The 113,781-nt window shown below is 74.0% G+C and carries 103 protein-coding genes and 1 riboswitch (2 of these 104 cut by a window edge); of the genes, 62 read left to right on the forward strand and 41 right to left on the reverse strand.

From position 1 onward, the window contains the following. Positions 1-251 carry the beginning of a heme/hemin ABC transporter substrate-binding protein gene (locus OG618_RS21255; protein WP_329489115.1) on the reverse strand. The gene continues 781 nt to the left of window position 1, outside the view, so only the first 251 of its 1,032 coding nucleotides appear in the window; it begins with the start codon at positions 249-251; its stop codon lies off the left edge, out of view. Between the two features lie 157 nt (positions 252-408). Here OG618_RS21255 and OG618_RS21260 point away from each other — a divergent pair, with 157 nt between their 5' ends. After that, positions 409-1,923: an HtaA domain-containing protein gene (locus OG618_RS21260; protein ID WP_329489116.1), complete on the forward strand. Its 1,515-nt coding sequence runs from the start codon at positions 409-411 to the stop codon at positions 1,921-1,923. A gap of 40 nt (positions 1,924-1,963) precedes the next feature. After that, positions 1,964-3,631, forward strand: a complete 1,668-nt coding sequence (locus OG618_RS21265; protein WP_329489117.1) for an HtaA domain-containing protein — start codon at positions 1,964-1,966, stop codon at positions 3,629-3,631. 115 nt (positions 3,632-3,746) lie between these two features. Here OG618_RS21265 and OG618_RS21270 read toward each other — a convergent pair whose 3' ends face one another. Both OG618_RS21270 and OG618_RS21275 read right to left on the reverse strand, forming a co-directional pair. Then, the gene (locus OG618_RS21270; protein ID WP_329489118.1) at positions 3,747-4,418 is read right to left on the reverse strand and encodes a biliverdin-producing heme oxygenase; all 672 of its coding nucleotides are present in this window, start codon (positions 4,416-4,418) and stop codon (positions 3,747-3,749) included. Positions 4,419-4,641: 223 nt separating this feature from the next. Beyond that, positions 4,642-5,133: an inorganic diphosphatase gene (locus OG618_RS21275; protein ID WP_329492202.1), complete on the reverse strand. Its 492-nt coding sequence runs from the start codon at positions 5,131-5,133 to the stop codon at positions 4,642-4,644. A gap of 76 nt (positions 5,134-5,209) precedes the next feature. Between OG618_RS21275 and dacB the strand changes: the two genes are divergently transcribed. The 6 genes from dacB (at position 5,210) to folE (ending at position 13,279) form a co-directional block, all read left to right on the forward strand. Continuing rightward, positions 5,210-6,868: a D-alanyl-D-alanine carboxypeptidase/D-alanyl-D-alanine endopeptidase gene (gene dacB, locus OG618_RS21280; RefSeq protein ID WP_329489119.1), complete on the forward strand. Its 1,659-nt coding sequence runs from the start codon at positions 5,210-5,212 to the stop codon at positions 6,866-6,868. 161 nt (positions 6,869-7,029) lie between these two features. Beyond that, positions 7,030-8,205: a zinc-dependent metalloprotease gene (locus tag OG618_RS21285; RefSeq protein ID WP_329489120.1), complete on the forward strand. Its 1,176-nt coding sequence runs from the start codon at positions 7,030-7,032 to the stop codon at positions 8,203-8,205. Positions 8,206-8,532: 327 nt separating this feature from the next. Then, entirely contained in the window at positions 8,533-9,657 is a 1,125-nt protein-coding gene (tilS, locus tag OG618_RS21290) for a tRNA lysidine(34) synthetase TilS (protein ID WP_329489121.1), read from the forward strand. A 71-nt stretch (positions 9,658-9,728) separates the two neighbouring features. Then, positions 9,729-10,283 (forward strand): hypoxanthine phosphoribosyltransferase, encoded by a 555-nt coding sequence (gene hpt, locus OG618_RS21295; RefSeq protein ID WP_030059589.1) that lies wholly within the window; start codon positions 9,729-9,731, stop codon positions 10,281-10,283. A gap of 230 nt (positions 10,284-10,513) precedes the next feature. Next, positions 10,514-12,565 (forward strand): ATP-dependent zinc metalloprotease FtsH, encoded by a 2,052-nt coding sequence (ftsH, locus tag OG618_RS21300; RefSeq protein ID WP_329489122.1) that lies wholly within the window; start codon positions 10,514-10,516, stop codon positions 12,563-12,565. Positions 12,566-12,673: 108 nt separating this feature from the next. Beyond that, positions 12,674-13,279, forward strand: a complete 606-nt coding sequence (gene folE / locus OG618_RS21305) for a GTP cyclohydrolase I FolE (protein ID WP_329489123.1) — start codon at positions 12,674-12,676, stop codon at positions 13,277-13,279. Positions 13,280-13,318: 39 nt separating this feature from the next. Here the strand turns inward: folE and OG618_RS21310 are convergent, their stop codons facing one another. Together OG618_RS21310 and OG618_RS21315 are read right to left on the reverse strand one after the other, a co-directional pair. Then, on the reverse strand, positions 13,319-14,107 hold the full coding sequence (locus tag OG618_RS21310; RefSeq protein WP_329489124.1) for a ferritin-like domain-containing protein: 789 nt from the start codon (positions 14,105-14,107) through the stop codon (positions 13,319-13,321). 131 nt (positions 14,108-14,238) lie between these two features. Further along, complete coding sequence (locus OG618_RS21315; protein WP_329489125.1) at positions 14,239-15,399, reverse strand: alpha/beta hydrolase; 1,161 nt, start codon at positions 15,397-15,399, stop codon at positions 14,239-14,241. A gap of 373 nt (positions 15,400-15,772) precedes the next feature. Here OG618_RS21315 and OG618_RS21320 point away from each other — a divergent pair, with 373 nt between their 5' ends. From OG618_RS21320 to OG618_RS21355, 8 genes are all read left to right on the forward strand, one after another. Further along, on the forward strand, positions 15,773-17,611 hold the full coding sequence (locus tag OG618_RS21320; protein ID WP_329489126.1) for a phosphatidylglycerol lysyltransferase domain-containing protein: 1,839 nt from the start codon (positions 15,773-15,775) through the stop codon (positions 17,609-17,611). Between the two features lie 89 nt (positions 17,612-17,700). Beyond that, a complete protein-coding gene (folP, locus tag OG618_RS21325) occupies positions 17,701-18,606 on the forward strand; it encodes a dihydropteroate synthase (protein ID WP_329489127.1) in 906 nt (301 codons plus the stop codon). A 31-nt stretch (positions 18,607-18,637) separates the two neighbouring features. Next, positions 18,638-19,120, forward strand: a complete 483-nt coding sequence (locus tag OG618_RS21330) for a nuclear transport factor 2 family protein (RefSeq protein WP_329489128.1) — start codon at positions 18,638-18,640, stop codon at positions 19,118-19,120. 246 nt (positions 19,121-19,366) lie between these two features. Then, positions 19,367-19,726, forward strand: coding sequence for a dihydroneopterin aldolase (folB, locus tag OG618_RS21335; RefSeq protein WP_329492204.1), 360 nt, complete (start codon positions 19,367-19,369; stop codon positions 19,724-19,726). A gap of 58 nt (positions 19,727-19,784) precedes the next feature. Further along, positions 19,785-20,384 (forward strand): 2-amino-4-hydroxy-6-hydroxymethyldihydropteridine diphosphokinase, encoded by a 600-nt coding sequence (gene folK / locus OG618_RS21340; protein ID WP_329489129.1) that lies wholly within the window; start codon positions 19,785-19,787, stop codon positions 20,382-20,384. Positions 20,385-20,620: 236 nt separating this feature from the next. Continuing rightward, on the forward strand, positions 20,621-21,112 hold the full coding sequence (locus OG618_RS21345; RefSeq protein WP_329489130.1) for a DUF3180 domain-containing protein: 492 nt from the start codon (positions 20,621-20,623) through the stop codon (positions 21,110-21,112). 122 nt (positions 21,113-21,234) lie between these two features. After that, positions 21,235-21,984 (forward strand): hypothetical protein, encoded by a 750-nt coding sequence (locus tag OG618_RS21350; protein ID WP_329489131.1) that lies wholly within the window; start codon positions 21,235-21,237, stop codon positions 21,982-21,984. Positions 21,985-21,992: 8 nt separating this feature from the next. Further along, positions 21,993-22,421, forward strand: a complete 429-nt coding sequence (locus OG618_RS21355) for a hypothetical protein (protein ID WP_329489132.1) — start codon at positions 21,993-21,995, stop codon at positions 22,419-22,421. 176 nt (positions 22,422-22,597) lie between these two features. Here the strand turns inward: OG618_RS21355 and OG618_RS21360 are convergent, their stop codons facing one another. Next, on the reverse strand, positions 22,598-23,173 hold the full coding sequence (locus OG618_RS21360; protein ID WP_329489133.1) for a TerD family protein: 576 nt from the start codon (positions 23,171-23,173) through the stop codon (positions 22,598-22,600). Positions 23,174-23,298: 125 nt separating this feature from the next. After that, a complete protein-coding gene (locus OG618_RS21365; protein WP_442906838.1) occupies positions 23,299-23,796 on the reverse strand; it encodes a hypothetical protein in 498 nt (165 codons plus the stop codon). An 83-nt stretch (positions 23,797-23,879) separates the two neighbouring features. Here OG618_RS21365 and arfB point away from each other — a divergent pair, with 83 nt between their 5' ends. After that, positions 23,880-24,311, forward strand: a complete 432-nt coding sequence (gene arfB / locus OG618_RS21370; protein ID WP_329489135.1) for an alternative ribosome rescue aminoacyl-tRNA hydrolase ArfB — start codon at positions 23,880-23,882, stop codon at positions 24,309-24,311. 14 nt (positions 24,312-24,325) lie between these two features. Here the strand turns inward: arfB and OG618_RS21375 are convergent, their stop codons facing one another. Continuing rightward, complete coding sequence (locus tag OG618_RS21375) at positions 24,326-24,853, reverse strand: flavin reductase family protein (RefSeq protein WP_329489136.1); 528 nt, start codon at positions 24,851-24,853, stop codon at positions 24,326-24,328. Between the two features lie 367 nt (positions 24,854-25,220). On the opposite strand from OG618_RS21375, the gene OG618_RS21380 reads away from it, so the two are divergent. Continuing rightward, entirely contained in the window at positions 25,221-27,020 is a 1,800-nt protein-coding gene (locus OG618_RS21380; RefSeq protein WP_329489137.1) for a GGDEF domain-containing protein, read from the forward strand. A 174-nt stretch (positions 27,021-27,194) separates the two neighbouring features. Further along, the gene (locus OG618_RS21385) at positions 27,195-28,217 is read left to right on the forward strand and encodes a hypothetical protein (protein ID WP_329489138.1); all 1,023 of its coding nucleotides are present in this window, start codon (positions 27,195-27,197) and stop codon (positions 28,215-28,217) included. A gap of 67 nt (positions 28,218-28,284) precedes the next feature. Here the strand turns inward: OG618_RS21385 and nagA are convergent, their stop codons facing one another. Together nagA and OG618_RS21395 are read right to left on the reverse strand one after the other, a co-directional pair. Then, positions 28,285-29,487, reverse strand: coding sequence for an N-acetylglucosamine-6-phosphate deacetylase (gene nagA / locus OG618_RS21390; protein WP_329489139.1), 1,203 nt, complete (start codon positions 29,485-29,487; stop codon positions 28,285-28,287). Next, entirely contained in the window at positions 29,484-30,431 is a 948-nt protein-coding gene (locus OG618_RS21395) for an ROK family protein (RefSeq protein WP_329489140.1), read from the reverse strand. The genes nagA and OG618_RS21395 overlap by 4 nt, the downstream gene beginning before the upstream one ends. A gap of 311 nt (positions 30,432-30,742) precedes the next feature. Between OG618_RS21395 and OG618_RS21400 the strand changes: the two genes are divergently transcribed. After that, positions 30,743-32,014: an extracellular solute-binding protein gene (locus OG618_RS21400; protein ID WP_329489141.1), complete on the forward strand. Its 1,272-nt coding sequence runs from the start codon at positions 30,743-30,745 to the stop codon at positions 32,012-32,014. Between the two features lie 31 nt (positions 32,015-32,045). Here the strand turns inward: OG618_RS21400 and OG618_RS21405 are convergent, their stop codons facing one another. Beyond that, a complete protein-coding gene (locus OG618_RS21405; protein WP_329489142.1) occupies positions 32,046-32,390 on the reverse strand; it encodes a cupin domain-containing protein in 345 nt (114 codons plus the stop codon). Positions 32,391-32,494: 104 nt separating this feature from the next. Between OG618_RS21405 and OG618_RS21410 the strand changes: the two genes are divergently transcribed. Continuing rightward, positions 32,495-32,734: a DUF3263 domain-containing protein gene (locus OG618_RS21410; protein WP_329489143.1), complete on the forward strand. Its 240-nt coding sequence runs from the start codon at positions 32,495-32,497 to the stop codon at positions 32,732-32,734. Positions 32,735-32,821: 87 nt separating this feature from the next. Beyond that, positions 32,822-33,691 (forward strand): trehalose-phosphatase, encoded by an 870-nt coding sequence (gene otsB / locus OG618_RS21415; protein ID WP_329489144.1) that lies wholly within the window; start codon positions 32,822-32,824, stop codon positions 33,689-33,691. Positions 33,692-33,740: 49 nt separating this feature from the next. Here the strand turns inward: otsB and OG618_RS21420 are convergent, their stop codons facing one another. Together OG618_RS21420 and OG618_RS21425 are read right to left on the reverse strand one after the other, a co-directional pair. Beyond that, entirely contained in the window at positions 33,741-35,210 is a 1,470-nt protein-coding gene (locus OG618_RS21420) for an alpha,alpha-trehalose-phosphate synthase (UDP-forming) (protein WP_329489145.1), read from the reverse strand. 47 nt (positions 35,211-35,257) lie between these two features. Further along, complete coding sequence (locus OG618_RS21425; protein ID WP_329489146.1) at positions 35,258-36,325, reverse strand: glucosyl-3-phosphoglycerate synthase; 1,068 nt, start codon at positions 36,323-36,325, stop codon at positions 35,258-35,260. Positions 36,326-36,474: 149 nt separating this feature from the next. Further along, positions 36,475-36,607: riboswitch (SAM riboswitch) on the forward strand. A gap of 17 nt (positions 36,608-36,624) precedes the next feature. Between OG618_RS21425 and thrC the strand changes: the two genes are divergently transcribed. From thrC to OG618_RS21450, 5 genes are all read left to right on the forward strand, one after another. Continuing rightward, entirely contained in the window at positions 36,625-37,911 is a 1,287-nt protein-coding gene (gene thrC / locus OG618_RS21430) for a threonine synthase (RefSeq protein WP_329489147.1), read from the forward strand. A 61-nt stretch (positions 37,912-37,972) separates the two neighbouring features. Continuing rightward, positions 37,973-38,251: a ubiquitin-like small modifier protein 1 gene (locus OG618_RS21435; protein WP_329489148.1), complete on the forward strand. Its 279-nt coding sequence runs from the start codon at positions 37,973-37,975 to the stop codon at positions 38,249-38,251. 603 nt (positions 38,252-38,854) lie between these two features. Beyond that, positions 38,855-39,058: a cold-shock protein gene (locus tag OG618_RS21440; protein WP_030289665.1), complete on the forward strand. Its 204-nt coding sequence runs from the start codon at positions 38,855-38,857 to the stop codon at positions 39,056-39,058. Between the two features lie 415 nt (positions 39,059-39,473). After that, positions 39,474-41,096, forward strand: coding sequence for a chaperonin GroEL (gene groL, locus OG618_RS21445; RefSeq protein WP_329489149.1), 1,623 nt, complete (start codon positions 39,474-39,476; stop codon positions 41,094-41,096). Between the two features lie 100 nt (positions 41,097-41,196). Beyond that, the gene (locus OG618_RS21450; protein ID WP_329489150.1) at positions 41,197-41,562 is read left to right on the forward strand and encodes a hypothetical protein; all 366 of its coding nucleotides are present in this window, start codon (positions 41,197-41,199) and stop codon (positions 41,560-41,562) included. A gap of 127 nt (positions 41,563-41,689) precedes the next feature. Here OG618_RS21450 and OG618_RS21455 read toward each other — a convergent pair whose 3' ends face one another. Further along, on the reverse strand, positions 41,690-42,343 hold the full coding sequence (locus OG618_RS21455) for an HD domain-containing protein (protein ID WP_329489151.1): 654 nt from the start codon (positions 42,341-42,343) through the stop codon (positions 41,690-41,692). Between the two features lie 90 nt (positions 42,344-42,433). Here OG618_RS21455 and OG618_RS21460 point away from each other — a divergent pair, with 90 nt between their 5' ends. Genes OG618_RS21460 through OG618_RS21470 form a run of 3 tightly spaced genes read left to right on the forward strand, consistent with a single transcriptional unit; the run spans position 42,434 to position 44,461 of the window. Then, on the forward strand, positions 42,434-42,781 hold the full coding sequence (locus OG618_RS21460) for a PadR family transcriptional regulator (protein ID WP_329489152.1): 348 nt from the start codon (positions 42,434-42,436) through the stop codon (positions 42,779-42,781). Further along, positions 42,778-43,719 carry a hypothetical protein gene (locus OG618_RS21465; protein ID WP_329489153.1) on the forward strand — a complete coding sequence of 314 codons (942 nt, stop codon included), beginning with the start codon at positions 42,778-42,780 and terminating at the stop codon, positions 43,717-43,719. The genes OG618_RS21460 and OG618_RS21465 overlap by 4 nt, the downstream gene beginning before the upstream one ends. Positions 43,720-43,774: 55 nt before the next feature. Beyond that, complete coding sequence (locus OG618_RS21470) at positions 43,775-44,461, forward strand: copper homeostasis protein CutC (RefSeq protein ID WP_329489154.1); 687 nt, start codon at positions 43,775-43,777, stop codon at positions 44,459-44,461. 106 nt (positions 44,462-44,567) lie between these two features. Here the strand turns inward: OG618_RS21470 and OG618_RS21475 are convergent, their stop codons facing one another. Next, on the reverse strand, positions 44,568-46,619 hold the full coding sequence (locus OG618_RS21475) for a HelD family protein (RefSeq protein WP_329489155.1): 2,052 nt from the start codon (positions 46,617-46,619) through the stop codon (positions 44,568-44,570). Between the two features lie 298 nt (positions 46,620-46,917). Between OG618_RS21475 and OG618_RS21480 the strand changes: the two genes are divergently transcribed. Continuing rightward, a complete protein-coding gene (locus OG618_RS21480; protein WP_329489156.1) occupies positions 46,918-47,112 on the forward strand; it encodes a hypothetical protein in 195 nt (64 codons plus the stop codon). A 13-nt stretch (positions 47,113-47,125) separates the two neighbouring features. On the opposite strand, the gene OG618_RS21485 is transcribed toward OG618_RS21480, so the two are convergent. Continuing rightward, entirely contained in the window at positions 47,126-48,763 is a 1,638-nt protein-coding gene (locus OG618_RS21485; RefSeq protein WP_329489157.1) for a DNA repair helicase XPB, read from the reverse strand. A gap of 82 nt (positions 48,764-48,845) precedes the next feature. Beyond that, positions 48,846-49,256, reverse strand: coding sequence for a hypothetical protein (locus tag OG618_RS21490; RefSeq protein WP_329489158.1), 411 nt, complete (start codon positions 49,254-49,256; stop codon positions 48,846-48,848). A gap of 103 nt (positions 49,257-49,359) precedes the next feature. Here OG618_RS21490 and OG618_RS21495 point away from each other — a divergent pair, with 103 nt between their 5' ends. Continuing rightward, entirely contained in the window at positions 49,360-49,620 is a 261-nt protein-coding gene (locus OG618_RS21495; RefSeq protein ID WP_329489159.1) for a hypothetical protein, read from the forward strand. A 34-nt stretch (positions 49,621-49,654) separates the two neighbouring features. Here OG618_RS21495 and OG618_RS21500 read toward each other — a convergent pair whose 3' ends face one another. Further along, the gene (locus OG618_RS21500; protein ID WP_329489160.1) at positions 49,655-52,210 is read right to left on the reverse strand and encodes a helicase C-terminal domain-containing protein; all 2,556 of its coding nucleotides are present in this window, start codon (positions 52,208-52,210) and stop codon (positions 49,655-49,657) included. Between the two features lie 235 nt (positions 52,211-52,445). Here OG618_RS21500 and OG618_RS21505 point away from each other — a divergent pair, with 235 nt between their 5' ends. Then, positions 52,446-53,384, forward strand: a complete 939-nt coding sequence (locus OG618_RS21505; RefSeq protein ID WP_329489161.1) for a hypothetical protein — start codon at positions 52,446-52,448, stop codon at positions 53,382-53,384. A gap of 62 nt (positions 53,385-53,446) precedes the next feature. Here the strand turns inward: OG618_RS21505 and OG618_RS21510 are convergent, their stop codons facing one another. After that, positions 53,447-53,788: an ArsR/SmtB family transcription factor gene (locus tag OG618_RS21510; RefSeq protein ID WP_329489162.1), complete on the reverse strand. Its 342-nt coding sequence runs from the start codon at positions 53,786-53,788 to the stop codon at positions 53,447-53,449. Between the two features lie 148 nt (positions 53,789-53,936). On the opposite strand from OG618_RS21510, the gene OG618_RS21515 reads away from it, so the two are divergent. Then, the gene (locus tag OG618_RS21515; protein WP_329489163.1) at positions 53,937-54,935 is read left to right on the forward strand and encodes a zinc-dependent alcohol dehydrogenase family protein; all 999 of its coding nucleotides are present in this window, start codon (positions 53,937-53,939) and stop codon (positions 54,933-54,935) included. Positions 54,936-55,031: 96 nt separating this feature from the next. On the opposite strand, the gene OG618_RS21520 is transcribed toward OG618_RS21515, so the two are convergent. From OG618_RS21520 to OG618_RS21550, 7 genes are all read right to left on the reverse strand, one after another. Next, on the reverse strand, positions 55,032-55,526 hold the full coding sequence (locus OG618_RS21520) for a SitI3 family protein (protein WP_329489164.1): 495 nt from the start codon (positions 55,524-55,526) through the stop codon (positions 55,032-55,034). Positions 55,527-55,549: 23 nt separating this feature from the next. Continuing rightward, positions 55,550-56,890 carry a putative T7SS-secreted protein gene (locus tag OG618_RS21525; protein ID WP_329489165.1) on the reverse strand — a complete coding sequence of 447 codons (1,341 nt, stop codon included), beginning with the start codon at positions 56,888-56,890 and terminating at the stop codon, positions 55,550-55,552. Next, a complete protein-coding gene (locus OG618_RS21530) occupies positions 56,890-57,216 on the reverse strand; it encodes a hypothetical protein (protein WP_329489166.1) in 327 nt (108 codons plus the stop codon). The genes OG618_RS21525 and OG618_RS21530 overlap by 1 nt, the downstream gene beginning before the upstream one ends. A gap of 161 nt (positions 57,217-57,377) precedes the next feature. After that, positions 57,378-58,355 carry an iron-siderophore ABC transporter substrate-binding protein gene (locus OG618_RS21535; protein WP_329489167.1) on the reverse strand — a complete coding sequence of 326 codons (978 nt, stop codon included), beginning with the start codon at positions 58,353-58,355 and terminating at the stop codon, positions 57,378-57,380. Between the two features lie 80 nt (positions 58,356-58,435). Next, on the reverse strand, positions 58,436-59,257 hold the full coding sequence (locus OG618_RS21540) for an ABC transporter ATP-binding protein (protein WP_329489168.1): 822 nt from the start codon (positions 59,255-59,257) through the stop codon (positions 58,436-58,438). Further along, positions 59,257-60,309: a FecCD family ABC transporter permease gene (locus OG618_RS21545; protein WP_329489169.1), complete on the reverse strand. Its 1,053-nt coding sequence runs from the start codon at positions 60,307-60,309 to the stop codon at positions 59,257-59,259. The genes OG618_RS21540 and OG618_RS21545 overlap by 1 nt, the downstream gene beginning before the upstream one ends. After that, entirely contained in the window at positions 60,306-61,364 is a 1,059-nt protein-coding gene (locus OG618_RS21550; protein WP_329489170.1) for a FecCD family ABC transporter permease, read from the reverse strand. The genes OG618_RS21545 and OG618_RS21550 overlap by 4 nt, the downstream gene beginning before the upstream one ends. Before the next feature lie 134 nt (positions 61,365-61,498). Here OG618_RS21550 and OG618_RS21555 point away from each other — a divergent pair, with 134 nt between their 5' ends. Continuing rightward, positions 61,499-62,137 carry an HAD family hydrolase gene (locus tag OG618_RS21555; RefSeq protein WP_329489171.1) on the forward strand — a complete coding sequence of 213 codons (639 nt, stop codon included), beginning with the start codon at positions 61,499-61,501 and terminating at the stop codon, positions 62,135-62,137. Between the two features lie 12 nt (positions 62,138-62,149). Here the strand turns inward: OG618_RS21555 and OG618_RS21560 are convergent, their stop codons facing one another. Beyond that, the gene (locus OG618_RS21560; protein WP_329489172.1) at positions 62,150-62,386 is read right to left on the reverse strand and encodes a hypothetical protein; all 237 of its coding nucleotides are present in this window, start codon (positions 62,384-62,386) and stop codon (positions 62,150-62,152) included. A gap of 452 nt (positions 62,387-62,838) precedes the next feature. Between OG618_RS21560 and OG618_RS21565 the strand changes: the two genes are divergently transcribed. Next, positions 62,839-63,222, forward strand: coding sequence for a cold-shock protein (locus tag OG618_RS21565; protein WP_329489173.1), 384 nt, complete (start codon positions 62,839-62,841; stop codon positions 63,220-63,222). 16 nt (positions 63,223-63,238) lie between these two features. Here OG618_RS21565 and OG618_RS21570 read toward each other — a convergent pair whose 3' ends face one another. The 4 genes from OG618_RS21570 to OG618_RS21585 form a co-directional block, all read right to left on the reverse strand. Further along, a complete protein-coding gene (locus OG618_RS21570) occupies positions 63,239-64,084 on the reverse strand; it encodes a 1,4-dihydroxy-6-naphthoate synthase (RefSeq protein WP_329489174.1) in 846 nt (281 codons plus the stop codon). Further along, a complete protein-coding gene (locus tag OG618_RS21575) occupies positions 64,077-64,871 on the reverse strand; it encodes a futalosine hydrolase (protein ID WP_329489175.1) in 795 nt (264 codons plus the stop codon). The genes OG618_RS21570 and OG618_RS21575 overlap by 8 nt, the downstream gene beginning before the upstream one ends. A gap of 11 nt (positions 64,872-64,882) precedes the next feature. Further along, the gene (locus tag OG618_RS21580; protein WP_329489176.1) at positions 64,883-65,416 is read right to left on the reverse strand and encodes a hypothetical protein; all 534 of its coding nucleotides are present in this window, start codon (positions 65,414-65,416) and stop codon (positions 64,883-64,885) included. A 93-nt stretch (positions 65,417-65,509) separates the two neighbouring features. Then, positions 65,510-66,874, reverse strand: a complete 1,365-nt coding sequence (locus OG618_RS21585; RefSeq protein ID WP_329492205.1) for an MFS transporter — start codon at positions 66,872-66,874, stop codon at positions 65,510-65,512. A 554-nt stretch (positions 66,875-67,428) separates the two neighbouring features. Between OG618_RS21585 and OG618_RS21590 the strand changes: the two genes are divergently transcribed. Both OG618_RS21590 and OG618_RS21595 read left to right on the forward strand, forming a co-directional pair. Next, positions 67,429-68,307: a DUF3027 domain-containing protein gene (locus OG618_RS21590; RefSeq protein WP_329492206.1), complete on the forward strand. Its 879-nt coding sequence runs from the start codon at positions 67,429-67,431 to the stop codon at positions 68,305-68,307. Positions 68,308-68,559: 252 nt separating this feature from the next. Beyond that, positions 68,560-71,865, forward strand: a complete 3,306-nt coding sequence (locus OG618_RS21595; RefSeq protein ID WP_329489177.1) for a sacsin N-terminal ATP-binding-like domain-containing protein — start codon at positions 68,560-68,562, stop codon at positions 71,863-71,865. Here the strand turns inward: OG618_RS21595 and OG618_RS21600 are convergent. The 3 genes from OG618_RS21600 to OG618_RS21610 are packed head-to-tail and all read right to left on the reverse strand — an operon-like array spanning position 71,810 to position 75,077. Next, positions 71,810-72,211 (reverse strand): hypothetical protein, encoded by a 402-nt coding sequence (locus OG618_RS21600; protein WP_329489178.1) that lies wholly within the window; start codon positions 72,209-72,211, stop codon positions 71,810-71,812. The two genes, OG618_RS21595 and OG618_RS21600, sit on opposite strands and share 56 nt — an antisense overlap. Before the next feature lie 18 nt (positions 72,212-72,229). Further along, positions 72,230-74,722, reverse strand: a complete 2,493-nt coding sequence (locus tag OG618_RS21605) for an HAD-IC family P-type ATPase (protein ID WP_329489179.1) — start codon at positions 74,720-74,722, stop codon at positions 72,230-72,232. 52 nt (positions 74,723-74,774) lie between these two features. After that, the gene (locus OG618_RS21610; protein WP_329489180.1) at positions 74,775-75,077 is read right to left on the reverse strand and encodes a DUF2530 domain-containing protein; all 303 of its coding nucleotides are present in this window, start codon (positions 75,075-75,077) and stop codon (positions 74,775-74,777) included. Positions 75,078-75,391: 314 nt separating this feature from the next. Between OG618_RS21610 and OG618_RS21615 the strand changes: the two genes are divergently transcribed. Continuing rightward, entirely contained in the window at positions 75,392-76,852 is a 1,461-nt protein-coding gene (locus OG618_RS21615; protein ID WP_329489181.1) for an NCS2 family permease, read from the forward strand. A 76-nt stretch (positions 76,853-76,928) separates the two neighbouring features. On the opposite strand, the gene OG618_RS21620 is transcribed toward OG618_RS21615, so the two are convergent. Next, positions 76,929-77,378, reverse strand: a complete 450-nt coding sequence (locus OG618_RS21620) for a VOC family protein (RefSeq protein WP_329489182.1) — start codon at positions 77,376-77,378, stop codon at positions 76,929-76,931. A 131-nt stretch (positions 77,379-77,509) separates the two neighbouring features. On the opposite strand from OG618_RS21620, the gene OG618_RS21625 reads away from it, so the two are divergent. Then, the gene (locus OG618_RS21625) at positions 77,510-78,433 is read left to right on the forward strand and encodes a DUF4231 domain-containing protein (protein WP_329489183.1); all 924 of its coding nucleotides are present in this window, start codon (positions 77,510-77,512) and stop codon (positions 78,431-78,433) included. A 186-nt stretch (positions 78,434-78,619) separates the two neighbouring features. Next, positions 78,620-80,332 carry a hydrogenase maturation protein gene (locus OG618_RS21630; protein ID WP_329489184.1) on the forward strand — a complete coding sequence of 571 codons (1,713 nt, stop codon included), beginning with the start codon at positions 78,620-78,622 and terminating at the stop codon, positions 80,330-80,332. A gap of 86 nt (positions 80,333-80,418) precedes the next feature. Here the strand turns inward: OG618_RS21630 and OG618_RS21635 are convergent, their stop codons facing one another. Both OG618_RS21635 and OG618_RS21640 read right to left on the reverse strand, forming a co-directional pair. Continuing rightward, positions 80,419-81,201, reverse strand: coding sequence for an MHYT domain-containing protein (locus OG618_RS21635; RefSeq protein WP_329489185.1), 783 nt, complete (start codon positions 81,199-81,201; stop codon positions 80,419-80,421). A gap of 351 nt (positions 81,202-81,552) precedes the next feature. Continuing rightward, complete coding sequence (locus OG618_RS21640; protein WP_329489186.1) at positions 81,553-81,957, reverse strand: VOC family protein; 405 nt, start codon at positions 81,955-81,957, stop codon at positions 81,553-81,555. Positions 81,958-82,203: 246 nt separating this feature from the next. On the opposite strand from OG618_RS21640, the gene OG618_RS21645 reads away from it, so the two are divergent. The 7 genes from OG618_RS21645 (at position 82,204) to OG618_RS21675 (ending at position 89,362) form a co-directional block, all read left to right on the forward strand. After that, on the forward strand, positions 82,204-82,926 hold the full coding sequence (locus OG618_RS21645) for a WXG100-like domain-containing protein (RefSeq protein ID WP_329489187.1): 723 nt from the start codon (positions 82,204-82,206) through the stop codon (positions 82,924-82,926). Then, the gene (locus OG618_RS21650; RefSeq protein WP_329489188.1) at positions 82,923-83,912 is read left to right on the forward strand and encodes a nucleic acid/nucleotide deaminase domain-containing protein; all 990 of its coding nucleotides are present in this window, start codon (positions 82,923-82,925) and stop codon (positions 83,910-83,912) included. The genes OG618_RS21645 and OG618_RS21650 overlap by 4 nt, the downstream gene beginning before the upstream one ends. 36 nt (positions 83,913-83,948) lie before the next feature. Continuing rightward, positions 83,949-84,509 carry an SUKH-4 family immunity protein gene (locus OG618_RS21655; protein ID WP_329489189.1) on the forward strand — a complete coding sequence of 187 codons (561 nt, stop codon included), beginning with the start codon at positions 83,949-83,951 and terminating at the stop codon, positions 84,507-84,509. 16 nt (positions 84,510-84,525) lie between these two features. Beyond that, the gene (locus OG618_RS21660; protein WP_329489190.1) at positions 84,526-85,362 is read left to right on the forward strand and encodes a nucleic acid/nucleotide deaminase domain-containing protein; all 837 of its coding nucleotides are present in this window, start codon (positions 84,526-84,528) and stop codon (positions 85,360-85,362) included. 66 nt (positions 85,363-85,428) lie between these two features. Continuing rightward, the gene (locus OG618_RS21665) at positions 85,429-87,249 is read left to right on the forward strand and encodes a hypothetical protein (RefSeq protein ID WP_329489191.1); all 1,821 of its coding nucleotides are present in this window, start codon (positions 85,429-85,431) and stop codon (positions 87,247-87,249) included. A gap of 41 nt (positions 87,250-87,290) precedes the next feature. After that, complete coding sequence (locus OG618_RS21670; protein ID WP_329489192.1) at positions 87,291-87,725, forward strand: MarR family winged helix-turn-helix transcriptional regulator; 435 nt, start codon at positions 87,291-87,293, stop codon at positions 87,723-87,725. Between the two features lie 134 nt (positions 87,726-87,859). Next, positions 87,860-89,362: an MFS transporter gene (locus OG618_RS21675; protein ID WP_329489193.1), complete on the forward strand. Its 1,503-nt coding sequence runs from the start codon at positions 87,860-87,862 to the stop codon at positions 89,360-89,362. Positions 89,363-89,410: 48 nt separating this feature from the next. Here the strand turns inward: OG618_RS21675 and OG618_RS21680 are convergent, their stop codons facing one another. Then, on the reverse strand, positions 89,411-89,929 hold the full coding sequence (locus OG618_RS21680; RefSeq protein ID WP_329489194.1) for a GNAT family N-acetyltransferase: 519 nt from the start codon (positions 89,927-89,929) through the stop codon (positions 89,411-89,413). Positions 89,930-89,975: 46 nt separating this feature from the next. Here OG618_RS21680 and thpR point away from each other — a divergent pair, with 46 nt between their 5' ends. Beyond that, a complete protein-coding gene (thpR, locus tag OG618_RS21685) occupies positions 89,976-90,563 on the forward strand; it encodes an RNA 2',3'-cyclic phosphodiesterase (protein WP_329489195.1) in 588 nt (195 codons plus the stop codon). A gap of 62 nt (positions 90,564-90,625) precedes the next feature. Here the strand turns inward: thpR and OG618_RS21690 are convergent, their stop codons facing one another. After that, the gene (locus OG618_RS21690) at positions 90,626-91,276 is read right to left on the reverse strand and encodes a TetR/AcrR family transcriptional regulator (RefSeq protein WP_329489196.1); all 651 of its coding nucleotides are present in this window, start codon (positions 91,274-91,276) and stop codon (positions 90,626-90,628) included. 84 nt (positions 91,277-91,360) lie between these two features. Here OG618_RS21690 and OG618_RS21695 point away from each other — a divergent pair, with 84 nt between their 5' ends. Further along, a complete protein-coding gene (locus OG618_RS21695; protein ID WP_329489197.1) occupies positions 91,361-92,128 on the forward strand; it encodes an SDR family oxidoreductase in 768 nt (255 codons plus the stop codon). 209 nt (positions 92,129-92,337) lie between these two features. Here the strand turns inward: OG618_RS21695 and serC are convergent, their stop codons facing one another. Together serC and OG618_RS21705 are read right to left on the reverse strand one after the other, a co-directional pair. Then, a complete protein-coding gene (gene serC / locus OG618_RS21700) occupies positions 92,338-93,456 on the reverse strand; it encodes a phosphoserine transaminase (protein ID WP_329489198.1) in 1,119 nt (372 codons plus the stop codon). Between the two features lie 133 nt (positions 93,457-93,589). Next, entirely contained in the window at positions 93,590-94,690 is a 1,101-nt protein-coding gene (locus OG618_RS21705) for a citrate synthase 2 (RefSeq protein WP_329489199.1), read from the reverse strand. A 416-nt stretch (positions 94,691-95,106) separates the two neighbouring features. On the opposite strand from OG618_RS21705, the gene pdxH reads away from it, so the two are divergent. From pdxH to OG618_RS21765, 12 genes are all read left to right on the forward strand, one after another. Beyond that, positions 95,107-95,739, forward strand: coding sequence for a pyridoxamine 5'-phosphate oxidase (pdxH, locus tag OG618_RS21710; protein ID WP_329492207.1), 633 nt, complete (start codon positions 95,107-95,109; stop codon positions 95,737-95,739). A 200-nt stretch (positions 95,740-95,939) separates the two neighbouring features. After that, positions 95,940-96,125, forward strand: a complete 186-nt coding sequence (fxsA, locus tag OG618_RS21715) for an FxSxx-COOH cyclophane-containing RiPP peptide (protein WP_329489200.1) — start codon at positions 95,940-95,942, stop codon at positions 96,123-96,125. Between the two features lie 106 nt (positions 96,126-96,231). Beyond that, positions 96,232-97,569, forward strand: a complete 1,338-nt coding sequence (locus tag OG618_RS21720; protein ID WP_329489201.1) for a TIR-like protein FxsC — start codon at positions 96,232-96,234, stop codon at positions 97,567-97,569. Then, positions 97,559-101,572, forward strand: a complete 4,014-nt coding sequence (fxsT, locus tag OG618_RS21725) for an FxSxx-COOH system tetratricopeptide repeat protein (protein ID WP_329489202.1) — start codon at positions 97,559-97,561, stop codon at positions 101,570-101,572. The genes OG618_RS21720 and fxsT (OG618_RS21725) overlap by 11 nt, the downstream gene beginning before the upstream one ends. A 44-nt stretch (positions 101,573-101,616) precedes the next feature. After that, complete coding sequence (locus OG618_RS21730; protein WP_329489203.1) at positions 101,617-102,789, forward strand: FxsB family cyclophane-forming radical SAM/SPASM peptide maturase; 1,173 nt, start codon at positions 101,617-101,619, stop codon at positions 102,787-102,789. Positions 102,790-102,792: 3 nt separating this feature from the next. After that, positions 102,793-103,830, forward strand: a complete 1,038-nt coding sequence (locus tag OG618_RS21735) for an aKG-HExxH-type peptide beta-hydroxylase (protein WP_329489204.1) — start codon at positions 102,793-102,795, stop codon at positions 103,828-103,830. 466 nt (positions 103,831-104,296) lie between these two features. Continuing rightward, the gene (fxsA, locus tag OG618_RS21740) at positions 104,297-104,482 is read left to right on the forward strand and encodes an FxSxx-COOH cyclophane-containing RiPP peptide (RefSeq protein WP_329489205.1); all 186 of its coding nucleotides are present in this window, start codon (positions 104,297-104,299) and stop codon (positions 104,480-104,482) included. A 61-nt stretch (positions 104,483-104,543) separates the two neighbouring features. Next, entirely contained in the window at positions 104,544-106,931 is a 2,388-nt protein-coding gene (locus OG618_RS21745) for an FxsB family cyclophane-forming radical SAM/SPASM peptide maturase (RefSeq protein ID WP_329489206.1), read from the forward strand. A 133-nt stretch (positions 106,932-107,064) separates the two neighbouring features. After that, a complete protein-coding gene (locus tag OG618_RS21750; RefSeq protein WP_329489207.1) occupies positions 107,065-107,775 on the forward strand; it encodes an aminoglycoside N(3)-acetyltransferase in 711 nt (236 codons plus the stop codon). Between the two features lie 210 nt (positions 107,776-107,985). Continuing rightward, the gene (locus OG618_RS21755; protein ID WP_329489208.1) at positions 107,986-109,353 is read left to right on the forward strand and encodes a TIR-like protein FxsC; all 1,368 of its coding nucleotides are present in this window, start codon (positions 107,986-107,988) and stop codon (positions 109,351-109,353) included. Positions 109,354-109,503: 150 nt separating this feature from the next. Further along, positions 109,504-113,496 carry an FxSxx-COOH system tetratricopeptide repeat protein gene (gene fxsT / locus OG618_RS21760; protein ID WP_442906839.1) on the forward strand — a complete coding sequence of 1,331 codons (3,993 nt, stop codon included), beginning with the start codon at positions 109,504-109,506 and terminating at the stop codon, positions 113,494-113,496. Between the two features lie 48 nt (positions 113,497-113,544). Continuing rightward, positions 113,545-113,781, forward strand: partial view of a 2-hydroxyacid dehydrogenase gene (locus OG618_RS21765; protein WP_329489209.1) — the 5' portion only. Its footprint extends 732 nt past the window's final position; 237 of the gene's 969 nt are visible here — the first part of the coding sequence; the start codon lies at positions 113,545-113,547; the stop codon falls past the right edge of the window.

The following is a 113,781-nucleotide window of genomic DNA, read 5'->3' on the forward strand; positions in this document are numbered from 1 at the left end:
ATCCGCTCGGCGCTGGTCACCGTGACCTGGCGGCCGTCGGCGGAGGCGGCGGTGGCCGGGAGCCGGGGAGCGGGCGTCTCGGCCAGTGGCTCCACGGTGTCCGGGGCGCGGGTGGCGGCGGCCCGGCCGGCCGCTCCGGTGGCGCCGGCGCCCGATCCGCAGGCGGTCAGCCCGAGCAGCATGCCGAGGGCCACCAGCAGCAGGAGGGGGCCGCGGGCCACCCGGAGTCGGATCGTGCTGCTGCTCAACATGCGCCCCTTCGCTGGGAGTTGTCGTCTCCATCGGCGGGCGAGCCGGGGAGATCGGCGGGACTCTTGACTCCATATATTAGGTTAGCCTTACCTGAGTTTCGCAAGGGGGTCGGCGCCGCGCCCACCCCTCCCCAGTCGTGCCGAGGAGTGATCCGCCGTGCCTCTGCCCAGACGGCTCCGTCGCCTGGCCGCCACCCTGGTGGCCACCCTCGCCGCCCTCCTGACGGTGGCGCTGCTGCCGGTCCAGGCCGGGGCGGCGGAGGGCAGGGTGTCCGGCGGCCGGCTGGACTGGGGGATCCGGCAGTCCTTCCTGACCTACGTCACCGGCCCGATCGCCAAGGGGAGTTGGGCGCTCACCGGGGGCGCCGCCACGGTCGGCGGGAGCACCTTCCGGTTCCACTCGGCCACCGGCGCGTACGACCCGGCCACCGGCGCGCTGAGCGCCGCGTTCTCCGGCGGGGTCCGGTTCACCGGGCACCAGGAGAACGGCGTCGACGCGCTCGACCTGAGCATCGGCCGGCTCACCTTCCGGGCCGCCGCCGGCGGTGGCGCCGGGCTGTACGCGGACGTCAGCAGCAAGTCCAAGGAGACCGGCCGGGTCAGCAGCGTGAGCCAGGCCAAGCTCGCCGACCTCTCGCTGGCCGGGGTCGACCTGCGCGGCGCCGCCGGCACCCTGACGCTCGGCAACGTGCCCGCGACGCTGACCGATGCCGGGGCGAAGGCCTTCGGCAACTTCTACACCGCCGGGACGGCGCTGGACCCGGTCAACCTCTCGGTCAGCCTGCCGGCGGCCCAGCCGACCCCGGCGGCCCCGTCGCCGTCCGCGCCGGCCGCCGCCCCGACCGCCGACCGGCCGTCCGCGACGCCGGAACAGCCGACGGCCGCCCCGGCGTCGACGCCCCCGTCGGCGGCCGCCCGCGCGGCTCCGGCCCGGACGGAGTTCGCGAACGGCGCCCTCGACTGGGGGGTGCGCCGGACCTTCCGCGACTACGTCACCGGCGCGATCGCCCAGGGCCGCTGGGAGCTCGCCGGCGGCGCGGCCGACGGCGGCGCGTTCTTCCGCTGGACCCCGGCCAAGGGCGGGTACGACCCGGCGGCCGGCACCCTCACCGCCGCCTTCTCCGGCAGCGTCCGCTTCACCGGCGTGCGGAGCGGCGACGGCTACGGGCTCGACCTCACCCTCGCCAACCCGGGAGTGACGGTGGCCGGCGGTCGGGGCCGGCTGGTCGCGGACGTCTCCGGCCGTACGCCGGACGGCGGTTCGCAGGCGCTGACCGGGGTCGAGCTGGCCGCCTTCGATCCGGCCGGGCTCACGTTCGAGGCGGGCCTGCTGAAGGCCGCCGAACTCCCGCTCAAGCTCACCGAGGCGGGCGCCAAGGCCTTCGGCACGCTCTATCCGGCGGGTACCGAGATGGACCCGCTGAGCTTCGCCGTCGCCCTCGACCCGGCCGCCGCGCTCCCCCCGCTGCCCGACATCGGCAGCGCCCCGCCGGTCGCGCCGGGCCCCGCCGCCACCACCACGGCCTCCGCCGCCCCCGTCGCCGCGTCCTCCTCCTCGGGCGGCGTCCCGGCGGTGGCGGTGGCCGGTGGCGCCCTGGTGGTCGCACTGGGCGCGACCGCCGCGGTGCTCGCCCGGCGCCGGCGCCGGGCCACCCCCGCCGACGCGGCCTGACGTCGGTTCCCGTCCCCCGCCCACCGAACGGAGTCCCACCATGTCCCGCAGTTCCGCCATGCCCGCAGGCCGCCGCAACCGCACCCGGCTGGCCGCCCTCGCCGCCGCCACCGCGGGCCTCGGCCTGACCGCCTTCGGGGCTCCCGCCCTGGCCTTCGGCGCCGGCGGGCCCGGCAGCGTCACGTACGACACCGGCGCGCTGGACTGGGGGGTCAAGGCCAGCTTCCGCGGCTACGTCACCGGCCCGGTCGGCGGCGGCAGCGTGGAGCTGACCGGCGGCGCCACCACCAACGCCGACGGCAGCTTCCACTTCGGCCTGGCGAGCGCGTCCTACGACCTCACCACCCACGCGCTCACCTCGGCTTTCAGCGGCGGCGTCCGGTTCACCGCCCACCACGGCGCGCTGGACGTCGGTCTGAGCGACCTGAAGATCTTCACCTCGGGGACGACCGGCACGCTCACCGCCGACACCGCCTCCAAGGAGTCGATGGGTGCCACCGAGGTCACCCGCCGGGACGACGTGCCGCTGGTGACGTTCACGGTCGGCCGGGACACCACCACGGGCGTGCCGACGGCGGCCGCGCTCACCGAGCAGGGTGCCAAGGCGTTCGCCGGCTTCTACCAGGCCGGGACCGCGATGGACCCGCTGGCGCTGCTGCTGAAGCAGAGCCCGGCCACGCCGTCGCCGACCGCCACGGCGACCGTCGCGCCCTCGGCCTCGCCGTCCGCCTCGCAGTCCCCGTCCGCCTCGGGGTCGCCGTCCGCGACCGGTTCGCCCTCCGCCACCCGGTCGCCGAGCACCACCGGTTCGGCGTCGGCCTCGCCGTCCCCGAGCGCCTCGGGTTCGCCGTCCGCCTCGGGCTCGCCCTCCGCGAGCGGTTCGCCGTCGGTCTCGAAGTCGCCGAGCGCCCCGGGCTCGCCGTCGGCCACCGGCGCGCCGAACGGCGAACTCGCCATCGTGAACGCCACCCTGGACTGGTCGGTCAAGGAGAGCTTCCGCAAGTACCTGACGACGATGGCCAACGGCAAGGTGGAGTTCGGCGGCGGCGCCGCGGACTACCGCTTCGGCGGCGGCACCGGCAGCTACGACACCGCGACCCACGCGGTGTCGGCCGGTTTCAACGGCTCGGTCCGCTTCCTCGGCCACCCGGAGGGCGGCGGCTACCAGCTGGACACCACCCTCGCCGGGTTCGGCCTGAAGATCGACAAGGACGGCGCCTACCTGACCGCCGACGTCAACGCGAAGTCCCGGGACGGAAAGGGCGACACCGCGCTCACCGGCGTCCGGATCGCCAGGCTGGACCTCTCCGGGGCGAGCTTCGCCCCGGTCGACGGCGTGGTGACGCTCTCCGGGGTGCCGGCCACGCTGACCGCCGAGGGCGTGCCCGCGTTCGGCAGCTACCCGGCCGGCGAGGCCCTCGACCCGGTCACCGTCGCGCTCGCCTTCGACAAGGGTGCCCAGCTGCCCACCGGCCCGGCGGCCGGTGCCGGCACGGGTGCGGGGACGGGTACGGGGGCGGGCAGTGGCTCCGGCGGCGCCGCGGGGAGCGGCGTGGGCGCCTCGCTGACCACCGGTGGCGGCGCCTCGCTGGCCTCCACCGGGGCCGACACCCCGGTGGTGCCGCTGCTGGCCACCGCGGCCGGTCTGCTGCTGCTCGGTGGCAGCGCCACGGTGCTGGCCCGCCGCCGGACCGCCGCGCAGGCCTGATCCGGCGCCCAGGAAGCATCGGGCCCCGGCGAGCAACCGCTCGCCGGGGCCCGGTGCTTCGCCGTCCGGTCGGGCGCGGGCGCACCGGTGCGGGGACGTTCCCGCGCGGCGGTGGTCAGGCGCTCAGCGGGTAACGCCCGTCCAGGTCGTGGAAGATCGCGCCGTTGAGCACGAAGGCGCGCTTGCACTCCTCGACCACCCGGCGGCGCTCGATGTCGTCCAGCGCGAGTCCGGCGGCGTCCAGCTTGGCCCGGTAGTCGCGCTTGAAGGCGGCCGGGTTGTCGACCTCCTCGAACACGTAGAAGCGCACGCCGTCGCCCTTGCGCTCGAAGCCCCAGGTCTTCTCGGCGATGCCGCGGATGATCTGACCGCCCGACAGGTCGCCGAGGTAGCGGGTGTAGTGGTGCGCGATGTACCCGGCCGGCCACTCGGCCGCCAGCTCCTCCACCCGGGCCACGTACGCGGCGGTGGCGGGCAGCGGCGCCAGCCCCTCGCGCCAGCCGGGCCCGCGCAGGTGCTCCAGGTCGCGCTCGATGGCGGCGGTGCGCAGCAGGGCCCGGTCGATGAACGGTCCGGCCACCGGGTGGTCCGCCAGCTCGGCGGTCCGGCCCTCCAGGGCCCGGTAGACGTACCAGAGCTGGCCCGTGAGGTCGGCGTAGGCGTCGATGCCGAGCCGTCCGCCCAGCAGGCGGCTCATGAAGGACGACTGCTCCGCGGCCTCGTGCTCCTCGCTGCTGGCGGTGCGGAGCACGGTGGAGAACGGGACGGGCTGCTCGGGCGTGGGCATGCGGCCTCCAGGGATCGGAACGGGCTCCGACTTTTTGGTTAGCCTAACCTAAGTTGCCGTCATGCCGACAGAGTGTCGGCAAAGCCGGTCCGGGAGCGGCGCGGGAGCCTCCGGGCGCGGCCGGGAACGGCGAAGGCCGGGGTCGCGGACGAATCCGCGACCCCGGCCTCCGACTGCCCCGACCTACCTCGAACCGCCCTGCGAACGAGATCGGTACGAGGGCTCAGTGACCGCCCTGCTCCGCAAGCCGCTTGATCGACGCGGTGACCTCGGCCTCGGCCTCGGCGCGGCCGACCCAGTTGGCGCCCTCGACGGACTTGCCGGGCTCCAGGTCCTTGTAGACCTCGAAGAAGTGCTGGATCTCCAGACGGTCGAACTCCGACACGTGGTGGATGTCCTGCAGGTGCTCCCAGCGGGGGTCGGTCGCCGGGACGCAGAGCAGCTTGTCGTCGCCGCCGGCCTCGTCCGTCATCTTGAACATGCCGATGACGCGGCACTTGATCAGGCAACCGGGGAAGGTCGGCTCCTCCAGGATGACCAGGGCGTCCAGGGGGTCGCCGTCGTCCGCCAGGGTGCCCTCGACATAGCCGTAGTCGGCCGGGTAGCGGGTCGAGGTGAACAGCATCCGGTCAAGACGAAGGCGACCGCTCTCGTGGTCGACCTCGTACTTGTTGCGCGAGCCCTTAGGGATTTCGATAAGGACGTCGAACTCCAACGGTTCCTCCAAGGTAGGGACTGACAGAATCCAAGTGTCTCCTACGGGAGCGGGTGCTCAGGAAAGGGGCCGGTCGGTGGGAGCAGTGGTCGGGGCGGGAGACCGCCGCAGGGGGACGGCCGCAGGGTTGTTCGGGGCGGCGCTACTGGTCGCCGGCACGGTGCTGGGCTCGGGCGGCGGCGCGTACGCCCAGCCCTCCCCTCCGGCCGGCGGGCACAGCGCGGGCCACGGCGAGGACGGGAAGAAGCACGACGGCGGAGACGGTGGCCGCGACGGCGACCGCGGGCACGACCGCGGCGGCGACCAGGGCCGGAACCGGGTGGGAGCGGCGGAGCCGACCGGCCCGACCGGGGCCGCCGGGCCGTCCACCACCCCGCCGCCCGGCACCCCGCCCGCCGGGCCCGCCGGTTCGCCCACGGGGACGCCCGCCGCCCCGGCCGCCGGCCGCCCGGCCCCGGTCGCGGGGGCCGTCCTGGCCTCGGCCGAGGCCGGACCGGGCGCCGCGCTGCCGACCGCCCAGGGGCTCCAGCAGGCGCTCGCCGCCGCGTTCGCGGACCGCAGCCTGGGCACCGTCAGCTTCGCCGTCGCGGACGCGGCGGACGGCCGGGTGCTCTACGGCTCGGGGGAGAACGCGCCCGCCACCCCGGCCTCCACCACCAAGCTGGCGACCACCGTCGCGGCGCTCTCGCTGATCCCGGGGGACACCCGGTTGGCCACCCGGGTCGTCAAGGGTGCGAACCCCGGCGAGATCACCCTCGTGGGTGGTGGTGACCCGACCCTCACCGCGCTGCCCGCCGACCAGGTGCAGATCGGCGGCGCGCCCGCCGACGCGGACACCGCCCCCGCCTCCCTGGAGGCCCTGGCCCGGCAGACCGCCGCCGCCCTCAAGGCCGCCGGCACCACCGCCGTCAAGCTGGACTACGACCTCTCGCTCTACGCGGGCAGCCCCCAGCACAAGAACTACGACGCCGCCAACATCGCGCTGGTCACCCCGCTGATGATCGACGAGGGCAAGGTCGACCCGAAGAGCCGTGAGGACGCGCCGGCCCGGGTGGCCGACCCGGCCGGCCAGGCCGCCGACGCCTTCACCGCCCAGCTGAAGGCCCAGGGCATCACCGTGGACGGCAAGGCCAAGCCCGCCGCCGCCCCCGCGGCCGCCACCGCGCCGGTCCTCGGCCGGGTCGATTCGCCGACCGTCGCCCGACTGGTCGAGCGCCTGCTCACCACCTCCGACAACACCCTCGCCGAGGCGATCGCCCGTCAGGCCGCGCTCGCCGCGCACCAGCCGGCCAGCTTCGAGGGCGCCGCCACCGCCGTCACCCAGGAGCTCGCCCGGCTCGGCGTGCCGATGACCGGGGTGGTGCTGGGCGACGGCAGCGGGCTGAGCACGGGCAACGCGATCCCGCCCGCCGTCCTCGTCCAACTGCTCGCGCTGGCCTCCTCGGAGCAGCACCCGACGCTGCGTCCGGTGCTCACCGGCCTGCCGATCGCCGGATTCACCGGCACCCTCGGCAAGCGCTTCGGCGCCGGCTCCGGCGCGGCCGAGGCGGCCGGCCTGGTCCGGGCCAAGACCGGCAGCCTGAACGGCGTCAACACCCTGGCCGGCACGGTGGTGGACGCCGAAGGCCGGCTGCTCGCCTTCGCCGTGATGACGAAGACCACCGCGGCCGCCGACACCGCCCGCGCCGCGATGGACCGCGTCGTGGCCAGACTGGCGGCCTGCGGCTGCCACTGAGTCACCCGCGGCGACGCCGACCGGGGCCGATCCCCGTACACCGGCGGGGGGTTCGGCCCCGCACGGCCGCCGCCCGGCGTCCGGCCGTCCCGAGCACCCGTCCGGCAGGACGTGGACTCCCGTGGCTCCCCCCGATGGGCCGGAGCACGTACGGTGAGGGCATGACGAGCGCGAGCGGCGGTGCTGACATGGTCGACTGGAATCTCGCGGTCGCAACCGCGACCAGGCTGGTACGGCCGGGGCCGGAGGTGAGCCGCGCGGAGGCGGCGGCCGTGGTCGCCGAACTGCGCAGGCACGCCCTGGAGGCGGAGGAGCACGTCCGGGCGTTCACGGGCATGCGCTCCAGCAGCCTCGGTGCGGCCACCGCGACCCCGGTGCTCATCGTGGACCGCCCCGGTTGGGTGCGGGCCAACGTCGCGGGCTTCCGGACGGTGGTCCAGCCCCTGGTGGAGAAGCTCCAGGCCCGCCGGAGCGGCAGCGCCGCGGCCGGCGTCCTCGGCGCGGTGGGGGAGAAGGCCACCGGCATCGAGGTCGGCGCCCTGCTGGCGTTCCTGGCGACCAAGGTGCTCGGCCAGTACGAGACCTTCGCCCCGGCCGAGCCCTCGCTGGAGGCGCCGGACAGCCCGGCCGCGCTCTTCGACAAGCCCCGGCTGGGCCCCGAGGGCCCCGGCCCGGGCCGGCTGCTGCTGGTGGCGCCGAACATCGTGCACGTCGAGCGGGAGCTGGACGTGAACCCGGCCGACTTCCGGCTCTGGGTCTGCCTGCACGAGGAGACCCACCGCACCCAGTTCACCGCGGTGCCGTGGCTGCGCGACCACATCCAGTCCGAGGTGCAGTCCTTCCTGGCCGAGACGGACGTCGACCCGGGGGCGCTGCTGGACCGGCTGCGGGACGCGGCGGGCACGCTCGGCGGCCTGCCCGGCCTCGGCGGGCGGGGCGAGAAGGCCGGATCGACCGGACTGCTGGAGATCGTCCAGTCGCCGTCCCAGCGCGAGATCCTCGGCCGTCTGACGGCCGTGATGTCGCTGCTGGAGGGCCATGCGGACGTGGTGATGGACGGCGTGGGCCCGGCCGTGGTGCCGAGCGTGGCCGAGATCCGGGAGAAGTTCCAGCAGCGCCGGGACCGCGGTGCCAACCGGCTCGACCTGGTGCTGCGCCGACTGCTCGGCATGGACGCCAAGCTCCGCCAGTACCAGGACGGCGCGGTCTTCGTGCGGGGCGTGGTGGAGCAGGTCGGGATGGACGGCTTCAACCGGGTCTGGACGTCCCCGAACACCCTGCCCACCAAGGACGAGATCCACGACCCCGCCGCCTGGGTGGCCCGCGTCGCGAGGTGACTCGCCCGCCGGAGCGTCCCTTCGGCCCGGGCGGCCGGGGGACTCGCCCCGGTCGCTCTCCGTGCGCGCGCTCCGGGCGGGGCCGGAGGCGGTCGGCAGCGGTCAAAGCCGTTCGTACGAGTGGTCCAATCGTGCAGATGGCGGGTGAAGATACGTTTCTCCATTCACCCGTACGTGGGACGGTGGTCGTACCGGTGGCGCGGGTGGCGTAGCGGGTGCCTCCTTTCTGCCACCATCTGTGAGCGCCCGGTAACACGGCGCTCACAGATGCGCGGCCCCCGCCGCGCCCACCGCCGTCCTGTCCCCTCCGTCAAGGAGTCGTCCGCCGTGGGCCCACACCCCGCTGTCGCCGCGATACGCCTGGCCGTACGCCGCACGCTCACCGACCTCGCCGCCGAGGCCGGCACCACCTTCGCCGCACCCCGCGAGCCCCGCGAGCGCCCCAGCGGTGCGCCGCTGGTCGGCGCCGCCGTCGGGACCACCCTGATCGGCAACGCCCACCGCCACCCCTCCGGTCTGCCCCGCACCCCGGCCGCGCCCGGCTCGCCGCTGGTCCTGGTCGCCGTCAGCGGCGGCGCCGACTCGATGGCGCTGGCCATCGCGGCCGCCTTCGAGGCCCCCAAGCTGGGCCTGCGGGTCGGCGCCGTCACCGTCGACCACGGTCTCCAGAACGGCTCCGCCGACCGCGCCGCCCAGGTCGCCGAGCGGCTCCGCTCGCTCGGGCTCGACCCGGTCGAGGCCGTGCCGGTCCGGGTCGGCCGCGCCGGCGGCCCCGAGGCCGCCGCCCGGGACGCCCGCTACGCCGCCCTGGACGCCGCCGCCGAGCGTCACGGCGCCGTGGCCGTCCTGCTCGGCCACACCCGCGACGACCAGGCGGAGACGGTCCTGCTGGGCCTCGCCCGCGGCTCCGGTGCCCGCTCGCTGGCCGGCATGCCGGCCCAGAAGGGCCGCTACCGCCGCCCGCTGCTGGAGCTCGACCGGGCCGCCACCCGCCAGGCCTGTTCCGCCCAGGCGATCCCGGTCTGGGACGACCCGCACAACTGTGACCCCGCCTACACCCGCTCCCGGGTGCGGCACGAGGTCCTGCCGGTGCTGGAGAAGCACCTGGGCGGCGGCGTGGTCGAGGCGCTGGCCCGGACCGCCCGGCTGTTCCGCGACGACGCCGACGCGCTGGACCAGTGGGCCGCGCTCGCCGAACGCGATCTCCGTACCGGCGAGGGCACCCTGGACGTCGGGAAGCTGGCCGAACTGCCGCCCGCGGTGCGCCGCCGGGTACTGCGCAGGGCCGCGCTGCGGGCGGGCTGCCCGGCCGGGGACCTCTTCGCGCGCCACCTCGAAACGATCGATCTGCTGGTCACCGGTTGGCGCGGCCAGGGGCCGTTGCACCTACCCGGGGGCGTCGAAGCCACCCGTAGGTGTGGCACGCTGGTCTTTCGGCGGCAGGGCGACTGACGGGCAGGCATGCTCCCGGGGCGCCGGGCCGCCGGCCATCCAGACCCCGAACGTTTGAGGACGTATCCCCGGTGGACCAGAACGACATGGGCGCTGACCTCGCGAAGGTGCTCATCAGCAAGGACGAGATCGACGCCAAGCTCCTGGAGCTGGCCGAGCGCATCGACCGGGACTACGCAGGCAAGGACCTGCTGATCGTCGGCGTCCTCAAGGGTGCCGTGATGGTGATGGCCGACCTCGCCCGGGCGCTGCACTCGCAGGTGACCATGGACTGGATGGCCGTCTCCTCGTACGGGATGGGCACCAAGTCCTCCGGTGTGGTGCGGATCCTCAAGGACCTCGACACCGACATCGCCGGCCGTGACGTCCTGATCGTCGAGGACATCATCGACTCCGGGCTGACGCTGTCCTGGCTGCTGGGCAACCTGGGCTCGCGCGGCCCGGCCTCGCTGGAGGTCTGCACGCTGCTGCGCAAGCCCGACGCGGCCAAGGTCGAGATCGACGTCAAGTACGTCGGGTTCGACATTCCCAACGAGTTCGTGGTCGGCTACGGGCTCGACTACGCGGAGAAGCTGCGCAACCTCCCCTTCATCGGCACCCTCGCCCCGCACGTCTACGGCGGCTGAGGGTTTCGGGGCCCGTTCGGGCTACGGACGGGAACAGTGGACCGTTCCCGCCCGTTGCATCGGGGGAAATAGAAGTAGGCGTGTCGCTGTGCTCCCGCCACCGGCGGGTCGGACTGCGGTACGGTCCAATAAAACCGCTCTTCACATGAGCAGAACCGGATGCGCCGGCGGCCCAGGCCCCGCGGCGCCGTCGAGTGGCAGGAGGGACGGGGCGGCAACGCCCCGCATGGATGGACGTCAAGCGATACTTCCGTGCGCCGATCATGTGGATCGTGCTGGCCGTCCTCGCCGTCATCGTGCTGATGCAGGTCGTTTCTGACTCGAACGGCTACAAGACGGTGGACACCGGGCAGGTCGTCGCAGCGATCGACGCCAAGCAGGTCAAGTCGGCGCAGATCACCACTGGTGACTCGAACACGATCAAGATCCAACTGAAGGACGGCGCCACGCTGTCCAACGCCGGCACGGGCAAGACCCCGTCCGGCAGCAAGTTCCAGGCCTCGTACATCGGCGACCAGGGTGTCGCGCTCGCCGACAAGCTCCAGGCCCAGATCAACGACAACGACCAGAACTCGCTCTCCGAGGGCTACACCGTCAGCCCGGAGAAGCAGAGCACCTTCGTCAGCCTCCTGCTGTCGATGCTGCCCATCGTGATCATCGTTCTGGTCTTCCTGTTCCTGATGAACCAGATGCAGGGCGGCGGGTCCCGCGTCATGCAGTTCGGCAAGTCGAAGGCCAAGCTGCTCACCAAGGACACGCCGAAGACGACGTTCTCGGACGTCGCCGGTGCGGACGAGGCGGTGGAGGAGCTCCACGAGATCAAGGAGTTCCTGCAGGAGCCGGCCAAGTTCCAGGCGGTCGGCGCCAAGATCCCGAAGGGCGTGCTGCTCTACGGCCCGCCCGGTACCGGCAAGACCCTGCTGGCGCGTGCCGTCGCGGGCGAGGCCGGGGTCCCGTTCTACTCGATCTCCGGCTCGGACTTCGTGGAGATGTTCGTGGGTGTCGGCGCCAGCCGGGTCCGCGACCTCTTCGAGCAGGCCAAGGCGAACGCTCCGGCGATCGTCTTCGTCGACGAGATCGACGCCGTCGGCCGGCACCGCGGTGCGGGTCTCGGCGGCGGTCACGACGAGCGCGAGCAGACCCTCAACCAGCTGCTGGTCGAGATGGACGGCTTCGACGTCAAGGGCGGCGTGATCCTCATCGCGGCCACCAACCGCCCCGACATCCTGGACCCGGCGCTGCTGCGCCCGGGCCGCTTCGACCGGCAGATCGCGGTCGAGCGCCCCGACCTCCAGGGCCGTCTGGACATCCTCAAGGTGCACCAGAAGGGCAAGCCGGTCGCGCCGGACGTCGACCTCAAGGCCGTCGCCAAGCGCACCCCCGGCTTCACCGGTGCCGACCTGGCCAACGTCTTGAACGAGGCGGCGCTGCTGACCGCCCGCTCGGACAAGAAGCTGGTCGACAACTTCACGCTGGACGAGGCGATCGACCGCGTCGTGGCCGGACCGCAGAAGCGGACCCGGATCATGTCCGAGAAGGAGAAGAAGATCACCGCGTACCACGAGGGCGGTCACGCCCTGGTCGCGGCGGCTTCCCCCAACGCGGACCCGGTGCACAAGATCACCATCCTGTCCCGCGGCCGGGCGCTCGGCTACACCATGGTGCTGCCGGACGAGGACAAGTACTCCACCACCCGCAACGAGATGCTCGACCAGCTGGCGTACATGCTGGGCGGGCGCGCGGCGGAGGAGCTGGTCTTCCACGACCCGACCACCGGCGCCTCGAACGACATCGAGAAGGCCACCGCGACCGCGCGGGCCATGGTCACCCAGTACGGGATGACCGAGCGGCTCGGCGCGATCAAGTTCGGTTCGGACAACTCGGAGCCGTTCCTGGGCCGCGAGATGGGTCACCAGCGCGACTACTCGGAAGAGGTCGCCGGGCTGGTGGACGAAGAGGTGAAGAAGCTCATCGAGAACGCGCACAACGAGGCCTGGGAGATCCTGGTCGAGAACCGCGACGTGCTCGACAACCTGGTTCTGGAGCTCCTGGAGAAGGAGACCCTGAACAAGGAGCAGATCGCCGAGATCTTCGCCCCGATCGTCAAGCGCCCGGCCCGGCCGGCCTGGACGGGCTCGTCCCGTCGTACGCCGTCCACCCGGCCGCCGGTGCAGTCCCCGAAGGAGCTGGCGCTGACCAATGGCGCCGCCGCCGTCGAGGCCGCTCCGGTCGACGTGGTGAAGCTCCCGCCGCTGCCGGTGGAGCCGCCCGCCGAGGGCTGATCGCGCCAGCACAGGGACGGAATGGATGCCGCGCCACCAGGGTTTGTACTCTGGAGGCGCGGCATCCGTGCTGTTCAGCCAAGTCGTCCCCTAGTTAGCGAGGCCCGCATGATCGACCCGGTGACGCTCGACGGTCCGTCCGCCGTCGGGACCTTCGACCAGAAGCGGGCCGAGAACGCCATCCGCGAGCTGCTCCTCGCGGTGGGCGAGGACCCGGACCGCGAGGGTCTGCTGGAGACCCCGGCCCGGGTCGCCAGGGCGTACAAGGAGATATTCGCGGGCCTCTGGCAGGAGCCGGAGGACGTCCTCACCACCACCTTCGACCTCGGCCACGACGAGATGGTGCTGGTCAAGGACATCGAGCTGACGTCGGTCTGCGAGCACCACCTGGTGCCGTTCCGGGGCGTCGCGCACGTCGGCTACATCCCGTCGGTCAACGGCAAGATCACCGGCCTGTCGAAGCTGGCCCGGCTGGTCGACGTCTACGCCCGCCGCCCGCAGGTGCAGGAGCGGCTCACCAGCCAGGTCGCGGACGCGCTGATGCGGATCCTCGAACCGCGCGGCGCGATCGTCGTGATCGAGTGCGAGCACATGTGCATGTCGATGCGCGGCATCCGCAAGCCCGGCGCCAAGACCATCACCTCCTGCGTGCGGGGCCAGCTGCGCGACCCGGCCACCCGGGCCGAGGCGATGAGCCTGATCATCGGTCGCTAGCGGCCCTGCGGCCCCGTCGGCCCCCCGGCCCGCGCCGGCTCAGAGCAGCTGGTGCTCCGCGTGCGGCGGGGCCGGGGTGCCCAGGGCGTTGCGGCGCCGGGGCATCCGCAGGGTCACCATCCGCCGCCAGCCGAACGCCCGGTCGTACAGGTAGAGCACGTGGACGCCCGCCGTCACCACGGCGCGCTGCCAGCGCGGCCACCCGAGGATCCGCGCCATCCGGGTCGTCACGGCGAGCCCGACGTCCCGGTGGGTGCGGATCTCGCCGCGCGCGCTGGTCTCCAGGGTGTGCCGGACGTACGGGCCGTGGCCCTCGGCGACCAGCCGCAGCAGCTCCTCGTGGCAGTAGGCGAGGTGGTTGTCCTCGTCGGCGGAGATCATCCGCATCGCGCGGCCGAGATCCGGATTGTCGCCGTACACCTTGACCAGCTGGCGCATCTGCTCGGCCGCGCGCTGCTCGGTCACCCGGCTGTGCGCCAGGTAGGTGATGATCTCCCGCTCGGCCAGCGGCACCTCGCTGTTCAGCCGCTCGTGCGAGAGGCCGACGCCCTGGCGCTCCAGCAGCATGCAGTAGTCCGCTTCGGCGGGGACGTCGATCCTGGGCAGGCCGCGCTTGTGCAGCAGCTGGGTGAAGATCCGGCCGTGCTTGCGCTCGTCGGCGCCGTGCCGGGCGATCTTGGGGGCGAGGACCGGGTCGCGGGTGAGGGCGGCGATCCGCTCGTTCTCCCAGCCGCCCTGGTCCTCGCCGCCGGCCGCGATGCTGCAGAAGAGCTGATAGGCCTCGTCGTTGCGGTAGATCTCGGTGAAGAGCGATCGGGTGCTGAGCATGGGGCCTCCTGCACGGATCAGGTGTCCACCCGGGCCGTTCGGCCGGGCGGTCGCGATACGTTCCCCGTGGTGCCGGCGGACCGGCCCGACCGGCCGGTAACCACTCGTCCGGCGGCCGTCGCCGCCGGCGGTCAGGTCCAGGTGAGCCGGGCGCTCATCCACTCCAGGGCGGCCGGGAGCTCGCGGATCCAGCTGTCGAAGTTGTGGCCGCCGTCGTCCAGGTAGAGCGACTCGACCTTGAACTGCGGATTGGCGGCCGCGACCTGCTGGGCGAGGTCGACGAACTTCACCGTCTCCGGGTAGTCGGTCTCCTTGCGGGTGCTGATCACCAGCAGCGAGAGGTTCGGCGCGGGGAGGTTCTGCAGCCGCCAGCCGAGGTCGCTCTGGTCGGCCAGCGCCTTGTCGCCGCCGAAGAGGTTGCCGCCGGTGAACTGGTCCTCGGCGACCTTGAAGTCGCCGTGCATCCCCACGCCGTTGCCGTAGACGTCCGGGTAGCGCATCGCGAGCCGCATCGCGCAGCTGCCGCCGGTCGAGAAGCCGAGCACGCCCCAGGACGAGGGCGAGCGGCTGACCCGGTACGCCGAGCGCAGCGCCTCGGGCACGTCCTTGGCGAACCAGGACTCGGCGCGCGGGCCGCCGGGGACGTCGACGCACTCGGTGTCGCGCGGCGGGGCGACGCTCGGCCGGGCCATCACGATGATCGTGGGGGCCATCTTGCCGCCCTTGCGCAGCTCCCAGGCGGTCTGCGGGACGGGCAGGTCCTTGAGCAGGTGCATGGTGGTGCCGGGGAAGCCGGCGATGGTCAGCAGCACCGGGAAGCGCACCATGGCGAGGTTCGGGTCGAAGTACTCGGGCGGCAGGTAGACGAACATCTGGTCGGAGAGGCCGGTCTCCTTGCCCGCCACCCGGACCGATTCGATCTTGCCGACCTCCTCCGGGGGGCCCTTGGGCAGATCGGTCACGGTCTCCAGGCCGCCCTCCTCGGTCGGCTGGACCAGCGCGTCGGAGACCGGGGTGCCGCTGTGGTGGCGCTCGCTGCTGGTGAGCGCGAGCTTGGCGCCGCCGGGGCTGAGCAGGTCGTCCCATGAGGTGTAGAAGCCGAACGAGTTGTTGACCGACAGCGCCAGCACCGCGAGCACCGAGACCTGAGTGACGGTCAGCAGGCCGATCCGCCCGAGCACCGGGAGCGGGCGCTGCCGGGCCAGCCGGGGCCAGAGCCAGAGGGTGGTGAGCAGGGCCGCCGCGCCGAGCGCGAGCAGCGAGTTCACCAGCGCGTCGCTGGTCAGTTCCATGCCGTCGGCCTTCCGGTGGGAAACTCTCGGTGCAGGCTTCATCGTCTGGCGGTGCGTCAGCCACGGCCATCGCGGCTAGGCTGTCCGGACGTCGGGGCAGGCGGAGTCCGGGGCGATCCGACGCAACCGGTCCCCCGGAACGCGGCGTCCACCGTACGTACCGGGTATGCGGGGGTCCGTCGCGCCACGCGGCGGGAAGGCTCCGGCGCCCACCCCTCGGCTCAACCACAGCGTCCGCCGAACACCGGTTTACCCTCCGTTGCCGGATGTTTGGTGTGCGCATTGCCCGATGAAGGAAAAGGCATGAAGGTCCCTCACAACTCCTCCCCCGGAGTGACAGGACTGCAGTCCGCAGCCTCTACGCTGAGCTTCCATGAGCGTTCCCGTGTCCGTTGAGCCGAGCCCCGAGCAGCCGCCCCGCCGCCGCGGCCTGCAGACGCTTCGTACCCAAGCGGCCGCCGTCCCCCGGGCCTGGCTCCCCGGCGCGGTCGGCTACGCCTGTCTGCTGATCGGTCTGGTGGACACCGCCAGCGCGGTGTTCCCCAAGCTCCGGCACACCAAGGTGCACGACTTCGCGGGGCAGCTGCCCGGCGGCACCACGACCCTGGCCGCGGCCGGCACGCTGATGGTCGGCCTGCTGCTGGTGCTGCTCGCCCACGCCCTGCGCCGCCGGAAGCGGCGGGCCTGGCGGGCCGTCTGCGTGCTGCTGCCGGTCGGCGCGGCGCTGCACATCCTGCGCTGGCACCAGATCGGCCCGGCGGTCGTCTCGCTGGTGCTGTTCGCGGTGATGCTGGTGCACCGGCGCGAGTTCTACGCCAAGGCCGACCCCCGGACCCGCTGGCGGGCGGTGGTCAACCTGGTCGTGATGGGGGCGATCAGCGTCGCGCTCGGCCTGCTGGTGGTCTCCACCCGGACCGGGTACGAGATCGGCGACCCGAGCCTGTTCCACCGGCTTGAGCACGTCGGGTACGGACTGTTCGGCTTCGAAGGGCCGGTCGACTACAGCTCGGACCGGGTCTCCGACCAGGTCGCCTACCTGCTCGGCGGGCTGGGCCTGATCACCGCCTTCACCACCGCCTACCTGGCGCTGCGGCCGGAGAAGCCCAAGCCGGAGCTGACCGCCGAGGACGAGGAGAAGGTCCGCGCGCTGCTCGACCGGCACGGCGAGCGCGACTCGCTCGGCTACTTCGCGCTGCGCCGGGACAAGAGCGTGCTGTTCTCGCCCTCCGGCAAGGCGGCGATCTCCTACCGGGTGGTCTCCGGCGTGATGCTCGCCTCGGGTGACCCGGTCGGCGACGTCGAGGCCTGGCCGGGTGCGATCAAGGTCTTCATGACCGAGGCCCGCGAGCACGCCTGGGTGCCGGCCGTGATGGGCTGCAGCGAGGTGGGCGGCGAGGTCTGGACCCGCGAGGCGGGGCTGGACGCGCTGGAGCTGGGTGACGAGGCGATCGTCGACACCGGGACGTTCTCACTCGCGGGCCGGGCGATGCGCAACGTGCGCCAGATGGTCAAGCGGATCGAGCGCAACGGCTACTCCTGCCAGGTGCGGCGGGTCGCCGACCTCACGCCGGACGAGAAGTACCGGATCGCCGACGCCGCCTCCCGCTGGCGCGGCACCGACACCGAGCGCGGCTTCTCGATGGCCCTCGGCCGCTTCGGCGACCCGGGCGACGACGCCTGCGTGGTGGTCACCGCGCACAAGGCGCCGGAGGAGGGCGAGGACGGCGACGACCTGAAGGCCGTGCTGCACTTCGTGCCCTGGGGGCCGGACGGCATCTCGTTGGAGCTGATGCGCCGCGACCGCGCCGCCGACCCCGGTCTGAACGAGCTGCTGATCGTCGCCGCGCTGCAGGCGGTGCCGGCGATGGGCGTGCGCCGGGTCTCGCTCAACTTCGCGATGTTCCGCTCGGCCCTGGCGCGCGGTGAGCGGATCGGCGCCGGCCCGGTGCTGCGGGCCTGGCGCGGGCTGCTGGTGTTCCTGTCGCGCTGGTTCCAGATCGAGTCGCTGTACAAGTTCAACGCCAAGTTCCAGCCCGAGTGGGAGCCGCGGTTCCTGGTCTTCCCGAACACCCGGGACCTGCCCCGGATCGGGTTCGCCGCGATGCAGGCGGAGGCCTTCATCACCCTCGGCATGCCGCGCTTCGGCCGCAAGCCGCAGCGCCAGGGCCCGCTGCCGGCCCCGGGCCGCCCTGAGGTCACCGAGGCCGCGTAGGCCGTCGCCCGCCCCCGGACCCCCGTCGGAGACCCGGCGGGGGTCCGGTCGTCTCCGGGGGAGCGGGGACTTGAACTGATAATGGGGTTATGAGCACTTCGCTGTCCTTCTCGCTGCCGGCCGGACTGCCGCGGCTCGACCGCTGCTCCGTGATGGGCGTGGTCAATGTGACCCCCGACTCCTTCTCGGACGGCGGGATGTGGCACGACCCCGCCCGGGCCATCGCCCACGGCCTGGCGCTCCGGGCCCGCGGCGCGGACCTGGTGGACGTCGGCGGCGAGTCCACCCGCCCCGGCTCGCAGCGGGTGCCCGAGGAGGAGGAGCTGGGCCGGGTGCTGCCGGTGGTGCGCGAGCTGGCCGACTCCGGGGTGGTCGTCTCGGTCGACACCATGCGCGCCTCCGTCGCGGAGCGGGCCGTCGCGGCCGGTGCCCGGATCATCAACGACGTCTCCGGCGGCCTGGCCGACCCCGCGATGGCCCGGGTGGTGGCCGAGACCGGCGTGCCCTTCGTGGTGATGCACTGGCGCGGGCAGTCCGCCGACATGGACAGCCTGGCCGTCTACGGCGACGTGGTCGCGGACGTGGTCGGCGAGCTCACGGCCCGGATGGACGCGCTGCTGGCGGCCGGCGTCAAGGAGGAGCAGCTGATCCTGGACCCGGGCCTGGGCTTCGCCAAGACCGCCGAGCACAACTGGGCCCTGCTCGGCGGGCTCCCGGCGCTCACCGCGCTCGGCCGTCCCGTCCTCGTCGCCGCATCGCGCAAGCGGTTCCTGGGTACGCTGCTCGCCGACCCGGAAACCGGGGAACTGCGCCCGGCCAGGGAGCGCGACGACGCGACCGCCGCGGTGTCGGTGCTGTCGGCCGGGGCCGGGGCCTGGGCGGTGCGGGTGCACGACGTGGCCGGCACGGCGGACGCCGTCCGGGTGGTCGCCGCCTGGCAGCGGGCGGCCCGGCAGGACCCCTCCGGCCCGTCGGCGGGCCGGAGCGGCAGGTGAAACGGGAGGGTCTGTGGCAGGTGACGGCAGGGTGAGCGGCGAGACCGCGGGTCAGCGCGCCCGGGAAGCGGACCGGGAGGCCGTACTGGAGGCCAACCGGGCGCTGTACGAGGCGTTGGAGAACGGCGATCTGGAGGCCGTCGAGGAGGCCTGGCTGGGGGCCGACGAGGCCGACGACAAGGGCGGCGTGGTCTGCGTGCACCCCGGCTGGCCGGTGCTGCGCGGGCGGGCCCAGGTGACCCGCTCCTACATGTTGATCATGGCGAACACGGAGTACATCCAGTTCATCCTGACCGACGTCGAGGCCGAGGTTCAGGGGGATGTGGCCCTTGTCACGTGCACCGAGAACATCCTTTCCGGCGGCGAGGCGGAGGAGGAGGGCGAACTCGGCCCGCTGGTCGGCGGAAAGGTCGTCTCGACCAATCTCTTCCGCCGCACCCCGGCGGGCTGGAAGCTCTGGTCCCACCACGGTTCACCCGTTCTGACCAGCGGGGACGACGAGGACGAGGACTGACCCGGGGCCCGCTGGGGAAATGCCCGCCGGAGGCGGCCCGGGAATTCCCGGACGGCCACCGAACGTTCACGTCAATCGCCGATCCGGCGTGCGTGGCGTCGGTTCGTGCCGGGTAGGACGGTCAGGCGTTGTCGGCGCTCGCGGGTAGATTCGAAACGCAGTGGCGGCCGTCGTGTCCGCCTCCGCCCTGCCTTCCCCCCGCTTTCCGGGGCAGGGCCCGTCCGAGTGGGAGCAGTGATTCGTTTGCTGGACCGCGTCACCCTGCGGGGCCTGCGTGCCCGGGGTCACCACGGTGTCTTCGAGCGCGAGCGCGTCGAGGGCCAGACCTTCGTGGTGGACCTCGTGCTCCACCTGGACACCCGCCCCGCCGCGTCCGGCGACGACCTCACCCGCACGGCGCACTACGGCGTCGTGGCCGAGGAGGTCACCGCGATCATCGCCGGCGAGCCGGTCGACCTGATCGAGACCCTGGCGCAGCGCATCGCGGACCAGTGCCTGGCGCACGAGGCGGTCGAGGAGGTCGAGGTCACCGTGCACAAGCCCGACGCCCCGATCACCGTGCCGTTCGACGACGTGACCGTGACCATCCACCGGGGCCGCGCATGACCCGCACCGCGTACCCCGTGCCAGCCGCAGAGCCCGTTCCAGTTGTAGGGGAAGCCCGATGAGCACCAGCGACCCGACCGCCTCGCCGAGCACGTTCGACCTGGAGAACCGGGTGGACTCGGCCGACGCCACGCTGCACAGCCAGCGCTGCGCCGTGATCGCCCTCGGCTCCAACCTGGGCAACCGCCTGGACACCCTCCAGGGCGCCGTGGACGCCCTCGCCGACACCCCCGGGCTCAAGATCAAGGCCGTCTCCGGCGTCTACGAGACGGAGGCCCTCGGCGGCCCCGACGAGCAGCCCAACTACTACAACGCGGTGGTGGTGCTGCGCACCACCCTGCCCCCGCGCGACCTGCTGGAGCGCGGCAACGCGATCGAGGACGCCTTCGGCCGGGTCCGCACCGTGCGCTGGGGCCCGCGGACGCTGGACGTCGACATCCTGGCCTACGAGGGCGTCACCAGCGACGACCCGCAGCTGTTGCTGCCGCACCCGCGCTCGCACGAGCGGGCCTTCGTGCTCGCCCCCTGGCTGGACGCCCAGCCGGAGGCCGAGGTGCCCGGCCACGGCCAGGTCGCCGCGCTGCTCCAGGCGCTCGGCGGCGCCGACGCCCAGGGCGTCCGGCGGCGCGAGGACATCGGGCTGACCCTGCCGGAGTAGGCCCCGCCGGCCCGTACGGCCGGGAACTCGGACGAGGTCCCGGCCGTACGAGTAGGTGTCCGCCATCCGCGCGGGTGCCCGCCGGCCCGGGCCCGGTACGGTGGCCTGGCGCCGTCGTACCGTCCGCCCCGCCCCGTCGCCGGGCCGGGGCGCCTCCCAGCCGTCGGCCGGGGGGAGCAGGGCCGGGCCCGGGGGCGGCCGCCCGACACCGCAACCCCGGGAAGGACCACGTCCGAGTGAAGCTGCTTCGCCTCCGTCTGCTGGTCGGCATCACCGCCGCGACCACGGCGCTGTCGTGGGCCGGTGCCAAGCTGTGGGCCTCCCTGGACACCCTGCCCGCGGTGCCGGGTGCGGCTCCGGTGGTACTGGCCGCGGTGGCGGTGATCCTGCTCGCCACGGCGATCTCGCTGCGCTCCCGGCTGAAGGCGGCGCGCGAGCGCCAGCCCGGGGCGAAGGGCGTCGACCCGCTGGGCGCCGCCCGGGCGGTGGTGCTGGCGCAGGCGAGCGCGCTGGTCTCGTCGGTGGTCACCGGCATCTACGCGGGCGCGGGCATCTACCTGCTCGGCGAACTGGACGTGCAGGCCCGCCAGGACCAGGCCGTCACCGCCGGCTTCGCGGTGCTGGCCGGGGTGGCGGTGATCGCGGCGGCGCTCTGGCTGCAGCACGTGTGCAAGCTGCCGGAGGACCACGACGACCCGAGCGGCCCGGCGGCGACCTCGCACCGCTGAGCGGACCCGCTTCGGTGATCATGGGTGAGGGCCCGGGTACAAGCGGTAAAGCTTGCGCAGTGTCAAGGGCCAAAGCGGACCCTGGGCTGACACGGCCCCAATTCGCACGCTAGTTTCTTGGCATGTCTCGCGGACGCCACCGTCATTCCTCCGTCCTCGGCCGGATCCTTCCTCCCACCGCCGCCGGCGTGCTCATCGTCGCCGCGGTGGCCGCGCTGCTCTTCAGTCAGGACACCGTCCTGGTCCGCTCGGTGGGCGTCGCCGCCGTGCTGGCCTCGCTCGGGATCGCCGTGCTGCTGCGCCAGCGCGACCGGGCCGCCCGGGCGGCCGCCGAGGTGTCGGTCGCGCAGCGGCTCCGGGCCGAGGAGCGCTTCGAGGAGCAGCTCGCCGAGGCCGAGTACGCGGCGGAGGTCGCCGAGGAGCGGGCCACCCGCTTCGGGCGGCGGCTGACGGCCGAGAAGTCGCGGCTGGCCAAGGCCGAGACGGAGATCGCCAGGCTGCTGCGCGAGCGCGCCGTGGCGGTCGCCGAGCAGGCGCTCAAGGAGGCCGAGGCGGCCCAGCGGGCCCTCGCGGCCGCCCGCCCCAAGTACCCCGCCAGCCCGGCCGCGTTCGTCCGCGCCGCGGCCGTGCTGCGGCAGCTGCAGCGGCAGGCGGCGGCCCGGGACGCCCAGCGTGAGCGCGCGGCCGGCGCGGAGGTCGCGCTGCGGGCCCGCACCGCGCCGGCGACCGTCCCGGCGTCCGCGCCGGTGGCGCCCGCCCGTCCGGTGCTCGAGCTCCGGTGGCTCCGGCCGTTCCCACGCCGGCCGCGTCGGTGCCCGCGGCGGCCGCCCCGGCAGCCGTCGCTCCGGCGCCCGCGCCGCGGCCCGCACTGACGGCGACGGTGGGCCAGCTGGGTGGGACGCCCAGCGCTCCCGTGGTGGCGGCCGAGCGGCAGCGCCCGCGCCCGCAGCAGGCCCGTGGGCAGGGCTTCAGCTTCTTCGGCCGCTCGGGAGCGGCCGGCCGTCCGGCGGCCCCGGCGCCGGCCCTGGGCAGCGTCGCCGAGCTGGGCGAGCGCGCCGACCTGGCGGACGTGGTGGGCGACGAGGCGGTGGCCGCGGTCAGGGCCGTGCCGCCGGCCGCCCTCCCGGACCGGGTGCGGCCCTCGGTCGAGCCGGCCGGCCTCGACCCCGAGGCCGGGCAGGCCGACGCCGTACCGGCCGACGCGGACCAGGACGCCGAGCCGGAGGGCGTCGAGCCGACCGTGGTGGACCTGACCCCGGACGAGGAGACCGAGCTGCTCCAGCTCCCGGAGCTGCGCGCCTCCCGCTGACCCAGCCCGGGCGGCGCCCCGCGCCGCCTCCGCCGCCGCCCCGGCGCGCGTCCCCCCGGTCCGGCCGGGGGGACGCGCGCCGGGGCGTTCGTGGCCGCACCGCCTGGGTGGCGCGCGGTGCGGGAACGGCGAAGCGCCCGGCCTCCGAGGTGGGGGCCGGGCGCTTCAGCGTGGCGTCAGAGCTGGACGCCGAAGTCCTGGGCGATGCCCGCGAGGCCGGAGGCGTAGCCCTGGCCGACGGCGCGGAACTTCCACTCGGCACCGTTGCGGTAGAGCTCGCCGAAGATCATGGCGGTCTCGGTGGCGGCGTCCTCGGAGAGGTCGTAGCGGGCGATCTCGGCACCGCCGGCCGCGTTGATCACGCGGATGTAGGCGTTGCGGACCTGGCCGAAGTTCTGCGAGCGGGCGACCGCGTCGTAGATCGAGACCGGGAAGGTGATCTTGACGGCCTCGGCCGGCAGGCCGGCGAGGTTGACGTTGATCGCCTCGTCGTCGCCGGCGCCCTCGCCGGTGCGGTTGTCACCGGTGTGGACGACGGTGCTGTCCGGGGTGCTGGTGTTGTTGAAGAAGACGAAGTGGCTGTTGGACAGCACCTTGCCGTCGGCGTTCAGCACGATCGCGCTGGCGTCGAGGTCGAACTCGGCGCCCGTCGTGGTCCGGACGTCCCAGCCGAGACCGACGGTGACCGCGGACAGGCCGGGGGCCTCCTTGGTCAGCGAGACGTTGCCACCCTTGGAGAGGCTCACTGGCATGGTGTTTGCTGTCCCTTCGTTGCTTTGCCGGGATAACGCGGGAGACCGTGGACTTGGTTCCACGCCGCGCGGCACACATTCTTCGGAGCGGATGACCGGTGGGCAATGGCCGGGGCCGAGCTCGCTCAGATTCGGCGGAAGCGGCCCTGAAGTGACCAGATGTTCGGATTGTCGGCCAGCTCGGGGTGCATGTCGAAGAGATCGGCCAGCGTGTCCTGGAGGAAATCCCGGGCCTCGCGGCGCAGGTCGCCGTGGCGGACCACCGCGGGCGCCTCGTCCGGCAGCCAGGTGGCGCTCACCTCGACCCAGTTGAACCGGCGGGCGAACCGCAGCAGCTCGGTGTTCTGGGTGAAGTCGAGGTCGCAGGCCTGCACCCGGGCGGCGCGGCCGCCGTCCGGGTCCCGGTCCAGCTCCTCGACGATGTCGCAGAGCGCCCAGGCGAAGTCCAGCACCGGCACCCAGCCCCAGGCGGTGGAGAGTTCCGCGCCGTCGGCGTCCAGGTAGACGTCGCCGCAGAAGAGGTCGTACCGCAGGGCGTGCACCGAGGCGCTGCGGTAGTCGGTCTGCGGGGGGTCGGGGAAGCGGTTGGAGAGGGAGTAGCCGAGCTCGATCACGTACGCCATTGTCGGGGCTGCGGGCGGTCCCGGATAACCGGGTGACCGGATAACCGCGTGACCGGGGGCGCGGGGCACGGGATGATGGGCGCATGCCCGAGCCCATTCGCGTCCGGGGATCGGTGGTCGTCCCCGACGCCGAGCTCGTCTGGCGCTTCTCCCGTTCCTCCGGCCCCGGTGGCCAGCACGTCAACACCTCCGACACCCAGGTCGAGCTGCGCTACGACCTGGCCGCCTCCGCGGCGCTGCCCGAGGTGTGGAAGCAGCGCGCCCTGGAGCGGCTGGCCGGGCGGCTGGTGGACGGGCGGGTGCTCGTGGTGCGCGCGTCGGAGCACCGCTCGCAGTGGCGCAACCGCGAGGTCGCCGCGGCCCGGCTGGCGTCCCTGCTGGGGGAGGCCACCGCACCGCCGCCGAAGGCCCGCCGGGCGACGAAGCCCAGCCGGGGCATGGTGGAGCGGCGGCTGACCAACAAGCGGCACCGCGCCGAGCTGAAGCAGGGCCGGCGCTCGCCGAAGGGCGAGTAGCGCGTCGGCCGCGGTCAGCCGAGCTGCCGGTAGCCGCCGTGGAAGTAGAGCAGCGGGCGGCCGCCGGCGTTCGGTACCGCGGCCTCCAGGACGCGGCCGAGCAGCAGGGTGTGGTCGCCGGCGGCTATCCGCTGCTCGGTGCGGCACTCCACGGTGGCGAGCGCGCCGTCGATCAGCGGCGCTCCGCTGCGCCGGCCCCGGTGGTGCGGGGCGTCGGCGAACAGCAGCCGGTCGCTGAGCCGGCCCTTCATGGCGAACCGCGAGCCGAGCGCCTTCTGCTCCTCGGCGAGCAGGGAGACCGCCCAGGTGTCGGCGCGGGAGAGCACCTCGTCCATCCGGGAGTCCTCGCGTACGGAGATCAGCACCAGCGGCGGTTCCAGCGAGACGGAGAGGAAGGACGTGGCGGTCATGCCGACGTCCTCGCCGTCCTCCGGGTCGTGGACGGTCACCAGGCTCACGCCGGAGGCGAGCTGGGAGAGGGCCGCCCGGAACTCGTCGGGCGTCGCTTGGGAGGCAGCTTCGGGCTGCGGAGCCGAGTACACGTACCGCACGGTAGTCGGCGGCCGCGCGAAACGGCATCGGGCCGTGGTCGTAGGACCATCGGCGCAGAGGTTACGTTCCGCGCCGAGGCTCACCCTCAGGGGTGAAGTGGAGGGACTGCCGGGCGGCAGGCGGCTTCAGTGCACGGGCAATGCGGCCGACCACCAGAAATGTTCCTATAAAGCCTTATGTCCCGTTATGGGGCGGATGAGCTGATTAAGGGCGCATAAGTGTCGTGTGATTTAAGTCACAAGTGGTGGCCTATTGCTGACCGAGCGTGCCGAACGCTGTGCTCCCTGTGATTCAGTTCTTCTGGCAATCGGACGATAACCATTCAAGAACTATCCGAAGCAGCCGGGGAGCCCCCGCATGGAAGCCGAGTCGGAGCCGTACGTCCGCCTCGCGACCCTCCGCACCTTGCACCGGGTCGTGGCGGACCTCAACGCTGCCCGCAGCCTGGCGGGCACGCTGCAGGCTGTGGTCGAGGGTGCGGTCCACGGGCTCGGATTCGACGCCGCGGCGGTCAGCCTGGTCCGTCCGGACGGCGACCTCGTGGTGGCGGCCGTCTGGGAGCTGGAGGAGAGCGCCATGGGCGGCCCCTCCGTCCTGCTGGGCCAGGTCGGCTCGCGCGAGTCCTGGGACCGGCTGCTCGGCGTCAGCGACCACTGGGGCACCCTGCGCTTCCTGCCCTACGACCGCGGCTGGGCCGTGGCCAGCGACATCCCGCGCTGGATCGGTGACGGCCCGATGCCCGTCTACGCCAACGACTGGCACCCCGCGGACGGGCTGCTCGCCCCGATGTACAGCGCCGGCGGCGACCTGCTCGGCGTGCTCTCGGTGGACCGCCCGCGCAGCGGCAAGCGACCCGGGGCCTGGACCCGCGAGGCGCTGGAGATGTTCTCGCTGCAGGCCTCCATCGCGATCGGCAACGCCCGGCTGCGGGCCGAGATGCAGCGCGCGCTGGCCCGCCTGGAGAAGGAGCAGCAGGCCCTGCGGGCCAGCGAGGAGAGCTTCCGCCAGGCCTTCGAGTACGCGCCCAGCGGGATGGCCATCACCGAGCTGCACGGCGCCGGGCGCGGCCAGCTGACCAGGGTCAACGACGCGCTCTGTCGACTGCTCGGCCGCCCCCGCGCGGTGCTGCGCCAGCAGAGCTTCGCCGACCTCGTCCACCCCGACGACCGGGCCCTGCTGGAGCGCACCAGTGCCGAGAGCGGCCGGGCCGAGCTGCGGCTGTCCCGCCGGGACGGCGGATACCAGTGGGTGTGCCTGCGCAACTCGATCGTCGCGGACGCGGCCGAGGGCCCGAGCTTCCTGCTCACCCACGTCGAGGACATCGAGGACCGCAAGCGCCACGAGCTCCAGCTCGCCCACCGGGCCAGCCACGACGCGCTCACCGGGCTGCCGAACGGTGCCGAGCTGAAGGCCCGGCTGGGTCGGCGGCTCTGCAACGAACCGCAGACGGTCGGCGCCGTCGCCGGACACCCGGCCGGACAGGGCGAGGGGGCGTACTCGCCGGCGTACGGCGGTTACGCCGTCGACTCCTACAGCGCGCACGCCGCCTACGAGGGGCTGGACGGGGCCGACCCGCGGACCGGCGGGACGCACGGCTACGGGCTGCCCGACGGCTACCCGGTGGCGGCCGCCGGCTACGGCGAGCACGAGCACGCGGTGGTCCCCGCCGACCACGGCCCGGGCGGGGACGTCTGGTCGGGCCCGTTCCGGTCGGGCGGCGCGGCCGCGGCGGACAAGGGGCTCGCGGTGCTCTTCTGCGACCTCGACGGCTTCAAGTCGATCAACGACCGGTTCGGCCACAACGCGGGCGACGCGGTGCTGGTCGAGGTCGCCCGCCGGCTGAGCCAGGCCGTCCGGGAGGGCGACACGGTGGCGCGCCTCGGCGGCGACGAGTTCGTGGTGCTGGCCGACGGCATCGGCCGCGAGGAGGCCAAGGACCTCGCCCACCGGCTGCGCAACGCGATCATCCCGCCGATGCGGATCGACGGCCGCGGGATGCGGGTCGGGGTCAGCCTCGGCGTCGGCTGGGCCGGCTGCGGGATGAGCATCGAGGAGGTGCTGCACACCGCCGACGAGCGGATGTACGACGAGAAGCGGGCCCGGGGCGGCGCGGTGCGCGGGGCCCGGGGCGAACGCTCCCACCGCCGGGCGGGTTAGACCCGGACGGCGGCCCGGGCGCCCGGTGTCCCGTGGCGGTGAGGTGAAAGCTACTCGCAGGTTGTCAAGGGGTCTTTTCGGCGGATCGGCTGCGGCAGGTAGGGTTCCCGGGTACGAGCGACCACCACGTGCGCCGAGGGCAGGGAAGTCCGGCGGCGCCACCGCGATGGGGAGTTGACCACCGTGACGACCGCCGGCAGCAACGGAGTGCCCGAGGGCCCGGAGGGCGGTGCCCCCCAGGACGACGATCCCTTCGGCTACCTCTACCGTCCGGCCGGCGGCGGCGCCGCGCAGCCGGCCGAGCCGCAGCAGGGCGTACCCCGTACGTCGTACAACCGGCCGATGGAGGTCGGCCGTGCGCAGTACGGGCAGCAGCGCCAGCAGCCGTACCCGCCGCAGCAGGGCTACCCGCAGGGGCAGCCGTACCCGCCGCAGCAGGCCGAGTACGGCGGTGCGCCCACGCAGCACCAGCCGCCCGTGCCGCACCAGCCCGCGCAGCACCTGGAGTACGGCGGCGACGCGCCCACCCAGCAGACCCGGTACGCCGAGCGCTCCCGGCCGCAGCCGGGCGAGGAGCGGGCGAGCAGCGGGAGGAGCAAGGGCGCGGTGATCGGCGCGGTGGCGGTGGTCGCGGCCATCGCGATCGGCGCGGGCATAGCGCTCTCCACCGGCGACCCGGACGGCGGCAAGAGCGGAAAGAGCGGCACCCAGACCACGGCCCCGCCGGCCCCGAGCGCCACCACCGCCGGCCCGTCCGCCTCCGGCACGGCCTCGCCCGGCGCCACCGCCACCTCGGGTCCGGCCACCGTCGACGCGGGCCAGCTGCAGGGCCAGAACGCCCCGTCCGGCAACACCGTCAAGGGCGCCAAGTCGGCGGACGGCAGCTACCTGACCCTCCAGCCGGGTGCGACCGTGAGCTGGACCGGCGACATCGCCACGGCCGGCACGTACAAGCTGACCGTGCACTTCAACAACGCGGGCAGCGACGTGAAGGCCTCGGCCGCGGTCAACGGCAAGGACTGGCCGAGCGGGCTGTCGCTCAAGAACTACTCGCCCGGCAAGGACCCGGCGTCCTCCTGGTACACCACGTTCATACTCCCGCAGTTCCAGGCGGGCTCGAACACCGTCGCCATCATGAACCCGAGCGGCGGCCCGGTGCTGATCGACCAGCTGACCGTCGAGCCGTACGGCGGCTGACCGGCGCGCGGACGCGAAACGGCCGCCCGTTCCCGAGGGGGAGCGGGCGGCCGTCGCGCGTCCGGTGTCAGGCGGGCCGCACGGCGGCGAAGGTGTCGCCGCCGGTGATCCACTCGCCCCGGCGCATGACGGCGACGAGGTCGTAGCCGTCGGAGTCGAGGACGACGAGGTCGGCGTTCTTGCCGGCCTCCAGCGAGCCGGTCGAGTCGGCGAGACCGAGCAGGCGGGCCGGGACGGTGCTGAGCGATTCGACGGTCTCGGCCAGGGAGAGGCCGTTGACGGTGACGGAGCGCTTGAACGCGACGTCCAGGGTGAGCGTCGAGCCGGCGATCGCGCCGCCCTCGACCAGCCGCGCGACGCCGTCCTTGACCTCGACCTGGAGCGGGCCGAGGGGGTAGAGGCCGTCGCCCATCCCGGCGGCGCCCATGGCGTCGGTGATCAGCGCGACCCGGGAGGCGCCGGCCGTGCGGTAGGCGAGGTCGAGGACGGACGGGTGCAGGTGCACGCCGTCGTTGATCAGCTCGACGGTGACCCGCTCGTCCTCCAGCAGCGCCACGATCGGGCCCGGGGCGCGGTGGGCGATGCCGGGCATGGCGTTGAACAGGTGGGTCGCGACGGTGGCGCCGGCGTCGACGGCTTCGAGGGTCTTGGCGTAGTCCGAGTCGGTGTGGCCGACGGCGGCGATCACGCCGAGGTCGGCGAGCATCCGCACCGACTCCAGGCCGCCGGGCAGCTCGGGGGCGAGGGTGACCATCTTGGCGTGGCCGCGGGCCGCGTCGACGAGCTTGCGGACCAGCGCCGGGTCCGGGTCGCGCAGCAGGTCGGGGCGGTGCGCGCCGCAGCGGTTGTGGGAGATGAACGGGCCCTCGAAGTGGATGCCGGCCAGGACGCCGTCCTCGACGAGTTCGGACAGCACGCCGGCCTGGCGGGCGACCTCGTCGATCTCGCCGGTGACGGTGGAGGCGACCGTGGTGGTGGTGCCGTGTTCGAGGTGGACGCGGGCGGCCCGCAGGGCCTCCTCGGCGATCCCGGAGGCGTAGGAGGCGCCGCCGCCGCCGTGGACGTGCAGGTCCACGAAGCCGGGGACGACGGTGTACCCGGTCAGGTCGAGATCGCCCGGCCGCGCCGCGCCGCCCGTGATGCCGGCGATCCGGTCGCCCTCGACCGTGAGCCGGTCGCCCTCGACGACACCGCCCGGCAGGACCAGCCGGGCGCCGGCCAGGGCGATGCCCGCGGGCCGGGCCGCCGATTCGATTCGCGCGGTGGTCACGCGGTCACCTCCATGGAGAGCAGATCCCAGGCGAGCAGGCCGGCGCCCAGGGACGCGGCGGTGTCTTTGAGCATGGCGGGTACGACCTCGGGGGGCATCTGGAAGGTCAGCCGCTCGGAAACCGCCGCGCGCAGGGGCGTGAAGAGGGTGTCGCCGGCCTCGGCGAGGCCGCCGCCGACGATCACCGTGGACGGGTCGAGCAGGCTCTGGGCGAGCACGATGCCGTCGGCGAGGGCGTCCACCGCGTGCTGCCAGACCGCGACCGCGCGGGGGTCCCCGGCGTCCACCGCGACGGCGCAGGATGCCGCGTCGGCGTCGGGGTCCCCGCTGGCCGCGGCCCAGGCCCGGGAGACGGCGGAGGCGGAGGCGAGGGTTTCCAGGCAGCCCCGGGCGCCGCAGCCGCACTGCGGCCCGCCCGGGCGGACCACGACGTGGCCGATCTCGCCGCCGTAGCCGTGGGCGCCGGCCTCGATCCGGCCGCCGATGCCGATGGCGCCGGCGATCCCGGTGCCCAGCGCGACGAACAGGAAGCGCTCCACACCCCGCCCGGCGCCGAGGCGGCCCTCGGCGAGCCCGCCGGAGCGCACGTCGTGGCCGAGCGCGACCGGCATCGCGGTGCCGCCCGCCCCGGCCAGGCGCGCGCCCAGCAGTTCGCGCATCGGGAGGTCCCGCCAGCCGAGGTTGGCGGAGAAGACCGCGATGCCGTTCTTCTCGTCGATCGTCCCCGGGACGGCGACGCCCGCCGCCAGCGGGGCGACGCCGAAGCGGCTGCGACCTTCGTCCGCCAGGTCGGCGGCGAAGTCGAGGATGGCGGCGACGACGGCATCAGTGCCGTGCTCCCGCCCGGTCGGTCGGCGTGCCTCGAACAGCACGGAGCCGTCCTGGGCGAGCAGCGCGGCCTTCATGCCGGTGCCGCCTACATCGAGTGCGATGACGTGCTTCACGGAGGACAGTTTCCCTTGGCTGGGTCGGAGAGGTCTAGTCCAGTTGTCGGATTGGTCTGGTCCAAAGTAGGTGAGCTTTGTCGCAGAACCATGGGGTGTGCGGCACTTTGCGCCCGCCCCGAGAGGGCGGTTTTCACGCCGATTCATTGCGCATCGTGCAATGACCTCCGCACTTCGATAACTACCCGGCGGGGACGGCCCACAGGTGTGGACCACTGTGCACCGCATTTGGCAGGGTTGCCGCCTCCCCTCCGCCGGATTCCCCCCTCCGGCCCCCCGCTTCCTTTCACCCCCCGAAGGCGGTACCCGCGTTGATCAGGCGCGCCCAGGCCCCCACCCGGCTGCTCGGCACCGCGCTGGCCGGAGCGCTGCTGCTCACCGGCTGCGGCGGCCAGGACGACAAGACCGTCACCCTCAAGCTCGTGGCGGCCGACTACGGCGAGGACGCGGCCACCAGCTCCAAGCTGTACTGGGACGACGTCGCCCGCCGCTTCGAGGCCGCCAACCCGGACATCCGGATCGACGTCGAGGTGACGAGCTGGACCGACATCGGCAAGCGGGTCGACGACCTGGTGGCCGCCGGCAAGTCGCCCGACCTGCTGCAGACCGGCGGCTTCGCCGACCAGGCGGTGGCGAACCGGCTGTACCCGGCGGGTGACGTCCTCTCGCTGGAGACCCAGGCCAACATCATGGAGTCGTTCGCGCACGCCGGCCAGGTGCTCGGGACGCAGTACGGCATCCCGTTCGTCTCCTCCTCCCGGGTGCTGTTCTACAACAAGGCGGTCTTCCAGAAGGCCGGGATCACCCAGCCGCCGGCCACCTGGAACGAGCTCCGGCAGGCCGCCGAGAAGATCAAGGCCAAGGTGCCGGGGGTCACGCCGTACGGGCTGCCGCTCGGTCCCGAGGAGGCCCCGGCCGAGTCGATGCTGTGGACGCTGAGCGGTGGCGGCAGCCTCTCCGACGACGTCGGCAACTACACCATCGACAGCACGGAGAACCAGGCCACCTTCACCTGGCTGCGCACCAACCTGGTCGACACCAAGCTGACCAACCCCGATCCCGGGAAGACCAACCGCACGCCGATGTTCACCGACTTCGCGGCCGGGAAGGTCGCGATGCTCAACGGGCACCCGACGCTGCTGCGGATGGCGGCCAAGGGCAAGATCGACTTCGGCACGGCGCCGATCCCGAAGAAGGACGGGCTGGCGAAGACCGGCAGCCTCGGGGTGGCCGACTGGATGATGGCGTTCAAGGCGAACGGGCACCGCAACGAGATCCGCAAGTTCCTCAGCTTCGTGTACGCCAAGGACAACCAGCTCAAGTTCGACGAGACGTACAACCTGCTGCCGGTCACCCAAGACGCCTTCACCGCGGTGACCAAGGACGGGAGGCACGAGGACCTCAAGCAGTTCGCGGCCGGGCTGACCAACGCGAGCTTCTACCCCTTCGGGGACCCGGCCTGGGCGGACGTCAGCAACCGGATCAAGGCGGGGATCGGCGGCGCCGTGACGGGCGACGCCAAGCAGGTGCTGGAGGGGCTCCAGGAGTCCGCGGTGAAGGAGGCGGCCCGGGTCCGCAAGTGACGGATCCCGGGCCGGGCGGCGGGTGCGGACGTCAGAGGGTGATGGCGTAGGCCTTGCGGAGGGTCTCGTGGACCGTCCACGTGGTGCGGTCGCCGGCCCGCAGGACGGCGCAGTCGCCCGGACCGACCTCCAGGGTCGGGCCGCCGTCGATCTCGACGGTGGCCCGGCCGCTGAGCACCACGAACATCTCGTCGGCCTCGACGTCGGTGACCACGCCGGGGGTGATCTGCCAGATGCCGCGCAGCTGGCGGCCGTCGGGGGACTCGGAGAGCACGCGGCCGGAGACCTCGGGGGTGCCGGAGACGATCTGGGCCGGGTCGAGCGGGTCGGGTTCGAGCTCGGCGGTCGGGATGTGCACGGCGAAGCTGGGCGTCATGGGGGTGACGCTAGCCCGGGCGGGGACGCCGGCGGGGGCGCAAGGTGTGTCGCCTCGCCGGGGGAGAATGACACTCCGTAGTGCTGGACGGAGGTGGGTCGCGGATGGGTGCGGGGACGGACGGGCTCGACGAGCGGGACACGGCGGTGCTGGAGCTCGAAGGGCGGCAGTGGCGGACGGCCGGGGCCAAGGAGCGGGCGATCCGCGAGGAGCTGGGGCTCTCCAGCACGCGCTACTACCAGCTGCTGAACGCCCTGCTGGACCGGCCGGCGGCGCTGGCGCACGCGCCGGTGCTGGTGAACCGGCTGCGGCGGGTGCGGGAGGCGCGGCGCGCGGCCCGGTAGCCCGGGTGGTCCCGGGCCGCTCGGGCTACCGGGGCGTTCCCGGGTCCGGGGGCGGGTCGGGCCCGGAAGGCTGGGTAGGTTCCGGACATGGGTCTTGAGGACATGGGTCTTGAGGAGATGGCGGAGCCGGGGAACGAGGCCGGACGGGCGGGGCTGGAGGCGATCCTCCGGGCGCCCCGGGAGGCGGTGGTGGCGCTCGACTTCGACGGGACGCTGGCGCCGATCGTGGCGGATCCGAGCCGGGCGCGGGCGCATCCGGGGGCGGCGGGCGCGCTGGCGGAGCTGGCGCCCCGGGTCGGCGCGATCGTGGTGGTGACCGGCCGGCCGGCCGCCCTGGCGGTGGAGTACGGCGGGTTCGGCGGCGTCGACGGCGTGGTGGTGCTCGGGCACTACGGGGCCGAGCGCTGGGAGGGCGGCGAGCTGACGGCGCCGCCGGCGCATCCGGGAGTGGCACGGGCGCGGGCCGCGCTGGACGGCGTACTGGCGCGGGTCGGAGCGCCGGCCGGGACGTGGGTGGAGGACAAGGGGCGCTCGCTGGCCGTCCACACCCGGCGGACGGAGGCGCCGGAGGAGGCGTTCGAGCTGCTGCGCGCCCCGGTGGAGGCGCTGGCCGCCGAGCACGGGCTGGTGGTGGAGCCGGGCCGGCTGGTGCTGGAGCTGCGGCCGCCGGGGGTGGACAAGGGCGCCGCGCTGACCGGGTTCCTGCGCGAGCGGGGCGCCCGGGCGGTGCTCTACGCGGGGGACGACCTGGGGGACGTGGCGGCCTTCGCGGCCGTGGAGAAGCTGCGCGGCGAGGGGCTGGCCGGCCTGCTGGTGTGCAGCGGCACGGTCGACGGCGACGCGCCGGTGCGGGAGCTCGCCGACCGGGCGGACCTGGTGGTCGCCGGCCCGGCCGGCGTGGTGGGGCTGCTGACGGCGCTGGGAGCGGCGCTCGGGGACGGGGCCCAGGGCTCCTAGAGTCGGCCGTGCCGGCCGGCGGTCGGGCCGCCGGCCGGTACGGCGGCGGTCAGTCCAGCGCCGTCAGCTGGTCGAGGAACCACTGCTGCGGCGGCAGCGCCGTCGAGGCGGCGGCGAGGCGCTTGGTGCGGTCGGCCCGCTCGTCCTCGGGCATGGTGAGCGCCGTGTGCAGGGCCTCCGCGGTGGCGATGACGTCGTACGGGTTGACGCACAGGGCGTCGTCGGCCAGCTCCGCGTGGGCGCCGGCCTCGCGGGAGAGCACCAGGGCGCAGCCGCGGTCGGAGACCACCGGTACCTCCTTGGCGACCAGGTTCATGCCGTCGCGGATCGGGTTCACCAGGGCGACGTCGGCCAGCCGGTAGGCCGCGAGGGAGCGCGGGAAGTCGTCGTTGACGTGCAGGATCAGCGGCTGCCAGTCGGCGGTGCCGAACTCCGCGTTGATCTCGGCGGCGAGCCGCTCCACCTCGGCGGTGTAGGCGCGGTACTCGGCGAGGTCGGTGCGCGAGGGGTAGGCGAAGGCGATGTGCACCACGCTGTCCAGCCACTCGGGGCGGGTGCGGAGCAGGTGCCGGTAGGCCTGGAAGCCGCGGACGATGTTCTTGCTCAGCTCGGTGCGGTCGACCCGGACGACGGTGCGCCGCCCGCCGACCGCCTCGCGCAGGGTGGCGAGCCGCTCGTCGACGTCCGGGCGGTGGGACCGCTCGCGCAGGAAGTCGGCGTCGGCCCCGAGGGCGTGCACGCCGAGCCGGGTGGTGCGGCCCGCGTGCGTCACGGTGAGGGCCTCGCGGTCGACGTCCGCGCCGAGGACGTCCGCGCAGCAGTCGGCGAAGGCGAGGGCCCAGCGGCGGGTCAGGAAGGCGGCCCGGTCGGCGCCGAGGATGCCGGTCAGGACGCTCTCGGCGACGTCGTCCGGCAGCAGCCGGAAGTACTCGGGCGGGGCCCACGGGGTGTGCGAGAAGTGGCCGATGCGCAGGTCGGGGCGGGCGGTCCGGAGCAGGGCCGGGGCCAGCGAGAGGTGGTAGTCCTGGATCAGTACCGCGGCCCCGGGCGCCGCCTCGGCGGCGAGGGCCTCGGCGAAGGCGGCGTTGTAGGCGCGGTAGGACTGCCATTCGGAGCGGAACTCCGCGCCGAAGGAGGGGGCCGTCGGGGTGGCGTAGAGCAGGTGGTGGACGAACCAGAGGGTGGAGTTGGCGACGCCGTTGTAGGCGGCCGCGAACGTCTCCGGGTCTATGTCCAGCATCCGGACGGCCTGTCCGCCGACGTCGTGGCCGGCCCGGTCGAGGCGGCCGTCGGGGGCCTCCCGGGCGGCCCGGCGGTCGGCGTCGCCGAGCGCCGCGCAGACCCAGACGGCATGCGGGTCGTCGATCGCGGAGAGTCCGGACACCAGCCCGCCGCCGCCCCGGCGCAGGGTCAGGGTGCCGTCGGCCGCGGTACTGAATGACACCGGTCCCCGGTTGGAGGCCACCAGTACGGTGGCGGAACCGGTCGCACTCGAACGTTCGGTCGTGAGATCGCCCATGGTTGGTACGTTGCCGTGGGCCCGGGTCGGCAAACCCCCGTCCGGCGTCAGGCCTGGTGGCCGTGGTGGGCGGCGTACTCCGGGACGGTGTGCATCGGGGGCCGTTCCTCCGCCGTGATCGCATGGGTGTGCGGGGTGAAGATGGCGGCGCCGCCGGCCGGGGGCCCGGCCGCGGTGCGCGGGTCCCGGGTGAACTGGGTGAGCAGCGGGTGGACCAGGTCGGCGGAGGCCTTCAGCCGGTGGGTCCGGTCCAGGCGTTCCAGGGCGGTGCGGTAGATGGTGGCGGCCATCCGGCCGAGCGCCTGGCTGTCCTGGTGGCGGTGGTGGCGTACGCCGACGTCCACCTGGGCGAGGGCGTCCAGGCCGGCGAGCTCCAGGGCGTCCACCAGGAGGCCGAGCTCGACGCCGTAGCCGGTGGGGAACGGCAGCCGTTCGAGCAGCGAGCGGCGGGCCGCGTACTCGCCGCCGAGCGGCTGGACGAAACCGGCGAGTTCCGGCCAGTGCAGGTTGAGCAGGGGGCGGGCGACCAGCTCGGTGACCCGTCCGCCGCCGGAGGGGACCACGGCGGCGTCGCCGGAACCGGAGCCGTTCGTCACTTCGAGCGGCCGGTCGTACATGGCCTTGACCAGCTGGATGTCCGGCTCGGTGAGCAGCGGGCCGATGATGCCGGAGACGAAGGCGGGGTCGAAGGAGCGCAGGTCGGCGTCGACGAAGCAGACGATCTCGCCGCTGGTGACCAGCAGCGAGCGCCAGAGCACCTCGCCCTTGCCGGGGGAGGCGGGCAGCCGGGGCAGGATGTCGTCGCGGTGGACGACCCGGGCGCCGGCCTCGGCGGCCGCGGCGGCGGTGCCGTCGACGGAGCCGGAGTCGACGACGACGAGTTCGTCGACGAGGGGCAGGCGTTCCATCAGCTCGCGGCGCACGGTGCGGACGATGTCGCCGACGGTGGCCTCCTCGTCCAGGGCGGGCAGCACCACGCTGACGGTGCCGGCCCGACCCGCCGCCTGCTTGGCCGCCAGCAGGGCGCCCACCGGGCGGTCGGCCGCGCTCCAGGAGCGGCGGCGCAGCCAGGACGCCGCCTTCGGGAGGAGCGCGGGTGTCGGTTCGGCGGGCACGGAACTCTCCTCGACGGATCGGGGTGGGACGGGGCATCTCGCGTGGCGGACGGTCCCGTTCAGGGTTGACGCCTTCGGATACAGTCTTCGTACAGCGATCGGACCTTCGCACGCCGGGGTCGCCGCTGAGCAGGACCACAACTTCACAGAGCTCATCCAGAGGGACTGAGGGAACGGCCCGTTGACGTCCCGGCAACCTTCTCGCACGGCAGGCCTCCGGCCCCGGCGGGACAGGTGCCAATTCCGGCCTGTGGCGCGCCCGCGTCACGGGGAAGATGAGGAGAGAGGCCTCCGCCATCATGGCTATCGACACCGCCGCAGCCGCCCCCGCGACCGTTGATCTCGGTCCCGCCGTCGCACTGTCCTGTCGGGAGTGCGGTACCCGGTTCCCGCTCGGTCCCAGCTTCGCCTGCCTGGAGTGCTTCGGGCCGCTGGAGATCGCCTACGACTTCGGGAGCGAGGGCGCGGAGGAGCTCCGCAAGCGGATCGAGGCCGGTCCGGCGTCGATCTGGCGCTACGCCCCGCTGCTGCCCGTCCCGGCCGACGTGGCCGACAAGCCGAACCTCAACCCGGGGTGGACCCCGCTGGTGAAGGCGGACAACCTGGGCCGCGAGCTCGGGTTCACCGCCCAGCTGCACGTCAAGGACGACTCCGGCAACCCGACGCACTCCTTCAAGGACCGGGTGGTCGCCTGCGCGATCGAGGCGGCCCGCGCGTTCCACTTCACGACCCTCTCCTGCTCCTCGACCGGCAACCTGGCCGGCGCGGTGGGCGCGGCGGCGGCCCGGGCCGGGTTCAAGTCCTGCGTGTTCATCCCGCACGACCTGGAGCAGGGCAAGGTCGTCATGGCCGGTGTCTACGGTGGCGAGCTGGTCGGCATCGAGGGCAACTACGACGACGTGAACCGCTTCTGCTCGGAGCTGATCGGCGACCCGGCCGGTGAGGGGTGGGGCTTCGTCAACGTCAACCTGCGCCCGTACTACGGCGAGGGTTCCAAGACGCTGGCGTACGAGATCTGCGAGCAGCTCGGCTGGCGGCTGCCGGAGCAGATCGTCATCCCGATCGCCTCGGGCTCGCAGCTGACGAAGATCGACAAGGGCCTGCAGGAGCTGATCAAGCTGGGCCTGGTCGAGGACCGGCCGTACCGGATCTTCGGCGCCCAGGCGGCGGGCTGCTCGCCGGTGTCGGCGGCCTTCAAGGCCGGCCAGGACGTGATCCGGCCGGTCAAGCCGGACACCATCGCCAAGTCGCTGGCGATCGGCAACCCGGCCGACGGCCCCTACGTGCTGGACATCGCCCGGCGCACCGGCGGGGCGGTCGAGGACGTCACCGACGCCGAGGTGGTCGCCGCGATCAAGCTGCTGGCCCGGACCGAGGGCATCTTCGCCGAGACCGCGGGCGGGGTGACCGTCGGCGTGCTGAAGAAGCTGGTCGAGACCGGACAGCTGGATCCGGCCAAGGAGACCGTCGCGATCAACACCGGTGACGGCCTGAAGACGCTGGACGCCGTCTCCGACTCCGGGATGACCACCGTCATCCGCCCGACGCTGGCCTCGTTCCGCGACGCCGGCCTCGCGTCCGCCTGACCCCCCGCCGCCCCCGCAGCCCGTACCGGCCGCCCGGCCGCACCGCCCGAGGAGATCCCCCATGAGCGCCACCGTCCGCATCCCGACCATCCTGCGCACCTACACCGGCGGCGCCGCCGAGGTGGCCGCCGAGGGCGCCACCCTGGGCGACGTCATCGCCGACCTGGAGCGGAACCACGCCGGGATCGCCGCCCGGATCCTGGACGACGCCGGCAAGCTGCGCCGGTTCGTCAACGTCTACGTGAACGACGACGACGTCCGGTTCGCCGAGGGCCTGGCCACCGAGATCAAGGACGGCGCGAGCGTTTCGATCATTCCGGCGGTGGCCGGCGGCTGCTGATCCGCCCCTTTCCGACCAGGCCTTTCATCGGCCGACCCGTTTTCGACCGGGCCGTCCGCCCGTACGGAATTCCGATCTCCGTACGCGCGGGCGGCCCGCCGCATTCCGGCGGGAATATTTCGCGGTCCGGGGGAGTAGAGTGTGGCTCGTCCGGGAAGAGGGCCGCGCCACCCCCCTCGCGCCGGTACTCGAACTCCGTCCGCGCCCGTACCGCCGGTGTCTGTCCGGCCGCTGAGACCGGCGCCGGGGCCGTGACCGTGAAACATGTCAGGCCGATGTCAGAATTCTCGAAGGCATTTGAGTAATTCGTCCGCTATGTCCGGCGTGAAATGCCGATTTCCTCCCGCTTTGGTCTGGCCTGTCCCCTGGCGGACCTCGGGAATTCCCAGCGGTTGACCCTGTTGCAGAGGGCGTCGATCCGGATACATTCAGCCGCGGTCGACGCAATCACCCGCTCACCGGAGGTCTTCCGGTGGTCTCCGCGGACGATTGTGGCGTGCACGGCTGCGCCCAGGGGGGGTTCCCCGGGCCGGCCTCAAACCAGACCCGGGCCCGCGACCTGCGGGCGCGTGAAGGGCCAGCACAGCACTAGGGGAGTTCGGAATGGCTCAGGGCACCGTCAAGTGGTTCAACGCGGAGAAGGGCTACGGCTTCATCGCGGTCGACGGTGGTGCGGACGTCTTCGTCCACTACAGCGCGATCCAGATGGACGGCTACCGCACCCTTGAGGAGGGCCAGCGGGTCGAGTTCGAGATCTCTCAGGGGCAGAAGGGCCCGCAGGCGGACATGGTCCGCGCCGCGGTCTGACCTTTCCGACCCCAGGAGTTCGGCTCGGCCCATTCGGCTGGTGCACCTCTTGCTTCACGACGGGCCCGTACGACACATGTCGTACGGGCCCGTCGGCATGTCCGGCGGGGGCCCGCGCGGCGTCCGGCGCGGGGGTGCCGGACACCCCGGCGGCGGCCCGTCGGCGGCCCGTCGGGGGCTCGCCGACGGCGGCCGCAGGGGGCGGACGCGGCTCGCGGGTTGGGCGATTGGGCTTGCACTCGCCTACCCGGAGTGCTAATCATTGGCGTTAGCACTCACAGTGTGAGAGTGACAGCGGACTGGGTCGGTGAGGCCCCCGGGAGCGGTAGGGGAAAGGACCCCCGCACACCAGGGCCGTCCGTCGCGGGCACCCCTTGGTCCGAGCAGTCGACCGTGTCCCGGAGGACCACTTCTGATGGCCAAGATCATCGCCTTTGATGAGGAAGCTCGCCGCGGCCTTGAGCGTGGCATGAACCAGCTCGCCGACGCGGTGAAGGTCACGCTCGGCCCCAAGGGCCGCAACGTCGTGCTGGAGAAGAAGTGGGGCGCCCCCACGATCACCAACGACGGTGTCTCCATCGCCAAGGAGATCGAGCTCGAGGACCCCTACGAGAAGATCGGCGCGGAGCTCGTCAAGGAGGTCGCCAAGAAGACCGACGACGTCGCGGGTGACGGCACCACCACCGCCACCGTGCTGGCCCAGGCGCTCGTTCGCGAGGGTCTGCGCAACGTCGCCGCCGGCGCCAACCCGATGGCCCTGAAGCGCGGTATCGAGAAGGCCGTCCAGGCCGTCTCGGACCAGCTGCTGGCCCAGGCCAAGGACGTGGAGACCAAGGAGCAGATCGCCTCCACCGCCTCCATCTCGGCCGCCGACACCCAGATCGGCGAGCTCATCGCCGAGGCCATGGACAAGGTCGGCAAGGAAGGCGTCATCACCGTCGAGGAGAGCAACACCTTCGGTCTGGAGCTCGAGCTCACCGAGGGCATGCGCTTCGACAAGGGCTACATCTCCGCCTACTTCGCCACCGACCTGGAGCGGATGGAGGCGACGTTCGAGGACCCGTACATCCTCATCGCCAACTCCAAGATCGGCTCGGTCAAGGACCTGCTCCCGCTGCTGGAGAAGGTCATGCAGAGCGGCAAGCCGCTCGTCATCATCGCCGAGGACGTCGAGGGCGAGGCCCTGTCGACCCTGGTCGTGAACAAGATCCGCGGCACCTTCAAGTCCGTCGCCGTCAAGGCCCCGGGCTTCGGCGACCGCCGCAAGGCCATGCTCGGCGACATCGCCATCCTCACCGGTGGCACCGTGATCTCCGAGGAGGTCGGCCTCAAGCTGGAGAACGCCGGCGTCGACCTGCTGGGCACCGCCCGCAAGGTGGTCATCACCAAGGACGAGACCACCATCGTCGACGGTGGCGGCGACAGCGACCAGGTCGCCGGCCGCGTGAACCAGATCCGTGCCGAGATCGAGAACAGCGACTCGGACTACGACCGCGAGAAGCTCCAGGAGCGCCTCGCCAAGCTGGCCGGCGGCGTGGCCGTCATCAAGGCCGGCGCGGCCACCGAGGTGGAGCTCAAGGAGCGCAAGCACCGCATCGAGGACGCCGTCCGCAACGCGAAGGCCGCCGTCGAGGAGGGCATCGTCGCCGGTGGTGGCGTCGCGCTGCTGCAGGCCGGTGTCGCGTTCGACAAGCTGGAGCTGGAGGGCGACGAGGCCACCGGTGCCAACATCGTCCGCGTGGCGCTGGAGGCCCCGATCAAGCAGATCGCGACCAACGCCGGCCTCGAGGGCGGTGTCGTGGTGGAGAAGGTGCGCAACCTCCCCGCCGGTCACGGCCTGAACGCCGCCACCAACACCTACGTCGACCTCATCGCCGAGGGCATCATCGACCCGGCGAAGGTCACCCGTTCCGCGCTGCAGAACGCCGCCTCCATCGCGGCGCTCTTCCTCACCACCGAGGCCGTCATCGCCGACAAGCCGGAGAAGGCCGCCGCGGCCGCCGGCGGCGGCATGCCGGGCGGTGACATGGACTTCTGATCCCCTCCGGGATCGGTCGTTTCCCGATCGCACGGGCGGTTCCCCTCGGGGAGCCGCCCGTGCGGCGTTGTGTCCGGCGCCGTTTTGGGACAATGGACGGATGGCTGCCACCGCTGATGACATCGAGACCGCCCTGCACAACGCGCGGGCGCTGATCCTGGCCGACCTGACCGCGCGGGACGTGGCGGACGCCGCCGTGGTGTCGCTGGTCGAGGACGCCGTGACGCACCGCCGGTGGTGGCTTGAGCAGTGGCCGGACGGCGCCGAGTACGTGCTCGGGCTGGTCGCCCAGGATGTCCAGGACGCGCTGCTGGAGGCCTACGGCCGCTGGCCGCTCTGCACCTCGTGCGCGGCCGATGGTGACCCGCACGCGCTGGGCGTCGAGCCCGAGCTGGGGCCGGAGCCGCACTGGGTCTGCGGCAAGGCGGGGGCGGTGGTGGCGCCCGTCGGCCGGCTCGACGGCTGATCCTGCCCCGGCCCGGCCCGGCGCCCCGTGCGCCGGGCCGGGCCTTCGCGCGTCCTGGGCGGGTCGGCCGGTCAACGGGTCGGCCGGTCAGTGAGCCGGCTGGTCAGCCGGTCGGCCGGTCAGTGAGTCAGCCTTCGAGCCGGTCGAGTTCGGCCGCCAGGTTGGCCCGGGCGGCGGCGTCGAAGCGCTCGCGGGCGAGGGGCGTGCGGTAGAGCGCGGGCAGGGCCAGGAGCCGGCGCAGGATGTCGGCCCGCCCGGCGCGGAAGTCCGGCTCCGGGACGAAGGCGTACTCCTCGCGCACCGCGGCCGCGTAGGCGGCGTACGCCCGCGGGTCGCCGCCGAGGACGGCGAGGTCCGCGTCGCAGAGCACCTCGCCGTCCCGGTCGCCGGGTTCGGGGCGGTGCGAGACGGTGAGCCGGACCAGACGGGCCACCTCGGCGGTCCGCGGCCCGGACAGGCCCGCCTCGGTGAGCGCCCGGACGGCGAGGGCGGCGCTGCGCTCCTCGTTCTCGGAGCGGTCCGGGCGGTAGACGGCGTCGTGGAACCAGGCGGCCAGCCGGACGGTGTCCGGGTCCTCGGCGTGCGCGGCGAGCACGTCCACGTGGCCGAGCACCGCCCGCAGGTGGGCGGTGGTGTGGTAGCGGCGCTGCGGTTCGGCCCAGCGGCCCAGCAGGTCGCGGCCGTACGGCGCGGGGTCGGCGCCGGCGCCGCAGCGGCGCAGCAGGGCGGTCCAGTCGGCGAGCAGGTCGGCCGGGACGGGGGCGGCGGGCTGGTTCGGCATGGGCTCATTCTGGCGGGTGCCGGTCGCGGCACGGGCGGAGTCCGGCGGGGCCACTGGACGCATATGTAGTTTGACGATATATGTAGTCCTATGACAGAACGAGCCATGCAGGAGCCGACGCTGCTTCTGCTCACCGCGCTGGCCGACGCGCCCAGACACGGCTACGCGCTCATCCAGGAGGTCACCGCGATCTCCGACGGCCGGGTGAAGATGCGCACCGGCACCCTCTACGGCGCGCTCGACCGGCTGCTCCAGCAGGGCCTGATCGAGGTCGCCGCCGAGGAGGTCGTGGACGGCCGGGCCCGGCGCAGCTACGCGCTGACGCCGGCCGGCCGCGGCGCGCTGGCGGCCGAGGCGGGGCGGCTGCGGGCCGTCGCCTCCGAGGCCGAGCGCAGGCTCTCCGCCGTGCTCTCGATGGTCAGGGGGGTCTTCGCGTGAGCATGCAGACCATCGACCGGCCGGTCGCCCTGCGGGCGGCGCTCCAGCTCTACCCGGCCCGCTACCGCCGCGAGCGCGGCGAGGAGCTGGCCGCGGTCTTCGCTGACACCACGGCGGAGGCGGACCGGCCCACCCTGCTGCGGGAGGCGCTGGACCTCGCCGCCTACGGCCTGCGGATGCGCGCCCGGCTGACCTCGGCGTCGGCGGCCGGGCGGCTGCTGGCGCTGGCGGTTCCGCTGGTGGCCGGCACCGCCGCGGGGGCCGCCCTCTACCCGTGGGTCAGCAACCCCGACCTGGTCGCCTGGCGGATCCAGGGGGCGCACTCCTCGGTCCTGCTGGCGCTGACCGTGTTCGCGCTGCCGGTGGCCTCGCTGCTGCTGGCGGTGGCCGCGGTGCTGGGGCACTGGACGGCGGCCCGGGTCCTGTCGGTCGCGGTGATCGGTGCCGGTCTGCTGAACCTGGCCGACTCCGTCCTGAGCGTGGAGTTCGTCGACTGGTGGTGGTTCTCCTACAGCTCCACCTCCGCGCTGCCGTTCGTGCTGTCCGGTCTGCTGGTGCTCGCCGCGCCGGGGGACCTGCTGGGCCGGCCGACCTGGCGGACCGCGGCCCTGGTGCCGCTGGGCGCGGTCGGGGGTCTGCTGGTGGTCAGCGCCCAGGGCGGCTGGGACACCCGGTACCTGATGAACGACCCGTGGGCCGCCCTGCTGCTGGCGGTTCCGCTGCTGCTGGTGTGCGCCGCGGCGCGCGGTTGGCTGGTGCCGGCGGCGATCGGGCTGGCGGTGCTGCCGCTCACCCTCTCGTTCAGCCTGTTCAGCCTCTGGGAGTCGGCCGGTGGGATCTGGAACCTGTTGGGGGTCGGCGCGGTCGGCGCGGCGTTCGTGGCGGTGGCCGGGATCGGCTGGCGGGGTATCGAGGGTCTGCGCCGCTCGGCTCTGTGACCGATCGGCCGTACGGGCCTCGCCGGGCGCCTCGCGATGTGGCAGGCTGTCTGATATGTCTAGACCAATTTTCGAAGTCATCGCGCTGACGCCCCAGGACGCCCAGGCCGCCGAGTCGGGCGGCGCCGACCGGCTCGAACTGGTCACGGACATGGCCGCCGACGGGCTCACTCCGTCGGTCGAGGACTTCGCCAAGATCCGGGCCGCCGTGGAGCTGCCGCTGCGCGTCATGCTGCGCGTCCGGGACGGCTTCGCGCCGGGCGACCTGGACGAGCTGGTGGCCCGGGCCGCCGCGCTGCGGGCCGAGGGCGCCGACGAGTTCGTCTTCGGCTTCCTGACGGCCGACGGCGCCGTCGACCTCGCCGCCACCGAGGCGGTCGCCGACGCGGTGGCGGGCTGCCGCTGGACGTTCCACCGGGCGATCGACCACAGCGCCGACCGGACCGCCCTCCGGGCGGCCCTCGGCGGGCTGTCCGGGCTGGACACCTACCTCACCTCGGGCGCGGTGGCCGGGGTGGACGCGGGCCGGGAGGTGCTGCTGGCCGAGCTGGCCAGGGCCGGCGAGCCGGGGTACGGGCAGCGGATCCTGATCGGCGGCGGCCTGCGGGCCGAACACCTGCCCGGTTTGCGGGCGGCGGGCTTCGACGGCTTCCACGTCGGCGGAGCGGTGCGGGTCGCCGGGTGGCAGTCCCCCGTGGACGCCTCCAAGGTCGCCGAGTGGCGGTCCCTGATCGATGGCTGAGCGTGAGAGCGCCGACAGCTGAGCGATCGGCGGTCCGCGACTCGACGCGCGAAGGGGACCGGCGGATACCGCCGGTCCCCTTTCGCGCGTCCCGGGCCCGGCGCGGTCAGCCCAGCCGGTCGGGCAGCGGCTCGGCGTGCAGCACCGTCAGCCCGGAGACGGCACGGGTCAGCGCCATGTACAGGCGGCGCAGGCCGGTCCGCTCGTCCGGCTCGCCGGCGACCACCGCGGCCGGCTCGTCCAGCACCACGTAGTCGTACTCCAGACCCTTGGCCAGCGAGGCCGGGACGAGGGTCAGCCGGGCCTCGGCGCTGGTCTCGGCGCCGGGGGAGAGGAACGGCAGGCCGGCCGCTGTGAGTGCCGCGGCGAGCAGCGGGACGCGCGCGTCGGCGGCGATCAGACCGGTCGAGCCCTCGTGCTCCAGGGCCCGGTGGCAGGCCTCGACGACCGCCTTCTCCAGCCCGTCGTCCGGGACGCGGGTGATCGTCAGCGAGCCGGGCGCCGCGCGCACGGACGTCGCGGGGGCGAGACCGGGGGCGATCGCGGGCAGCAGCCGGGAGGCGTAGGCGATGACCTCCTCGGGGACGCGGAAGCCCTTGGTCAGCTCCTCGATGTGAGCGGACGGCTTGCCCAGGTGGTGCAGCGCGTCCGGCCAGCTCGCCGTCGCCCAGGGGGTGGTGCCCTGGGCGAGATCGCCGAGGACGGTCGCCGAGCCCGTGGTGCAGCGGCGGCCGACGGCGCGGTACTGCATCGGGGAGAGGTCCTGGGCCTCGTCAAGCACCACGTGGCCGAGCGAGGGCGTGCGCTGGACCAGGTCGGTGGCCTCGTCCACCAGGACGGCGTCGGCCGGCGTCCAGCGGGCGGTCCGCACCGAGCGGCCGGGCTTGGACCAGAGCACCGTGCGCTGCTCCTCGGGGGTGAGGACGCCCTCCGCGCACCGCGCCAGGAACTCCGGGTCGGAGAGCAGCCGGTGCACCAGCCTGGCCGGATCGACCGGCGGCCAGCACTCCTTGACCGTCGCCTTCACCGCCGCGTTGCGGGCCACCGCGTCCTGCACCCGGTCGTCCGGCGCCTCGCCGCCCTGCTCCATCTTCAGCAGCACGGCGTGCGCGATCCGCTGGGGCAGGGCCTCCCGAGCCGCGCCGTAGCGGATGTCGCGGGCGGTCAGCTCCTCGACGATCTCGGCGAGCTCGTACACCGGCACGCGCCAGCGGCGGGAGCCGCGGACCACCACGCAGGGCTCGGTGGGCGCGGTGATGCCCGAACGCACGGCCCGGCGCAGCACCTCGGCCATCCGGGCGTCACCCTTCAGCCGGGCCGCCTCCGCGGTGTCCTCGCCGCGCACCTCCACGTGCGCCACCAGCTGCTGCACGGTGGCCTGGGCCACCTCCAGCTCGCCGAGGGCGGGCAGCACCTGCTCGATGTAGGAGAGGAAGGCGTTGTTGGGGCCGATCACCAGGGTGCCCGTGCGGGCGAGCCGCTCGCGGTGCGCGTACAGCAGGTAGGCCACGCGGTGCAGGCCCACGGCGGTCTTCCCGGTGCCGGGGGCGCCCTGGACGCAGACCGTGCCGGTGATGTCGGCGCGGACGATCTCGTCCTGCTCGGGCTGGATGGTGGCGACGATGTCGCGCATCGGGCCGACGCGGGGCTTCTCGATCTCGGCGGCGAGCAGCGCGGAGGAGGTGTCCGTCTCGGCCGGGTCGGTGAGGTGCTCGTCCTCGTAGGCGGTCAGCTCGCCGCCGGTGTAGCCGAAGCGGCGGCGGCGCTCGACGTCCATCGGCGCGGTGCGGCTGGCCCGGTAGAACGGCTGGGAGACCGGCGCGCGCCAGTCGATCACCATCGGGTCGCCGTCGTGGTCGTGGACGTGGCGGCGGCCGATGTAGAAGTTCTCGCCGCCGGAGCCCTCGGAGAGGTCCTCGCTGATCGCGTGCAGGTAGTCGAGGCGGCCGAAGAACAGCGGGGTGTGCGAGAGGTCGGCCAGGGCGGCGATCCGGGCCTCGATCTGGTTCTGGAGCACGACGGCGGTGACCCAGGTGCCGGTCACGTCGCTGATGTCCAGGGACTCGACGTCCTCGCGCATCGCGCGCAGCGCGGCCCGGGAGGCGGCCAGGTGGTCGCGTTCGCGCTGGAGGGGGTCGGTGGTGGGGGTGGCGGGCACAGCGAACCTTCCCGGCTGCCCCGGAGACGGGCGCAGCGGATCGTTGGAGCTCACGGTGGATACAGCCGACCGGTTGCCGTGCGGTCGGCGCCTCCCCCGGCTGCCTGCGCGACTCAGCAGGTACCACGGTTCGGGAGGGGGCAGACGAGTGATCCTAGACCCGGCGGCCTCGGGGTTCCACCCCGTTCCCCCTCCGGGGCCCTCAGGGCCTGCGTACACCTGGAGGACGACCTACGTCCTGCCCGGTACGGCCTTTGGGGTGATGTGCTTCGGGCGGGCGGAAACTACCGTGGAACACATGAGCACCGTACACATCACGGCGCCGCGAGTGCCGTCCCAGAAGTCCGCCCCCGCCCGCCCGGCCGGGGCCACCGCCGCGGTCGGCCCCGGACACCGCCGCTCCCCGCTGACCACGGCCGTCCGCAACGTCGGCATCGCGCTCGACACCGCCGCGCGCGTGGTCTTCCTCGGGCGCGACGGCGTCAAGTACTGAGCGCCGCCGGGAGTTACAGCACGTCGTCCGCGTCGATGATGCGGTAGGCGTAGCCCTGCTCCGCCAGGAAGCGCTGGCGGTGGGCGGCGAAGTCCTGGTCGACGGTGTCGCGGGCCACCACCGAGTAGAAGTGCGCCGAGTGCCCGTCCGCCTTGGGGCGCAGGACGCGGCCGAGCCGCTGGGCCTCCTCCTGGCGGGAGCCGAAGGTCCCGGAGACCTGGATGGCGACGGTCGCCTCGGGCAGGTCGATGGAGAAGTTGGCGACCTTGGAGACGACCAGGACGCTGATCTCCTTGGTGCGGAAGGCCTCGAAGAGCTTCTCCCGCTGGGCGTTGCTGGTCTCGCCCTTGATCACCGGGGCGTCCAGCACCTCGCCGAGCTCGTCGAGCTGGTCGATGTACTGGCCGATGATCAGGGTCTGGTCCTTCTCGTGCTTCTTCACCAGCGCCTCCACCACCCGGCGCTTGGTCGCCGTGGTGGCGCAGAACCGGTAGCGCTCCTCGGGCTCGGCGGTCGCGTAGGAGAGCCGCTCGGAGTCGGTGAGGGTGACCCGGACCTCGCAGCAGTCGGCGGGCGCGATGTAGCCCTGCGCCTCGATCTCCTTCCAGGGCGCGTCGAAGCGCTTGGGGCCGATGAGCGAGAAGACGTCGCCCTCGCGCCCGTCCTCGCGGACCAGGGTGGCGGTCAGGCCGAGCCGGCGGCGGGCCTGGAGGTCGGCGGTGAACTTGAAGACCGGCGCGGGCAGCAGGTGGACCTCGTCGTAGACGACCAGGCCCCAGTTGCGGGCGTCGAAGAGTTCGAGGTGGGCGTAGACGCCCTTCCGCTTGGTGGTCATCACCTGGTAGGTGGCGATGGTGACCGGGCGGATCTCCTTGCGCGTCCCGCTGTACTCGCCGATCTCGTCCTCGGTGAGCGAGGTGCGCTTGACCAGCTCGTGCTTCCACTGCCGCGCCGAGACGGTGTTGGTGACCAGGATCAGGGTGGTCGACTTGGCCTCGGCCATCGCCGCCGCGCCGACCAGCGTCTTGCCGGCGCCGCAGGGCAGCACGACCACCCCCGAGCCGCCGTGCCAGAACCCCTCGACGGCCTGGGCCTGGTAGGGGCGCAGCTGCCAGCCGTTCTGGTCCAGCTCGATCGGGTGCGCCTCGCCGTCCACGTACCCGGCGAAGTCCTCGGCGGGCCAGCCGAGTTTGAGCAGGACCTGCTTGATCTGGCCGCGCTCGGAGGGGTGCACGACGACGGTGTCCGGATCGATCCGGGCGCCGACCAGCGGGGCGATCTTCTTGGAGCGCAGCACCTCCTCCAGCACCGGCCGGTCGGTGGTGGAGAGCACCAGCCCGTGGACGGGGTGCTTGGTGAGCTTGAGCCGGCCGTAGCGGGCCATCGTGTCGGCCACGTCCACCAGCAGCGCGTGCGGCACCGGGTAGCGGGAGAAGTTGACCAGGGCGTCGACCACCTGCTCGGCGTCGTGCCCGGCGGCACGGGCGTTCCACAGCCCGAGCGGGGTCACCCGGTAGGTGTGCACGTGCTCGGGCGCGCGCTCCAGCTCGGCGAACGGCGCGATGGCGCGACGGCAGTCGGAGGCCCTGGGGTGGTCGATCTCCAGAAGAAGAGTTTTGTCGCTCTGGACGATGAGCGGTCCGTCGTTCACGCGGGGAAGCCCTCCACTGGCTGACAGGTCTGCAGGGACGCAGACCCTCCAGTGTCGCGCATTCCGCCGCGAACCCGGAGGGCTACTTCCACTCGTGCACGGTGACCTTGCCGGTGCCGCTGCCGTCGGTGTCGTACTCGAAGAGTCCGACGGTGTCGTTGAGCTGGGCGAAGGACTCGGACTGGCTCTCGAAGAAGATCGCGCCGCGCCACGCCATGGCGCCGCCGGGGCCGGTGAAGCGGCCGATGCCGCTGCCGTGCCAGCTGTAGCCCTCGCCGCGCTCGCTCATGCCCACGCCCTGGCCCTCGCCGAACAGCGTGCCGTCCGAGCGAAGCTGCGACTCGTAGGTGGCGAACTCCCTGACCCCGACGCCGAGGACGTCGCCGGTCGCCTCGAACGAGACCTCGACCACGGGATGGATGCCGTCCGTGGTGGCCAGCACCCGCCGGCCGGTGTCCCTGGTGGTCTGCGTGACTATCCGGTTGCCGAGCACGATGACTCCCTTCGCGAGCCCCCACCTTCCGGAGTACGCCGGGTGCGACCGGCTCGTCAACCGCGGGCAGTGACCGGTGGACCGGTCGGTCGTTGTGCGGGGCATGAACAAGTCGAAGCGCGCCCTCACCGCCCTCGCCCTCCTCGGTTCGGCCTTCGCCGCGACCGCCTCCTCCGCCGGCTCGGCGCACGCCCTCGCGGGCATCGGCGAGGGCCCGGGCGGGCTGATGGCCGCCCCCGCCTTCCTGCTCGCGGACACCGTCGGCGGCGGCAGCCTGCCGGTCGGCCAGGGGGACATCGCGGCCATGGCCGACAAGGCGATGCAGGAGAAGGCGAAGGAGCAGGCCGCCAAGCAGGGGCACTGACCGCCGGTCGCCGGGCGGTTGCCCCGGGAGGGCGCTACTCCTCCAGCTCGGCCACGCCGGTGATCCGGTGCAGGGCGAACGTGCGGAGTTCGTCCGCGTGGTGGTCGAAGGCGGTGACGAAGCCGCCTTCGACCTTGACCGGGTCGATGATGCGCTGGCTGGCGATCCCCTCGGCGTTCAGGTAGCCGATCCACATCCGCTCGCCGAGCAGGACGGCGGTCTGGAGCGAGGCGAGGGTCTCGGCCGCCGCCGTGCGGGGGAGCCGGCGCGGGTCGGGGGCCGGCTCCCGGCGGACGGCGGTGGCGGCGCGGTCGCCGGCCCGGATCGCCTTGATGGCGGCGGCGAGCAGGACGTCGTCGGGCGTCGGAGGACCGTCCGGTACCGGTACGGGGGCCGCGCGCGGCGGGGTGCGGTGGCTGTCCGGGCGGGTGATCAGGACGTCGCCCTCGGCGGACTCGGCCGCGGGCGCGTAGCCCATGGTGCGCAGGGTGGCGAGCAGGACGTCCGGCGCGGCCTGGGAGGCCAGGACCGTCGGGGCGAGCAGGCGCAGCCGCAGGTCGACGGAGCGCCGGTCGGCCAGCACCTCGCCCAGCAGCGCCGGGTCGTCGCAGCGCAGGTACGAGGAGGCGGCGCCGACCCGCAGGATGCCGTGCCGCCGGGCCACGTCGTCGATCAGGTAGCTGAGCGGCTGCGGGACGGGCGTGCGGGAGTGCTGCTCCAGGAAGGCCTGGAGGTCGGCGGCGCTTCGGCCGGCGTCGAGGGCGCGGCGGACCGACTCGGGGGTGAACCGGTAGACGGTCGCGCCGCCCTTGGACTCGATGTCGGCGCAGAGCGCGAGCGCCTGGGCGAGCGGGGTGAGCAGCGGGCCGGGCGCGATCGCGGTGAGGTCCGGCTGGAGGATCACGTGGTCCAGCGGGCGCGGCAGCAGCGGGGCGAGCACCTCGGCCGGGTCGGCCTCGGCGGTGAGCAGCGCGCGGCCGGGGGAGGCCAGTGCGCCGCGGCCGGTGATGCCGAGCAGTTCGGCCTCGGCGAGGGTCCAGCCGACGAGGTCGTCCCGGAGGTCGCGCCCCGGACCGGCGGTCGGCTGCGCCCCGGCGCCGCCGTGCGGCCCGTCGGCGGCGGGCCGGGCGGTGACCGGTCCGCCGCGCAGCGGGCGCTGCCACCGCAGGGTGGGCAGCAGTTCGTCGGCGGTGGCGGGGGTGCCGGGCGGCAGCTCGGCGAGCAGGGCGAGGGCGGCCCGGCGCACCGACGGGGCCAGGGTGCGGTCGAGTTCGGGGCCGAGGGCGGCGCGCGGCTTGCCCTTGCCGTCCGGGGTGCCGGTGAGGGCCGGGACGCGGGTGGCGGTGAGCCAGCCGGCGGCCAGGGCGGCCCAGCGGTCGGCGGTGTCCTGCTGGAGCCAGCCGTCGTACGCCGGGGTGGGGGACCAGCGCTCGTCGGCCTCGCCGTCCGGGGCCAGCAGGCCCGCCGTGTAGGCGAGTTCGAGCCAGAACGCGGTCTGCTGCTCGGTGCTCTCCAGGGTCTGGGCGGTGCGCTTGAGGTCGCGGACGCCGAGGCCGCCGGCGCGCAGGGTCGGCGGCGGGTTGAGGCCCCAGAGGTCGAGTAGCTCCTCGACGGTCCGGACGGCGGTGTACGCCTGCCCGGCGGCGGCGCCGTCCACAGCCTGGGGATCGCGCGCGGCGGCGGCCGGGGCCGGTTCGGGCTGGACCGGCTCGACCAGGCGGTGGGTGCGGCCGCCGCGCAGGTGCAGGGCGAGCTCACGGGGCAGCACCACGCTGCCGGGGCTGCTCGGCAGCAGCAGGCCGCGGGCCAGCAGCCACTCGACCGGGCTCTGCGCGTCCTCGGCGGTGACCGGGCGGGTGGCGTCCGGGACGGTGCCGGTGGGCGGGCCCCAGACCAGGCGGTCCAGCAGGCGCAGGGCCGGCTCGGGGGCGGTGGCGAGCAGCGCGTCGCACCGGGCGCGATCGGTCAGCAGGGCGGTGAGCGCGGCGACGGCGGTCACCGGGTCGGGCGTCGGCGGCTGCCCGGCGGAGACCAGCAACTGCTGGATCCGGGCCGGGGACATCCCGGCGGTCGCGTCGGCGAGCGTCGGGCCGAGGCCGGTGCGGCCGGGGTTCGCGGCGGTCGGCGCGAGTGCCTCGCGGGCGGCGATGACCAGTCGCAGCCCGTTGTCGGGGCCCCAGAGCAGCGCCCGGTCGCGCAGGGTGGCGAGGGCGCGGGGGAGCGCGGCGGTGACGGCGGCCCGGTCGGCCGTGCTCAGCGGGGTGGCGCCCGGGTGCGGCTTGACCTTGGCGGGGCCGGTCAGCAGGGTCCGGACGGTCGCCGGGGGCGCGCCGTCGGGGGCGGCGGCCAGGGCCTCGGCGACCTGGAGGGTGAAGCGGTCCAGCCGTTCCAGGGCGCGCAGTGCGGAGGCCCGGGAGGAGAGCCGGGCGGCGAGCTGGGTGAGGTCGCCGGGGACGGGGTTGAGCAGGTCGGGGCGGGACCGGAGCAGGGCGGCGAGGTCGTCGTCCGCGCGGCTGCGGAGCTCCTCGGCGAGGGTGCGGGGGCCGGCGGGCGCTTTGCCGGTGCGTTGGGGGCCCTGCTGTGTGGTCATTCGACCTAGGTTAGTCGGGTCGGGTGGTGGTGGGGATCCGTCGTCGGAGGGTGATCCGGCCGTGGTCGCCCGGGAGCGCGAGGCGGTGGACCGGCCGGTGGGCGGACCGGGCTCGCGTGGGCGGGGGCCGGGTGGGTAGCGTCACGAGCAGCGGGGATCCGCGGGGCCCGGCGCGGTCCCGCGCGGTCCCGCGAGGTCTTCGGGGACGGGCTCGGGCGAGGCGGGGTGCTGGGTGATGGCGGACGGCGAGTGGTGGCGCAGGCGCGGGCCGTGGAGCGAGCCGTCCGGCGGCGGTGACGGCGCGGGCGGTGGGACGGGTGACGGCGCGGGCGGTGCCGGTGCGGCCGGTGGTTCCGGCGGCCCGGCGAACGAGGACAGCGTGTACGCCACCGGCGCGCCGGTGGTGCCCCCGCGCCCCTCCGCCCCGCCCGCGCCCCCGCGGTCGGCCGGTCCGGAGGACCAGGGCTCGCCGTGGGTGGCGGAGTCGTTCCGGGACGCCCCGGCCGACCCGGACGCCCTGCCGTCCCCGCAGCTGTACGCGTCCTCCGACGCCGGGGGGTGGGATCTGGTGATGCTCAACTTCTCGGACGGTCCGGGGGCGGCGATCACGCCGATCCCGGAGCAGCGGGCGGAGGACGGGGAGGCGGCCGGGGCGGCCGGGCCGCCCGCCGCGCCCGACCCGGCCGAGGGCAAGGACAAGGGCAAGAACAAGGACAAGGGCGCGAGCGGGCCGGGAGCCGGGGGCCGGGCGCGGGGCCGGGGGAAGACGCCGCCGCCCGAGGCCGCCGCCGCGCCCCCGAAGCCGTCGGCGATGGCCGGCCGCCGCCCGTCGCCGCTCCTGCTGCTCGCCTCGGTGACGCTGGTCGGCGGAGCCGTCAGCGGCCAGATCGTGGTGATGCTGGTGGGCTGGGCGCTCGGCTACATGTCCCGTCAACTGAGCGATCTCACCAGGAAGTTCGCCATTCTCGGGATCCCGCTGGCCACGATCAGCGGGACCAGTCTCTGGTACTGGGGCCGGGCCCAGGGGCGCTGGGGCGGGGGGCTCCAGCCCGGGCAGCCGGCCGGCGAGATCGCCTGGTCGGCGGCCCCGGGCGTGATCCGCCTCGCGGCCGTGCTGTCGGCGCTGTTCCTGCTCGGCATGGCGCTGAAGAAGCGGGCCCAGCCGGAGGGTTGAGCCGCCCCCGGCCGGGTGGCGCGCCGGCCCGGCCCGGTCCGCTCCTGGCCGTCCCGGTGCGCTCAGCCGCGCTCGCGCTCCACCCGCAGGGCGCCGAGCAGCCCCGGGAAGGCCTCCTCGAACTCCTCGCGGCGCAGCGCGTTCAGCCGCGAGGTGCCGACGTAGTACTGGCGGATCAGCCCGGCCTCGCGCAACACGTGGAAGTGGTGGGTGGCGGTGGACTTGCTGACCGGCAGGTCGATCGTCCCGCAGGCGAGGTCCTCGACGGCGGTGTCCAGCTCGGCGACGATCCGGCGCCGGACCGGGTCGACCAGGGCCTCCAGGACCTGCTGAAGACCGATCTCCCGGACGTCCGGGTGCGGCGGGATGCGGTGCTGCTGCCCGCCGCGCTGTGCTGCTGCCATGGTTCGGCCACCTCCGGCGCCCATGGTACGGCAGACGTCAAAGTACGACGATGGTCGAAGTTTGACAGCTGACGCCCTTTCGGATCTAGTGAGACGCGGCGGCGCGTGGTCCGCACCGCCGTCACCGACCGGAAGGGGGCGATGCGCGATGGCCAGGACAGTGCGGTTCCACGAGCACGGCGGGCCGGAGGTACTGCGGCTGGAGGACGTCGAGGTCGGCTCGCCGGGCCCCGGCGAGCTGCTGATCCGGGTGGACGCGATCGGGATCAACCGGGCCGAGGCGCTGTTCCGCCGGGGTACCTACCTGGAGGCGCCCCGGAGCTTCCCCGCCGGGCTCGGCGCCGAGGCGGCGGGCGTGGTCGAGACCGTCGGGGCCGGGGTGGCCGGGTTCGAACCGGGGCAGCCGGTCAGCGTGGTGCCCGCGTTCTCGATGAACGACTACCCCGTCTACGCCGAGCGCGCGATCGTCCCCGCGGCGGCCGTGCTGCACCGGCCCGCCGGGCTCGGCGCGGTCGAGGGCGCGGCGGTCTGGATGCCCTATGTGACCGCCTACGGCGCGCTGGTGGAGGTCGGCGGCCTGCGGGCGGGGGACACGGTCGTGCTGACCGCCGCCTCCAGCAGTGTGGGCCTGGCCGCGATCCAGATCGCCCGCCGGGCGGGGGCGGTCCCGATCGCCACCACCCGGACCGGGGCCAAGCGGGAGGCCCTGCTCAAGGCCGGGGCGGCCGAGGTGATCGTCACCGAGGAGGAGGAGATCAGCGCGCGGGTGCTGGCCCTGACCTCGGGCCGGGGCGCCGAACTCGTCTTCGACGCCGTCGCCGGCCCCGGTGTGACGGACCTCGTCCGGGCGACCGCCGCCGGCGGCACCGTGCTGCTCTACGGCTGGCTGAGCGGCGAGCCGACGCCCTACCCGAACCTCGACCTCGGCATGCCCGCGGTGAACATCCGCAGCTACGTGATCCACGAGACGACCCGCGACCCGGAGCGGCTGCGCCGCGCGGAGGCCTTCGTCACCTCCGGCCTGCGCACCGGCTCCCTCGCCCCGGTGGTGGACCGGGTCTTCGGCCTGGACGAGGTCGCCGAGGCCCACCGCTACCTGGAGGCCGGCAACCAGCTCGGCAAGATCGTGGTCTCCGTCGACCACTGAGGCGCCGCGGTGCCGGCCGGCAGCGCGGATTCGCCGCCGGTGCGGGAGCGGGAAGTCGGCGGGTCCGACGTCCCGCTCCCGGCGCCGACCCGGAGGTCAGTCGTCCTCGGGGAAGAAGAAGTCCTGGGTCTGCCGCCGGTAGGGCGCCGGCACGGCGGCCAGGCGGTGCGCCGGCCAGAGGTCGGAGCGCTCGCTCAGGGTCAGTTCGCCGCCCTGGCGGACCAGCCAGACGTCCTCGTAGTCGAGGTGCAGCGCGGCGTCGCCGGGGACCCGGCCGAGCAGGCCGAGCGTCAGCCGGACGGTGTCGTCCTGCTGGTCGGAGACGTCGGCCGCCTTGTCGAGGCGGAAGGCCACCGAGACGGTCGCGCCGAAGGGGCGCCCGCCGATCAGCGGGTCCCCCCACGGGATCGCCTTGGTCGCCACCACCCTGATCCAGGTGCCGCGGGCGGTGACGGCGCCGTCGGAGACCAGGGTGCCGGCGTCCTCCCCGGCGCCGAACAGCGCCTGCGGACGGGCGATTTCGTCGAGCTTCTCTGCGACCTCGGCCGCGGTGAGCGGGGTCACCAGGTCGAGGCTGTAGGCAATAGCCATGCTGGGCGTCTCTCTCGGTTCGTCTAGGGGTAGAAGTGGACCACGTTGCCGGACGAGTCGATGACCTTGATCTCCTTGAGACCCTCGATCGGCCAGTCCTGCAGCTGCTTGCGCATGGCGGCCGCGTCGACACCGCTGTCGGAGAGGTTCAGCACGATGCGGTCGGCCTGGCCCGAGTCCACCTTCTTCTGGATGCCGGTGGAGATGGAGCGCGGGTTCGAGGCGGTCGGCGCGTAGCAGTCGAACACCTCGCCCTCGATGCGGTAGTCGGGGTTCTTGGTCGTCCCTGTGACGTTCGGGTTCTGCTCGACCTTGTAGCCGTTGCGCGCCATGATCTCGGCGGACTCGTTCTCCCGCTCGAACGCCCGGCGGGTCGTCGCGTCGGCGTTCCTCGGGATGTTGGTGGTGTGCCCCTCCGGGGTGGCGGCCGGGTCGGCCCCCTTCGACGGCTGGGTGTGCAGCTCGCCGGACCCGCCGCCGCCACCGCCCTCGCCCTCCATGTGGACCCGGCTGGAGCCCATGGCGTCCTGGGCGATCTCGCCCGCGCCGATGCCGGCCATCCCGAGACCGGTGGCGATGACGCCGGCCGAGAGCACGTTGACCGGTACGCCCACCACCGCGCCGACGCCGGTGAGGTCCAGGCCGACGCCGAGGACCTCGCCGCCCGCGCCGACCGTGGCGAGGGCGAGCCCGCCCGCGACCTCCAGCGCGGCGCCCGGGTTCTGCAGCATGGCGTTGCCGACCGAGGCGAGGTCCTCCACGACGACCTGGCCGACGTCCCCCAGGAAGTCCCCCGCGTCGGAGAAGAAGTCACCCACGTCGTCCCAGAAGCCGGGCTCCTCGGGGGCCTTGTCGCGGGCGGTGGCGACGGTCTTCGCCGCGGTGTCGCCGGCCGACTTGAGCTGGCCGCGGGCGTTGGCCAGGGTCTGCCGCGCGCCGTCCCGGGTGCTCTCGCCGGGGTCGGTGAAGGGCAGTTCGTGGCCGGCGTTGCGCTCCGCCTCCTGGTGGTCGCCCTTCGCCCGGCTGCTGGCGCTCTGGCCCGCGTCCCACTGCCGGATCGCCTCGGCCGCCTGCCCCTGCGCCCAGGTCAGGGTCGACTGGTAGGCGGTGAGCGCGGTGGCGGCGTTGTGGAAGCAGTCGCCGGCCTCCAGCCACTTGCCGGGCTCGCCCTCGAAGGCCTTCCGGAAGGCGTCGCCGGCCTTGCCCGACCACCCCTCGACGGTGTCGATCCGCTTGAGGCCCTCGCCGGTCGAGTGCAGGGTGTCCCCGTAGCTCTTGAGCCAGGCACAGGTGGAGGCGATCGCCTCCGGGTCGCCCGGGACGAGCTCCTTCGGGTCGGACGTGCCGCCCAGTTCCTTCGCCATCACTTCGCTCCCGGGTCCTCGCCGCTGTCGCGGCTCAGGGTGCCGTTCAGATGGCCGACGACGTGTCCGTCGACCTCGCGGTAGGCCTTCACGCTCGCGTTCAGCCGGGCCGTGACGGCCTGCGCGTCCTTGGCCAGGTTCTCCACGCCCAGCTGCCAGCGGGTGCAGAACTTCTCGACGACGTCGGCCAGGTGGCCGTGCCCGAAGTCCTCCTTCTTCGGGTCGAGGTCGCTGACCTTCTTGAACTGCATCTTCGCCAGGGTGTTGGTGATCCCCGAAGCCGCGTCGTCCAAGGCACCCAGATCGACCTTGAATCCGTCTGCCATGAGCCCTCCCGTCTGTGCCGAGCAGGCGTCCTGCGGGCGCCCGGGAACAGTGACGCGGGGCCGTGCGGTCCGGTTCCGGTGCGGCGCGGTGACCGGTCGGGGCCCCGGTCGCACCGGTCACGCACCGTCAGGCCCCGGCGCGGGCGCGGCCCGGTCCCGGCTCAGGCCCCCAGGAAGCGCTGGAGCTGGGCGAGCACGTAGTTCGCCCCGGTGTACCCGATGCCCTGGAACCAGAGCCGGTCGTCCACCTCGAAGGCCCGGTGGGCGCGTACGGCGCCGAGGCCCTGCCAGGCCGGGGAGGCCAGTACGGCCCTGGTGCCGGCCCGTTCCGGGTCGCCGTAGGTGGCGTACAGCAGCAGGTCGCCGTCGGCCCGGGCGATCTGGTCCGCCGGGATCTCGACGTCGAACTGGTCGACGTTCTGCGCGTCCGGCCGGCCGAGCTGGACGTCCGCCAGCACCGTGCCGGGGAAGTTCTGCCGACCGTACAGTCTGATGCCCGCGCCCTCGACGAACCGCACCAGGCCGACCCGACGCCCGGAGGCCCTGGCGTTCGACAGCGCCTGGACGACCTGGGAGACATGCCGCTGGTAGGAGCCGACGAAGGCCTCGGCGGCGTCCTGGCGGCCCAGCGCCTGCGCGTGCAGCTGGACGTTCGCCTTCCACGGGTAGCCGGTGGTCTGGGTCAGCACGGTGGGGGCGATCTCGCGCAGCTGGTCGTAGCGGCCGCCGTCACGGGCCTGGTTGGACAGGATCAGATCGGGCCGCAGGGCGCGGATCGCGGCGAGGTCCGGGGCACCGGCGTCGCCGACCCGGGTGAGCCCGGCGACCCGCGAGGCGGGCCAGTAGTCGGGGAAGCCGGTGTCCAGCGGCGCCAGGGCCGCGCCGACGGGGGTGATGCCCAGTGTCAGCGCGGAGTCCAGTTCGGCGGTGTCCAGGGTGACCACGCGCATCGGCGCGCCCGGCACCTCGACCGGGCCCGTCGCGGCGCCGACGGTGGCGTCGGGCACCGGGGTCGGGGTCGGGGTGACGCTCGCGGCGGCGGCGCCGTCGGCGGGCGGGGCGGTGTGCCGGGTGCTGCACCCGGCGAGGGCGGCGGCGCCGAGCCCCGCGAGCAGGGTGCGGCGGGTGAGCGGGGGCATCGGCGGTCCTCGGGCGGGCGGACGGGGAACGGGCGTGCCCGCGGTGGCCGCGGGCGCGTCGATTATGTCCGAATTGCCCGCTAGGCGTCGGCCTTCACCGCCCACGGCGCGCCCGGGACCACCAGCGGGGTACCGGTCACCGGGTCCGGCACGACCACCGAGTCCAGGCCGAACACCTCGCGCACCAGCTCCGCCGTCACCACCTCGGCCGGCGGACCCTGTGCGACGATCCGGCCGGCGCGCATCGCCACCAGGTGGTCGGCGTAGCGGGCGGCCTGGTTGAGGTCGTGCAGCACGGCCACCACCGTCCGCCCGCGCTCGACGTTGAGCCGCCGGACCAGGTCCAGCACCTCGACCTGGTGCGCGATGTCCAGGAACGTCGTCGGCTCGTCCAGCAGCAGGATGTCGGTGCCCTGGGCGAGCGCCATCGCGATCCAGGCCCGCTGGCGCTGGCCGCCGGACAGCTCGTCCACGCTGCGCTCGGCCAGTTCGGCGGTGGAGGTGCGCTCCAGCGCCTCGGCGACCGCCCGCTCGTCCTCGGCCGACCACTGCTGCCACCAGCTCTGGTGCGGCTGGCGGCCGCGGGAGACCAGGTCGGCCACCGAGATGCCCTCGGGCGCGGTCGGGGACTGCGGGAGCAGCCCGATCCGCTGGGCGATCCGCTTGGTCGGGACGCGAGCCAGCTCGGCGCCGTCCAGCAGCACCGCGCCCCGCACCGGCTTCAGCAGCCGGCCGAGCGCGCGCAGCAGCGTCGACTTGCCGCAGGCGTTCGGGCCGACGATCACCGTCACCCGGCCGTCCGGGACGGTCAGGTCCAGCCCCTCCACGACCGTGCGCGCCTCGTAGGCGAGGGTCAGGCCCCGGGCTTCGAGACGGTGGGCCGGCGTCGGACGGGCGGACATCAGGAACCTCCACGGCGGGATCGGACGAGCAGCCACATCAGGTACGGCGCGCCGACCAGGCCGGTCACCACGCCGACCGGCAGCTCGGTGGGCGAGAGCAGCCGCCGGGCCAGCAGGTCGGCCAGGACGACCACCAGCGCACCGGTCAGGGCCGAGCAGAACAGCGGGATCTGTGCCGAGCGGGCCAGCCGCAGCGCGATCTGCGGGGCCATCAGCGCGACGAAGTCCACCGGCCCGGCCGCGCCCGCCGCACAGGAGGCCAGCACGACGCCGAGCAGCCCCATGCCGAGCCGGATCCGGTCCAGCCGCAGGCCGAGCCCGACGGCGGTGGCGTCGTCGAAGGAGATCGAACGCTGCGCCCGCGCCGCCCAGAGCGCCACCGGTACGGCGGCCAGCAGCACCCAGGCGAGCCAGCCGGCCTGGTCGTACCCGGAGCCGTTCAGGCTGCCGGTCATCCAGACCTTCGCGGCCTGCGCCTGGAAGCCGTCGCCCTTGGTCAGGAAGACCGAGGTGAGCGAGGAGAGCGCGACGCTGATGCCGATGCCGATCAGCACGAACCGCTGGGCGTGCAGACCGCGCCGCCAGGCCAGCGCGTACACCAGCACCCCGGCCACCAGGCCGCCGGCGACCGCCGCCCACGGCACCTGGCCGGCGGAGCCGACCACGCCGTACGCCATCAGCCCGACCACGGTGGCGGTGGCGCCCCAGGAGACGCCGACCACGTCGGGGCTGGCCAGCGGGTTGCGGGCGACGGTCTGCACCAGCGCGCCGGCCAGGCCGAGCGCGGTGCCGACCAGTAGCCCGACCACCACCCGGGGCAGCCGGAACTCGCCGACCACCAGCTCGTGCGGGCTGGGCCGCCCCAGCACCACCTTCACCACCTCGGCCGGGGAGACGGTGGACTCGCCCAGGCAGAGCGAGGCGACGACGGTGGCGGCCAGCGCCAGCAGCAGGCCGAGCACCGCGACGGCGGAGCGGCGGTGCAGCAGGAAGGAGGCGCGCCCGGCGCGCAGCACGGTGTAGCCCCGCAGCGGGACGACGGAGGCGCTCACGCGGCCACCACCTCGCGGCGCCGGACCAGCGCGACCAGCACCGGCACCCCGACCAGGGCGGTCATCACCCCGGCGGGCACCTCGGACGGCGGGAAGAGCACCCGGCCGAAGGCGTCGGCGAGCAGCAGCAGCGCCGGGCCGAGCACGGCGGAGAAGGCGAGCACCCAGCGGTGGTCCGCCCCGGCCACCGCCCGGGCGGCGTGCGGCACGGCGAGTCCGACGAAGGCGATCGGACCGGCGGCGGCGACCGCCGAGCCGGTCAGCACGGTGGCCCCGAGCGCGCCGACCGCCCGCACCAGGCCGGTCCTGGCACCGAGCCCCTTGGCGGTGTCGTCGCCGAGCGCCAGCGCGTCCAGCCCCCGCGCCACCGCGAACACCAGGACGGTGCCGACGAGCAGGAAGGGCAGCAGCTGCCAGGCCACGTCGGCGGTGCGTCCGGAGAGCGACCCGACGTGCCAGAACCGGAACTGGTCCATCGCGGCGGCGTCGGTGGTGAGCACCATGGTGTTGAGCGAGGCGATGAACGCCGACATCGCCGAGCCGGCCAGCGCCAGCTTGATCGGGGTCGCCCCGCCCCGGCCCCGGCCGGCCAGGCCGTACACCAGCACGGTGGCGACCACCGCCCCGGCGAAGCCGAACCAGACGTACCCGGTGAGGGTGGAGACGCCGAACGCGGAGATCGCCAGCACCACGCCGGCCGCCGCGCCCTGGCTGACGCCGAGGATGCCCGGGTCGGCGATCGGGTTGCGGGTGATGCCCTGCATGACGGCGCCGGCGAGGCCGAGCGCCGCGCCCACCGCGAGACCGACCACCGTGCGCGGCACCCGCAGCTCGCGGACCACCACGGCGTTGGTGGTGTCCCCGCCGTGCCACAGGGCGTCGAGGGTCTCCCCGAGCGGGATGGTGCGGCTGCCGACGGCCAGGCTGAGCAGGACGGCGGCGGCCAGCAGGGCCAGTGCGGCGGCGAGCCACAGTACTCGGCGGCGCGGCAGCGGGCGCGTGCCGGGCGCGGGTGCGGACCGGGGTGCGGCCGTCGGCGCGGTGGTGTCGGTCATGGCTCTCTCTCGCAGATAGCTCAGGCAAACCTAAGTTCCACGGAGAAGCCGGGGCAAATCGCTCCGGCCCCGGCCGGGAGCCGGACCGGGACGGAGCCGGCCGTTCCGGCGGCGGGGTTGGATAGCCTGGCGGCATGCCTGCGACCCCGGACGTCCCGCTCACCGTCGGCTTCGACCTCGACATGACCCTGCTGGACACCCGGCCCGGTATCCGGGCCACCTATCTGGCGCTCGCGGCGGAGACCGGCGCGCACATCGACGCCGACCTCGTGGTCACCCGGCTCGGCCCGCCGCTGCTGGACGAACTGCGCAACTGGTTCCCGGCCGAGCGGGTGCAGGCGGTCGCCGACCGCTACCGCGTGCTGTACCGGGACCTCGCCTTCGCCCCGACCGTCGCCCTGCCCGGCGCGCACGCCGCGATCGACGCGGTGCGCGCGCACGGCGGCCGGGTCGTGGTGATCACCGGCAAGTACGAGCCGAACGCCCGGCTGCACCTGGAGCACGCCGGGCTGCACGCGGACGCGCTGGTGGGGGACCTCTGGGCGGAGACCAAGGGCGTCGCGCTGCGCGAGCACGGCGCCTCGGTGTACGTCGGCGACCACCTCGGCGACATCCGGGGGGCCAAGCACGCGGACGCCGTGGCGGTCGGCGTGGCGACCGGGCCGTACGGCGCCGAGGACCTGCTGGCGGCGGGCGCGGACGTGGTGCTGGCCGACCTCACCGGCTTCCCCGAGTGGCTGGCCGGCCACCTGGCCGCGCGGCCGGTCGGCTAGGGCACGGGCCGGTCAGGCCCCGGCGTGCACCCGGCGGCGCTGGGCGCGGGCGGAGAGCAGCAGGCCGGTCAGGGCGAGCAGGAAGCCCAGCGGCATCAGCATGCTCAGCCAGTACGCGGCCGTCGGCAGCGGCGTCAGGTGCAGGAACAGCGGGACGAAGGTGACCAGGGTGGCGAGCGCGCCGAACCCGAAGACGATCGCTCCGGCCTTGACGTAGGCGTCGCCGCGGTCGGCGCTCTGGCTGCTCACTGGGGTGCTCCTCTGCGGTCGGTCGGCCGTCCCAGTCTGGCAGAGGACGCCGACCGCGCCGGCGGGGACCGTTTCGGGGGCGACCCGTCCGGTCACGTTGCGCAGTTTCCCGGAAGCTGGGAGTTTTGATCCCTGCTGGGCGGGGGTATGCACGCTGTGCCGAGGGGCGCGACAGGTGCGCCCCGTCTCCTCAGACCGGGGGTGTGAGCCAGTGGAAAGCGCGAAGCCGCGTCCCGGCCGTGCCAGTTCCTGGTCGCCGGTGGCCACCAGAGCCCGGTACGGATCCTCCGCGGATCGCGGATGAGGCAGTGACTGACCGTTAGTCTGCTCTCCACAGCGTGCTGACCATGAGCGCCCCACGGGCGCGGAGCCGAGGTCGGCCCGCCCTCCACCACCCAGTGATCCCCGGCCAGGGCCGGGATCCCTCACACCCACATCGAGGACTGTTCGAGATGCCCACCGGCCAGGTGAAGTGGTTCAACGAGACGAAGGGCTTCGGCTTCCTTTCGCGCGACGACGGCGGCGACGTCTTCGTCCACACCAAGGCGCTGCCCGCCGGTGTCACCGTGCTGAAGCCCGGCCAGCGGGTGGAGTTCGGCGTGGTCGCGGGCCATCGCGGCGACCAGGCGATGGCCGTGCAGCTGCTGGACGCGCTGCCGTCGGTCGCCGCCGCCACGCGCAAGAGCGCGGACGACATGGCGGCGCTGGTGCAGGACCTGATCACCATGATGGACGCGGTGCTGCCCGGGCTCCAGCACGGCCGCTACCCGGCCAAGCCGACCGGCCAGAAGCTGGCCGGGGTGCTGCGCGCGGTGGCCGACCAGTTCGACGTGTAGGCCGGTCCGGCCGTCCTCAGGCGTCCAGCGCACCCGGGTCGAGCGGGGGTACCAGCCCCTCGGCGGCGGCCCGGGTGAGCAGCGCCCGCACCGCGGCGTAGCCGTCCTCGCCGAGGTCGGCGGTGAACTCGTTGACGTACAGGCCGATGTGCTGGTCGGCGACGGCCGGGTCCATCTCCTGGGCGTGCGCGAGCACGTACTCCCGGCTGGCCGACGGGTCGGCCCAGGCCTGGCGGACGGAGGCGCGGATCGCCTCGGTGACCGCGCGCAGCCGTTCGGCGCCGAGCGAGCGCCTGGCGATGATCGCGCCGAGCGGGATCGGCAGGCCGGTCTCGCGCTCCCAGGCCTCGCCCATGTCGGCCAGGCTGCGCAGGCCGTACTGCCGGTAGGTGAAGCGGGCCTCGTGGATCACCAGGCCGGCGTCCACCCGGCCGTCCCTGACGGCGGGCATGATCTCGTGGAACGGCAGGACGACGATCTTCCCCAGGCCGCCGGGCACCGCCTTGGCCGCCCAGAGCCGGAACAGCAGGTAGGCGGTGGACCGCTCGGAGGGGACGGCGACCGTCCGGCCGCTCAGGTCGTCGCCGGTCTCCGGGCGGGTGAGCACCAGCGGGCCGCAGCCGCGGCCGAGCGCGCCGCCGCAGGGCAGCAGCGCGTACTCGTCCAGCACCCAGGGCAGCGCGGCGTAGCTGACCTTCAGGAGGTCCAGTTCGCCGCGCTCGGCCAGGCCGTTGGTGACGTCGATGTCCGCGAAGGTGACCTCGGGGGCGTCCGCGCCGGGCACCAGGCCGTGCGTCCAGGCGTGGAACACGAAGGTGTCGTTCGGGCAGGGCGAGTGGGCGATGGTCAGCCGTTCAGCCACGGCGGGCCTCCTCGGACGTGGTCAGGAGCTCCGGGTAGGGGAGCGCGGTGAAGGCCCGCTCCAGCGCGGCGAGGGCCTCGCCGATCCGCCAGGCGGCCCGGTCGCGGGGGCCCACCGGGTTGGAGACGGTGCGCAGCTCGAAGACCGGCACCCCGTGCCGGGCGGCGGCCTCGGCCACCCCGAAGCCCTCCATCGCCTCGGCCACCGCGTCGGGGTGGCGGGCGGTCAGGGCGGCGGCGCGGGCGGCGCTGCCAGTCACCGTCGAGACGGTGAGCACGGTGCCGGTGACCACCGGGGAGTCGCCGGCCGCAGCGCCCAGCGCCTCGGCGGCGCGGGCCACGGCGGCCCGGGCGGGGGTGTGCCGGACCGTCCCGAAGCCCAGTTCGGTGACGTCGGCGAAGCCCTCCGGGGTCTCCGCGCCCAGGTCGGCCGCGACGATCGCCTCGGCGAGCACGGTCGCGCCGACCGGCGCGGCCGGGGCGAACCCGCCGCCGATGCCGGCCGAGAGCACCAGGTCGTACTGGCCGACGGCGAGCGCGGCGGACGCGGCCGAGGCGGCGGCGGCCGGGCCGACCCCGCCCGCCAGCACGTCCACCGTGACCCCCGAGGGGTGCTCGGCGCGGTGCAGCCCGCCGCCGGGCACCGGCACCGGGGCGGCCTCCGCGCCGTCCTCGCGGTGGCCCAGGCCCCGCAGCACGGCGGCGGCCTCGGCCGGCACCGCGACGACGACGAGCAGTCGGCCCCGCCGGGGGGCCGACTGCTCGTCGTCGTGGAGTCGCACGGTCATCGGACGGCCGGTCAGGCGTCCTGGGTGTTCAGCTGGAAGTACCAGACGCCGTAGATCGCGTCCGGCTGCTTCGGGTCCGACTCGACCACGGTGACCAGGGTCTTGCCGGAGGCGTTGAGGGCCTTGGAGGCCGACACCGAGCCGGAGTAGGTCGAGCCCTTGGCGGCCGAGGCGAGGATGAAGCGGCCGCCCTGGGCCTGCTGGCCGCCGTTGGTGTTGGCCCACCAGCCGCGGTCGGCCACGTCCGGGGTCACGCCGAGGCCGAGCTGGTCGCTGGCGACCACGTCGGAGGAGGGCAGCTTGCCCTCGTCCAGCGCCTTGCTCGCCCGGTTCTGGCACTCCTCCTGCTGCTCGTCGGTCAGCGGCTTGCCGTCGTTGAAGCAGAACGGCCCGACCTCCATGGAGGACCGGCCGACCGTGAGGGTGACACGGTGGCTGGAGGGTTCTTCCTGGCCCGTCGCGTAGGCGATGGACCCGCCGACCGTGCCGGCGCCGATCACGACGACGGCGCCGACGGCGGCGATGACACGGGTGCTGAGGCTCATGCGTCAGAGGCTACCGGGCTTTGCCGATCACGCTACGCGGGGGTCGGCAACCGCGTGTTGCGGCCCGGGGTCGGTGCGGGGGGCGGCGCGGGGCTAAGCCACCCGCGGGGCGGTCGCGCGGCGCCGGGTGCCCACCTTGACCAGCGCGCGAACCGTCCAGAGCAGCACCACGCCGACCACGCCGGCCGCCACCGAGAGCCCCAGCGCGCCGTCCAGCGGCAGCAGGATGCCGACCGCGCCGCCGGCCACCCAGGACAGCTGCAGCAGCGTCTCCGAGCGGGCGAAGGCCGACGTCCGCACCGACTCCGGGACGTCCCGCTGGATCAGCGCGTCCAGCGCCAGCTTGCCCAGCGAGGCCGCCACCCCGGACGCGGCGGCGACCACCACCACCGTCACCACGCCGTACCAGAGCGCGGCGGCGGCCGTCGCGCAGGTGGCCAGCAGCAGCATCGCGGTGACCGTCGCCTCCGAGCCGCGGGTCCGCAGCCAGGAGCCGAGCACCGAGCCGAGCGCGTTGCCGGTGCCGGCGGCCAGCGCCACCAGGCCGAGCGCCAGGGTCGGCTGCAGCCCGCCGACCGGATCCTCGCGCAGCAAGAACGCCAGGAACATCACCAGGAAGCCGACCAGCCAGCGCAGGGCCGACATCGCCCGCAGGGCCAGGATCACCGACGGGCCGACGGTGCGCAGGGACGCCTTCGGGGTGCCGGCGCTCCTGGCCTCCTCGGCGCCCGGCACGGCGGCGGGCTCGCCGTGCGCCTCGGCGTGCAGGACGGCCCGCTGCTCGCCCTTGGCGGAGTCCACCTCGTGCGGCAGGTGGAAGGCCATCAGGGTGCCGACCACGAAGACCAGGAAGGCGCCGCGCAACGGCCAGCCCGGCCCGATCAGGTGCAGCACCCCGCCGACCCCGGCCGCCACCATGGTGGCCAGCAGCCCGGCCAGGGTGACCCGGGAGTTCGCCTTCACGAGTGACAGCCGGCTCGGCAGCAGTCGTGGCACGACCACGCTGCGCACCACCCCGTACGCCTTGGACGCCACCAGGACGCCCAGCGCCTCCGGGTAGAGCGCCAGCCCGCCGCCGGACACCGTGCCGGCCATCGTCCACGCCAGCACCGCGCGGGCCAGCATCGACATCGCCATCGCGGCCCGCCGGCCGTGCGGCAGGCGGTCCAGCAGCGGGCCGATCACCGGCGCCAGCAGCGCGAACGGCGCCATGGTGATCAGCAGGTAGAGGGCGACCCGGCCGCGCGCCTCGCCGGTGGGGACGGAGAAGAAGATGGTGGAGGCCAGCGCCACGGTGATCAGCATGTCGCCGAAGGAGTTCAGCGCGTGCAGCTCGATCAGCTTGGCCAGGCCGGACTCCCCGGCGCCCTCGGCGGAGGTCGCCCGGCGGATCCGCCGGCCGGTGCCGTGTACGACCTTTCCGGTTCGGGCGCCGGCGGCGGAGGCGGTGCGGACCAGGAAGTGTCGGCGGGCCTCGGGCGCGCCGTCGAGTTCTCCGGCGGCGTCGGACGCTTCGTCGGCCGGCCGGTCCGGGCGCTTCACGAGATCCACCGGCGGCCCGTCGCCGTCCCGTCCGGGCACCGTCGAGGCGCCCACCTGGTGCGGTTCGCCCGCACCGGGGGCCGGAGCCTGCTGTCGCGGCACGGCGTTCGCCTCGTCGGGGCTGCCGGCCTGCGAGGCGCGCAGTGCGTGCTGCGACGGTTTTTCGTCCGCCACAAGCCCATCCTGCCCCAGAATCGGTACTGCGACGCGGGATTCCGCTCCGCTCGGCGCGGCCCTTCCGGAGCCGGCGGGCGCCCCGGACTGTGCCGGGTGGCCGACCGGCGGGTAGCCTGCCCAGGGTCCGCCCGAACGCGCGCCGGACTCCGGAGGACCGGACGGGCGGCGCGGCCGGTATCCGTGGCGGCCCGTGGTCGCGCAGAATGGTCGAGGGAAACCGAGCCGCGACGGAACAGGCAACACGCCGTGGGCAACAGAAGAACTGGGAGAGAATCGACGCCGTGAGTGCTGCGATGCGAAGCCGTACCCCCGATCGGCTCTGTGCCGAGGCCGTCGAACTCGCCCGGCAGGCAGCGGACGAGGCCGTCGGAGCAGAGACCGTAGGGGCGCACCTCGGCGTCCAGGCGGATGCCGACCGCGTCGTCACCCACACCTTCGAGTGCCTGGACGCGGCATACCGGGGCTGGCACTGGGCGGTCACCGTGGCCCGCGCCCCCCGCGCCAAGAACGTGACCCTGGACGAGGTCGTGCTGCTGCCGGGCGACGACGCCGTGCTGGCCCCGCAGTGGGTGCCGTGGAGCGAGCGGCTGCGCCCCGGCGACATGGGCCCCGGGGACCTGCTGCCCACCGACGCCGACGACCTGCGCCTGGAGCCGGGCTGGACCGGCGAGGACGAGCCGGCCCCGAACTCCGTGGTGGCGCTGGCCGAGGAGGACGTGGTCGTCTCCGACCCGTCGGTCCAGCCGGCCCCGGCCCGCGCCCAGATCGGCGCCCTCGCCGAGGAGCTCGGCCTGGGCCGCAGCCGGGTGCTCTCCCGGCTCGGGCTGCACCTGGCCGCCGACCGCTGGGAGAAGGCGCACGGCCCGCAGACCCCGATGGCACAGGCCGCGCCGGCCTCCTGCGCGAGCTGCGGCTTCCTCGTCCCGATCGGCGGCTCGCTCGGTCAGGCCTTCGGTGTCTGCGGCAACGAGTTCGGCCCGGCCGACGGTCAGATCGTCTCCTTCGCGTACGGCTGCGGCGGGCACTCCGAGGCGGCCGTCATCCCGGCCCCGCCGGCGCCGTCCGAGCTGATCCTGGACGAGCTGGTGGTCGAGCCGCTCCAGCTGCACCCCGACCGCACCTCCGGTTCGGTGGAGCCCGACGCCCCGGCCGAGGAGCTCGGCCACTCCTGAGCACGGTGGCTCCTGAGTCCGGCCACTCCTGAGCACGGTGGCTCCTGAGTCCGGCCACTCCTGAGTCCGGTGGCTCCTGAGCCGGGTCGCGCTCCCGAGTCCGCCTGTTCCCGGCCCGGGCCCGGGAGCGGCCCGGAACCGCCCCCACCGGGCGGAACGGCGCCGCGGCCCGGGCCCGGTCCGCAGGGGGTGCCCGGGCGGGGGAGAATGCCCCCCGTACGAAGTACAGGGCGGCGGAGGGTGGCAGTTCCAGTGGAACCTCGGATCATCGGCAGCGGCACGGACGAGCACCACGCGGACCCCTTCGGCAGCGCCGTCCTGCGCCGCCGGGTGCTGGACGCCTGGGCCGCCTCCCCGGCCCGGTTCCGGGAGGACGCCAACGCCGAGGAGGAGCTCGCCCTCGGCGGCTACCGTGACCGGCTGGTCGTCGAGTTGGCGCAGAACGCGGCCGACGCGGCGGCCCGCGCGGGCGGTGCCCCGGGCCGGCTGCGGCTGACCCTGGCGGACGGTGTGCTGGCCGCCGCCAACACCGGTGCGCCGCTGGACGCGGCCGCCGTCGAGTCGCTGTCCACCCTGCGCGCCTCCTCCAAGCGCGCCGACGAGCAGCCCACCGTCGGCCGGTTCGGCGTCGGCTTCGCCGCCGTCCTCGCCGTCACCGACGAGCCCGCCGTGCTGGGTGCCGCCGGCGGCGTGCGCTGGTCGCTCGGCGAGGCCCGCGCGCTGGCCGAGGCGCAGCCGGCGCTCGGCGAGGAGCTGCGCCGCCGCGACGGCCACGTGCCGCTGCTGCGGCTGCCGTTCTCGGCCGAGGGCCCGGCCCCGGCCGGGTACGACACGGTGGTCGTGCTGCCGCTGCGCGACGCCGCCGCCGAGGACCTCACCCGCCGGCTGCTGGCCGGGATCGACGACGCCCTGCTGCTCACCCTGCCCGGGCTCGCCGAGATCGTGGTGGAGACCGAGGAGGGCACCCGCACCCTCACCCGCGGCGCCGCCGAGGCGCGCCCCGACGGCGTCGCCGAGGTGACCGTCACCGACGACGCCGGCGGCCGGCTGCGGCAGACCGTCTGGCAGACCGCCGGCGCCTCCGGCACCCTGGACGCCGCGCTGCTCGCCGACCGACCCACCGAGGAGCGCGCCCGTCCGTACTGGACGGTGACCTGGGCCGTCCCGGTCGCCGCCGACGGCAGCCCGCAGCCGACCGGGATCGCCCCCGTGCTGCACGCGCCCACCCCCAGCGACGAACCGCTCGGCCTGCCCGCGCTGCTGATCGCCTCCTACCCGCTGGACTCCACCCGCCGGCACGTCGCCCCCGGCCCGCTCGCCGACTTCGTCACCGAGCGCGCCGCCGACAGCTACGCCGACCTGCTGCGCGCCCGCGGCGGCGACCTCGGCTCGCTCGGGCTCGTCCCCGGCCCGCTCGGCCAGGGCGCGCTGGACAACGCGCTGCGCGCCGGCATCCTCGCCCGGCTGCCCGGCACGCCGTTCCTGCCGCACACCGCACCGGTCGAGGAGGGCACGCCGGCGCTGCGGCCCCGGGACGCCACGGTGCTGGAGGGCGCGGACCACTCGGTCGTCGAGGCGCTGGCCCCGATCTTCCCCGGCCTGCTGCCGGCCGGCCTGGAGCGCCGCACCGAGCTGCGGGTGCTGAACGTGCGCCGGGTGCCGCTGGCCGACGTGGTCGACCAGCTCGGCGGCCTGGACCGCGAGCCCGCCTGGTGGCGCAACCTCTACGCGGCGCTCGGCGCGGCCGACCCGGAGGCGCTCGGCGCGCTGCCGGTGCCGCTCGCCGACGGCCGGACGGTCACCGGTCCGCGCCGGGTCCTGCTGCCCTCGGAGGACGCCGACTGGGCGGCCTTCCCCGGCTACCCCGAGGCGCTGGCCGGCGCGCTGGCCCTGCTCGACCTGCGGCTGGCCCACCCGGAGGCGGCGCACCCGCTGCTGGCCAAGCTCGGCGCCGGCACCGCCACCCCGGCCGGGGTGCTGGACACTCCCGAGGTGCGGGCCGCCGTGGCCCGCTCCTACGAGCTGGCCGAGGACGACCTGGACGCCGCCACCGACGTCGCCGAGTCCGTGCTCGCCCTGGTCAAGGCGGCCGCTCCGGCGGTCGGCGAGCACCCGTGGCTGGCCCGGCTGGCGCTGCTGGACGACGAGGGCGAGCCGGCCCGCGCGGGTGAGCTGATCCTGCCGGACAGCCCGTTCGCCGCACTGGCCCGGGAGGAGGACGCCGGCTGGATCGACGACGAGCTGCTGGACCGCTGGGGCCCCGAAGTCCTGACCGCCGTCGGGGTGTTGGCCGACTTCGTGCTGGTCCGCGCCGAGGACGTGGTGCTCGACCCGGACGACCTGGAGCGGCTCGACCCGACCGCCCCCGCCGACCGCGCGGCCGGCGGCCACCCCACCGGGCTGCTGGACGAGGCGCCCGACGGCCTCGCCGAGTGGGCCGAGGACGCCCTGGAGGCACTGCACGCCGACGACGCCGACCCGGTCGGCGTCCCGCCGGTCGCGGCCGAACTACTGGTCGTCCGCGACCTCGACCTGGTGGACGACGACGCGTGGCCGCAGGCGCTCGCCGCCCTCGCCCGCCCGCCGTACCGGGAGGCCGTGGTCAACCCCGTCCGCACCCTGCTGCCCGACGGCTCGTACGCGGACCTGCCGCCGTACACCGCGTGGTGGCTGCGCGACCACCCGGTGCTGGACGGCCGCGAGCCGGCCGGGCTGCGGGCGGCAGGTGCCGACCCGCTGCTGCGCGGCCTCTTCGAGGAGGCCCGGACGACGCTGGACGAGCAGTTCCTGCACGCGCTCGGGGTGCGCACCACGTTGACCGCGCTGCTGGCCGAACCGCACGGGCCGGACGAGCTGCTGGACCGGCTCACCGACCCGGCCTCCGTCGTCGGGCACCGTCAACTGCACGGCATCCACAGCGCGTTGGCCCGGGTGGCGGCGGACCGGATCGAGCCGCTGGACGTCGTCCGGGCGCTGCCGCCGCTGGACCGGGAGACCGGCCGCCGGCCCGCGCACACGGTGCTGGTGGACGCCACCGAGGCGGTCGTCGCCGACGCCCCGGACCTCGTCCAGCTGCTCCACCCGTACCCGCTGCTGCCGGTCGCCCCGGCGCTGGCCGCCGACCTCGCCGAGCGCCTGCACGTCTCGCTGGCCAGCGAGGTGGCCGGCGGCCGGGTGCTCTCCGAGGGGCAGCTGCACCGGGTGCCCGCCGTGGTCCGCGAGCTGCTGCCCGGCTGCCCGGTGGCCTACGAGGAGCACGAGGAGCTGCTGGTGGTCGGCCCGGACGGCGAGGAGGCCGCCGTGGACTGGCGGTGGGACACCGCGGCGGACGCCCCGGAGGCGCCCTACGACCCGGACGCCGCCGAAGCCGCGGACGAGGACGACGAGTTCGAGCTGCCGCCGGTGCCGGGGCTGCTGCACGCCGCGACCCCGGAGGGTCTGGCGGCCGGTCTCGCCTGGTCGGTCGGGCAGTGGCACCGCCGGTTCGAGGTGCTGGCCGCGCTCACCGAGCCGGACCGCGCCTACGAGCTCTCGGCCGCCCGGGACTTCGAGGGCTGACCGGGCTGGCGGGCCCGCGGCCGGGGCGGCGGGCCGGCGCCCGGTCGGCTCCGGCCGGGCGCGGGTGGCCCGCCCGGTGCCCGTCCCGGCCGGCGGGGCGGGAGCCGGGCCCGGGCGCCCGGGCCCCGGTCCAGCCGGTCCGGGCGGCCGCGCCCAGCCACCGGTAGAGGCCGACCGTGACGGTCAGCCAGAGCACCGCGACCACCACCGGCGCGGCCTTGCGCAGCCACGGCCCCGGTTCGATCAGCGCATCGGCGCCGACCAGGGCGAGCCCGGCCGCCCCGGCCGCCAGCATTCCCCCCAGGAAGGCGGTGAACGCCTCCAAGTCCCCACCCCTGCGCGCCATTCAGGACCCCCTTCGGGGTCAATCATCCGCCTTCCGCCGCATGATCCGCCAGGAGACCTCCAGCAGGAGTCCGGCCACCAGGGCGATGCCGACACCGATCCACGGGTCCCGGGTGCCTGAGAGCGAGAGCTGGAAGAAGTCGGACAGCCACGGCACCGTCAGCACCAGCGTGAACGCCCCGCCCATCGTCGCGATCAGCAGCAGCCGCCACCAGTTGTACGGCCGGGCGACGATCGCCAGCACCCACAACGCCACCAGGAACAGCGTCAGCGTCGCCACGCTGGTGTCGGACTTCAGGTCCGTGGCGTGGTCGGCCCGGGCCAGCGCGTACGCGGTGAAGGTGGCCGTGCCGGCGATGATCCCGCCCGGCACGGCCATCCGCAGCACCCGGCGGACGAAGCCGGTCCTGGCCCGTTCGTTGTTGGGCGCCAGCGCCAGGAAGAAGGCCGGGATCCCGATGGTGAGGGTGGAGAGCACTGTCGAGTGCCGGGGCAGGAACGGGTACGGCGAGTGGGTGAAGATCACCAGGAGGGCGAGCAGGACCGAGTAGACCGTCTTCACCAGGAAGAGCCCGGCCACCCGCTCGATGTTGCCGATCACCCGGCGGCCCTCGGCGACCACCGACGGCAGGGTGGCGAAGGAGTCGTTCAGCAGCACGATCTGCGCGACCGCCCGGGTGGCGTCGCTGCCGGTGCCCATCGCCACGCCGATGTCGGCGTCCTTGAGCGCCAGCACGTCGTTGACGCCGTCGCCGGTCATCGCCACGGTGTGCCCGCGCGACTGCAGCGCGCCGACCAGGTCGCGCTTCTGCTGCGGGGTCACCCGGCCGAAGACGCTGGTCCGGTCGGCGGTGTCGGCGAGCTCCTGCGGATCGGTCGGCAGGGTGCGGGCGTCCAGCGGGTGGTCGGCGCCGGGCAGGCCCAGGTGCGAGGCGACCGCGCCGACCGAGACGGCGGCGTCGCCGGAGATCACCTTGGCCCGGACGCGCTGCCCCTCGAAGTAGCGCAGGGTGTCGGCGGCGTCCTCGCGCAGCCGCTGCTGGAGCACCACCAGGGCGAGCGGCTGGAGGTCGGCGGCCGGGTCCGGGGAGTCCAGCGGGACGGGCGTGCGGCCGAGCAGCAGCACCCGCAGCCCCTTGGTGCCCAGTTCGTCCACCTCGGTGAGGGCCGGGTGGCCGGTGGGCAGCAGCACGTCCGGGGCGCCCAGCAGCCAGCTGGCCTCGCCGCCCTGCGGTTCCAGCAGCTGCACCCCGCTCCACTTGCGGGCGGAGGAGAAGGGCATCGCCTCGATCACCCGCCAGCCGCCGCCGTTGCCGTGCTCCGTGTCGCCCCTGCCGTACGCGTCGATGACGGCCTGCATGGAGGGGTTGGGGCGGGTGTCGGCGCCGGCCATCACCCCGAGCGCCTGCTTGACGACCTCCGGGTCGGAGAGGACCGGCCGGCCCGGCGGCGCGTCCACCCTCGGCCGGCCGTCGGCCTCCGGCCCCGGCGGCAGGGTGCGCAGCTCGACGACGTCCATGCCGCCCTCGGTGAGGGTGCCGGTCTTGTCCAGGCAGACGGTGTCCACCCGGGCCAGGCCCTCGATCGCGGGCAGCTCCTGCACCAGGCACTGCTTGCGGCCCAGCCGGACCACCCCGATCGCGAAGGCGACCGAGGTCAGCAGTACCAGGCCCTCGGGGACCATCGGCACGATGCCGGCGATCATCCGCCGGACGGCCTCCCTCCAGTCCCGTCCCTCCACCGCGAGCTGGCTGATGATCAGACCGATCGCGGTGGGGATCAGCAGCCAGGTGATGAACCGCAGGATGCTGTCGATGCCGCTGCGCAGCTCCGACTTGACCAGGGAGAACCGGCTGGCCTCCTCGGCCAGCTGCGCCGCGTAGGCCTCCCGGCCGACCTTGGTGGCGGTGAACGCGCCCGCGCCGGCCACCACGAAGCTGCCGGACATCACCTGGTCGCCCGGCTGCTTCAGGACCGAGTCGGGCTCGCCGGTGAGCAGCGATTCGTCGATCTCCAGACCGTCCGCCTCGGTGACCTCGCCGTCGACGATCACCTTGTCGCCGATGCCGAGCAGCACGGTGTCGTCCAGCACGATCTCGCCGGTGGCGATCTGCTGGACGGCGCCGTCCCGGCGGACCTGCGGTCTGGCCTCGCCGATCAGCGCGAGGCTGTCCAGGGTCTTCTTGGCGCGCATCTCCTGGATGATGCCGATCGCCGTGTTGGCCACGATGACCAGGCCGAACAGTCCGTCCTGGATCGGTCCGACGACCAGGATGATGCCGAACATCACGCCGATGATCGCGTTGAACCGGGTGAAGACGTTGGCCCGGACGATCTCCCGGGTGGAGCGGCTGGACCGCACCGGCACGTCGTTGACGTCGCCTCGGGCGACCCGTTCGGCGACCTCCGCGGTGCTCAGTCCGCCGCGCCGGCCGGGCAGCAGGCCGAGCGGGTGGGCGCCGTCGTGCCGGTCCCCGGGCGTCTCTTCGGCAGGCTGCGCAGGGTGCGTCATGGCACCGACTCTACGGGCGCCTTATGTCCGATGCGTGCTACTAAAGGACTATTCAGTCCGACTGGGTGGCCGGGTCGCCGCCGTCACCGGCGGCGGTCTGCGACGCGGCCGCGGCGGCCCGGTCGCGGGCGATGGCGTCCCGGCGGGCGCGGCAGTACCAGAGGCCGATCAGGCCGAGGCCGGCTCCGGACAGGCAGATCCACGGCCAGCTGCCGTGGCCGTGGTCGGAGAGGGTGCCCTGGAAGGGGAGCAGGACCAGGAAGGCGACGAACCACAGCACCGTGCCACCGCCGACGATGGCGACGTCGTTGGCCTCCAAGGGCGGGGGCGAGGGGTGCAGCGGGCTCTTCGGCATGAGGCCTAGCGTACGGGGCGGGGTGCGGTTGTCCGCCATCACGCGGGCCGGTCCCGGACACCTTCGGCGGGTGGCCCCGGCATCGCCGCGGCGGTCGGGGCGCGCCCGGGCCGGCGGCCACCCCGCCGTTCCTCGGGTGTGATCGTTCTACGCGCGAAGATAGCGCGTGTGCGATTTGGGAACTCATACTTGTGATTCCGGTTGGCCGCGCCATGCCCAGGACGCCTGTGTTCGTGCCCGTCCCACCGGGCCCGCCCGGCCACCACCGTCGCTCCGGGTGTCCCCCTCCTCAGCCCCCACCAGAGGACGCACGCATGCCTGTGGCCCAGCCGACCACCGAGTCGCCCGAGCCCGCCTCCAACGCGCCGAAGCCCCCCGCCGGCGCGCTGGACCGCTACTTCCGGATCTCCCAGCGCGGCTCCACCCTGCCGCGCGAGATCCGCGGTGGCATCGCCACCTTCTTCACCATGGCGTACATCCTGGTGCTCAACCCGATCATCCTGGCCAGTGCCACGGACATGACCGGCGCCCACCTGGACAGCGCTCAGCTGGTCACCGCGACCGCGCTCACCGCGGGTCTCACCACCCTGCTGATGGGCGTGATCGGCAACGTCCCGATCGGCCTCGCCGCCGGCTTGGGCGTCAACACCATCGTCGCGCTGCAGCTCGCGCCCAAGATGACCTGGCCGGACGCCATGGGCATGGTGGTGCTGGCCGGTTTCGCGATCATGATCCTGGTCGCCACCGGTCTGCGCGAGCGCGTCATGAACGCCGTCCCGCTCGGCCTGCGCAAGGCGATCGCGATCGGCATCGGCCTCTTCATCAGCCTGGTCGGCCTGGTCGACTCCGGCTTCGTCAGCCGCATCCCGGACGCCGCCCACACCACCGTCCCGCTCCAGCTCGGCGGCAACGGCCACCTGCTCGGCTGGCCGGTGCTGGTCTTCGTGCTCGGCCTGCTGCTCACCCTGGTGCTGGTGGTCCGCAAGGTGCCCGGCGCGATCCTGGTCTCCATCGTCGTGATGACCGGCCTCGCCGTGGTGATCGACAAGGTCGCCGACATCCCGGCCACGAGCTGGGGCCTCACCGTCCCCAGCTGGCCCGGCAACCCGGTGGCGGCGCCCGACTTCGGCCTGGTCGGCAAGGTCAGCCTGTTCGGCGGCTTCGAGAAGGTCGGCGTCCTCACCGGCGTCCTCTTCGTCTTCACCGTCCTGATGTCCTGCTTCTTCGACGCGATGGGCACCATCCTCGGCGTCGCCGACGAGGCCCACCTGCTGGACGCCAAGGGCGACCTGCCCGGCATCAACCGGATCCTGATGGTGGACGGCATCGCCACCGCCGCCGGCGGCGCGACCTCCTCCTCCGCCAACACCTGCTTCGTGGAGTCCACGGCCGGCGTCGGCGAGGGCGCCCGCACCGGCTTCGCCTCGATCGTGACCGGCGCCTTCTTCGTGGTCGCGCTCTTCCTCACCCCGCTCGCCACCATGGTCCCCGCCCAGGCCGCCACCCCGGCCCTGGTCACCGTCGGCTTCCTGATCCTGGCCAACTCGATCAAGGAGATCGACTGGGCCGACTACACGATCGCGATCCCGGCCTTCCTGACCATCGTGATGATGCCGTTCACGTACTCCATCACCAACGGCATCGGCTTCGGCTTCATCGCCTTCTGCGTCCTGCGGCTCGCCGCCGGGCGCGGCCGCGAGGTGCCGATCGCGATGTACGCGGTCTCGGCCGTCTTCGCCTTCTACTACCTGATGCCGGCCCTCGGCCTGCTCTGAGCCGTGGTGCCCGCCGGGCCCCTCCCCGCTTCGTGCGGGGAGGGGCCCGGTGCGTTCGCGGGGGCCGGTGCACTCCCTAGTGGACGCAGAACTCGTTGCCCTCCGGGTCCTGCATGACCGTCCAGGAGCCGCCGGGCTCGTCGACCGCGCGCAGGACGGTGGCGCCGAGGGCCTCCAGCCGTTCCACGGTGGCGTCGCGGGCGTCGGGGCCGGGGTGGAGGTCGAGGTGGAGGCGGTTCTTGGCGGTCTTCGCCTCGGGGACCTGCTGGAAGAGCAGGCGGCGGCCGAGGCCGGTGCCGCTGACCGGGTCGAAGGGCTCGTCGGGGTGGCGGACGCCGGCCAGGGTGCGCCAGGCGGCGCGGCCGTCGGTCTCCGTGACGAGGTCGGGGGTCACGGCGCCGGCCGCGAGCAGGCGGGCGATCAGGGCGCTGTGGTCCTCGACGGTGTAGTCGAGGGCGGCGGCCCAGAAGGCGGCCTGGCGGTGGGGGTCGGCACAGTCGATGACGAGCTTCCAGTGCAGAGGCATGTAACCCGTTATATCGGTTACCTGACGTGCGATCAATGACCGACCTGACGGACCTGCCAAAAATGGCACTGTGTAGGGCAGTTGGCGGTGGGCATACTGCCTGGACGGGAGACGGGGAGGGGGCTCTACCGATGGTGCAACAGGATCCGCCCGGGGGAGACGAGGCGAGGCTGCTGCCGGAGCTGTTCCGGACGGCGGACCAGGCCTCGCTGGACGGTCAGCGCGAGACACTGCGCTGGTACCGGGGGCTGATCGGGATGCTCGTGATCGCCGCGGTGGTCGGCTCGCTGCCGGGGCCCGAGCACCGGGGGGACAGCGACATCACGCCGCTCTTCTCGGTGGTGGCGTTCCTGGTGGCCGGCTACTTCTGGTCACGGCTGCGCCGCAGCAACCCGCAGGGGCGGTGGTACGAGGCCCGGGCGGCGGCCGAGTCGGTCAAGACGCTCGCCTGGAAGTACTCGATGCGGGCCCGGCCGTTCGACGGCGAGGCGGAGTCGGCGGAGGTGGACCGCGGCTACCTGCTCCAGATGGAGGACGTGCTGCACGCCTTCGAGGACCCGGAGATCGTGCCGCCGGACACCACCGTGGAGATCACCCCGGAGATGCGCCGGGTGCGCGCCGAGAGCCTGGTCGCGCGGCGGACGTTCTACCTGCGCACCCGGGTCGAGGGGCAGCGCACCTGGTACCGCTCGCGGGCCGAGGCGTGCGAGACGCAGGCGGTCTCCTGGGGGCTGGGGATCGCCGCCCTCATCATCATCGGGGCGGCGGCGGCGATCGCGCAGGCGGTCGGCGCGCTGCCGGTGCACGTCTTCGGGGCCAGCTCGGCAGCGGCCGCCGCGGTGATCGCCTGGACCCAGCTGAAGCAGCTGCGCCCGCTGGCCGCCGCTTACCAGCTGGCCGCGCGCGAGCTGGAGAACGTCGGGAACCAGCTCTCCGACCTCGATCTGAAGGCCCCGGACGCCGAGGCCCGCTGGGCCCGGCTGGCCGCCGAGGCGGAGGACGCCGTCTCGCGCGAGCACACCACCTGGCGGGCCCGGCGCGCCTTCCCCCGGTGAGCGGCCGACCCGGTGTGGAATCGGGAGGTCGTGAGGAGATCGGGCGAAATGTACGGGGTGCTGTCGGCACAGGTGTGCGAGGTGGGTGAGGGTCGGCCGGAGAAGCGCCGTCCGTAATCGTTACGTGTCCATGCCCTGGTTTCATCGCCTCCGCGCACGACGTCAGTCACTGCCCGGAGGCCCCCTTTGCGCGTTCTTCTGATCGCCACCGCGTTCAACAGCCTGACCCAGCGCGTCCACACCGAACTCCGCGAGCGCGGTCACGAGGTGGCCGTACAGCTCGCGCTCGGCGACGAGCCGGTCCGGGCCGCCGTGGCCCGGACCGACCCCGAGCTGATCATCTGCCCGATGCTCACCAAGGCGATCCCGGAGGACGTCTGGTCGACCCGGACCGTCCTGATCGTGCACCCCGGCCCGAAGGGCGACCGGGGTCCCTCCTCGCTCGACTGGGCGATCACCGAAGGCGCCGAACGCTGGGGGGTGACCGTCCTCCAGGCGGTGGAGGAGATGGACGCCGGGGACATCTGGGCGTCCGTGGACTTCCCGGTGCGGGCCTGCGGCAAGAGCGAGCTGTACCGGGGCGAGGTCGCGGACGCCGCCGTGGAGGCGGTGCTGCTCGCGGTGAGCCGCTTCGAGGGCGGGCTGTTCACGCCCGAACCGCTCGACTACGACCGGCCGGACGTGGGCGGCCGGCTGCGGCCCTTCCTCAAGCAGGAGGCCCGCCGGATCGACTGGGAGGCCGACGACACCGCCACCGTGCTGCGCAAGCTGCGCGCGGGCGACTCCCAGCCGGGCGTGCTCGACGAGCTGTACGGGCGCGAGTACTTCCTGCACGGCGGCCACCCCGAGGACGAGCTGCGCGGCGCCCGGCCCGGCGCGGTGATCGCCCAACGGGACGGCGCGATCTGCCGGGCCACCACGGACGGCGCGGTCTGGATCCCGCAGCTGCGCCCGCGGCGGACGCCCGGCGGGCCGGCCACCTTCAAGCTGCCGGCCGCGACGGTGCTCGCCGACCACCTCCACCGGGTCCGCGAGGTGCCGGTCACCCCGGCCTCGGCGGCCGGCCGGGACACCTGGTCGGAGATCCGCTACCACGAGCGGGAGGACGTCGGTTTCCTCGAATTCTCCTTCGCCGGCGGGGCGATGAGCACCGAGCAGTGCCGCCGGCTGCTGGCCGCCTACCGGGAGGCGGCCGACCGGCCGACCTCGGTGCTGGTGCTCGGCGCGGCCCGGGACTTCTTCTCCAACGGCATCCACCTCAACGTGATCGAGGGGGCGTCGTTCCCGGCGCTGGAGTCCTGGGAGAACATCAACGCGATGGACGACCTGGTCGAGGCCGTGCTGACCACCACCGACAAGCTCACCGTCGCGGCGCTGGCCGGGAACGCGGCCGCCGGCGGCCTGATGCTGGCGATCGCCGCCGACGAGGTCTGGTGCCGCGAGTCGGCCGTGCTCAACCCGCACTACCGGCTGATGGGCCTCTACGGGTCCGAGTACTGGACGTACACGCTGCCCCGGCGGGTCGGCGCCGAGCAGGCGGAGCAGCTGACCACGCAGACGCTGCCGGTGGGCGCGGCCCGGGCCGAGCGGCTCGGCCTGGTGGACCGGAGGGCGGGCGGCGGCGCGGCCGAGTTCCGGGGCTGGGTCGAGCGGGAGGCGGCCGCGCTGGCCGGCTCGCCGGAGCTGACCGGCCGGCTGGTGGAGAAGAAGCGCCGCCGGGCCGAGGACGAGGAGGCGCGGCCGCTGGCCGACCACCGGACGGAGGAGCTGCGGCGGATGCACCGCAACTTCTACCGGGAGGGCGAGCCCTACCACCGGCTGCGGCGCGACTTCGTGCACAAGGTCTGCCCGGTGGCGACGCCGGAGCACCTGACGGGACTGCTCGGCCGACCGGAGTAGCGGGCGGCCGCGGTGCGACCGGCCGGAACGAGGACGGTCCGGTGGGGGCGTCGCGCCGGGGCCGGCGCCCCCACCGGACCGGGCGCTCAGCGCCCGCGGCCGGCCAGCGGGGCGGCCCGGCCGATCAGCACCGGCTGCGCGTTGAGGGTGCCCCGGCTCGGCGAGACCGCGAAGGCCAGCGAGCCGAAGAAGATGTAGCAGCCCAGCCCGACCACCAGCGGGAAGATGAACTGGAGCGCCATCACACCGCCCTGGGTGCCCTGTTCGGCGTCGAGCCGGACGGAGACCGCCGCCATCCCGGTGTAGTGCATGGCGCACACCGCGACGCCCATCACCGGGGCGGCGGCCAGGACGGCGACGGTGCCCTTGATGTTCAGCGCGGCCCAGAGCGCTGCCGTCGCCGCGAAGATCGCGATGGCGACCGAGAGCCCCACCGTGGTGTGGTCGTAGCCGAGGTGGCCGGGCAGGACCATCGCGGCCATGCCGAGGTAGTGCATCGCGGCCACCCCGAGGCCGGTGGTGAGACCGCCCGCGAGCAGCGCGGTGCGGGGGTGGCGGCTGTAGCCGACGGTGAAGATGCCGAGCCCGACCACCGCGATCGCGACGAGCAGGCTGAGCACGGTCAGGCCCGGGCGGTAGGTGATCTCGGCCCCGGTGACGGAGAAGCCGAGCATCGCGATGAAGTGCATCGACCAGATGCCCGCGCCGAGCGACGTCGACGCGAACAGCAGCCAGTACGTCCGGGTGCGGCCCGACGAGACCAGGGCCCAGCGGGCGCTGCGCAGGGCGACGAAGGCGCCCAGACAGGCGACGAAGTACGAAACCGCCGGCGTCACCCAGCCGAGGTCGGCATGGTGGATCTCACCCACGAGGAACTCCTGGACGGATTGGGGGAGGACGGACGCCAGGATCGGGCGGACTCGTCGGCCGGGAACGGCCGGTCATGGATGGCGGCAGTGCCGGGACGCGGCACGTGCGGCGTCGTGGTCCTGCCCGGGGGAAGCCTGGCGTGTGGTGCCCCTGACAACGGGGGACAGTAACCACTACCGGTGAGTCGCACAATGTTCGATCATTTGGTGAAATCGCAGGTCAGAGCCGTCCTTCACGCGATCGGCAAGATCTCGCCACCAAGCCCTGACGCCGCCTGCGCACGCACACGGGCCCTGCGCATGTGCCGTCCGGGCCCGCCGCGGCGCCGGCGTCCGGCCGCCGGGGCGCGGTCACTCCAGGGGAGCTAGGCCGAACGGGTGGCCGGCCGGGTCGATCAGCACCCTGAGCGTGCGGCCGTGCTGGAACTGCGGCTCGGTGGCGCCGAGCGCGAGTGCCCGGGCGGTGGCCTCCTCCAGGTCGTCGACGTAGAAGTCCAGGTGGAAGTGCTTGCTGCCGTCGGGTTCGGTCCACGGCTCCTGGCGGTACCCGGCGACCCGTCCGAACCCGAGCGGGCTGCCGCCCTCGGGGTTGTCCAGGATGGCGAAGCGCTCGTCCACGTGCCTGGTCTCCCACCCGAGCAGCTCACCGTAGAAGGCGGCCAGCGCGACCGGGTCGGCGCAGTCGATGGTGACCATGGCGAGGCGGGCGAAGCCGGTGTCGTTCTGCTCGGCCTGCTCAGCGGCGACGTCGGTCATTTCTGGTCGGCCCTTCTACTGAGGGGTGGTGCCGGGGCCCGCGTGGATCGGGCCCCAGAACCAGCATCGCACCGGGAGTCACGGAGGGCGCGGCCGGTGGTGCGGGGGGCTCGTGTCCGGCGCCGTGCGCCGTGGAGCCGGGTGGATCGCTACAGAATCAGGACGTTTCCGCCACTGTCGGTGGGATGCGGGATGTATAAACTTTCGACGATATCGAAGGATTGTTGTTAACCGGGGGGTTCTCCAATGGCGATCGAGCTGCCGAGCGAGGTAGCGACGCTCCTGGACTTCATCGGCATCCACTGGCCCTCGGTCAACGAGGACAAGGTCCGTGAATTCGGCGAGCACGTCAAGGAGTTCGCGAAGGGCCTCGAAGACCTGCACGCGGACTCGACGGCGACGGTCCATCAGCTCGGCGGGGCGTACGAGGGGGCGTCCTACGAGGCGCTCATCGCCAAGTGGGCGCTGATGTCCGACAAGCACTTCAACGAGGTCGTCCAGGCGGCCCACGTGGTGGCGAAGGCGCTGGACACCGCCGCCGACGTGATCGTGGCGATGAAGCTGGAGGCGCTCGGCGAGCTCATCGTGCTGGCCGCCTCCTTCGTCGCCGCCCAGGCCGCCGCGGTGGCGACCTTCGGCCTGGCGGAGGCCGGGGTGATCGCGATCCAGCAGGCCGGGCGCAAGCTGATGTCCTACCTGGCGCACCAGTTGGAGGACCACATCGTCTCCGAGGTGATCGAGGCGGCGATCACCCCGCTGGTGGAGATCGTCTCCGGGGCGGTGGCCGGGTTGGTGTTCGAGGCCGCCGAGGCCGCGCTGAGCGGCGGTGGCGGGTCGGGGGGAACCCAGTTCAAGATCAACCCTGACGCGGTGGAGGCGCACGCCAAGGCCCTGCACGAACAGGCCGAGAAGGTGGCCCAGCACGCGCAGGTCTTCAGCAGCCGGGTCGCGGGGGTGAGTTTCGCGTGACGGACCCGATCGTCAAGGCCCTGGAGAAGGGCGCCCAGAAGCTCGGCAAGGCGCTCGCCGACGACATGGGCAAGGCCGCCAAGAAGATGTACAAGCAGGCCGGCGACAACCTGTCGAAGGCCGCCAAGCACCACAAGGACAACGACTCCGGCAACGCCCACACCTTCGACGAGAAGAACAAGGACAAGGCCGCGCCGCCGCCGAAGGCGGGCAGCAGCGGCGGCGACGGGCCGAAGACGCCGCCCCGGAAGTACTACGTCCACGACGACGGCCGGGTCCAGGAGATCAAGGACGGCAAGTTCGTCGACGTCGACGGGAGCGACAAGTCCCTGAAGACCCTGCTGGACGGGGCTTCGGAGAAGGTCAAGGACCCCTCCCCGGACGACCTCAAGGACAAGTACCACGCGAAGAAGTACAAGAAGTCCGACAAGGACGAGGACGGGAACCCCAAGAAGGACGAGAAGGTCCCGAGCAGCCGGATCGACGCTCCGACCCCGCTCTCCCGGGCCGTCGAGGAGGCCCGCCGGGCCCAGGGCGACTACGGCGGCAAGAACTACGCGGCGCTCCGGTACAAGCACCCGGACGGCGACGAGATCATCCTGGTCGGCCGCAGCGGTGACCGGAGCCACTCCGAACGGTCCATCGGCAAACCGCTGCTCGGCGGCCGGGAGGACCACGTCTCCGAGTTGTACACCGAGCGGGCCCCCTGTCAGGCCAACGAGAACTGCGAGCGCTGGCTCGGCCGGCACTTCCAGCCCAAGAACCCCGACCTCGACGTGAACTACGGCGTGGAGTACGACAGCAAGGTCCCCACGAAGAACCGGGACTGGGGCCACCGGGCGTACCTGGACCAGCTCCACCAGGATCACACCGCGGGCCAGCATGGTGGCACGATGGGCACGAAGGACTTCGACGCGCAGGGGCAGCAGGACAAGGCGGCCCACGAGACGAAGCACGTGGCGAAGAAGGCGAAGCATGGACAGTAGGGCAGTTGGCGGGCGGACCGAGAGGACGGATGACCGGTGCTGGTAGGGATCGACTGGCCCCGGGTCGTCGCCGAGGCCGCGCCCGGCGACCTGTTGAGGTTCAAGCCCGACGAGGCGGCCCGGATCTGGCCGGACGGGGACGGCGCCCGCTTCGTGACGGAGATCGGGGTGCCGTTCTCCAACGGGCTGTTCCGGTTGCTGGAGGAGCTCGCGGACCGGCGGCCCGAGAACCCGGACTGGGCGTTCGCCCGGCCGCTGACCGATTCGCTGGTGGAGACCGAGCACGGCACGCTGCGCCAGTTGGGCGAGTTGTCCAGCGCGTTCGTGTTCGTCAACCTCGACGACGGGACGATCTGGGTCTGCGACCCGGACGCCGACGAGGAGTACCAGCTGATCCACCGTGACATCTCCTCGCTGGCGTACCTGGTGTACAAGATCGCCATCGAGCGGCCGCGGCCCGAGGAACGGCCGACGCCGTACGACTGGGCCGATGCCGAGGAGTACATCCGGGAGGGCATGGGCCGCTGGGACGATCTGCCGTTCGGCAGCGAGGCGGAGTTCTGGAACTCCTTCCTCGACTTCTACCAGACGACGTGAGAGGGCCGGTGCGGACATGGACGACGAGCTGACGGCGGCGCTTACGGCGCACTTCGGGCCGCGGGGGCTGCGCAGCCTGTCGGTCGCGCCCGCCGGGCCGCTGCGCGACCCCGGACTGCCGCTCCAGGTGGGGCCGTACTTCCGGGCCGCCGAGGAGTCCGATCCGCTGTCGCTGGGTGAGTACGCGGCCGGGGCCGGGCTGGAGGCCGGAGCGTCGGCCGCCCAACTGCGGATCGGCACCGACGGCGGGGCCGAGCTGTTCTTCGCCCCGGACCGGTCCGTCCGCGCGCTGCTGCTGGGGTCCGAGCCGGCGGAGCTGCCGGTCGCCTCGACGGTGGAGGCGTTCGCGGCCGGGCTGCTGCTGCTGGACCGGTACCTGCCGGCGGTCGCCGCGTCCGACCGGCCGGAGGCGGCCTTCGCCGCCTACCGGGAGCTGCGCCAGGGGCTGCTGGCGGCCGACCCGGCCGCCTTCGAGGACCGCGAGGGCTGGTGGCCGCGGGTGCTGGACGACCTGCGGCGCCCGCTGAACGTCGACTCCTCGGCGGCCTTCGAGGTGGCCGACGAGCAGGGCGGGACGCGGATCGAGACGGCCATCGGCGGCCCCGGCCTGCTGCACCCCGAGGAGGTGCTCTGGCACCGCCTGCGGGCGGAGGGCGTGGAGCCCGAGCAGGTGGTGCGGGTCTACTGCGAGCTGGAGCCGTGCATGATGCCCGGGCACTACTGCGCGCGCTGGATGGCGGCGGAGTTCCCGCAGGCGGAGTTCACCCACGGCTTCGACTACGGGGAGACGGCCGAGTCGCGCGAGAGCGGGATCAAGGCACTGATGATCAGCCTGGCCGAGCGGCAGGGCTGAGCGGTCGGGCCGCGCGGGGAGGCCCGAGCGGTCGGGCCGCGGTGGAACCAGGAGAGGGAAGCGGGAATGGTGCGGGACGGGCGACGGATGCCGCCGCTGGGGGCGGGGCGCAGGGCGGCCGGACTGGCACTGCTCGGCTGGCTGGACGACATGCGGGCACCGCGGCTCTGCCGGGTGGCGGGGCCGCCCGGGGCCGGCAAGTCGCACCTGCTGGCCTGGCTGGTCCGCGGCTGCACGACGGACGAGGCGCCGGGCGAGCGGCGGATCCACGCCGTGCTGCCCGCCGCCGGGGCCACCCTCCGGACGGCCGTCTGGTCGCTGGGCCACCAGCTCGACCTGGTGGCGCACGCCCCGGGGCCGCTGATCGAGGCGATCGCGGCGGACAACCGCCCGACCCTGATCTGCGTCCCCGAGCTGGACAGGGCCGACGACCCGGCCGGCCTGGTGACCGGGCTGCTCGACCCGCTGCTCCGGCTGCCCGGGGTGCGCCTGGTGGTCGAGGCGGCGACCGGGGGCGCGGCGGCCGGGGCGTTCACCGCGGTGCCCGCGCCGGCGGTGCTGGAGCTCGGCGATCCGCACTGGACGGACCGGGAGCGGTTCGCGCAGTGGGCGGCGGCCCGGGGCGGCGACGCGGGCGCTTACCCGCTGCCCGGCCCGGTCCTCGGGACGCCGGCCGCTCCGCCGGTGGTGCCGGCCGGTGCCGATCTGCGGTCCGCCGGCGAGGAGGCGCTGTCCGCGCTCTGGACGGCGGCCGCGGCCGGTGGCGACCCCGGCCCGCTGACCGCCGATCCGCTGCTCTACGCGCTGGCCCGCCCCGTCCCGGTGACGGCGGCCGTCGAGCGGCGGGACGACGCGCTCGGCCGGGCCTGGCGCGCCGCCGGTCCGGCCGTGATCGAGGAGCCCGACCCGGCCGTCCGGGCCGCCGTGCTGCGGACCAGGCTGCTGGGCGCGGACACCGCCGCCGCGGCCGCCGCGGCCGTCCTCGCGCAGTTGCCCGCGCCGTGGTCCGGGCGCTGGGCGCGCTGGGAGGGCACCGACCGGGACTGGCCGGGCCCGGCCGTCGCGGTCACCGCCGGGGTCGGGCCGTACCTGTCGCAGGTGCTGGTGGCCGATCCGACCGGCGCGGTGCGGACCTTCGACGTCGCCACCGGCCGCCGGGTCGGTGCCGTGGTGGTGCCGTCCCCGCGCCCGCTGCGGGGGCTGGCCGTGACGGCCGGCGGTTCCGTGGTGCTGCTCGACGCCTGGGGCCGGGCGGAGCTGGTGGTGCCGGCCGAACCGCGGCCGGGGCTGGACGGATACGGGCTGATGGCGGCGCTGGACGCGGTCCGCGCGGTGGCCGGCGGTCCGGGCGGCGGTCTGAGCGCGGTGGCCGCGATCGGCGGGCTGGCCGACTCCGCGCCCGCCTTCGGCGACGCGGCCGGCGCCGTGCACTGGTACCAGGACGGCGCGGTGGTGAGCGAGCGGCTGCACCAGGGGCCGGTCACCGCGCTGGCCGGCGCCGCGCTCGGGGGCGGACCGCTGTCCGATCCGGAGATCCCGCTGCTGGTCAGCGGCGGTTTCGACGGCGCCGTGCGGCTCTGGGGCCCGCGCTCGGCGCCGATGCCCGAGCCGTCCGACCGGCGCGGCTGCCCGGTGACGGCGGTGGCCGCCGGGGCGACCGCGGCCGGCCCGGTGGTGGCCGCGGCCTGGTCCGACGGGCTGGTCCGGGTGCGCGACCTCGGCACCGGCGGGGTGCTGGACCTGCGGACGGGCTCCGAGGTCTGGTCGCTGGCGCTGGCCGGGACGCTGCTGGTGCTGGGCATGCCGGACGGCCTCGCCGCGGTGGACAGCCGGCCCCGGCCGCACGGGGCCGGGGCCCCCGCCGTAGGGCTGCGGGCCGGCGCCTGAAGCAATTTTCATTAGCGAGAGTAATGACATAGACTAAGGACATGCCCGAGATGTCCGAGCAGGACCTCGCAGCCGTCAGTCAGCTGCGGTCGTCCACCATGCGCCTCTCCCGCCGCCTGCGTCACCAGCGGGTCGAGGAGTCGCTCAGCCCTACCGAGATGGGGGTGCTGGGCACCCTCGCACGCTGCGGGAAGGCCACGCCGGGTGAGCTCGCCCGGAAGGAGCACGTGCAGCCGCCCTCGATGACCAGGATCGTCGCGATGCTGGAAGAGAAGGGCCTGGTGCGGCGGGAGCCGCACCCGGAGGACCGCCGTCAGGTGGTCGTCAGCAGTACCGAACAGGCGGAGGTGATCCTCGCGGAGAGCCGCCGCCGGCGCAACGCCTGGCTCGCCGAACTCGCCGAGGGTCTCGACGAGGAGGAGTGGGCCGCCCTGCGGGCGGCCGCGCCGGTGCTCTACAAGCTCGCACACCTGTAAGACACGCTCGGGGCCCAGCCGTTCCGGTCAGCCGCCGGAGGACGAAGGAGAACCGCATCACCGCAGCACCGACCACCGAAACCAGGAGCGCGACGACCCCCTGCCGGGTCGTCGCGCCGCGAGGGGAGAGCACCGTGACACCGCCGGCCGCAGCCAGCGCCGCCATCCGCACCGACGAACCGACCACCGAACCCGCCACGGCCACCGCCGCGGCCGCCGACGCCCAGGCACCCGCCCCGACGGGGCCGGCCGGCAACGGCGACGACGACCCCGACGAACGCACCGCGGCGGTCACCCCCGCCGCTCAGGAATCCCCGACCGGAGCCCGCTTCACCCGGCCCGGAGGGATGTTCTCCTCACTGCGCGTCCGCAACTACCGTTACTACTTCGCCGGCCAGGTGGTCTCCAACACCGGTACCTGGATGCAGCGGATCGCCCAGGACTGGCTGGTCCTCAGCCTCACCGGCAGCCCGCTCGCGGTCGGCATCACCACCGCCATGCAGTTCCTGCCGATGCTGCTGCTCGGCCTCTTCGGCGGCGTGCTCGCCGACCGGATGCCCAAGCGCCGGCTGCTGATCTACACCCAGGGCGCGATGGGCCTGCTCGCCGCGGGCCTGGCCGTGCTGACCGTCGGCGGCGTGGTGACGCCCTACTACGTGTACGCGTTCGCGCTGCTGCTCGGCCTCGTCACGGTGGTCGACAACCCGACCCGGCAGGCCTTCGTCTCCGAGATGGTCGGTCCCAAGGACCTCGCCAACGCGGTCAGCCTGAACGCCGCCAACTTCCAGACCGCCCGGCTGGTCGGCCCCGCCGTCGCGGGCCTGCTGATCGCCGCGGTCGGCAGTGGCTGGGCCTTCGCGGTGAACGCGCTCTCCTTCGCCGCCGTGATCGGCGGGCTGCTCGCCATGCGGTCGTCCGAACTGCGCCCCACCGCGCCGATCGCCCGCGAGAAGGGGCAGTTGAGGGAGGGGCTGCGGTACGTCAAGGAGCGGCCCGAGCTGCTCTGGCCGATGGTGCTGGCCGGCTTCATCGGCACCTTCGGGTTCAACTTCCCGACGCTGCTCTCCGGTTTCGCCCACGACACCTTCAAGGTCGGCGCCGGGCAGTACGGCCTGCTGAACACCGCGATGGCGGTCGGTTCGCTGGCCGGCGCGCTGCTCGCGGCCCGGCGTGGCGCGCCCCGGCTGCGCCGGCTGGTCGCCGCCGCGCTGGCCTTCGGCGCGCTGGAGGTGCTGGCCGCCTTCGCGCCCGACTACTGGTCGTTCGCGCTGCTGCTGACCCTGATCGGGGTCTTCGGGCTGAGCTTCAACACCTCGGTCAACTCGATGCTCCAGCTGGGCACCGACCCCGCGATGCGGGGCCGGGTGATGGGCCTGCTGGTCCTGGTGTTCACCGGCGGCACGCCGATCGGCGCGCCGGTCGTCGGCTGGGTGACGGCCTCGTACGGGCCCCGGCTCGGGCTGTTGGCCTGCGGGTTGGTCTCGGCGCTGGCGGCCGGCACGGTCGGTCTGGTGCTGGCCCGCAGTGCGGACCTGAAGGTCCGGGTCGATCTGCATCCGGGTCGCGGCGGGCGGGTGGTCGCCTTCGTTCCGCGCACCGTCGCCCCGACCAAGTCCGAGCTGGCACCGGCCTGCTGACGGCTCGTCTCCCCGGAGCGCACCGCGTGGTGCGCCCCGGGCGCGGGGTCAGAGCCGGATCTCCAGGATCTGGCCCCGCCAGGGCCTGCCCTTGTACTCGGACTCGAAGGCCTCGGTCTCGGTGAAGCCGAGCGCCCGGTACTGCTCGACCAGACGGCGGTCCTCGCTCGCGAAGCAGTCCACCCGGAGCAGGCCGATACCGCGCCGGCGGGCCTCGTCGAGGGCGTCGGCGATCAGCGCGGCGCCGATGCCGGAGCCCTTCAGGGAGCGGTCGGTGACCAGGTTGCGGACGTACAGCTCGCGCTCGTCCACGGGGGTGGCGTAGGCGTTGGCCTGCTCGGACAGCACGCAGCAGCCGATGGTGCGGCCCTCGTCGTCCGTCGCGAGCCGGATCAGGAACGGCTCGGCGGTGTACCCGTCGATGCGGTCGATCAGGGCCGGGACGCTGCTCCAGGGCCGGTCGCCCCACTGGTCGGCGCGGCCCCGCTCGGCGAGCCAGGCCACCGCGCCGTCGAGCAGGGCGAGGATGTCGGCGGTGTCGGCGCGGCCGCCGGTACGGATCTTCATGAAAAAGGTTCTAACCCAAACCGGGCGGCGGGGGGAAGATGAGTCCATGAGGCTCTTCGTGGCGGTGCTGCCGCCGGTCGAGGCGTTGCAGGGGCTCGCCGACGCGGTCGCCCCGGTGCGGGCCCTGCCGGGGGCGGACCGGCTGCGCTGGACGGCCGTCGAGGGCTGGCACCTGACCCTGGCCTTCCTCGGCGAGGTGCCGGCGGAGCGGCTGCCGGAGCTGGAGGCCGGGCTGGCGGCGGTGGCCGGGGTGCACGGGGTGCACCGGCTGCGGCTCGCGGGCGCCGGGCGGTTCGGCGACCGGGTGCTCTGGGCCGGGGTGGAGGGCCAGGCGTGGGCGCTGCGGCGGCTCGCCGAGGCCGTGCACGAGGCCACCGCGGAGGTGGCCGGTGAGGTCGACGCGTTCACCTTCCACCCGCATCTCACCCTCGCCCGGGCCGGCTCCTCCCGGGGGCACCGGCGGGCGGCGCAGCGGGGGGCGGTGGCCGAGCTGGAGGCGCTGGAGTCGGCGCTCGGCGGGTACCGCGGGCCGGAGTGGGAGGCCGCGGAGCTGCGCCTGATGAAGAGCGAGCTCGACGGCGGCTTCGCGCACTACGAGACGGTCGCCTCCTGGCCGCTGGCCCGCTGGAGCTGAGGCGGGCCCGGGGGTGGCGGCCCGCTGGGGGCCGGGCCGCCGGCGCGTGCGTGGTGGCCCGTTCAGGGCCAGACCCGCATCGCGTCGGCGGCGACCCGCTCCAGCTCGGCCCGGTCGGCGCCGTCGCGGGCCCGCTGGGACATCCCCTGGAGCACGGTGGCGGTGAACTGCGCCAGCGCCGCCGCGTCAGCCCCGGCGGGTTCGCGGCCGGCCGCGATGTCCGCCCGGATCAGTGACTCCAGCGCGCGGACGTTGGCGTTGCGGATCTCCCGGAGCGCCTGTTCGACCTCGGGGGACGTGCAGTTCACGGCCGAGCTGATCAGCAGGCAGCCCCAGGGGTGCTCCGGGTCGGTGGCCTCGGCGGCGGCCTCATGGAGCATCCGGGCGATGCCGGCCCGGGCGGTGGGCTCCTCGGCGAGCGCGCGGGTCGAGTAGGCGCCGTGGCTCTCCCGGTAGCGGGCGACGACCTCCGCGAAGAGCGCGCGCTTGTCGCCGAAGGCCGCGTACAGGCTCGGCGGGCGGATGCCCATGGCGGAGGTGAGGTCGGCGACCGAGGTCGCCTCCCAGCCGCGCTCCCAGAACAGCCGAAGGGCCTGCTCCAGGGCGGCCTCGCGGTCGAAGGAGCGGGGGCGTCCGCGCCGAGCTGTGCCGTTGCCCGCGTCGGCGGGCGGGACGGCGGCTGCGGCGGCTGGGGTGGCTGGGTCGGGGGCCATGCCTGCCATTCTATATCGAACACTACAGAAGCTCTGGTACGGTTCATTTCATTAGCGACCGCTACAGAAATAGGGGGCGTGGCCATGGGCACGCTTGCGGGCAGGACGGCTCTGGTGACGGGCGGCAGCCGGGGGATCGGGCGAGGCATAGCCGAGCGGTTGGGACGCGACGGGGCGCTGGTCGCCGTCCACTACGGCCGTGACGCCGAGGCGGCGGCGCGGGTCGTCGGGGTGATCGAGCGGGCCGGCGGCCGGGCCTTCGCGATCGGCACCGAACTGGGGGTGCCCGGTGACGCGCGGGCGCTCTGGGCGGCCTTCGACGCGGGGCTCGCCGCGCACGGCGGCGGCGAGGGCCTGGACATCCTGGTGAACAACGCCGGGATCGGTCAGAACGGGCGGATCCACGAGGTCGCCGAAGCGGACTTCGACCGGGTGTTCGCGGTGAACGCCAAGGCGCCGTTCTTCATCGTCCAGCATGGCCTGGGCCGGCTGCGGGACGGCGGCCGGATCGTCAACGTCTCGTCCGGGGTCACCCGGGTCGCGTTCCCGTCAGCCGTCTCCTACGCGATGACCAAGGGGGCGCTGAACACCCTCACACTGACGCTCGCCGAGGAGCTCGGGCCGCGCGGGATCACCGTCAACGCGGTGCTGCCGGGCATCGTCGACACCGACATCAACCCCTGGCTGGCCGACCCGGCGGCCCGGGCCGGGGCGGCCGGCCACTCGGCCTTCGACCGGGTCGGTGAGGCGGCCGACGTGGCGGACATCGTGGCCTTCCTGGCCTCCGACGACGCCCGCTGGATCACCGGGCAGAATCTGGACGCCACCGGCGGATCCAACCTCGGGGTCTGACCGCCGACGGGTCGCGGGTACGCTCGATGACCGTGGATCCCAAGACTCGCATGCGTATCGTGACCGGCGCCCTGGTGCTGCTGCTGGTGGTCGTCCTGATCAGCTCGCTCGTCAACAGGTAGCGCGAACAAACGGAAGGGCCACCGCCCGCAGGCGGTGGCCCTCACGCGTGTGCCGGCCCGCTCAGGGCCGTGCGACCGTGCCGGTGCTCAGAGCTGCTCGACCACGTAGTCGATGCAGGCGGTGAGCGCCTCGACGTCCGCCGGCTCGATGGCCGGGAACATCGCGACGCGCAGCTGGTTGCGGCCGAGCTTGCGGTACGGCTCGGTGTCGACGATGCCGTTGGCACGCAGTGCCTTGGCGACGGCGGAGGCGTCCACCGCGTCGTCGAAGTCGATCGTGCCGACCACCTGGGAACGCTCCGCCGGGTTCGCCACGAACGGGGTGGCGAACGACGACTTCTCGGCCCAGCCGTACAGCCGGGAGGAGGAGTCGGCCGTCCGGGCGACCGCCCAGTCCAGGCCGCCGTTGCCGTTCAGCCAGTCCAGCTGGTCGGCCAGCAGGAACAGGGTGGAGATCGCCGGGGTGTTGTACGTCTGGTCCTTCGACGAGTTGTCGATGGCCGTCGGCAGGTCGAAGAACGGCGGGATGTAGCGGCCGGAGCCGGCGATCTCGGCGGCGCGCTCCAGGGCGGCCGGGGAGAACGTCGCCAGCCAGAGGCCGCCCTCGGCGGCGAAGGACTTCTGCGGCGCGAAGTAGTAGACATCGGTCTCGGTGATGTCGACCGGCAGGCCGCCGGCGCCCGAGGTGGCGTCCACCAGGACCAGCGAGCCCTCGTCCGCCCCGGCCGGGCGCCCGATCGGCATCGCGACACCGGTGGAGGTCTCGTTGTGGGTGAGCGCGTAGACGTCCACGCCCGCCTCGGCGACCGGCAGCGGGTGGGTGCCCGGGGCGGTCTTGATCACGGTCGGCTCGCCCAGCCAGGGCGCCGCCTTGACCGAGGAGGCGAACTTGGAGGAGAACTCGCCGAAGTCGAGGTGCTGGGACTTCTCCCGCACCAGGCCGAAGGCCGCGATGTCCCAGAAGGCGGTGGAGCCACCGTTGCCGAGAACCACCTCGTACCCCTCGGGGAGGGAGAAGAGGCTGCTCACGCCCTCGCGCACGCGCTTGACCAGGTTCTTCACCGGGGCCTGGCGGTGCGAGGTGCCGAGCAGGGAGGTCTCGGTGGCGGCGAGGGCACTCAGGGCCTCGGGGCGCACCTTGGACGGGCCGCAGCCGAAACGGCCGTCTGCGGGCTTGATGTCAGCGGGGATCTGGATCTGAGCCACGGGCGGCAGCCTACCGGCCGCGATTGCGGAAGTGTTACGGCAGTCCGCCCGCTGAGATGCGATCTTCACGGCTGCGAGCTGCGGAAACAGCGGGTCCGACGGAGCGTCGGACCCGCTGCTCACCAGCGGTTTCTCAGTGCGCGATGGCCTCGAAGCCCTCGATGTCGCGCGGGCTGCGCGGGGCGGGGCCGATGTAGCGCGCGGCGGGGCGGACGAGCCGGCCCGTGCGCTTCTGCTCCAGGATGTGCGCCGACCAGCCGGCGGTGCGCGCACAGGTGAACATCGAGGTGAACATGTGCGCCGGGACCTCGGCGAAGTCCAGCATGATGGCGGCCCAGAACTCGACGTTGGTGGCCAGCACGCGGTCGGGGCGGCGGTTGTGCAGCTCCTCCAGCGCGGCCTTCTCCAGCGCCTCGGCGACCTCGAAGCGCGGCGCGCCGAGCTCCTTGGCGGTGCGGCGCAGCACGCGGGCGCGCGGGTCCTCGGCGCGGTAGACGCGGTGGCCGAAGCCCATCAGGCGCTCGCCCTTGTCCAGCGCGTTCTTCACCCAGGCCTTGGCGTCGCCGGTGCGCTCGATCTCCTCGATCATGCCGAGCACCCGGGACGGCGCGCCGCCGTGCAGCGGGCCGGACATCGCGCCGACGGCGCCGGAGAGCGCGGCCGCGACGTCGGCACCGGTGGAGGCGATGACGCGGGCGGTGAAGGTGGAGGCGTTCATCCCGTGCTCGGCGGCGGACGTCCAGTAGGCGTCGATGGCCTTGACGTGCTTCGGGTCCGGCTCGCCGCGCCAGCGGATCATGAAGCGCTCGACGACCGTCTCGGCCTTGTCGATCTCGCTCTGCGGGACCATCGGCAGGCCCTGGCCGCGGGCGGACTGCGCCACGTACGAGAGGGCCATCACGGCCGCCCGGGCGAGGTCGTCACGGGCCTGCTCGGCGGAGATGTCGAGCAGCGGCTTGAGGCCCCAGACCGGGGCGAGCATGGCGAGGGCGGACTGCACGTCCACCCGGATGTCGCCGGAGTGGACCGGGATCGGGAAGGGCTCGGCGGCCGGCAGGCCGGGGTTGAACTTGCCGTCCACCAGCAGGCCCCAGACGTGGCCGAAGGAGACGTGGCCGACCAGGTCGTCGATGTCGACTCCGCGGTACCGCAGGGCGCCGCCTTCACGGTCGGGTTCGGCGATCTCGCTCTCGAAAGCGACGACTCCCTCAAGCCCGGGTACGAAGTCGGACATGCGACGGCTCCTTCAGCTCTGTGATCGGCGGGCCGCCGTGGTGGGGCGGTACGCCAGTGACCGAATGGTGTTTGGCACTCGGTGCCAGCCTGACAGGCACGGGGTGCATTGCGCCATACACCACGGTGGTGATGTTTCCCGCAGGACCGCTCGACCTTCACCTGAGGGCCGGTCGCGCCCGGCGATTCTCCGGAATCAATCATCGGTTTCCGGACAATTGCCTGTAGCTCGGACGGCCGAGCGGTGGCGAGACACCTTATCTCCCACGGGGGTTTGTCCGGAGGTAGCGGTGCCGGTTGCTTGTCGTACGGGATGATGTTGACGTGCAGACCCCGGAACGCGCCCAGTCGACGCCCCCGAGCCCCGCCTCCCGGATCCTGGCCGAGGAGGCCCGGCCCGGGCCGGACCTCACCGTGATGCGCAAGCACTACACCCACGAGGGCCTGGTCGAGGGGCAGCTCGCGGCCGACCCGGTCACCCAGTTCACCCGCTGGTTCCACGAGGCGGACGACGCCGGCGTGGTGGAACCCAACGCGATGGTGCTCTCCACCGCCGACGCCGGGGGGCGGCCGAGCTCGCGCACGGTGCTGCTGAAGGGCTTCGACCGGCGCGGCTTCGTGTTCTTCACCAACTACGGCTCCCGCAAGGGCACCGAGCTGGCCGTCAACCCGCAGGCGGCCCTGCTCTTCCCCTGGGTGGCGCTGGCCCGCCAGGTGATCGTGCAGGGCCGGGTGGAGAAGGTCGGCCGGGACGAGACCGCCGCCTACTTCCGCACCCGACCGCACGGCTCCCAGCTCGGCGCCTGGGCCAGCGAGCAGTCCAGCCCGGTCGGCAGCCGCGAGGTGCTGGAGCAGCGGTACGCGGAGCTGGAGCGCCGCTACCCGGAGGGCGAGGGGGTGCCGGTCCCGCCGTTCTGGGGCGGGTACCGGGTGGTCCCGGAGAGCGTGGAGTTCTGGCAGGGCCGGGAGAACCGGCTGCACGACCGGCTCCGCTTCCTCGCCGACCCGTCGGCGCCGACCGGCTGGCGGGTCGAGCGGCTCTGCCCCTGACCGCCGGGGGCGGGCCGACACCGCCGTCGTGGCCGCCGCGCCGGGTGTCGTCGACCCCGCCCCGGCCGGGAAAGGGCCTGGCGCGGCGGCGCAGCACAGCTGATGGCCCGTCATGCACGGGTGTAGGATGCGCGTCGCGGACCGGGTCGACTCCCCGGGGCCACCAGCCCGCTGGGCCGAGCAGATCGAGTGAGGGACTGATGGGCGTCACCGGTGCGGGAACCGCCGTTGGACTCGGCTCTGACCTGGTCGACGTCACCGCCCTGCCGCTGGACGAGATCGACGCCCTGCCCGACACCGTCCTCGGCGACCTGCTGCGCCGGGTGGTCGCGGACGTCCTGGCACCCGGCGCGGAGCCGGTCGCGGCCTTCCAGTCGTCCCTGTAGTCCCGGAGCCACGAGCTTCGCCGACTCCCGGGCACGACCGCGGAGTTCGCGACATGCTGGGGAGGACAGCAGCGCAGTCGCGGCACCGTCGGGCCCGGGGGGATCAGTGCGGCCGTACTTCTTCTTCAGTTACGCCCGGCGGGACTACGAGGCCGGGGACGCCTTCGTCGACCAGTTCTTCAACGACCTGCGGGACGAGCTCGGCCGGATCGAGCCCGCCGCCGGCGCCGAGGAGCTCGCCTACCGCGACACCGAGCGGCTGCGCCTGGGCGACAACTGGGAGCAGCAGCTCGCCCAGATGCTGGCCCGCTGCCGGGCCATGGTCGCGCTCTACTCCCCGGCCTACTTCGCTAGCCTCTACTGCGGCAAGGAGTGGACGGCGTTCCGCGGGCGGGTCCGCCGGCACGAGGAGCTGGCCGGCGAGGTCGTCCCGGCCCTGATCCCGGTGCTCTGGGAGACCCTGCCGGGGGAGCTGCCGGACGAGGTGCGGAAGATCCAGTTCGTCCAGCAGGGCATGGGCGACGCCTACGCCCGTTCGGGCTTGCGCGACCTGCTGCGCACCGACCCGCTCGGCCCCGACTACCGACGGGTGGTCCGGGTGGTCGCCGAGCGGACCCGGGACGCGGCCGCCCGGCGGCTGGGCGAGCTGCCCGAGTTCGACCTCGGCGCCGTCCGCGGCTACTTCCCGGTGGTGCCGTCGATGCGGCCCGCGCCCACCGCCGGGATGGTCCGGCTGTTCATCGCCGCCGGCCGCTCCTCCGACGCCGCCGCCGCCGAGGCGGGCGGCTCGTCCCGCGGCGGCTGGTACGGGGCCAAGCCGTGGCAGTGGGCGCCCTACCACCCGCCGACGCAGCCGTCGCTGGCGGTCCGCGCCCAGCAGGTGATCACCTCCGCCGGGCACACCACCACCCTGGAGGAGGTCGGGCCCGGCCTCGGCGAGAAGCTCGACCGGGCCCGGGAGGACAACCAGGTCAGCGTGCTGCTGGTGGACCCGTGGATGGCCGGCGGCGAGGTCTACCGGCCGGCGCTGCGCGAGTACGACGACCAGAACCACCCGGTCACCGGCGTGATGGTGCCGGCCGGTACGGACGACCCGCCGGCCGGCCCGGAGCGCGACGCGCTGTGGACCGGCGTGCGCAGCGTGTTCCGGCGCAACTGGTTGCGCCGGAGCGACCTGGAGCACTTGTTCCGCGTCGCGGTGGGCCGGGAGAGCTTTGACACGGACCTCACCATCATGGTGACGGTCGCTCAGAACAAGCTCATGGACGACAACTTCGATTGGGGGGACGATGTCGACGGCGCCGCCTTCGGCTTCGGCCCCGACGGCGAGGACGCCGCCCCGGCGATGCCCGGGCTGGCCATTCCGGCCGGGCCGCCAGGACCGCGCCGCAGCCCGGACGGCGCGGCGGTGCCGTCGAGGAGGGAGCAGGACGATGTTCACTGAGCCCGGAACTGACCCGGAGCGGACCGGACCGGGGTCGGTCGTCACCTTCTACTCGTTCAAGGGCGGCACCGGCCGGACCATGGCCCTGGCCAACGTCGGCTGGATCCTGGCCAGCCGCGGCCTGCGCGTCCTGGTGGTCGACTGGGACCTGGAGGCGCCCGGCCTGCACCGCTACTACCACCCGCTGCTGGTCGACCCCGAACTGCACGCCACCGACGGCCTGATCGACCTGCTGCGGGCGTACGTCAAGCAGGCGCTGCCCACCGCCGCCGGTCCGGGCGGGCTCGCCCCCGCCGACTGGCTGGACGAACCGGGCCGGCTGGGCGGCTACATCTGCGGCCTGGCGCTCGACCTGCCGCCCGGCGGCCGCCTCGACTTCCTGCCGGCCGGGCGGCAGAACGCCGCCTACCCCGCCGCCGTCACCAGTTTCAACTGGCGCAGTTTCTACCACGGCCGGGACATCCGGGGCGGCGAGTTCCTGCGCGAACTGCGCGACCGCTGGGCCCGGGCCTACGACTACGTGCTGATCGACAGCCGCACCGGGGTCAGCGACACCTCGGGCATCTGCACCGTCCTGATGCCCGACTCCGTCGTCGACTGCTTCACCTTCAGCGCGCAGAACATCCGCGGCGGCGTGGACGCGGCCCGCACCATCGCCGAGGCCGAGGAGCGGGCCATCCGCGTCCTGCCGGTGCCGATGCGGGTCGAGGACGCCGAGCAGGAGCGGCTCGAAGCGGGCCGGGACTACGCCCGCGAGGCGTTCGCGCCCTACCTCGGCCGCTGGCTGGGGGCCGAGCGGCGGGCCGCCTACTGGAGCGACGTCGAAGTCCCGTACAAGCCCTTCTACGCCTACGAGGAGGTGCCCGCCACCGTCGCCGACCGGCCGCAGGAGGCGCGCAGCCTGCTCAACGCCTTCGAACGGCTGGCCGGGTGGATCACCGACGGCCGGGTCCGCACGCTGCGCCCGCTCACCGGGGACGCCCGCCGCCGGCTGTACGGCGCCTACCTGCGCTCCACCCGCACCATGCCCCGCCAGGTCTTCGTCAGCTACGCCCCCGAGGACCGGATGTGGGCCGAGTGGGCCGCCGCCACCCTCACCGGCTTCGGCTACCAGACCTCCCTGCACAACGCCGCCGAGCCCTATCCCGGCGGCCGTCCGCCGGAGGCCGCCGGGCCGCTGGACGGCCAGGGCCGGCTGCTCGCGCTGCTCTCGCCCGAGTACACCGCGCTGCCCCGCGCGGCCGAGGCCTGGCAGCTCCTCAGCGGGCGCGAACTGAGCTCCGGCTCGCCGGCCCTGGTGGCGCTGCGGCTGCAGGACTCGGACGAGCCGGTGCCCCGCCCGTTCGTCGGGCCGGCCGTCCCCGACCTGGTCCGCTCCTCGGCCGTGCTCGCCGAGTCCCAGCTGTACAGCGAGCTCGGGCCGCCGCCGGGCAGCAGCAGCCGGCCGGACGGGGACAGCGGGGAGCACGCCGCCCCCTCGCGCTTCCCCGGCACCGCGCCCAAGATCCAGGAGGCGCCCTCGCGCAACGCCTCCTTCACCGGGCGCGGCCGGCTGCTGGAGCTGCTCCGCAACCGCTTCACCGGAGGCCCCGGCGCGGTGCTCAGCCAGGTGCTCTACGGCTTCGGCGGCGCCGGCAAGTCGCAGATCGCCGCCGAGTACGCGCACCGCTTCAAGGCCGCCTACGACGTGATCTGGTGGGTGCCCGCCGAGGAGCCCGCCAACATCCCGCAGAAGCTCGCCGAACTCGCCCCCCGGATCGGCGTGCAGAGCAGCGACGACGTCGCCCACACCGCCGTCGCGGTGCTGGACGCGCTGCGCCGCGGCGAGCCGTACCGCCGCTGGCTGCTGGTCTACGACAACGCCGGCACCCCCGAGGAGCTGGCGCCCTGGCTGCCGGCCGGCTCCTCCGGCGGGCACGTGCTGATCACCTCGCGCAACCAGGGCTGGTCCAAGCACGCCGGCCTGGTCGAGGTCGACGTCTTCACCCGGGAGGAGAGCGTCCGGCTGCTGCGCCGCTTCAACGGCGGCCTCGCCCCGGACGACGCCGACCAGGTCGCGCACCGGCTCGGCGACCTGCCGCTCGCCGTCGGCCAGGCCGCGGTCTGGCTGCAGGAGACCTCGATGCCGATCGCCACCTACCTGGAACTGCTCGACGAAGAGCTCACCGAGATGCTGGAGCGCACCCGGCTGCGCACCGCCGAGTACCCGCACTCGGCCGCCGCCACCTGGCGGATCTCGGTCGAGGAGCTGCGCCGGATGAACGCCCCCGCCGCCCAGATCCTGGAGATCTGCGCGTTCTTCGGGCCCGACGCCATCCCGATGCGGCTGCTCTACAGCCGGGCCGTCACCCACGCGCTGCGGCTGCCGCCGCGCGCGCCCCGCGACAAGCTGGCGATCGGCGAGTTCCTGCGCGCCATCAACCGGTTCGGCCTGGCCCGCACCGACCAGGGCAGCGAGACCATCACCGTGCACCGGCTGGTCCAGGCCGTCCTGCGGGACCAGGTCGACGAGGATCAGCGGACCGGGCTGCGGGCGGTGGTGCACGCCGCCCTCGCCACCGCGAACCCCGGTGACCCGGACATCCCCGCGAACTGGCCGCAGTACGCCGAACTCCTGCCGCACCTGTGGCCCTCCGGCGCGGCCGGCAGCGGTGACGAGGACGTCCGGCAGTGGATCATCGACTCGGTCCGCTACCAGTGGAAGCGCAGCCTGCACGAGTCCGGCCGCGACCTCGCCGAGCGCACCCTGGAGATCTGGCGCCAGGAGGACTACGGCGGCGCCGGCTTCGACGCCGAGAACGACGCCCAGACCCTGATGCTGCGCACCCAGCTCAGCAACATCCGCCGCTCCCAGGGCGCCCTGCACGAGGCGTACGCGATGGACCAGGACATCCTGGACCGCTTCACCGCCACGCTCGGCCCCGAGCACTCGCACACCCTCGCCGTCGCCAACAGCCTCGGCGCCGACCTGCGGTTCCTCGGCCGGTACGAGGAGGCCAGGGCGCGCGACCGCAGGACCCTGGACGCGGCCCGCCGAACCCTCGGCCCGGACCACCCGCGCACCCTCATGATCACCAACAACCTGGCGGTCTCCGACTACCTCGCCGGCGACCGCCGGGCCGCCCTGGAGCGCCACCGCAGCAACTACCTCCAGCAGCGCGACGCGCTCGGGGCGCACAGCCTCTACGCGCTGTCCTCCGCCTCCAACTACGCCCGCGACCTGCGCGAGACCGGGCGGCTGCGGGAGGCCCTGGACCTGCTGGAGGAGACCGTCCGGATCTACCAGCAGACCATCGGCGACGGCCACACCGACACCCTGCGCGCCCGCAAGAACCTCGCCGTGGCGCTGCGCCGGGCCGGCCGGTACAACGAGGCGCTGGAGATCGACGAGGACATCTACCAGCGCTACCTGGACATCAACGGCGCCGAGCACCCCGACACCCTGGCGGCCGCCACCAACCTGGCCAGCGACCTCAGCGCGCTCGGCGACACCGACCGGGCCATCCAGCTCGCCGAGCGCGCCCTCGCCCGCTACCGTGACTACCTGGGCGAGGACCACCCGGTCACGCTGGCCGGTGCCAACAACCTCTCCGTCTACCTGCGGCTGGCCGGCCGGACGGCGGAGGCGCGGGAGCTGTCCGGGCGCACCCTGGCGCAGTTCCGGGCCGTCCTCGGCGACCAGCACCTGTACATACCGATCGCGATGATGAACCACGCCAACGACCTCGTCCTGTCCGGGGAGCCGGCGGCCGCGCTGGCCTTCGAGGAGCAGGCGGCGCCGCTGATGGCCGAGACCCTCGGGCCGGACCACTACGACTCGATCGGGGTCAACTCCAACCTGGCGCTGTCGCTGGCCGCGGCGGGGGAGGGCGAGCGCGCGGCCCAGCTGCGCGGCGACTGCATCCGCCGGGCCCGGCAGACGCTCGGCGAGGAGCATCCGACCACGGTGGCGGTCAAGGCGGGGCTGCGGCTGGACTCCGACATCGAGCCGCCGTCGGTGTGAACTCCACCGCGGCGGCCGGTCCGCGGCGGGCTAGGCTCGCGGGCATGGTGCCGTTCCGCCAGTTCCTGCTCAAGGTCCACAGCCGGTGCAACCTGGCCTGCGACTACTGCTACATGTACGAGGCGGCGGACCAGAGTTGGCGCAGGCGGCCGCGCCGGATGGAGCTGGCGACGGTCCGCCGGGTGGCCCGGCGGATCGCCGAGCACGCGGCGGGGTGCGGGCTCGACGAGGTCGGGGTGATCCTGCACGGCGGTGAGCCGCTGCTCGTCGGGGCCGGCCATCTGGACGCGCTGCTGGCGGAGTTGGCCGGTGTCGCGCCGAGGGTGCGGTTCAGCCTGCAGACCAACGGACTGCGGCTGCTGGACGAGCCGGCGCTGCTGGAGGTGCTGCACCGGCACCGGGTCGCCGTCGGGGTGTCGCTGGACGGCGCCGCCCCCGACCACGACCGGCACCGGCGGCTGCCGTCCGGCGGCGGCAGCTGGGAGCGGACGGCCGGGGCCCTGCGGCTGCTGGGTTCGGACCGGCACCGGGAGCTGTTCGCCGGGCTGCTCTGCGTGGTGGACCTCGCCGCCGATCCGGTCGCCACCTACGAGGCGCTGCTGGAGTTCGCGCCGCCGCGCGTCGACCTGCTGCTGCCGCACGGGACCTGGGCGGCCCAGCCGGCCGGGGTGCGGCGGTCGCTGCCGACCCGCCCGCCCTCGGGCGAGGACGCGGCGCCGTACGGGGAGTGGCTGATCGCCGCCTTCGACCGCTGGTACGGCGCCCCGCGGCGGGAGACCGGGGTACGGCTCTTCGAGGAGCTGGCGGTGCTGCTGCTCGGCGGCCGCGCGGCCAGCGAGGCGGTCGGGCTGGCCCCCGTGGACCTCGTGGTGGTCGAGACGGACGGCACGATCGAACAGGCCGACAGCCTCAAGGTGGTGGCCGACGGCGCCGCCGGGACGGGGCTGGACGTCTTCCGGCACGGCTTCGGCGAGGCCGCCGCCCACCCGGCGTTCCGGGGCCGCCAGCGCGGCCTCGACGGGCTCGGGCCGGTCTGCGCGGCCTGCCCGCTGGTTCGCGTGTGCGGAGGCGGCCTGTACGCGCACCGCTACCCCGGGCCGGACGCCGGGGGCGGCTTCGCTCACCCGTCCGTGTACTGCGCGGACCTGGACCGGCTGATCCGCCACATCGCGGGGAGGCTGCGGGCGGACACGGCCGCTGCGACGCGAGGAGGATGACCGGTGGCGGGTACGGGCGGGCGGACGACGGACGGACTGCCCCGGCACGGGGTGGACCGGGCGACCTTCCGGGCGATCGCGGCCGCGCGCGGCGGGCCGGAGGCCGTCCGGCTGCTGCGCGCCGGGCAGCTGAGCAAACGCGCGCTGCTGCTCCTGGCCCTGCGGCGGGCGGCGCCCGAGGACACCGCCTACCAGGCGGCCTACGCCGAGCTCCGGGCGTCGCAACGGGCCGACCGGGCGCGGTGGGAGGAGGTGCTGTTGCGACCGGAGCTGGACGCCTGGGCGGCCGACCGGCTGCGCGCCCGCGCGGCGGGTGAGACCGTCCGCCTGGACGGGCTGGCGGAGTTCCTCCGGGCCGCGCCGGGCGAGCCGCTCCGGCTGGAGTGCGACGGGCTGCGGTGGACACCGGCGATCGACCACGCCGGGCCGCGCCGGGTGGACTACGGCCGGCCGCCGGCCGGGCCCCTCGACGAGCGGGAACTCGCCCACTGGCGCACCGATCTTGCCCTCGCCTGGCAGGTCCTGGTGCACCGCCACCGGCCGTACGCGGAGGCCGTCGCGGCCTGCGTCACCACGATCGTCCCGCTGCGCCCCGCCCCGGGCGGCGAGGCGGTCAGCGCCGCCGCCCGCCGGGCGTTCGGCGCGGTGGCGGCCTCGCGACCGGGGGATCCGGTGCTGCTCGCGCTCGCCCTGGCGCACGAGTTCCTGCACCTCCAACTCGGCGCGCTGCTCGACCTCGTGCCGCTGCACCACCCCAACGGCGCCGCCGTCCACCACGCTCCCTGGCGCCCCGACCCGCGCCCGGTCGGTGCCCTGCTGCAGGGCACCTACGCGCACCTCGGGGTGGTGGACTTCTGGTGCGCCGAGCTGGCCGCCGGCGCGGGGGACACGCGCCGCGCCGCCGGGGAGTTCACCCGGTGGCGCGGCCACGCCCTGACCGCGGGCGCCACCCTGCTGGACAGCGCGGAGCTCACCGGGCACGGCCGCGAGTTCACCGAGGAACTCGTGCGCACCGTACGCGAATTGGACGGTCCTCGATAGCGTGCGGGCCGCCCCGCGTCACGGCGGCCACCGGCCTGCCGCGCGGTAGTGATGATTTCCGTAAGAATGAACGGGAGAAATGTCATTGACGGAGGCTCAGGCATTCGGTCGGCCCGTCGCGGGGCTCCCCGGGAACCGTGCCCCGCGTGGGCCGCGCCGGGGCTTGCCGGGGCCCGGGCCGCGGGCGACCCGCCGGGCGCGCCGGTGGACGGGGGCGGTGAGGAACCGGGCCCGCCGAGTCGCCGCAAGGGCCGAGGGAACGCTTCGGCGCGCGCCACGGCGAAGTGCGCGACCGCCGGACGGGTGAATTCTTGAGGCTCCGGGCGCCGCCACAGGGCGTCGACCGGGTGTGGAGACCAACTTGAGACCGCAAGGTGCCGCGCGGACGTCGCGCTGGCACTACATTGGTCGCAATCGGGTGGCTTACCCACCCCCGGCAGGTCCTAACCGCGCCTAAGGAACGAATATGACACCGGTAATCAGCACCAGGCCAGGCACCGAGCTGACGGACCCCCAGGACCTGGACCGAGGCCCCTCGCTCGCCGCACTCGCCGCCCTCGGCGCGGAGGAGCTCGCCGCCCGACTGCAGCGCGCCCTGCCCGGCGCGGAAGCCGGTCGCGTCGCGGTCGCCGCCTTCAATTCCTCGATCTGACCGGTCCGGGAATGCCGGACCGGATTTCCGTCCGACCGGGCCCGAATTCACCAGATCTACGATGAAGCGAATTCCGCTGCCTTTCTCGCAATTCGTGGTCAAGGTGCACAGCCGCTGCGACCTCGCCTGCGACCACTGCTATGTCTACGAGCACGCGGACACCAGTTGGCGCACCCGGCCGAAGGTCATCGGCGACGAGGTCCTGGCCAAGGCCGCCGAACGGATCGGCGCGCACGCGGCCGCGCACCGGCTGCCCGGCGTCCGGGTCGTCCTGCACGGGGGAGAACCCCTGCTCGCCGGCCCGGACCGGCTGCGCGGGGTGGCCGAGGCGCTCCGGGCGGCGCTCCCGCCCGGGTGCGCCCTCGACCTGCGCATCCACACCAACGGCGTCCTGCTGAACCGCGAATTCTGCTCCCTGTTCGCCGCGTTGGGCGTCGGGGTGGGCATCTCGCTGGACGGCGACCGGGCTGCCAACGACCGGCACCGCCGGTTCGCCGACGGGCGCAGCAGCCACCCCCAGGTGCTGCGGGCCGTGGCACTGCTGCGCGAACCGGAGTTCCAGCACCTCTTCGCCGGACTGCTCTGCACCATCGACGTCGAGAACGACCCGGTGGCCGTCTACCGCGCGCTGGCCGAACTCCAGCCCCCCGCGGTCGACTTCCTGCTGCCGCACGCCACCTGGGACGATCCGCCGAAACGCCCCGCCGGCCGGGGCGAGCACCCGTACGCCGACTGGCTGCTCGCCGTGCACGACCACTGGGAGGCCGACGGGCGGCGGTTCGCCGTCCGCACCTTCGAGTCGGTGCACCGGACGCTGCGCGGGTTCACCAGCCTCACCGAGTCGCTCGGCCTGGAGCCGTCCGACCTGGTCGTGCTGGAGACCGACGGCACCTTCGAGCAGGTCGACAGCCTCAAGACCGCGTTCGACGGCGCCCCCGCGACCGGCTTCGACGTGTTCGCGCACAGCCTCGACGACGTCGCCCGGCACCCCGGCATCGTCGCCCGCCAGTCCGGCCTGGCCGGGCTCGCCGCCACCTGCCGCGGCTGTCCCGTCGTGCGCACCTGCGGAGGCGGCCTGTACGCCCACCGCTATCGGGGCCACGATGGTGGCGGCGGCTTCGACAACCCCTCCGTCTACTGCGGGGACCTCATGACGCTCATCAACGGCATCACGGCGCGGAGCGGGCCGGTCCCCCTGCCGGCCCAGGTCGCCGCACCGGTCGTGCCGGCGGCGCTCGCCCCGGCGCAGCTCGACGAACTCGCCCGCGGATACGGCGGCGCGGACACCGTGCGCGCGCTGGGCCGCTCCCAGCTCGCCCTCACCCGGGCGATGCTGGCCGCCGCCTGGGACGCCTCGGGCCAGGGGCGTCCGGAGGCGTGGGCGCTGCTGTCCGAGCTGGACGCCGCCGCCCCGGCCGCCGTCGACACCGTGCTCGCCCACCCGTACGCCCGCGCCTGGGCCGCCCGGCAGCTGGCCGGCGACCTGGGGACCGGGCTGGGTCCGCTGGCGGGCCTGGCCGCCGCCGCGGCGGTGCGGGCCGGGCGGGGCGACGCCGTCGCCGTACCGGTGCGCGGCGGGTGGCTGCACCTGCCGACGCTCGGGCGGATCGCCCTCCCCGACGGGGAGGCGGTCGTCACCGGCCGGGCCGACGGGTTCACCGTCCGGGCGGCCGACGGGTCGGTGCGCACGGCCCTGGACGAGCCGCTGCGGCGGATCCGGCTGGCCGGGGGGTGGACCGTCGCCCTGGAGGACGTCGACCCGCTGCGCGACAGCCACGACCACGCCGTGGCGGAGCGGCTGCCGGACGGCGAACTGCTCCACTGGACCGGTGCGCTGCGCGAGGCCTGGGAGCTGCTCGGGCACGACCTGCCGGGGTACGCGGACGGCATCCGGGTGGGGCTGACGGCGATCACCCCGCTGCGCCCGGGCCCGGCCGGGCGGGACGTCAGTTCGGCCGCCCGGCAGGCGTTCGGGGTGGTCGGCATCGCCCGGCCCGCCACCGCGCCGACCCTCGCCCTGCTGCTCGCGCACGAGTTCCAGCACGTGAAGCTCGGCGCGGTGCTGGACCTGCTGGACCTGTATGACCGGAACGACGACACGCTGTACCTCGCCCCCTGGCGGCCCGACCCGAGGCCGCTCGAAGGCCTCTTCCAGGGCACCTACGCCCATCTGGCCGTCACCGAGTACTGGGGCACCCGCACGCTCGCGTACGACGGCCTGCCGGGTGAGGCCGCAGACCGGGCGCGGCTGCAGTTCGCGCTCTGGCGGCAGTACACCGCGGAGGCGGTCGAACGGCTGGCCGGGTCCGGCTCGCTGACCGCGCTCGGCCTGCGCTTCGCGGACGGCATGCGGGCGGCGGTCGCCCCCTGGCTCGCGGTGGCGCTGCCCGACGCCGCCGAGCGGGCGGCCAGGCTGGCCCGGGAGGAGCGCGCGATGGCCGGCGGCTGAGCCTCCCCCACCCGCGTCCACCGTCCGCCGCCCTCACCCCCGGGGAGCCGTCATCCTCACCGAACTCCGTGCCCTCACCGAGGCCCGGCTGACCGAGCACGTCACGGCCCTCGGGGTCCGCCCCGGCACGGTCGTGCACGTCCAGGCGTCGCTGCGGTCGCTCGGCCCGGTGGCGGGCGGGGCCGCGGCGGTGGTGGCGGCGCTGCTGGCGGCGGTCGGCGACCGCGGCACCCTGGTCGGGTACACGGCCACCCCCGAGAACTCGGCCACCTCCCGCATCCACGCCACCGCCACCGCCGGCCTCTCGCCCGCCGAGGTCGCCGCCTACCGCGCCCTGATGCCGCCCTTCGACCCGGCCACCACCCCCTGCTCCCCGACCATGGGAGCCCTCTCGGAGGCGATCCGCACCCACCGGGACGCCCACCGCAGCCACCACCCCCAGACCTCCTGGGCCGCCATCGGCCGGCACGCCCGGCGGATCACCGAACGGCACCCGTACGACTGCCACCTGGGCCCGGACTCCCCCCTCGGCCGGCTCTACGACCTCGACGCGCGGGTGCTGATGCTGGGCGTCCCGATGGCCAGCTTCACCGCCTTCCACCTGGCGGACCTGCGGATGCCCGACGTCCCGCTGCGCGAGTACCGCTGCCGTGGTGCGGAGGGCTGGATCTCCTTCAAGGCCCCCGAGCTCGACGACCTCCACTTCGGCGCGCTGGGCGCACAGGTCCTCCGCGAGGCCGAGGGCGTGACCGCGGGGGAGATCGGCGGCGCGCCGTGCCGGCTCGTCCCGGTCCGCGAGGCCGTCGACCTCGCCGAGCGGATCCTCCGCCGCTCCCGCGCCTGAGCGGCGGCGCCGACCGCCGGGCACCGACCGCCGGGCGCGCCGCGGCGCCGCCCCGGGGCCGGCCCGCCGTCGCACCCGGTTCGTTTCGGTCATGTCAATTCGTGCGGGGCGAGGTGCTATTCCATTAGTCCCGCAGTCGTTCCTACACTGAAGCCCCGCGTACGGGGACTCGCGGTAAAGAGGTTGCCGGCGGGCCAGGGGGAGGCGCGTGTGAACGACCATGGCTGGGACGAGGACGCCGCCCGGCCGTACTTCTTCCTCAGTTACGCCCACACCCCGAGATCGGGGGCACGCGGTGCGGGGGATCCCAACCACTGGGTGCGGCAGCTGTACCGGGACCTCTGCGAGGCGGTGCTCCAGCTCACCACGGTGCCGGCGGGAGTCCCGGTCGGTTTCATGGACGAGTCCATGCACCAGGGGGAGTTGTGGGCCGAGCGGCTCTCCGAGGAGCTGGCCACCTGCCGGGTCTTCGTGCCGCTGTACTCGCCGCGCTACTTCAACAGCGTTCCGTGCGGCCAGGAGTGGCACTCCTTCACCCGCCGCCCCGTGTACCCGGCGAACCTCGACTCGGAGCGGACCAGCGGGATCGTCCCGGTGCTCTGGGCGCCGATGAGCCGCTACCGGCTGCCCCGGGTGGCGAGCGAACTCCAGTTCAACCACACCAGTTTCGGGCCGGACTACGCCACCGAGGGCCTCTACGCGCTGATGAAGCTCACCTACTTCCGCTCCGCCTACGAGCTCGCCGTGCACCGGCTGGCCCGGCGGATCGTGGAGGTGGCGGAGGAGACGGTGATCCCGGTCGGGCGCCGGCTGGACTTCAACTCCCTGCCCAGCGCGTTCGACGTCACCGCGCCCACCAAGCAGCTGCGGATCTCCGTGCTCTCCTACCACCGGGGCGAGCTGCCGGGCGACCGCAACCCCGACTACTACGGCGCCAAGCGGACCGACTGGCACCCCTACCGGCCCGCCGCCACCCGCCCGCTCGCCGAGCACGCCGTCCGCCTCGCCCGGCAGCTGGGGTTCCAGGCCACCGTGCACGAGTTCGACGACGAGGCCGAGGCGATCATCGCGGGCAGTGAACCCAGCGCTCCCGGTCTGCTGCTGCTGGACCGCTGGGCGCTCCAGGACGAGCGGCGGCGCGAGCTGGTCCGCCGCTTCGACCGCTCGGACTCCACCTGGGTGAGCGTCCTGGAGCCGTGGAACCAGGACGACCCGGACTGCGTGGAGCGGCACCGGGAGATGGGCGAACTCAGCGACCAGATACTGCGGATCACCCACCGGTCGGCCCGGCCGAGCTTCCTCGGCGCCGTCGGCGGGACCCCCGGGCTGGGCAGTCTGGAGGAGTTCGACGACGCGCTGCCGCGGGCCGCGATGAAGGCCAAGTACGCGTTCGAGGGCCGGACCAGGACCGAGCCCGACGAACCGGCACCACCGCGGCCCAATCTGCGCGACGCCTTCCGCCAGGGACGCGGCCGGGACGGGCCGGGCGCCGCTCCCTTCGGCGACGACGACCACTCAGCCAGCGACTTAGGCGACCGCCCGGACCACGGGACGCCGCCCGGGGGAGGAATCACATGAGCGAGCGCAGCGAGCGAATCATCGGGGGCGGCGCGTCTCGTGAGGCGGCTGTCGAGTGCGGCGGGGTGGGCGTGTGAGCGAGCGCAGCGAGCGAATCATCGGGGGCGGCGCGTCTCGCGAAGCGACCGCCGAGGGCAGCGAGGTGGGCGCATGAGCGAGAACCGCACCAGGAACCTCCGCATCGGCGGCCTGACCGCGGCCGAACTCGCCGCCCAGCGCGAGGCGGAGCAGGACCGGCAGGGCCGGGTCATCACCTTCTACTCCTACAAGGGCGGCACCGGGCGCACCATGGCGCTCGCCAACACCGCCTGGATCCTGGCGGCCAACGGCTTCCGGGTGCTCACGGTGGACTGGGACCTGGAGGCGCCGGGCCTGGCCAAGTTCTTCCACCCGTTCCTCGACCCGGCGGTGCTGGCCGGTACCACCGGAATGATGGACCTGATCGCCGAGTACCGGGAGGAGGCGCTGCGGCCGGTCGAGCACGAGGAGGGCTGGCACCTCGACTTCGCCCGGGTGCACCCGCACGCGCTCTCGCTCTCCTGGCCGCTGTTCCCCGGCGGCGGGAGCCTGGACTTCCTCTCCGCCGGCCAGTTCAACCGGGACTACTCCGAGGCCGTCACCCACCTGGACTGGGACATCTTCTACGACCGCTTCGACGGCGGGCAGTTCTTCGACGCGCTCAAGGCCGACATGAGCAAGCGCTACGACTACGTACTGATCGACTCCCGTACCGGCCTGTCCGACATCGCCGAGATCTGCACCGTCCAGATGCCCGACGACCTGGTGGTCTGCTTCACCCTGAGCGACCAGTCCATCGACGGCGCCTCCCGGATCGCCCAGCACATCCACGACCGCTACCGCGAGCGCGGCATCCGGATCCTGCCGGTGCCGATGCGCATCGACGAGGGCGAGAAGGAGAAGGCGGACGCCGGCCGGGCGCTGGCCCGGATCCGCTTCGACGGCCTGCCGGCCGGTCTGTCCGGCGAGGAACTGGCCCACTACTGGGGCTCGGTGGAGATCCCGTACCGGCCGTTCTACGCCTACGAGGAGATCCTGGCGACCTTCGGTGACCAGGGCGGTACCCAGACCTCGATGCTGGCCGCCTGCGAACGGCTGACCGGCGAGATCACCAACGGCCGGGTCACCTCGCTGCCGACGGTCGACGAGGAGGTCCGGCTGCGCTACGTCGACGCCTTCACCCGGCGCCGCCCGTCCGTCCCGGCCGACCTCTACCTCTCCTACGTCCCCGAGGACCGGATGTGGGCGGACTGGATCGAGTCGGTGCTGACCCGGGCCGGCTTCCGGGTGCTGCCCCGGGACCTCAGCGCCGGCTCCGACCCGCGCCAGGAGACCGAGCGCGGCATCGACGCCGCCTACCGCACGGTCGCCGTGCTCTCGCCCGCCTACCAGCGCTCGCCGCAGGCCCGCGCGCTCTGGGAGTCGGTGGTCAGCTCCGATCCGTCCGGCACCCGGCGCCAGCTCGTCCCGGTCCGGGTCGGCGACGTCCGGCTCACCGCGCCGTTCAGCAACCGCAACCCGGTCGACCTGGTCGGCCGGGACGAGACGCAGTCCGTGCAGACGCTGCTGCGCGCCCTCGGCCGGGCCGACGTGCCGCTCGCCGAGACCACCGGGACGGGCCCGCGCTTCCCCGGCAGCAAGCCGCAGGTCTGGGACGTGCCGCCGCGCAACCCCTCCTTCACCGGGAGGGCCGCCGTCCTGGAGCAGCTGCGCAACCAGCTGCGCGGCGGGATGGCCGCCGTGCTGCCCACCCCGCAGACGCTGTACGGGCTCGGCGGCGTCGGCAAGACCCAGGTGGCGCTGGAGTACGCGCACCGCTTCATGTCCGACTACGACCTGGTCTGGTGGATCGACGCGGAACAGACCGAGCTGGTCGCCCCGGCGCTGGCCGACCTGGCCCGCCGGCTGGGTCTGCGGGTCGGCGACTCGGTGACCGAGGCCGCCGAGGCGGCCCGGGAGGCGCTGCGCCGCGGGGTGCCCACCTCGCGCTGGCTGCTGATCTTCGACAACGCCGACGAACCCGCCGAGATCCGCTGGTTCTTCCCCGGCGGCTCCGGCCACATCCTGGTCACCTCCCGCAACCAGGCCTGGTCCGGGCACGCGGAGGCGCTGGAGGTCGACGTCTTCACCCGCGGCGAGAGCGTCGAGCACCTCTGCCGCCGCGCCCGCGGGCTCTCCCGCTCGGACGCCGACCGGGTGGCCGAGGCGGTCGGAGACCTGCCGCTGGCCGTCGAGGTCGCCGCCGCCTGGCTGGACACCACCGGCACGCCGGTGGACACCTACGTCACCCAGCTGCAGGCCGAGGCGGCCCGCGCGCTGGCGGGTGCCCGTCCGGCCGACTACCCGACGCCGGTCGGCGCGACCTGGAACGTCTCGATCGGCCGGCTGCGCACGCAGTCCCCGGCGGCGGTCCGGCTGCTCCAGCTCTGCGCGTTCTTCGCGCCGGAGCCGATCTCGATGAACCTGTTCTACAGCGACCAGATGATCCGCGCGCTGGTGCAGTACGACGCCGACCTCAGCGACAAGTTCATGCTGGGCAAGGTGATCCAGGCGATCGGCCGGTACGCGCTCGCCAAGGTCGACGCCGGCACCAACAGCTTCCAGGTGCACCGGCTGGTCCAGGCGGTGATCCGGGCCGAGATGACCGAGGACGAGCAGGAGGTCGCCGTCCACGAGGTGCACCGCATCCTCACCGGCGCCCGGCCCGTCCTCGGGGACACCGACGACCCGGCCAACTGGCCGGCCTTCGACGAGATCTGGCCGCACCTGTCGCCCTCCAGGGCGCACAACTGCGACGAGGCCGACACCCGGCAGCTGCTCATCGACCGCGTCCGCTACCTCTGGAAGCGCGGCGAGCTGGACCGCGCCCGGGACCTCGGCCACGCGCTGGACGCGGAGTGGACCGGCAAGCTCGGCGAGGACGACCGGCAGACCCTGCTGCTGCGCTTCCAGCTCGCCAACGTGCTCCGCTCGCAGGGCAACTACGCCGACGCGCTGGCGCTGGACGAGTCCACCCTGGAGCGCCAGCGGGCCCTGCTCGGCGAGCACCACCCCTACACCCTGATGACCGCGGGCTCGCTCGGCGCCGACCGCCGGGCCCTCGGCCGGTTCCAGGAGGCGCTCGACCTGGACCGCGAGATCCTGGACCAGTTCCGGGAGCTGTTCGGCGACGACAACCCGCGCACCCTCTCGATGGCGAACAACCTGGCCATCGACTACCGGCTGGTCGGCGACAGCGAGGCCGCCCGCGAACTCGACCAGGAGACCCTGGACCGGCGCACCGCGGTGCTCGGCCCGCGCCACCCCTACACCCTCTCCACCAAGTCCAACCTCGCCCGGGACCTGCGCGAACTCGGCGACTACCGGGGCTCGGTGGAGCTGCTCCAGGAGGTCACCAACGACCTCGGCGACGTGCTGGACCCGGACCTTCCGGAGAACCTGCGCAACGCCAAGTCGCTGGCCGTCTCGCTGCGCCGGACCGGTCAGCTGGCCGAGGCCCGGCGGATCACCAAGGAGACCTACGAGCGCTACCTGGAGCGGTACGGCGCAGACGCGCCCGACGCGCTGGCCTGCGCGCTCAACCTGGCCGCCGACCACAGCGCCTCCGGCGACAAGGAGGCCGCCCGCGACCTCTGCACCACCGTGTACGAGGGCCACCGCCGGCTGTTCGGCGAGGAGCACCCGTTCACCCTGGCCTGCGCCAACAACCTCGGCATCTACCTGCGGGGCAGCGGCGACGTCCCGGGGGCCATCGAGCGCGGCCGGGACACCGTGGACGGGCTCACCCGCTCGGTCGGCCCGGACCACCCGTACACCCTCAACGCGATGATCAACCTGGCCAACGCCCACGGGGACGCCGGCCAGGTCGGACTCGCCGAGGAGCTGGGCCGCCGCGCCTACGCCGGACTGTGCGAGCGCTACACGCCCCGCCACCCGGACGCGGTGGCCTGCGAGGCCAACCTGGCCGTCACCCTGCGGGCCGCCGGCCGGCACGGCCAGGCCGCCGACCTGCGCGCCCGGGCGATCGCCGAGCTGATCCGCCAGTTCGGCGAGGAACACCCCAACACCGTCGCGGCCCGCGGCTGGAAGCGGATCAACCGGGACCTGGAACCGCAGCCGGTGTGACCAGAGCGCTGCTCGCTCATAGGGCCCGGAGCGTATGCTTCGGGCCCTATGAGCGAGCAGCCCCCGCCCCCGGTCCTGGTCACCCGACGCCTCGCCCCCGGGGTGATCGAGCGGCTCACCGCACGGCACACCGTGACGCGGCACGACTCGGACCTGCCGATGGCCCGCGAAGAGCTGCTGGCCGCCGTCCGCGGCCGGTCGGCGGTGATCACCACGCTGGACGACGTGGTGGACGGCGCCTTCCTGGACGCGGCCGGGCCCGGCCTGCGGATCGTCGCCAACCAC

This window comes from Kitasatospora sp. NBC_01246 (assembly GCF_036226505.1).
In the GTDB taxonomy this organism is placed as follows: domain Bacteria; phylum Actinomycetota; class Actinomycetes; order Streptomycetales; family Streptomycetaceae; genus Kitasatospora.

Coding starts and splice junctions, on each gene's coding strand:
- OG618_RS21580 (WP_329489176.1), bottom strand. CDS start 65,416: ATGAGCCTCAGCACCCGTGTCATCGCCGCCGTCGGCGCCGTCGTCGTG.
- ftsH (WP_329489122.1), top strand. CDS start 10,514: ATGGACGTCAAGCGATACTTCCGTGCGCCGATCATGTGGATCGTGCTG.
- fxsA (WP_329489200.1), top strand. CDS start 95,940: ATGGGCGTCACCGGTGCGGGAACCGCCGTTGGACTCGGCTCTGACCTG.
- OG618_RS21670 (WP_329489192.1), top strand. CDS start 87,291: ATGCCCGAGATGTCCGAGCAGGACCTCGCAGCCGTCAGTCAGCTGCGG.
- fxsA (WP_329489205.1), top strand. CDS start 104,297: ATGACACCGGTAATCAGCACCAGGCCAGGCACCGAGCTGACGGACCCC.
- OG618_RS21515 (WP_329489163.1), top strand. CDS start 53,937: ATGGCCAGGACAGTGCGGTTCCACGAGCACGGCGGGCCGGAGGTACTG.
- OG618_RS21365 (WP_442906838.1), bottom strand. CDS start 23,796: ATGGCGTACGTGATCGAGCTCGGCTACTCCCTCTCCAACCGCTTCCCC.
- OG618_RS21625 (WP_329489183.1), top strand. CDS start 77,510: ATGGTGCAACAGGATCCGCCCGGGGGAGACGAGGCGAGGCTGCTGCCG.
- OG618_RS21695 (WP_329489197.1), top strand. CDS start 91,361: ATGGGCACGCTTGCGGGCAGGACGGCTCTGGTGACGGGCGGCAGCCGG.
- OG618_RS21590 (WP_329492206.1), top strand. CDS start 67,429: ATGCGAAGCCGTACCCCCGATCGGCTCTGTGCCGAGGCCGTCGAACTC.
- OG618_RS21600 (WP_329489178.1), bottom strand. CDS start 72,211: ATGGCGCGCAGGGGTGGGGACTTGGAGGCGTTCACCGCCTTCCTGGGG.
- thrC (WP_329489147.1), top strand. CDS start 36,625: ATGGCTATCGACACCGCCGCAGCCGCCCCCGCGACCGTTGATCTCGGT.
- OG618_RS21540 (WP_329489168.1), bottom strand. CDS start 59,257: ATGTCCGCCCGTCCGACGCCGGCCCACCGTCTCGAAGCCCGGGGCCTG.
- arfB (WP_329489135.1), top strand. CDS start 23,880: ATGCCCGAGCCCATTCGCGTCCGGGGATCGGTGGTCGTCCCCGACGCC.
- OG618_RS21575 (WP_329489175.1), bottom strand. CDS start 64,871: ATGACCGTGCGACTCCACGACGACGAGCAGTCGGCCCCCCGGCGGGGC.
- OG618_RS21495 (WP_329489159.1), top strand. CDS start 49,360: ATGAACAAGTCGAAGCGCGCCCTCACCGCCCTCGCCCTCCTCGGTTCG.
- folE (WP_329489123.1), top strand. CDS start 12,674: ATGATCGACCCGGTGACGCTCGACGGTCCGTCCGCCGTCGGGACCTTC.
- fxsT (WP_329489202.1), top strand. CDS start 97,559: ATGTTCACTGAGCCCGGAACTGACCCGGAGCGGACCGGACCGGGGTCG.
- OG618_RS21520 (WP_329489164.1), bottom strand. CDS start 55,526: ATGGCTATTGCCTACAGCCTCGACCTGGTGACCCCGCTCACCGCGGCC.
- OG618_RS21565 (WP_329489173.1), top strand. CDS start 62,839: ATGCCCACCGGCCAGGTGAAGTGGTTCAACGAGACGAAGGGCTTCGGC.
- OG618_RS21455 (WP_329489151.1), bottom strand. CDS start 42,343: ATGCCGAACCAGCCCGCCGCCCCCGTCCCGGCCGACCTGCTCGCCGAC.
- OG618_RS21705 (WP_329489199.1), bottom strand. CDS start 94,690: ATGTCCGACTTCGTACCCGGGCTTGAGGGAGTCGTCGCTTTCGAGAGC.
- OG618_RS21620 (WP_329489182.1), bottom strand. CDS start 77,378: ATGCCTCTGCACTGGAAGCTCGTCATCGACTGTGCCGACCCCCACCGC.
- OG618_RS21480 (WP_329489156.1), top strand. CDS start 46,918: ATGAGCACCGTACACATCACGGCGCCGCGAGTGCCGTCCCAGAAGTCC.
- OG618_RS21730 (WP_329489203.1), top strand. CDS start 101,617: ATGGTGCCGTTCCGCCAGTTCCTGCTCAAGGTCCACAGCCGGTGCAAC.
- OG618_RS21420 (WP_329489145.1), bottom strand. CDS start 35,210: ATGGGCGATCTCACGACCGAACGTTCGAGTGCGACCGGTTCCGCCACC.
- OG618_RS21505 (WP_329489161.1), top strand. CDS start 52,446: ATGGCGGACGGCGAGTGGTGGCGCAGGCGCGGGCCGTGGAGCGAGCCG.
- OG618_RS21550 (WP_329489170.1), bottom strand. CDS start 61,364: ATGACCGACACCACCGCGCCGACGGCCGCACCCCGGTCCGCACCCGCG.
- OG618_RS21315 (WP_329489125.1), bottom strand. CDS start 15,399: ATGGAACTGACCAGCGACGCGCTGGTGAACTCGCTGCTCGCGCTCGGC.
- OG618_RS21350 (WP_329489131.1), top strand. CDS start 21,235: ATGTCTCGCGGACGCCACCGTCATTCCTCCGTCCTCGGCCGGATCCTT.
- OG618_RS21460 (WP_329489152.1), top strand. CDS start 42,434: ATGACAGAACGAGCCATGCAGGAGCCGACGCTGCTTCTGCTCACCGCG.
- OG618_RS21525 (WP_329489165.1), bottom strand. CDS start 56,890: ATGGCGAAGGAACTGGGCGGCACGTCCGACCCGAAGGAGCTCGTCCCG.
- OG618_RS21410 (WP_329489143.1), top strand. CDS start 32,495: ATGGGTGCGGGGACGGACGGGCTCGACGAGCGGGACACGGCGGTGCTG.
- OG618_RS21680 (WP_329489194.1), bottom strand. CDS start 89,929: ATGAAGATCCGTACCGGCGGCCGCGCCGACACCGCCGACATCCTCGCC.
- groL (WP_329489149.1), top strand. CDS start 39,474: ATGGCCAAGATCATCGCCTTTGATGAGGAAGCTCGCCGCGGCCTTGAG.
- OG618_RS21610 (WP_329489180.1), bottom strand. CDS start 75,077: ATGCCGAAGAGCCCGCTGCACCCCTCGCCCCCGCCCTTGGAGGCCAAC.
- OG618_RS21690 (WP_329489196.1), bottom strand. CDS start 91,276: ATGGCCCCCGACCCAGCCACCCCAGCCGCCGCAGCCGCCGTCCCGCCC.
- OG618_RS21745 (WP_329489206.1), top strand. CDS start 104,544: ATGAAGCGAATTCCGCTGCCTTTCTCGCAATTCGTGGTCAAGGTGCAC.
- OG618_RS21285 (WP_329489120.1), top strand. CDS start 7,030: ATGACGAGCGCGAGCGGCGGTGCTGACATGGTCGACTGGAATCTCGCG.
- OG618_RS21645 (WP_329489187.1), top strand. CDS start 82,204: ATGGCGATCGAGCTGCCGAGCGAGGTAGCGACGCTCCTGGACTTCATC.
- OG618_RS21470 (WP_329489154.1), top strand. CDS start 43,775: ATGTCTAGACCAATTTTCGAAGTCATCGCGCTGACGCCCCAGGACGCC.
- OG618_RS21405 (WP_329489142.1), bottom strand. CDS start 32,390: ATGACGCCCAGCTTCGCCGTGCACATCCCGACCGCCGAGCTCGAACCC.
- OG618_RS21320 (WP_329489126.1), top strand. CDS start 15,773: ATGAGCGTTCCCGTGTCCGTTGAGCCGAGCCCCGAGCAGCCGCCCCGC.
- OG618_RS21265 (WP_329489117.1), top strand. CDS start 1,964: ATGTCCCGCAGTTCCGCCATGCCCGCAGGCCGCCGCAACCGCACCCGG.
- OG618_RS21535 (WP_329489167.1), bottom strand. CDS start 58,355: ATGCCCCCGCTCACCCGCCGCACCCTGCTCGCGGGGCTCGGCGCCGCC.
- fxsT (WP_442906839.1), top strand. CDS start 109,504: ATGAGCGAGAACCGCACCAGGAACCTCCGCATCGGCGGCCTGACCGCG.
- OG618_RS21615 (WP_329489181.1), top strand. CDS start 75,392: ATGCCTGTGGCCCAGCCGACCACCGAGTCGCCCGAGCCCGCCTCCAAC.
- OG618_RS21665 (WP_329489191.1), top strand. CDS start 85,429: ATGGTGCGGGACGGGCGACGGATGCCGCCGCTGGGGGCGGGGCGCAGG.
- OG618_RS21450 (WP_329489150.1), top strand. CDS start 41,197: ATGGCTGCCACCGCTGATGACATCGAGACCGCCCTGCACAACGCGCGG.
- OG618_RS21380 (WP_329489137.1), top strand. CDS start 25,221: ATGGAAGCCGAGTCGGAGCCGTACGTCCGCCTCGCGACCCTCCGCACC.
- OG618_RS21440 (WP_030289665.1), top strand. CDS start 38,855: ATGGCTCAGGGCACCGTCAAGTGGTTCAACGCGGAGAAGGGCTACGGC.
- OG618_RS21555 (WP_329489171.1), top strand. CDS start 61,499: ATGCCTGCGACCCCGGACGTCCCGCTCACCGTCGGCTTCGACCTCGAC.
- folK (WP_329489129.1), top strand. CDS start 19,785: ATGAGCACCAGCGACCCGACCGCCTCGCCGAGCACGTTCGACCTGGAG.
- OG618_RS21270 (WP_329489118.1), bottom strand. CDS start 4,418: ATGCCCACGCCCGAGCAGCCCGTCCCGTTCTCCACCGTGCTCCGCACC.
- OG618_RS21435 (WP_329489148.1), top strand. CDS start 37,973: ATGAGCGCCACCGTCCGCATCCCGACCATCCTGCGCACCTACACCGGC.
- OG618_RS21660 (WP_329489190.1), top strand. CDS start 84,526: ATGGACGACGAGCTGACGGCGGCGCTTACGGCGCACTTCGGGCCGCGG.
- folP (WP_329489127.1), top strand. CDS start 17,701: ATGAGCACTTCGCTGTCCTTCTCGCTGCCGGCCGGACTGCCGCGGCTC.
- OG618_RS21360 (WP_329489133.1), bottom strand. CDS start 23,173: ATGCCAGTGAGCCTCTCCAAGGGTGGCAACGTCTCGCTGACCAAGGAG.
- OG618_RS21500 (WP_329489160.1), bottom strand. CDS start 52,210: ATGACCACACAGCAGGGCCCCCAACGCACCGGCAAAGCGCCCGCCGGC.
- OG618_RS21640 (WP_329489186.1), bottom strand. CDS start 81,957: ATGACCGACGTCGCCGCTGAGCAGGCCGAGCAGAACGACACCGGCTTC.
- OG618_RS21510 (WP_329489162.1), bottom strand. CDS start 53,788: ATGGCAGCAGCACAGCGCGGCGGGCAGCAGCACCGCATCCCGCCGCAC.
- OG618_RS21530 (WP_329489166.1), bottom strand. CDS start 57,216: ATGGCAGACGGATTCAAGGTCGATCTGGGTGCCTTGGACGACGCGGCT.
- thpR (WP_329489195.1), top strand. CDS start 89,976: ATGAGGCTCTTCGTGGCGGTGCTGCCGCCGGTCGAGGCGTTGCAGGGG.
- pdxH (WP_329492207.1), top strand. CDS start 95,107: ATGCGCAAGCACTACACCCACGAGGGCCTGGTCGAGGGGCAGCTCGCG.
- OG618_RS21310 (WP_329489124.1), bottom strand. CDS start 14,107: ATGCTCAGCACCCGATCGCTCTTCACCGAGATCTACCGCAACGACGAG.
- otsB (WP_329489144.1), top strand. CDS start 32,822: ATGGGTCTTGAGGACATGGGTCTTGAGGAGATGGCGGAGCCGGGGAAC.
- OG618_RS21605 (WP_329489179.1), bottom strand. CDS start 74,722: ATGACGCACCCTGCGCAGCCTGCCGAAGAGACGCCCGGGGACCGGCAC.